Origin of the sequence: Pseudomonas arcuscaelestis (assembly GCF_016881005.1) — a bacterium.
Taxonomy (GTDB): domain Bacteria; phylum Pseudomonadota; class Gammaproteobacteria; order Pseudomonadales; family Pseudomonadaceae; genus Aquipseudomonas; species Aquipseudomonas arcuscaelestis.
Genome location: NZ_JACOPV010000003.1, coordinates 170,683 through 286,025, shown reverse-complemented (window position 1 = coordinate 286,025; position 115,343 = coordinate 170,683). Strand labels below are relative to the sequence as shown.

The 115,343-nt window shown below is 60.0% G+C and carries 101 protein-coding genes and 3 pseudogenes (2 of these 104 only partly in view); 59 read left to right on the top strand and 45 right to left on the bottom strand.

Features of this window, described 5'->3' with window-relative positions; all coding sequences use genetic code 11:
* A protein-coding gene (locus H8F21_RS05695; RefSeq protein WP_136476565.1) for a multicopper oxidase domain-containing protein crosses the window boundary here: on the bottom strand, nt 1–1,309 show its beginning. Its footprint begins 1,475 nt before the window's first position; only the first 1,309 of its 2,784 coding nucleotides appear in the window; it begins with the start codon at nt 1,307–1,309; its stop codon lies off the left edge, out of view.
* 176 nt (nt 1,310–1,485) lie between these two features.
* Complete coding sequence (locus H8F21_RS05690; RefSeq protein WP_203482489.1) at nt 1,486–2,955, bottom strand: sensor histidine kinase; 1,470 nt, start codon at nt 2,953–2,955, stop codon at nt 1,486–1,488.
* Nucleotides 2,956–3,192: 237 nt separating this feature from the next.
* Here H8F21_RS05690 and H8F21_RS05685 point away from each other — a divergent pair, with 237 nt between their 5' ends.
* The 7 genes from H8F21_RS05685 to H8F21_RS05655 all read left to right on the top strand — a co-directional run bounded on the left by H8F21_RS05685 (nt 3,193) and on the right by H8F21_RS05655 (nt 15,447).
* On the top strand, nt 3,193–4,539 hold the full coding sequence (locus tag H8F21_RS05685) for a hypothetical protein (RefSeq protein WP_136476569.1): 1,347 nt from the start codon (nt 3,193–3,195) through the stop codon (nt 4,537–4,539).
* Between the two features lie 35 nt (nt 4,540–4,574).
* Nucleotides 4,575–6,806 (top strand): Ig-like domain-containing protein, encoded by a 2,232-nt coding sequence (locus tag H8F21_RS05680; protein WP_203584138.1) that lies wholly within the window; start codon nt 4,575–4,577, stop codon nt 6,804–6,806.
* An 18-nt stretch (nt 6,807–6,824) separates the two neighbouring features.
* Entirely contained in the window at nt 6,825–7,298 is a 474-nt protein-coding gene (locus tag H8F21_RS05675) for a curlin (protein ID WP_203482493.1), read from the top strand.
* A 17-nt stretch (nt 7,299–7,315) separates the two neighbouring features.
* Nucleotides 7,316–8,761, top strand: a complete 1,446-nt coding sequence (locus H8F21_RS05670; protein ID WP_203584137.1) for a curlin — start codon at nt 7,316–7,318, stop codon at nt 8,759–8,761.
* Between the two features lie 307 nt (nt 8,762–9,068).
* A complete protein-coding gene (locus H8F21_RS05665) occupies nt 9,069–11,315 on the top strand; it encodes a FepA family TonB-dependent siderophore receptor (RefSeq protein ID WP_203482495.1) in 2,247 nt (748 codons plus the stop codon).
* A 233-nt stretch (nt 11,316–11,548) separates the two neighbouring features.
* Nucleotides 11,549–12,166 (top strand): response regulator transcription factor, encoded by a 618-nt coding sequence (locus H8F21_RS05660; protein ID WP_203584136.1) that lies wholly within the window; start codon nt 11,549–11,551, stop codon nt 12,164–12,166.
* Nucleotides 12,163–15,447, top strand: coding sequence for a transporter substrate-binding domain-containing protein (locus H8F21_RS05655; RefSeq protein WP_203584135.1), 3,285 nt, complete (start codon nt 12,163–12,165; stop codon nt 15,445–15,447). The genes H8F21_RS05660 and H8F21_RS05655 overlap by 4 nt, the downstream gene beginning before the upstream one ends.
* Before the next feature lie 10 nt (nt 15,448–15,457).
* Here the strand turns inward: H8F21_RS05655 and H8F21_RS29935 are convergent.
* The 3 genes and pseudogenes from H8F21_RS29935 to gntR form a co-directional block, all read right to left on the bottom strand.
* Nucleotides 15,458–15,889, bottom strand: a pseudogene (locus tag H8F21_RS29935) (methyl-accepting chemotaxis protein); the annotation flags it as partial.
* Nucleotides 15,890–15,994: 105 nt separating this feature from the next.
* Nucleotides 15,995–16,672: pseudogene (locus tag H8F21_RS29930) on the bottom strand (PAS domain-containing protein); the annotation flags it as partial.
* Between the two features lie 204 nt (nt 16,673–16,876).
* Nucleotides 16,877–17,896, bottom strand: coding sequence for an HTH-type transcriptional regulator GntR (gene gntR / locus H8F21_RS05645; protein WP_203482040.1), 1,020 nt, complete (start codon nt 17,894–17,896; stop codon nt 16,877–16,879).
* Between the two features lie 204 nt (nt 17,897–18,100).
* On the opposite strand from gntR, the gene H8F21_RS05640 reads away from it, so the two are divergent.
* Together H8F21_RS05640 and H8F21_RS05635 are read left to right on the top strand one after the other, a co-directional pair.
* Nucleotides 18,101–18,640 (top strand): gluconokinase, encoded by a 540-nt coding sequence (locus H8F21_RS05640; protein ID WP_136476586.1) that lies wholly within the window; start codon nt 18,101–18,103, stop codon nt 18,638–18,640.
* A gap of 97 nt (nt 18,641–18,737) precedes the next feature.
* On the top strand, nt 18,738–20,090 hold the full coding sequence (locus H8F21_RS05635; RefSeq protein ID WP_136476588.1) for a GntP family permease: 1,353 nt from the start codon (nt 18,738–18,740) through the stop codon (nt 20,088–20,090).
* Nucleotides 20,091–20,152: 62 nt separating this feature from the next.
* Here H8F21_RS05635 and yiaY read toward each other — a convergent pair whose 3' ends face one another.
* Together yiaY and ilvA are read right to left on the bottom strand one after the other, a co-directional pair.
* On the bottom strand, nt 20,153–21,301 hold the full coding sequence (yiaY, locus tag H8F21_RS05630) for an L-threonine dehydrogenase (protein WP_203584134.1): 1,149 nt from the start codon (nt 21,299–21,301) through the stop codon (nt 20,153–20,155).
* An 82-nt stretch (nt 21,302–21,383) separates the two neighbouring features.
* Nucleotides 21,384–22,946 carry a threonine ammonia-lyase, biosynthetic gene (ilvA, locus tag H8F21_RS05625; RefSeq protein ID WP_203482036.1) on the bottom strand — a complete coding sequence of 521 codons (1,563 nt, stop codon included), beginning with the start codon at nt 22,944–22,946 and terminating at the stop codon, nt 21,384–21,386.
* A 299-nt stretch (nt 22,947–23,245) separates the two neighbouring features.
* Between ilvA and wecB the strand changes: the two genes are divergently transcribed.
* A complete protein-coding gene (gene wecB / locus H8F21_RS05620; protein ID WP_203482034.1) occupies nt 23,246–24,403 on the top strand; it encodes a non-hydrolyzing UDP-N-acetylglucosamine 2-epimerase in 1,158 nt (385 codons plus the stop codon).
* Nucleotides 24,404–24,447: 44 nt separating this feature from the next.
* On the opposite strand, the gene H8F21_RS05615 is transcribed toward wecB, so the two are convergent.
* Entirely contained in the window at nt 24,448–25,746 is a 1,299-nt protein-coding gene (locus H8F21_RS05615) for an ATP-binding protein (protein ID WP_203482032.1), read from the bottom strand.
* Nucleotides 25,747–25,752: 6 nt separating this feature from the next.
* Nucleotides 25,753–26,454 (bottom strand): response regulator, encoded by a 702-nt coding sequence (locus H8F21_RS05610; RefSeq protein WP_203482031.1) that lies wholly within the window; start codon nt 26,452–26,454, stop codon nt 25,753–25,755.
* Nucleotides 26,455–26,611: 157 nt separating this feature from the next.
* Between H8F21_RS05610 and H8F21_RS05605 the strand changes: the two genes are divergently transcribed.
* From H8F21_RS05605 to mobA, 3 genes are all read left to right on the top strand, one after another.
* Nucleotides 26,612–27,790 (top strand): efflux RND transporter periplasmic adaptor subunit, encoded by a 1,179-nt coding sequence (locus H8F21_RS05605; protein WP_203482029.1) that lies wholly within the window; start codon nt 26,612–26,614, stop codon nt 27,788–27,790.
* An 11-nt stretch (nt 27,791–27,801) separates the two neighbouring features.
* A complete protein-coding gene (locus H8F21_RS05600; protein WP_203482027.1) occupies nt 27,802–30,930 on the top strand; it encodes an efflux RND transporter permease subunit in 3,129 nt (1,042 codons plus the stop codon).
* 61 nt (nt 30,931–30,991) lie between these two features.
* Nucleotides 30,992–31,567, top strand: coding sequence for a molybdenum cofactor guanylyltransferase MobA (mobA, locus tag H8F21_RS05595; protein ID WP_203482025.1), 576 nt, complete (start codon nt 30,992–30,994; stop codon nt 31,565–31,567).
* Nucleotides 31,568–31,583: 16 nt separating this feature from the next.
* Here mobA and H8F21_RS05590 read toward each other — a convergent pair whose 3' ends face one another.
* The 5 genes from H8F21_RS05590 to H8F21_RS05570 form a co-directional block, all read right to left on the bottom strand.
* Nucleotides 31,584–32,012: a MarR family winged helix-turn-helix transcriptional regulator gene (locus H8F21_RS05590; protein ID WP_203482023.1), complete on the bottom strand. Its 429-nt coding sequence runs from the start codon at nt 32,010–32,012 to the stop codon at nt 31,584–31,586.
* Nucleotides 32,013–32,121: 109 nt separating this feature from the next.
* On the bottom strand, nt 32,122–32,808 hold the full coding sequence (gene rpe, locus H8F21_RS05585) for a ribulose-phosphate 3-epimerase (protein ID WP_203482021.1): 687 nt from the start codon (nt 32,806–32,808) through the stop codon (nt 32,122–32,124).
* A gap of 12 nt (nt 32,809–32,820) precedes the next feature.
* Nucleotides 32,821–33,747 carry an alpha/beta fold hydrolase gene (locus H8F21_RS05580; protein WP_203482019.1) on the bottom strand — a complete coding sequence of 309 codons (927 nt, stop codon included), beginning with the start codon at nt 33,745–33,747 and terminating at the stop codon, nt 32,821–32,823.
* Nucleotides 33,744–35,321 carry a class I adenylate-forming enzyme family protein gene (locus tag H8F21_RS05575; RefSeq protein ID WP_203482017.1) on the bottom strand — a complete coding sequence of 526 codons (1,578 nt, stop codon included), beginning with the start codon at nt 35,319–35,321 and terminating at the stop codon, nt 33,744–33,746. Before H8F21_RS05575 ends, H8F21_RS05580 begins: the two co-directional genes overlap by 4 nt.
* Entirely contained in the window at nt 35,308–36,909 is a 1,602-nt protein-coding gene (locus H8F21_RS05570) for a phosphopantetheine-binding protein (RefSeq protein WP_203482015.1), read from the bottom strand. Before H8F21_RS05570 ends, H8F21_RS05575 begins: the two co-directional genes overlap by 14 nt.
* A gap of 450 nt (nt 36,910–37,359) precedes the next feature.
* On the opposite strand from H8F21_RS05570, the gene ccoN reads away from it, so the two are divergent.
* Both ccoN and H8F21_RS05560 read left to right on the top strand, forming a co-directional pair.
* Nucleotides 37,360–38,787, top strand: a complete 1,428-nt coding sequence (gene ccoN, locus H8F21_RS05565; protein ID WP_203482013.1) for a cytochrome-c oxidase, cbb3-type subunit I — start codon at nt 37,360–37,362, stop codon at nt 38,785–38,787.
* An 11-nt stretch (nt 38,788–38,798) separates the two neighbouring features.
* Nucleotides 38,799–39,011 carry a cbb3-type cytochrome c oxidase subunit 3 gene (locus tag H8F21_RS05560; RefSeq protein ID WP_236042907.1) on the top strand — a complete coding sequence of 71 codons (213 nt, stop codon included), beginning with the start codon at nt 38,799–38,801 and terminating at the stop codon, nt 39,009–39,011.
* 99 nt (nt 39,012–39,110) lie between these two features.
* On the opposite strand, the gene H8F21_RS05555 is transcribed toward H8F21_RS05560, so the two are convergent.
* On the bottom strand, nt 39,111–41,534 hold the full coding sequence (locus tag H8F21_RS05555) for a UvrD-helicase domain-containing protein (protein ID WP_236042919.1): 2,424 nt from the start codon (nt 41,532–41,534) through the stop codon (nt 39,111–39,113).
* Nucleotides 41,535–41,805: 271 nt separating this feature from the next.
* On the opposite strand from H8F21_RS05555, the gene H8F21_RS05550 reads away from it, so the two are divergent.
* Nucleotides 41,806–42,504 (top strand): pirin family protein, encoded by a 699-nt coding sequence (locus tag H8F21_RS05550; RefSeq protein ID WP_203482010.1) that lies wholly within the window; start codon nt 41,806–41,808, stop codon nt 42,502–42,504.
* Nucleotides 42,505–42,506: 2 nt separating this feature from the next.
* Here the strand turns inward: H8F21_RS05550 and H8F21_RS05545 are convergent, their stop codons facing one another.
* Nucleotides 42,507–42,689, bottom strand: a complete 183-nt coding sequence (locus H8F21_RS05545) for a metallothionein (protein ID WP_136476622.1) — start codon at nt 42,687–42,689, stop codon at nt 42,507–42,509.
* A gap of 143 nt (nt 42,690–42,832) precedes the next feature.
* Here H8F21_RS05545 and H8F21_RS05540 point away from each other — a divergent pair, with 143 nt between their 5' ends.
* Nucleotides 42,833–43,447: a Yip1 family protein gene (locus tag H8F21_RS05540; RefSeq protein WP_203482009.1), complete on the top strand. Its 615-nt coding sequence runs from the start codon at nt 42,833–42,835 to the stop codon at nt 43,445–43,447.
* 19 nt (nt 43,448–43,466) lie between these two features.
* Here the strand turns inward: H8F21_RS05540 and H8F21_RS05535 are convergent, their stop codons facing one another.
* On the bottom strand, nt 43,467–43,739 hold the full coding sequence (locus H8F21_RS05535) for a DUF1652 domain-containing protein (RefSeq protein ID WP_203482008.1): 273 nt from the start codon (nt 43,737–43,739) through the stop codon (nt 43,467–43,469).
* Between the two features lie 299 nt (nt 43,740–44,038).
* Here H8F21_RS05535 and H8F21_RS05530 point away from each other — a divergent pair, with 299 nt between their 5' ends.
* From H8F21_RS05530 to H8F21_RS05520, 3 genes are all read left to right on the top strand, one after another.
* Nucleotides 44,039–44,212 (top strand): KGG domain-containing protein, encoded by a 174-nt coding sequence (locus H8F21_RS05530; protein WP_203482007.1) that lies wholly within the window; start codon nt 44,039–44,041, stop codon nt 44,210–44,212.
* A 50-nt stretch (nt 44,213–44,262) separates the two neighbouring features.
* Nucleotides 44,263–44,823 (top strand): ATP-dependent Clp protease proteolytic subunit, encoded by a 561-nt coding sequence (locus H8F21_RS05525; RefSeq protein WP_203482005.1) that lies wholly within the window; start codon nt 44,263–44,265, stop codon nt 44,821–44,823.
* Between the two features lie 96 nt (nt 44,824–44,919).
* Nucleotides 44,920–45,147 (top strand): DUF6555 family protein, encoded by a 228-nt coding sequence (locus H8F21_RS05520; RefSeq protein ID WP_203482000.1) that lies wholly within the window; start codon nt 44,920–44,922, stop codon nt 45,145–45,147.
* A 1-nt stretch (nt 45,148) separates the two neighbouring features.
* Here the strand turns inward: H8F21_RS05520 and H8F21_RS05515 are convergent, their stop codons facing one another.
* Complete coding sequence (locus H8F21_RS05515) at nt 45,149–46,006, bottom strand: DNA-3-methyladenine glycosylase family protein (RefSeq protein WP_328824436.1); 858 nt, start codon at nt 46,004–46,006, stop codon at nt 45,149–45,151.
* Nucleotides 46,007–46,114: 108 nt separating this feature from the next.
* Between H8F21_RS05515 and H8F21_RS05510 the strand changes: the two genes are divergently transcribed.
* Nucleotides 46,115–46,294, top strand: a complete 180-nt coding sequence (locus tag H8F21_RS05510) for a hypothetical protein (protein WP_203481996.1) — start codon at nt 46,115–46,117, stop codon at nt 46,292–46,294.
* Nucleotides 46,295–46,303: 9 nt separating this feature from the next.
* Here the strand turns inward: H8F21_RS05510 and ycaC are convergent, their stop codons facing one another.
* From ycaC to H8F21_RS05495, 3 genes are all read right to left on the bottom strand, one after another.
* Nucleotides 46,304–46,930: an isochorismate family cysteine hydrolase YcaC gene (ycaC, locus tag H8F21_RS05505; RefSeq protein WP_136476638.1), complete on the bottom strand. Its 627-nt coding sequence runs from the start codon at nt 46,928–46,930 to the stop codon at nt 46,304–46,306.
* Between the two features lie 52 nt (nt 46,931–46,982).
* Entirely contained in the window at nt 46,983–47,669 is a 687-nt protein-coding gene (locus H8F21_RS05500; protein WP_203481994.1) for a hydrolase, read from the bottom strand.
* Nucleotides 47,670–47,756: 87 nt separating this feature from the next.
* Nucleotides 47,757–48,647 (bottom strand): pirin family protein, encoded by an 891-nt coding sequence (locus H8F21_RS05495; RefSeq protein WP_203481992.1) that lies wholly within the window; start codon nt 48,645–48,647, stop codon nt 47,757–47,759.
* A 97-nt stretch (nt 48,648–48,744) separates the two neighbouring features.
* On the opposite strand from H8F21_RS05495, the gene H8F21_RS05490 reads away from it, so the two are divergent.
* On the top strand, nt 48,745–49,653 hold the full coding sequence (locus H8F21_RS05490; protein ID WP_203482043.1) for a LysR family transcriptional regulator: 909 nt from the start codon (nt 48,745–48,747) through the stop codon (nt 49,651–49,653).
* Between the two features lie 24 nt (nt 49,654–49,677).
* On the opposite strand, the gene H8F21_RS05485 is transcribed toward H8F21_RS05490, so the two are convergent.
* From H8F21_RS05485 to H8F21_RS05470, 4 genes are all read right to left on the bottom strand, one after another.
* Nucleotides 49,678–50,553, bottom strand: a complete 876-nt coding sequence (locus H8F21_RS05485) for an alpha/beta fold hydrolase (protein WP_203481990.1) — start codon at nt 50,551–50,553, stop codon at nt 49,678–49,680.
* A gap of 16 nt (nt 50,554–50,569) precedes the next feature.
* Nucleotides 50,570–51,199, bottom strand: coding sequence for a LysE family translocator (locus H8F21_RS05480; protein WP_203584157.1), 630 nt, complete (start codon nt 51,197–51,199; stop codon nt 50,570–50,572).
* A 97-nt stretch (nt 51,200–51,296) separates the two neighbouring features.
* Entirely contained in the window at nt 51,297–51,887 is a 591-nt protein-coding gene (locus tag H8F21_RS05475; protein WP_203481988.1) for a 2-hydroxychromene-2-carboxylate isomerase, read from the bottom strand.
* 30 nt (nt 51,888–51,917) lie between these two features.
* A complete protein-coding gene (locus H8F21_RS05470; protein ID WP_203481986.1) occupies nt 51,918–52,649 on the bottom strand; it encodes an SDR family oxidoreductase in 732 nt (243 codons plus the stop codon).
* Between the two features lie 91 nt (nt 52,650–52,740).
* Between H8F21_RS05470 and H8F21_RS05465 the strand changes: the two genes are divergently transcribed.
* From H8F21_RS05465 to H8F21_RS05345, 25 genes and pseudogenes are all read left to right on the top strand, one after another.
* Nucleotides 52,741–53,295, top strand: a complete 555-nt coding sequence (locus H8F21_RS05465; RefSeq protein ID WP_203481984.1) for a TetR/AcrR family transcriptional regulator — start codon at nt 52,741–52,743, stop codon at nt 53,293–53,295.
* Nucleotides 53,282–53,875, top strand: a complete 594-nt coding sequence (locus tag H8F21_RS05460; RefSeq protein ID WP_203481982.1) for an eCIS core domain-containing protein — start codon at nt 53,282–53,284, stop codon at nt 53,873–53,875. The genes H8F21_RS05465 and H8F21_RS05460 overlap by 14 nt, the downstream gene beginning before the upstream one ends.
* Before the next feature lie 94 nt (nt 53,876–53,969).
* On the top strand, nt 53,970–55,016 hold the full coding sequence (locus tag H8F21_RS05455) for a class I SAM-dependent methyltransferase (protein ID WP_203481980.1): 1,047 nt from the start codon (nt 53,970–53,972) through the stop codon (nt 55,014–55,016).
* A gap of 248 nt (nt 55,017–55,264) precedes the next feature.
* Entirely contained in the window at nt 55,265–55,855 is a 591-nt protein-coding gene (locus H8F21_RS05450; protein WP_203481978.1) for an amino acid synthesis family protein, read from the top strand.
* 25 nt (nt 55,856–55,880) lie between these two features.
* A complete protein-coding gene (locus tag H8F21_RS05445; protein ID WP_203481976.1) occupies nt 55,881–56,714 on the top strand; it encodes an alpha/beta fold hydrolase in 834 nt (277 codons plus the stop codon).
* Nucleotides 56,711–58,192, top strand: a complete 1,482-nt coding sequence (locus H8F21_RS05440) for an aldehyde dehydrogenase (protein ID WP_203481974.1) — start codon at nt 56,711–56,713, stop codon at nt 58,190–58,192. Before H8F21_RS05445 ends, H8F21_RS05440 begins: the two co-directional genes overlap by 4 nt.
* A 12-nt stretch (nt 58,193–58,204) precedes the next feature.
* Entirely contained in the window at nt 58,205–58,690 is a 486-nt protein-coding gene (locus H8F21_RS05435; protein ID WP_203584132.1) for a flavin reductase family protein, read from the top strand.
* Between the two features lie 61 nt (nt 58,691–58,751).
* Nucleotides 58,752–59,141, top strand: a complete 390-nt coding sequence (locus H8F21_RS05430; RefSeq protein WP_203481970.1) for a carboxymuconolactone decarboxylase family protein — start codon at nt 58,752–58,754, stop codon at nt 59,139–59,141.
* 90 nt (nt 59,142–59,231) lie between these two features.
* Entirely contained in the window at nt 59,232–59,984 is a 753-nt protein-coding gene (locus H8F21_RS05425) for a GntR family transcriptional regulator (protein WP_203481968.1), read from the top strand.
* A gap of 2 nt (nt 59,985–59,986) precedes the next feature.
* On the top strand, nt 59,987–60,550 hold the full coding sequence (locus H8F21_RS05420) for an NUDIX hydrolase (RefSeq protein ID WP_203481966.1): 564 nt from the start codon (nt 59,987–59,989) through the stop codon (nt 60,548–60,550).
* Between the two features lie 104 nt (nt 60,551–60,654).
* A complete protein-coding gene (locus tag H8F21_RS05415) occupies nt 60,655–61,329 on the top strand; it encodes a GntR family transcriptional regulator (protein ID WP_203481965.1) in 675 nt (224 codons plus the stop codon).
* Nucleotides 61,330–61,862: 533 nt separating this feature from the next.
* Nucleotides 61,863–62,795 (top strand): 4-hydroxyproline epimerase, encoded by a 933-nt coding sequence (locus tag H8F21_RS05410; RefSeq protein ID WP_203481964.1) that lies wholly within the window; start codon nt 61,863–61,865, stop codon nt 62,793–62,795.
* Nucleotides 62,792–63,907, top strand: coding sequence for an NAD(P)/FAD-dependent oxidoreductase (locus H8F21_RS05405; RefSeq protein ID WP_203481963.1), 1,116 nt, complete (start codon nt 62,792–62,794; stop codon nt 63,905–63,907). The genes H8F21_RS05410 and H8F21_RS05405 overlap by 4 nt, the downstream gene beginning before the upstream one ends.
* Nucleotides 63,900–64,136 (top strand): (2Fe-2S)-binding protein, encoded by a 237-nt coding sequence (locus H8F21_RS05400; protein WP_203481961.1) that lies wholly within the window; start codon nt 63,900–63,902, stop codon nt 64,134–64,136. The genes H8F21_RS05405 and H8F21_RS05400 overlap by 8 nt, the downstream gene beginning before the upstream one ends.
* A complete protein-coding gene (locus H8F21_RS05395) occupies nt 64,133–65,389 on the top strand; it encodes an NAD(P)/FAD-dependent oxidoreductase (RefSeq protein WP_203481959.1) in 1,257 nt (418 codons plus the stop codon). Before H8F21_RS05400 ends, H8F21_RS05395 begins: the two co-directional genes overlap by 4 nt.
* A gap of 56 nt (nt 65,390–65,445) precedes the next feature.
* Nucleotides 65,446–66,195: an AraC family transcriptional regulator gene (locus H8F21_RS05390; protein WP_203481957.1), complete on the top strand. Its 750-nt coding sequence runs from the start codon at nt 65,446–65,448 to the stop codon at nt 66,193–66,195.
* Between the two features lie 241 nt (nt 66,196–66,436).
* Nucleotides 66,437–67,255 carry an ABC transporter substrate-binding protein gene (locus tag H8F21_RS05385; protein WP_203481955.1) on the top strand — a complete coding sequence of 273 codons (819 nt, stop codon included), beginning with the start codon at nt 66,437–66,439 and terminating at the stop codon, nt 67,253–67,255.
* Nucleotides 67,256–67,265: 10 nt separating this feature from the next.
* Entirely contained in the window at nt 67,266–69,056 is a 1,791-nt protein-coding gene (gene lhpI / locus H8F21_RS05380; RefSeq protein ID WP_203481953.1) for a cis-3-hydroxy-L-proline dehydratase, read from the top strand.
* Nucleotides 69,049–69,714, top strand: a complete 666-nt coding sequence (locus H8F21_RS05375; RefSeq protein ID WP_203481951.1) for an amino acid ABC transporter permease — start codon at nt 69,049–69,051, stop codon at nt 69,712–69,714. Before lhpI ends, H8F21_RS05375 begins: the two co-directional genes overlap by 8 nt.
* 10 nt (nt 69,715–69,724) lie before the next feature.
* Nucleotides 69,725–70,375 (top strand): amino acid ABC transporter permease, encoded by a 651-nt coding sequence (locus tag H8F21_RS05370; RefSeq protein ID WP_203481949.1) that lies wholly within the window; start codon nt 69,725–69,727, stop codon nt 70,373–70,375.
* Nucleotides 70,368–71,090 carry an amino acid ABC transporter ATP-binding protein gene (locus H8F21_RS05365; protein ID WP_203481947.1) on the top strand — a complete coding sequence of 241 codons (723 nt, stop codon included), beginning with the start codon at nt 70,368–70,370 and terminating at the stop codon, nt 71,088–71,090. The genes H8F21_RS05370 and H8F21_RS05365 overlap by 8 nt, the downstream gene beginning before the upstream one ends.
* A gap of 69 nt (nt 71,091–71,159) precedes the next feature.
* Nucleotides 71,160–72,188, top strand: coding sequence for a trans-3-hydroxy-L-proline dehydratase (locus H8F21_RS05360; protein WP_203481945.1), 1,029 nt, complete (start codon nt 71,160–71,162; stop codon nt 72,186–72,188).
* A 123-nt stretch (nt 72,189–72,311) separates the two neighbouring features.
* Nucleotides 72,312–73,229: a dihydrodipicolinate synthase family protein gene (locus tag H8F21_RS05355; RefSeq protein WP_203481944.1), complete on the top strand. Its 918-nt coding sequence runs from the start codon at nt 72,312–72,314 to the stop codon at nt 73,227–73,229.
* Between the two features lie 51 nt (nt 73,230–73,280).
* Nucleotides 73,281–73,445: pseudogene (locus H8F21_RS05350) on the top strand (fosfomycin efflux MFS transporter AbaF); the annotation flags it as partial.
* 25 nt (nt 73,446–73,470) lie between these two features.
* On the top strand, nt 73,471–75,051 hold the full coding sequence (locus H8F21_RS05345; RefSeq protein ID WP_203584131.1) for an aldehyde dehydrogenase (NADP(+)): 1,581 nt from the start codon (nt 73,471–73,473) through the stop codon (nt 75,049–75,051).
* An 85-nt stretch (nt 75,052–75,136) separates the two neighbouring features.
* Here H8F21_RS05345 and H8F21_RS05340 read toward each other — a convergent pair whose 3' ends face one another.
* Complete coding sequence (locus H8F21_RS05340; RefSeq protein WP_203481942.1) at nt 75,137–76,144, bottom strand: Ldh family oxidoreductase; 1,008 nt, start codon at nt 76,142–76,144, stop codon at nt 75,137–75,139.
* Between the two features lie 93 nt (nt 76,145–76,237).
* Nucleotides 76,238–76,531: a DUF1330 domain-containing protein gene (locus H8F21_RS05335; RefSeq protein ID WP_203481941.1), complete on the bottom strand. Its 294-nt coding sequence runs from the start codon at nt 76,529–76,531 to the stop codon at nt 76,238–76,240.
* A 75-nt stretch (nt 76,532–76,606) separates the two neighbouring features.
* On the opposite strand from H8F21_RS05335, the gene ribBA reads away from it, so the two are divergent.
* Nucleotides 76,607–77,716, top strand: coding sequence for a bifunctional 3,4-dihydroxy-2-butanone-4-phosphate synthase/GTP cyclohydrolase II (gene ribBA / locus H8F21_RS05330; protein WP_203481939.1), 1,110 nt, complete (start codon nt 76,607–76,609; stop codon nt 77,714–77,716).
* A gap of 35 nt (nt 77,717–77,751) precedes the next feature.
* Here the strand turns inward: ribBA and H8F21_RS05325 are convergent, their stop codons facing one another.
* Entirely contained in the window at nt 77,752–77,940 is a 189-nt protein-coding gene (locus H8F21_RS05325) for a hypothetical protein (protein WP_203481937.1), read from the bottom strand.
* A 284-nt stretch (nt 77,941–78,224) separates the two neighbouring features.
* On the opposite strand from H8F21_RS05325, the gene H8F21_RS05320 reads away from it, so the two are divergent.
* From H8F21_RS05320 to H8F21_RS05300, 5 genes are all read left to right on the top strand, one after another.
* Entirely contained in the window at nt 78,225–79,250 is a 1,026-nt protein-coding gene (locus tag H8F21_RS05320) for an ABC transporter substrate-binding protein (protein ID WP_203481935.1), read from the top strand.
* Nucleotides 79,247–80,170 (top strand): ABC transporter permease, encoded by a 924-nt coding sequence (locus H8F21_RS05315; RefSeq protein ID WP_203481933.1) that lies wholly within the window; start codon nt 79,247–79,249, stop codon nt 80,168–80,170. Before H8F21_RS05320 ends, H8F21_RS05315 begins: the two co-directional genes overlap by 4 nt.
* Nucleotides 80,171–80,176: 6 nt before the next feature.
* Complete coding sequence (locus tag H8F21_RS05310; protein ID WP_136476720.1) at nt 80,177–80,986, top strand: ABC transporter permease; 810 nt, start codon at nt 80,177–80,179, stop codon at nt 80,984–80,986.
* Nucleotides 80,987–81,005: 19 nt separating this feature from the next.
* Nucleotides 81,006–82,154 carry an ABC transporter ATP-binding protein gene (locus tag H8F21_RS05305; RefSeq protein ID WP_203481931.1) on the top strand — a complete coding sequence of 383 codons (1,149 nt, stop codon included), beginning with the start codon at nt 81,006–81,008 and terminating at the stop codon, nt 82,152–82,154.
* A gap of 668 nt (nt 82,155–82,822) precedes the next feature.
* Nucleotides 82,823–83,689 (top strand): LysR family transcriptional regulator, encoded by an 867-nt coding sequence (locus H8F21_RS05300; protein WP_203481929.1) that lies wholly within the window; start codon nt 82,823–82,825, stop codon nt 83,687–83,689.
* On the opposite strand, the gene H8F21_RS05295 is transcribed toward H8F21_RS05300, so the two are convergent.
* Nucleotides 83,663–84,820 (bottom strand): HPP family protein, encoded by a 1,158-nt coding sequence (locus H8F21_RS05295; RefSeq protein WP_203584130.1) that lies wholly within the window; start codon nt 84,818–84,820, stop codon nt 83,663–83,665. The two genes, H8F21_RS05300 and H8F21_RS05295, sit on opposite strands and share 27 nt — an antisense overlap.
* Nucleotides 84,821–85,072: 252 nt before the next feature.
* Entirely contained in the window at nt 85,073–85,660 is a 588-nt protein-coding gene (locus tag H8F21_RS05290) for a TetR/AcrR family transcriptional regulator (RefSeq protein ID WP_203482789.1), read from the bottom strand.
* A 136-nt stretch (nt 85,661–85,796) separates the two neighbouring features.
* Between H8F21_RS05290 and H8F21_RS05285 the strand changes: the two genes are divergently transcribed.
* The 3 genes from H8F21_RS05285 to H8F21_RS05275 all read left to right on the top strand — a co-directional run bounded on the left by H8F21_RS05285 (nt 85,797) and on the right by H8F21_RS05275 (nt 89,027).
* The gene (locus H8F21_RS05285) at nt 85,797–87,041 is read left to right on the top strand and encodes an MFS transporter (RefSeq protein WP_203482788.1); all 1,245 of its coding nucleotides are present in this window, start codon (nt 85,797–85,799) and stop codon (nt 87,039–87,041) included.
* A 165-nt stretch (nt 87,042–87,206) separates the two neighbouring features.
* The gene (locus H8F21_RS05280) at nt 87,207–88,211 is read left to right on the top strand and encodes an MFS transporter (protein WP_236042906.1); all 1,005 of its coding nucleotides are present in this window, start codon (nt 87,207–87,209) and stop codon (nt 88,209–88,211) included.
* Between the two features lie 291 nt (nt 88,212–88,502).
* The gene (locus H8F21_RS05275; protein WP_203482786.1) at nt 88,503–89,027 is read left to right on the top strand and encodes an AAA family ATPase; all 525 of its coding nucleotides are present in this window, start codon (nt 88,503–88,505) and stop codon (nt 89,025–89,027) included.
* On the opposite strand, the gene H8F21_RS05270 is transcribed toward H8F21_RS05275, so the two are convergent.
* From H8F21_RS05270 to H8F21_RS05260, 3 genes are all read right to left on the bottom strand, one after another.
* The gene (locus H8F21_RS05270) at nt 89,028–91,559 is read right to left on the bottom strand and encodes a LuxR C-terminal-related transcriptional regulator (RefSeq protein WP_203482785.1); all 2,532 of its coding nucleotides are present in this window, start codon (nt 91,557–91,559) and stop codon (nt 89,028–89,030) included.
* 161 nt (nt 91,560–91,720) lie between these two features.
* Nucleotides 91,721–93,094, bottom strand: coding sequence for a DUF1329 domain-containing protein (locus H8F21_RS05265; RefSeq protein WP_203482784.1), 1,374 nt, complete (start codon nt 93,092–93,094; stop codon nt 91,721–91,723).
* A gap of 28 nt (nt 93,095–93,122) precedes the next feature.
* The gene (locus H8F21_RS05260; RefSeq protein WP_203482783.1) at nt 93,123–95,039 is read right to left on the bottom strand and encodes a DUF1302 domain-containing protein; all 1,917 of its coding nucleotides are present in this window, start codon (nt 95,037–95,039) and stop codon (nt 93,123–93,125) included.
* A 309-nt stretch (nt 95,040–95,348) separates the two neighbouring features.
* Here H8F21_RS05260 and H8F21_RS05255 point away from each other — a divergent pair, with 309 nt between their 5' ends.
* Nucleotides 95,349–97,295, top strand: coding sequence for an alkyl/aryl-sulfatase (locus tag H8F21_RS05255; RefSeq protein ID WP_236042905.1), 1,947 nt, complete (start codon nt 95,349–95,351; stop codon nt 97,293–97,295).
* Nucleotides 97,296–97,341: 46 nt separating this feature from the next.
* On the opposite strand, the gene H8F21_RS05250 is transcribed toward H8F21_RS05255, so the two are convergent.
* The 7 genes from H8F21_RS05250 to H8F21_RS05220 form a co-directional block, all read right to left on the bottom strand.
* Nucleotides 97,342–100,065, bottom strand: coding sequence for a cation-transporting P-type ATPase (locus H8F21_RS05250; protein ID WP_203584129.1), 2,724 nt, complete (start codon nt 100,063–100,065; stop codon nt 97,342–97,344).
* A gap of 156 nt (nt 100,066–100,221) precedes the next feature.
* The gene (locus tag H8F21_RS05245; RefSeq protein WP_203584128.1) at nt 100,222–101,307 is read right to left on the bottom strand and encodes an L-dopachrome tautomerase-related protein; all 1,086 of its coding nucleotides are present in this window, start codon (nt 101,305–101,307) and stop codon (nt 100,222–100,224) included.
* 38 nt (nt 101,308–101,345) lie between these two features.
* Nucleotides 101,346–104,009 carry an alpha-ketoglutarate dehydrogenase gene (mdeB, locus tag H8F21_RS05240; RefSeq protein WP_203584127.1) on the bottom strand — a complete coding sequence of 888 codons (2,664 nt, stop codon included), beginning with the start codon at nt 104,007–104,009 and terminating at the stop codon, nt 101,346–101,348.
* Nucleotides 104,010–104,085: 76 nt separating this feature from the next.
* Nucleotides 104,086–104,394 carry a putative quinol monooxygenase gene (locus H8F21_RS05235; RefSeq protein WP_203541565.1) on the bottom strand — a complete coding sequence of 103 codons (309 nt, stop codon included), beginning with the start codon at nt 104,392–104,394 and terminating at the stop codon, nt 104,086–104,088.
* 54 nt (nt 104,395–104,448) lie between these two features.
* Nucleotides 104,449–105,102 (bottom strand): oxygen-insensitive NAD(P)H nitroreductase, encoded by a 654-nt coding sequence (gene nfsB / locus H8F21_RS05230; protein ID WP_203584126.1) that lies wholly within the window; start codon nt 105,100–105,102, stop codon nt 104,449–104,451.
* 48 nt (nt 105,103–105,150) lie between these two features.
* Entirely contained in the window at nt 105,151–106,335 is a 1,185-nt protein-coding gene (locus H8F21_RS05225; protein WP_203584125.1) for an L-dopachrome tautomerase-related protein, read from the bottom strand.
* A 54-nt stretch (nt 106,336–106,389) separates the two neighbouring features.
* Nucleotides 106,390–107,397, bottom strand: coding sequence for a zinc-binding alcohol dehydrogenase family protein (locus H8F21_RS05220; protein WP_203541567.1), 1,008 nt, complete (start codon nt 107,395–107,397; stop codon nt 106,390–106,392).
* Between the two features lie 111 nt (nt 107,398–107,508).
* On the opposite strand from H8F21_RS05220, the gene H8F21_RS05215 reads away from it, so the two are divergent.
* Together H8F21_RS05215 and H8F21_RS05210 are read left to right on the top strand one after the other, a co-directional pair.
* On the top strand, nt 107,509–108,399 hold the full coding sequence (locus H8F21_RS05215) for a LysR family transcriptional regulator (protein ID WP_136476742.1): 891 nt from the start codon (nt 107,509–107,511) through the stop codon (nt 108,397–108,399).
* A gap of 147 nt (nt 108,400–108,546) precedes the next feature.
* On the top strand, nt 108,547–109,656 hold the full coding sequence (locus H8F21_RS05210) for an alkene reductase (RefSeq protein ID WP_203584124.1): 1,110 nt from the start codon (nt 108,547–108,549) through the stop codon (nt 109,654–109,656).
* 26 nt (nt 109,657–109,682) lie between these two features.
* On the opposite strand, the gene H8F21_RS05205 is transcribed toward H8F21_RS05210, so the two are convergent.
* The 5 genes from H8F21_RS05205 to norW form a co-directional block, all read right to left on the bottom strand.
* Nucleotides 109,683–110,567: a LysR family transcriptional regulator gene (locus H8F21_RS05205; RefSeq protein WP_203584123.1), complete on the bottom strand. Its 885-nt coding sequence runs from the start codon at nt 110,565–110,567 to the stop codon at nt 109,683–109,685.
* Nucleotides 110,568–110,653: 86 nt separating this feature from the next.
* Nucleotides 110,654–111,466 carry a class I SAM-dependent methyltransferase gene (locus tag H8F21_RS05200; protein WP_203584122.1) on the bottom strand — a complete coding sequence of 271 codons (813 nt, stop codon included), beginning with the start codon at nt 111,464–111,466 and terminating at the stop codon, nt 110,654–110,656.
* Between the two features lie 184 nt (nt 111,467–111,650).
* On the bottom strand, nt 111,651–112,325 hold the full coding sequence (locus tag H8F21_RS05195) for a DUF3313 domain-containing protein (RefSeq protein WP_203541571.1): 675 nt from the start codon (nt 112,323–112,325) through the stop codon (nt 111,651–111,653).
* 283 nt (nt 112,326–112,608) lie between these two features.
* Nucleotides 112,609–114,813 carry an OsmC domain/YcaO domain-containing protein gene (locus H8F21_RS05190; protein WP_203479956.1) on the bottom strand — a complete coding sequence of 735 codons (2,205 nt, stop codon included), beginning with the start codon at nt 114,811–114,813 and terminating at the stop codon, nt 112,609–112,611.
* 157 nt (nt 114,814–114,970) lie between these two features.
* Nucleotides 114,971–115,343: the 3' end of an NADH:flavorubredoxin reductase NorW gene (gene norW, locus H8F21_RS05185; RefSeq protein ID WP_203584121.1), read on the bottom strand. It continues 761 nt past the right edge of the window; 373 of the gene's 1,134 nt are visible here — the last part of the coding sequence; its start codon lies off the right edge, out of view; the stop codon is at nt 114,971–114,973.

Below are 115,343 nucleotides of genomic sequence, written 5' to 3'. Positions count from 1 at the left end.
GCGCGGTGAAATCGAGCATATGGTCGTGGAACCAATGAGTACTCATGGTTTCGCGCCAGTCGCCACGAATGCGGATACTGCCGTTGTCGCAAGTTTTCAGCCCAGGCTCGGCGTCATTGACCCAAAGCTTTTCCCCCGGTGTGCAAGGGAATGCCGCGCGTGGGTCTTCGGCACGGGTATTGATACTGTCGTATCCGGCCAATTGCAGCGGCCAGCGATAATCATAGAACTGCCCGGGAAAGAAGAAGGCGTTGGCATAGCCGTCGCTTTCTGCGGGAGAGTGACCGTTGTGCTCATGGGTACTGATGGTGTGCAGGCCAAAACCATGGTTGGCCGCAGGATCAATCGGCAGTGCGTTGTAGTGACGCATCAGCAGCGGCTGACCGTAACGCACCATCAGCAGCTTCGCAGGCAGCGTGCCGTCAAAGGTCCACATCGACTTGTGATCCTGCAACGGCATGTTGGGGTGAAAACGCGTATCGACGCCCTTGGTGGTACCGAGGGTATTGGCCTGCCCGGCAGTGTTGTAATACAACCCACCCGGGGCAAACTCGCCAACACTGTAGTGATGCATCTGAGTGGCATCGCGCACGCCACCATTGATTCGCGCACCGGCCTGGGCTGTCTTGTAGGCGGCTTGCGGGTAGAACTCGTTCCAGCGCTGGTGCGACCAGCCTTTTCCAGGTGGCCGCCCTTCGGCAGGTGCGCCAATATGACGGTTAAGGAACATCTCGATCTGCGTTTGCCACGGGTTGCGGTCTACCACGTTGGCGAACTGACTGGGAAATGGTGTCAGTCCAGGTTGCTTGAGAAAGGCATCAAGCAATGCACCATTGGGAGCGCTACGGGCAACGCTGACAGGGTCCTGCTGCGGCGCAGGGCCGGTGGTCGGCGCAGGAAACACCAACAAATCGGCAGGGGCGGTAGGGTCCAGGCGGGTCGGTCCAAATTCTTCGAACAACAACAACTGTTGGCTAAAAGGCGCTGCGCCAAACATCGGGCTTGGCGCGCCATTGGTGGGGTAATTGAATGATGTCTGCTGGGCAGGTGGCCGCGGATTTTCCTGCCGAGGCGTGTCTCGATCGCCCTCTACACCATCCGGCAGGTCGAACGCCCCGACATTCGCCTCGGGAAGCGTCAGCAGATTATTCAAGGCAGCTGCCGGATTGGCAGGTACATCGCTAAACGCCGACGGATCTCCCGGCTCCGGCGGGTCAACGTCGTCAATTGGACTGGCAGAGGCTTCAGCGACGAGTAGTAGCGCCAAAGCTGCGCTCAGGCAGAAGGGGTATTGAACGCGTTTGAACATGATCTTTCACCCAGTGTTGGCTACCGGTAATGTCGATTTGCAATTACCCAGCCAAAACTGTTTCAAGATATGTACATACTCTTTATCAATGAGTTACATCATCTACTCACAAGATATTGACTATGCGCGGGGAAATCCCCCCCATTATTGGGCCTGCCAACCCCCGAAAAATTCGCTCAAACCCCCGCTGATTTACGCACCACGCGAAAGCTCATTTGCACGCAGGTGCCCTTGCCTTCGCGACTGCTCAAGCGCACCGTACCGCCAAAGCGCTCCATGATCCGCTTGACCAGTACCAGTCCCACTCCCAGCCCTCCCTGCTTGGTGGTGTAGAACGGCCTGAAGGCCATGCGCAGTTGATCGCTACTCATGCCCTTGCCACTGTCACACAGACGTAATGTCACAGTCTTGCGGTTGTGATGAACCAGTTCGACGCGCAATATTCCGCCCTCGCTCATCGCCTCCAGCGCGTTGGCAATCAGGCTATTGAAAATCTGCCCGAGCAACACTGATTGGCTCAGTACGCGAACATTGGCGAGGGGATCGAGGCGTACCTCAACACCGTTGCGTTTCAGTTGCAGGCTGAATGCCTGCAAGCTGTCCTGCAGCACCCGCTCCAGCTCAACCGCTTCGACCTCATCATTGAGGGGGCGCAACGACTGCAGCAACTGGCGAACCCATTGCGACATGCGATCGACCTGGCTGATGATGTCGCCAATGTATTTTTGCGCCGGGCCTTCCTCGATCTCCTGCGCCAGTTCGGCGCTGGAACGGATGCTGGCAAGGGGATTACGCAAACTGTGCGCCACTGCTGAAGACATCTCTCCCAGCGCGACAAAGGTTTCGTTGTTGATCAGACGCTTTTGCTGGCGCGCCAAATGACGGTTTGCATGGAACATCAGCCAGTACAAGCCGCCATACACCAGCGTCGCGCCCACCGCCACAGCCAGCCAGATCATCAGCAGGCCGTACTGAATACGATCGATAAGGTCGCGCGGCTCTTTGTATATTTCGACCATCGCTGTGACGTTTTCGTTGTCGGCATCGAACAGCGGAATGTAGTTCTCGATGAACAAATTTTCCGGCGGGGTAATGAACTTCTGCTCGCTGCGGGCCTGATCGACGTTGTGGTAGCTGGCCGAAACCCGGACCTTGTTGTCGAAGGCATGGTCCAGGTCATCGTCCGACTCGATCAGCCGTCCAACCAGCGCCGGGTTACTGGACCAGATCACCGTGCGATCCGGCGCATAGATGTTGGCCAGAAGCATGTCCGGCAGGTGCGCGATGTGGTCGAGAAACTCGCCGCGGGCATCGCGACGCGCCACCGGATTGACCTCGGGGAAGTTCTGGTCCTGTCGCGGATCAAGCAACTCACCCATGGTGCGTACATTGGGGATCGACACATGACGCACTTCTGCCGAGGCAATGGACTGGATGAACTGCGCGGTCAGCAGTGCATCGCGCTCGACACTTTCGTTGATAACGAAACGACTGGAGATCAGTCCCAGTCCTACCGCCACGGAAAGGATAATTGCCAGGCTCACAAAGGCGTACCAGCGCAGCAAATTGAAAGGCCGGGGGCTCGTTGCCTGAGTGGGGACGGTTTCTTGCTGCGGCAATGAATCCAGACGTGATTGCAGGTCCATCACGAACTCCTGGCAAAGGGCTTCTTAGGTTATAGCCCAGTTAACTTCGATTGCCCCGCCTGCGCCCCCAATTACCCCCAACCCTGGGGCATCGGCCCCGCCCACGCACGCTGCCTCCAACCCGAAAATCCCCCTCCAGGGCAGACTCCGCAAGGGTTTCTGAAAACTGGTATGGAAGTTGCCGAACCCTGTGCAGACGACCCAAACCCATGGGCCCGATTGCAAGAGGGAAGACTCATGCACCGTCCAACACCCCACCCACTGGCACTGCTGATTCTGGCTGGCCTGATCCAGGCGCCGGCCCACGCCGCGCTGTTCGAAGTTGACCCTGGCCCTTACCTGCCGGCCACCGGTGGATTCGCTGCGTGGTATCACGACACCCACGGTCGGGTACTCGACCTGTGCCTGACCACGGCGGTCAGTTCGCGGGTAGCCGGGGCTCCAGGGGCGCCCTCGTACATGTGCATCTTGAACCCGGCACCCGGCGTGTACGATGACACCAAGCCGATCAGCTTTCCAACCAACTACCCCGATGAAACATTCTGGTTTACCGCAGACGCAGCCATCGTCGATGCCAACCGCGGGATCGACTTGAGCTTCGGTACAGCCGTCGAGGCGGCTTTTGCCGCCGATGAAGTGGTCGATGGTGACCAGGTCAGCTTTGCCCGGGTGCGGATCCGCGTCGATGTTCCAACAGCCGGTACCTACATCATCACCCACCCATACGGTGTCGAGGTGTTCGATGTGCCAGCAGCCGGGCGGCGCGCGATCAATATGACCCGCGACATTGGTATTGGCGGCCAGAAGTCCTATACCGGCGCACTCAAAGGTGATGTCGGCCCGTTTCTGCGCGGGGTCGGTGGTCCCTACACCGAGACCAACCCCATCTCGGGTGCCAGTGAGCGCTTCATCGGCGACCCAAATCTCAATGAAGCGGTCACCGGAAGCCCATTCAATACCAACTTCGTACGTATCGAAGGCCCAAATGGTCTGGACCTGCGGACCACCTTGTTCGCGGTCTCGGGCAAGCTCTCCAACGTTGTCCGGCCAACCCCTGTCATTGCACAGCGCAGCACTTATTCGCGTCATAGCGACAACGGAGACCTGCGCGCCCAACAAGATATCTTCGTGCAAGCCCCACCACCGCCCGGCACCGCGGCCCTGACCAGCCAAACGCCTAATTTGAACCTTACCGAAGCCAACACCACTGGTGCCTGGTACGCACAATCGCCACTCAACCCAAGTCTGCCAGTGGATCTGCTGGTGACTGCCAACAATCAGTTGGCGATCCCCAGCAGCACACCGACCACCCTGAAGATGCCGCTCACCGACCTGGTTGTCATCCAGCGCGCCGAATTCAGCCTGGCCTCTGGCGACCTGACCCTGGTCGCATCTACCAGTGATGAAACCGAAACGACGGTGCTCAACGCCTTCACCGGCAATGGAGCAGTCATCGGCACCATGAGCGGCACTGGCGCGGTCAAGACTCTCATCACCGGGCTCTCGCCGATCCCGCCGGCCGTGGTCACCGTGACCAGTGGCAACGGTGGTAGCGACAGCGAAGAAGTGGTGCTCGTGCCATGAACATCTTTACGCCACGTCCCGTAGCAGGAGGCAGCATGAATAACTGGCCACGCCTGGCGCTTTGCGCAGCCGGGCTTTCCCTCTCGCTGGCTGGCACCGCCTGGGCCGGCCTCAAAGCAGTCGATCCGGGCCCCTACACGCTGGCCACCGGGCGTTACCCGATGTGGTACCAGGACAACAATGACCTGTCGATGGAGCTGTGCCAATCGAGGGCCACAAGCTCACGCGTCGGCGTTTCGGTACCGCCTGCCTACATGTGTACCCTGCTGCCTGAGCCTGGCATCTACGATGATGCCCTGCCTCTGGTGTTTCCGGACAACTGGCCACCAGAGATGTTCTGGTACCTGGCTGAAACATCGATTCCAGCGGTAGGCAACAGCGGCTATGAACTGGATGTCTATGTCGCCGGCATCGAAGCAGCATTTGCCAGCGAGAACCCGATCGATGGCGACCAACAGAGCTTCGCGCGTATCCGTCTGCGGGTCTCGGTGCCTCAGGCCGGTACCTATGTCATCACTCACCCCTACGGCGTCGAAACGGTAAACGTCACCACACCGGGACGCAGGGCGATCAACATCACCCGTGATGTCGGCATCGGTGCACCCGGAGTGTTCAGTGGCGTGCTCAAAGGCGCAATTGGCCCATTCCTACGCGGTGTCGGTGGTCCCTACACTGAAATCAACCCGGACACCTCCGCCAGCGAGACCTTTATAGGCGACCCAAACATCACTGAACAGGTCACCGGTAGCCCATTCAACACCAACTACATAGAGATCAAGGGCCCCGCTGGAACCATCCGTACCGATCTCTTTACCGTTTCCGGCAAGGTCCTCGATGCGCGCAGCCAGGTGGCTGCAGAGCTGGAGCGTGCCACTTACCGACGTACTGCTGACGGTACCCGGGTAGAAGTTTTCGCCAAGGCACCGAACACCGCCACCTTGTGCTTCCGCGAAAGCCTTGCTCTGGTGCCAGGCACTCCGCCGTCACCTTGCCAGTTCGACTTGCTGACAGACAAAAGCGGATTGTTCTTCGCCAACCATTACAGCAACAGTGCCCCGCCACCGGTGATCGTGATCACAGCCACCGATCCAACCGGCGTGAAACGACCCACTGCGCTGTCGCGCAAACTTACCGACGTGGTCAAGGTGACCTCTGCACGGTACGACTGGGCCAACAAACGCCTGCGGATCGAGGCCAGTTCCAGTGACGAAATCAGGGTTCCTGACCTGGTTGCCCAAGGGTACGGGCGGATGTCCGGGTCTGGCGTTCTGAAAACCCTCACGGTCAATGACCTGAGCCAACCTCCGGCGACTGTCACGATTAAATCTGCTGCCGGCGGCAGTGATACCGAACCGGTAGTGATTGTTGGCAACGCCCCGGTCGAAGCAGAAAACCAGGCACCCGTGGCGCAAGCGGACCAGGGCAGCACTAGCTTCGGCGTTGCATTGACCTTGAACCTGCTGGCCAACGACAGCGATCCGGACGGCAACGTACCGCTGACCATCACCGACCTTACTCAACCAATCGCCGGTCAAGGCACCGTCGCACTCAACGGCAGTACCTCAGTGCAGTACACCCCGCCACCGGTGGTCGAGGCGCCAATGACCGTCACCTTTACCTACCGTGCCCAAGACAGCAAAGGACTGAAATCGGAGATCACCACGGTAACCATCAACGTTGCGCCGAACCGCGCACCCGTCGTCGTCAATGACACCGCCGCTACATTGGGTGTCGCCCTGCCGATCAACGTCTTGCTCAACGACAGCGATCCGGATGGCAACGTTCCTCTTGCGGTTGACTCAGTGACTCAACCCGGCCCCGGCCAAGGCACTGTCAGCAACGGCGGAACCCAGGTCACCTACACCCCACCGGCAAACGTGACTGCGGCGTTCACCGCCTCCTTTACCTACATCGCCCGAGACAGCTTCGGCGCCCTGTCGGCACCGGCAATCGTCACCGTGCAGGTATCGCCAAGACCGGCGGCAGAAACCTTCGCCATCACCGCCGCGACCGTCACCGCGCGTTCCAACAACCGCTACAACTGGGATCTCTCCGGTACCTCGTCGGTGACGACTGGCAACACCATCACCGTGCAGGTCACCACCCCTACCGGGCTGGTCACCCTGGGCTCCACCACGGTACCGCTGACCGGACGCTGGCGGTTGACGGTGAGCAATAGCACCACGGTGATTCCGACAGCCACACCGTCGGCGACCATCCGCAGTAGCCAGGGCACCGTTCGTACCGTTCCGGTTACCGTGCAGTAGAACGCAGGAGATATGACCATGGCGCGCCTGACCACCTTGCTGCTTTGCCTGACCCTGTTCGGTCAGGCCGCCCTGGCCGATGACCTGCTGGATAACGCCGACCTCGGCCCAGGAGGCGACCTGGGTGAACCACTGTCGTTGCAACCGCTGCCGGCCACCACCGGTCAGCAGGCGCAGGTCGAGCAAAACGGTCAATCCAACCGGGCCGCCATCGGCCAGGACGGACAGACCCTGTTGGGCCGCATAGTGCAGTCAGGCGGATCGCAAGAGGCGTACATCCTGCAACAAGGCAACGACCTGATGGCCAATATCAACCAGCAAGGCTATGGCAACAGCGCCTCGATCGCACAAAGCGGCAGCAACAACCGCGCGAACATCGAGCAGTACGGCAACAGCAACAACGCCAGCATCGTTCAGACCGGCAGTGGACTGCAAAGCTCCGTGGTCCAGACCGGCAACGGTCAGCACGTACAAGTCAACCAATATCGTTGAAACCTGGAGGCACCACCATGTTCAAGCTCGCTCCCTTAAGCGCCGCCATTGTTCTGTGCCTTGCAGGCCAGGCGATGGCTGACGAAAGCCAGTCGACTCAAAACCAGAGCGGTACTGAGAACATCGCCGAGGTAAAACAACTGGCCGCCGCGCTCAGTGTTACCACTCAAGACCAGCAGGGCCTGGGCAACAACCACGCCGCCAAACAGGAAGGAGGTAATAGTTCGATCCAGCAGAGCACCGCCGGCGAGTATAACGCCGGGTATGCCGAGCAACTGTACGAATACGGCAGCAAGATCAATCAGCAATCGGCCGGGACCTTGAACAACACCCACGCAAGCCAGTCCCTGGGCACCGAAAACGAAGCCCGACAAACCCAGGAAGGCTCTGGCAACTTCTCGTTCGTCTACCAGGACAGCCAGACCGGTAGCCAGGGTTCTACTGTTCAGTACGGTAGCGACAACCGTGCCTATATCGAGCAACTGACCGCTGGCGCGGCCAACAACGCCGAAAGTACCCAGGCCGGTATCAACAACTACAGCGCTGCCGAGCACATCAACCACAACGATGGCCAGATTGCTGTCTACCAGGCTGGTGACAACAACTGGGCATACGGCGATCAGCGCGAAGGCCAGGGAGGAACCATCACCATCAACCAGAATGGCGGCGGCAACTCTACTGAAATCTGGCAGGACACGCAAACGGGCAGCCATGCCAATCTCACCCAATATGGGATGACCAACCAAGGTGTGATCGACCAGAGCTTCGGCGACAGCAACACCGCCAACGTTGTGCAGATGGGCAGCGTCAACGCCATCTATGCCGATCAATACGAATCGACAGAGTCGCTGGCAACGTTGACCCAGTCAGGCACCGGCAACGTAAGTTTCAGCTACCAGACCGGTGACAGTCATGTGCTGGAGGTCAGCTCCAACGGTGACGGCAACAAGGTGCTGGCGAGCAACTGGAAGGGCGATAAGTTCGGCGGCCAGTTCGGCACCAGCCAAACCGCAATCGTCACCCAAAATGGCAGCGGCAACAGTGCCAACCTGACCCAGAAGGACGTCGCGCAACTGGCGCGCTTGAACCAGAGCGGTGTGAACAACACCGCCGAAGTCACCCAGGTCGACAGCAACAACGAGCTGTACTTTGAACAGAACGGCAGCGACAACTTGCTGATCGCAGATCAGCGCGGCACTGACAACTACGCCACAGGCTCAAGCGCAGGGGTAAAAAACAGCATCAATGTCGAGCAGTCCGGCAGCGGCAATCAAAGCTCCACCTGGCAACTGTATGGTGACAACAACAGCGCCATCATCAAACAAACCGAAGGCGTCAACGTGGCCTACGTGACTCAAGGTGGCTCCTTCAACCAGGCCAATGTCGACCAGAGTGGCGCCAGCATGTCCGCGACCGTTCAACAGTTCGGCAACGGCAACCAGGCGACTGTGTTGCAGCAATGAGCATTGCGCAGCGGCGAATGAGCACCGCTGCTGCGCCGTTTACCCTCCTCTCCCCGATTTGGCCGTGACTACCGATGGGGTGGTCACGGTCCCTTTTTGCTGGCGACGGTCTGACTCCGCGTCATCAGAATTGGCTGGCACTTTGCGCCAGACCCCGTAGCAGAGCCTTGGCGCTCCACTTCGTTAATATTTTATTTTTCTCCCAAAGGGTTTACTTGCGAATGGTAATTCTTATCATTCTCGACGCCACACACGGGGCCTGCCTGATTTACGCCCCGCTTACCCTTTGTTCCAGGAGAGATTTGACATGGCGTCGCGCTTCAACCTAAGCCCCTTGAGTATTGCCTTGCTGGCAACACTGGGCTCCTCCACCCTCGCCGCAGCCCCCCTGCAACTGCAACCCGATGAAGTGCAGATCCAGCCAACCGACTTGCCCGTCGATGGCACCCGTCAGGCCATCGAACTGGAAAACACGCGGGTGCTGGGAACCGCCGAAGAAGAGCTCAAGCAAGCACCAGGTGTTTCGATCATTACCGCCGAAGACATCAAGAAGCGCCCCCCCGTCAACGATCTCTCCGACATCATCCGTCGCGAGCCTGGGGTAAACCTCACCGGCAATAGCAGCAGCGGCGCCCGCGGCAACAACCGCCAGATCGACTTGCGTGGCATGGGCCCGGAGAACACCCTGATTCTCATCGACGGTAAACCCTCCACTTCGCGCAATGCCGTGCGTTACGGCTGGAGTGGCGACCGAGATACCCGTGGTGAAACCAACTGGGTGCCGGCCGAGGAAGTCGAGCGTATCGAAATTCTGCGGGGTCCGGCCGCCGCGCGTTACGGTTCAGGCGCCATGGGTGGTGTTGTGAACATTATTACCAAGCGTCCGACCGAAGACCTGCGCGGCTCCATGACCCTGTACACAATGCTTCCGGAAGACGATGCCGAGGGTACAGGCAAGCGCGTCAACTTCAGCCTGAGCGGGCCACTGACCGACAGCCTGATCTTTCGTGTCTACGGTAACCTGAACAAGACCGACGCCGACGACATGAAAATCAACGCGGGACACCAGGCCTACGAGGAGTCCTTGATGGCCGGACGCGAAGGTGTTCGCAACAAGGACATCAACGGCCTGCTGAGCTGGAAGATCGACCCGTCCAACAGCGTAGACCTGGAGTCAAGCTACAGCCGCCAGGGCAACATATTCGCCGGCGACACCATGCTCAACGCCGGCGGCGAATTCGTCGAAAGCCAGGCGGGCAAGGAGACCAACGTAATGCAGCGCTCCAGCTTCGCCGTGACCCATCGCGGTGACTATGATTGGGGCACCTCCACTGCTGCATTGTCGTATGACCTGACCCGCAACGCCCGCCTTAACGAAGGCCTGGCAGGCTGGGGCGAAGGCGCCCCCTCGGAAAGTGCCGGCAGCTTTGAGTCACGCCTGCGCAATACCCGCGCCACTGGCGAAATCAACCTGCCGCTGAACATGGGGTTACAACAAGTACTGACCCTGGGTGGCGAGTACCTTTACGAGTCGCTCAACGACCCAGGCTCGCTACGCCCACAAGGCTATGATCCGGGTGCCGAGCTGCCAGGCTTCGATCGTAGCCAGACCAAATCCACCGCCCGCAGCTTTGCCCTGTATGCCGAGGACAACATCGAAGTCGGCGAGAACACCATCGTTACACCAGGGCTACGCTATGACCATCACGAAGACTTTGGCAGCAACTGGAGCCCGAGCCTGAACGCTTCGCACCAGATCACCGAAGCCCTGAGCGTCAAGGGCGGGATCGCCCGCGCCTACAAAACCCCCAACCTGTACCAGGCCAACCCCAACTACTTGCTCTACAGTCGCGGCGGTGGCTGCAACTCCAGCGAGGTCAACAACGGCGGTTGCTACTTGCTCGGCAATGCCAATCTCGACCCGGAAACCAGCGTCAACAAGGAACTGGGCCTGGCCTATGACAAGGGCACCTGGCGCACCAGTGCCACTTACTTTCGCAATGACTACAAGAACAAGATCGAGGCAGGCAACCAGACCTTGTTCCGTTTACCCAACGGCCGGCGCATCCTGCGTTGGGAAAACACCGGAAAAGCAGTGGTACAAGGGGTGGAAGGCAATCTGTTCATCGCGCTTGCACCGAGCCTGGACTGGAACACCAACTTCACCTACATGATCGAGTCGGAAAACAAGAAGACCGGCGAACCACTGAGCATCACTCCCGAATACACGGTCAACTCCACCCTGGACTGGAACGCCACCGACAAGCTCTCGTTCCAGCTCAACGCTACCTACTACGGCAAGCAGGAAGCGCCGAGCTACAACGCCAGGGCCAATGAAACCCTCGATCCCAAGGTGCAAAAGGATGTCGATCCCTATGGTTTGGTCGGAATCAGCAGCGGCTACGAATTCAATAAGAACTTTAGCGTACGCGTCGGGGTCAACAACTTGTTCGACAAACGATTGTATCGCGAGGGTAATTCTGACGAAGCCGGTGCATTGACCTACAACGAAGCAGGACGTGCCTATTACGCGTCCTTCACCACTTCGTTCTAAATTCCTACAAGGGGCCGTCCAATTGTGTGGCGGCCCGCTGAGGTTAAGCTCGAAAAAGCTCACACTTTTGTAGGAAATTTCGTCAAACATCGCCGATTAGTTCAACACAGCGGTCCTCGCCGTACAATTCATCCTTAATTCGACGTATTGTTGGCGCCCTTCCGGCCCAGGCCAGAGACGCCTCTCCTGAATGACTCGGGAATTAGCTTACATACTCGACAAGGAGCTGAACTTTGACCTCGGTGTTAATAGTTGACGACCACTCCACCATCCGCTTTGCCGTACGTATGTTGCTCGAGCGGGAAAATTTCACTGTTGTCGGTGAAGCCGACGACGGTCATAGCGCAATACAGAGGGCCCGTGACCTGAGCCCGGATGTAGTAATACTGGATATCGCCCTGCCCGGCATGGACGGCTTGAGAGTCTTGCAGCGCCTGCAGTTACTCGAACCGGCACCACGGATCATGGTACTGACCGGGCAATCCGCCGAAATGTTCGCCCGCCGTTGCCTTGACGCCGGCGCGTCAGCCTTCGTACGCAAGGATGAAGATCTCGAATCCTTGATGGCTGCGCTCAAAGCCATGATCAAGGGCTATTCGATTTTTCCTGAACTGTCATCGCAACAAGGTCCGCTACTGAATGAACAGCAACGCATGGCCAAGCTGTCCAATCAGGAACTGACGGTGCTGAGGCTCTTGACCGAAGGGCATTCAAACAACCTTATCGCCGATAGCCTTCACCTGAGCGCAAAGACCATCAGCACCTACAAGACCCGCATCATGGAGAAACTGGAAGTGGGCTCATTTGTAGAACTGGTCGATCTGGCACGCCGTCACCCGCCCGGACAATGAGCCTGTTCAAGATCTTTCTGATTGCCTGGCTGCTCAGCCTGCAATCGCTGTGTGCCCTTGCGGTGGAAGTAGGCGAGCCTCGACAACTCCTGGCCCGTTCGATCAGTAGCAGCGAGGCACTGGCCCTGTCCAGCGAAGACAGGCAATGGCTCAAGCACAAGCAGCACTTGCTACTGGGCACCACTTTTCCAGACTACCCCCCCTTCGATATCAATGCCTCCAACAACGACTATGAAGGTCTGACCGCCGATTATGCCGGGCTCCTGAGCGAGCTTCTGGGCATTCGCATCAAAGTACGCCGCTTTGCCAGCCGGACCGAGGCAATCGCTGCCTTGCGTGCCGGCAGAATTGATCTGCTGGGCAGCTCCAATGCCTTCGAGGCCGACGATAGGCAACTGGTGCTAAGCCGTTCCTACACCGAAGACCAGCCTGTGATCTCGATTGGATCAGGCAAGTCGCTGGGCCTGAACGACAAACTTGAAGGGCTGCGCCTGGCCATGGTCGATCACTATCTGCCGAGTAAAGTGGTGAATGCCATTTACCCGCAGGCCAAACTTCAACTGTACAGCTCCAACCTGGCGGGCCTGTCTGCCGTCTCACTCGGTCAGGCGGATGCTTTTCTGGGGGATGCGGTGAGCAGTGACTACCTGATAACCCGCATCTACCTTGGAAGCGTGCAGATCGACCACTTCATCAAGAATTTGCGCGGCACTTTCGCCTTTGCCCTGTCACGTGACAATCCCGTGTTGTTGCGCCTGGTCAATCAAGCGCTGGATCGTATTGGTGATAACGATCGCTTGAACATCCTTCGACGCTGGACCAGCGGCAGCAGCCGGGTGTTGCTCAACCGCAGTAGTTTGAGCCTCAGCGCCGCGGAGCGTACCTGGATAGAAGAGCATCCTCGGCTTAGGGTAGTGATCAACAAATACTTTGCGCCGATGAGCTTTTACGACGACCACCAGCAGTTTCGCGGTATCACGGCCGATGTGCTGGATCAGATCAGTCTACGTACGGGCCTTAAATTCGATATCCATCTTTCCGACTCACTGGAGGATATCGCCCACCAGCTCGAGCAAGGCAGCGCTGACATTGCCGGTTTGTTGCCGCCAACGCCGGCCCGCGAATACACCTTGTTGTTCACCCGCCCCTACCTGATTACCCCATTGGTGCTGGTAACCCGCGCCGACAATCACAACGTGCGCAGCATCGAGCAGCTCAAGGGCATGCGCCTGGCGTTGATTCGCGACTTCTCCCCCGAGCCCGAGTTGCGTCTGAACCTCAAGCAGACTGCGCTGCTGGAGGTCGACGATCCGCTCTCATTAATGGAGCTGGTCACACAGGGCAAAGCCGACGCCGCCATCAGTTCACAGATAAATGCCGCCTACTTCATCAGCCGCATGTTCAAGGACCGACTGCAGATCGCCTCTATCTATAGCGACCAGCCCGGGGTCGCTTCTTTTGCGGTATCGCGCAACACACCACTGCTGCACTCGATCCTGGAAAAGGCATTGCTCAGCATCCCCCCGGACGAAATGACCGAACTGACCGGACGCTGGCGAACCAACGCGTTGATCAGCGACAACATCTGGTACAACTACCGCGGCCTGATCCTGCAGATCCTGTTCGCTGCCAGCCTGCTGATTGCGGCGGTTGTGGTGTGGAATCGCTACCTGCACAAATTGATTCGACAACGCCGAGAAGCCGAACAGGCGCTACAGACCGAACTGGGTTTCAGCAAACGCTTGCTCGACGAGCTGCGCCTGGCCAAGGAGCAGGCCGAAGATGCCAGCCATGCAAAAAGCACGTTCCTGGCGACCATGAGCCATGAAATCCGCACGCCAATGAACGCAGTCATTGGCTTGTTGGAACTTGCCGTCAAGGATGCCGAACAAGGCCGTTCCGACCGCACTTCGCTGCAAGTGGCATTTGAATCCGCCAATGGCATGCTGGAGTTGATCGGCGACATCCTCGACATCGTCCGAATCGAGTCCGGGCACATGACGCTGGAGCCTAAACCGACGGACCTCAACGCCCTCATCAGTGCCACGGCACGCGTCTTCGAGGGCAACGCCAGGCTCAAAGGGCTGGTTATCGACACCGACTTGCAGCCCACCGACAGCCTGGTTGCGGTCGATGCCCTGCGCCTCAAGCAAATTCTGTCGAACCTTGTCAGCAACGCAATCAAGTTCACTGACCGAGGGGGTATCACCGTCAGCCTGCGCAGCGATGCACCTCAGCCTGGGCACCTGCACATTCAGCTTGCAGTCAAAGACACCGGCATCGGTATCAACACCCAGGATCAGCAACGGCTGTTTCAGCACTTTTCCCAGGTCGGTACGCAAACCGCCCGCCAAGGTACCGGCCTTGGGCTGATGATCAGCCGTACAATGTGCCAGCTGATGGGCGGGGATCTCACCCTCACCAGTGCTCCGGGCGAGGGAACGCGCGTGGAGATTGGACTCGACCTGCCTCTGGCAGCCTCTGCAGAGCCCATTGATACCGCCGCAGCACAAACGCCCCTGGGCATGCCAATGCAATCTATCCTGGTGGTGGACGATTACCCCGCCAACCTGATGTTGCTCGAGCGTCAGCTAAGCCTGCTCGGTCATCGCGTGAGCCAAGCCAATCACGGTCATCAGGCTTTGGTCATGTGGCAGAACGGCCACTTCGACACGGTTATCACCGACTGCCATATGCCCGGCATGGACGGTCATCAATTGGCGCGACGCATCCGCGAGCAGGAACGCCAGCAGCGCCGCCCCGCCTGCCTGATTCTCGGCCTGACCGCCAACGCCCAGGCCGAGGAGCGCGAGCGTTGTTTGGCCAATGGCATGAACGACTGCATGTTCAAGCCAATCGGCCTGGCTGAACTGCGCCAGCATCTACAGGTAAAAGTCATTCGAGGCGCATCGCCGCGCACCGCCAAAGACCCTGTGCATGGCAGCGGATTCGACATCGACAACCTGCAATACCTGACGTTGGGTGACCCAGGATTGATTCGTCGCTTGAAGAGTGAGCTGGCGCGTAGCAACCACGAAGACCTCGAAGCTTTGCGCCAGCTTGGCCCGCATCCGTCTCGCCGTGCCCTTCGTGCCCTGGCGCACCGGATCAAGGGTGGAGCCAAGATGCTCAAGGCGCGCGGCGTGGTGGCTAACTGCGAAGCATTGGAGCAGGCGTGCCTCGGCGCGGCCACCGATGTTCAACTCCAAGCGCTGCTCGACACGCTGGAGCAGAGCCTGCTGACCCTGGAAAAGCAGTTGGCACAATCTGCTCCGGTGTAAAGCGCTGTATTCAATGTAACTGTAAGGTCGAGTTGATCTGACTGATGGCGTCGACCACATGGCGGGAACCCTGCTGAATCTCAAGGATTACCTCCCCAGCTTCGTTGGCCAGCTCCACACCTATTCCAGTGCGGCTCAAGCTTGACTGCATACTCGCTACCGCCGTCAACGACAGGTCATGGTTCTGACGCACCACCTCGACAATTTCCAGCGTTGCCTTGCTGGTGCGCGCGGCGAGGTTACGCACCTCATCGGCGACTACGGCGAAACCGCGACCGTGCTCGCCGGCCCGCGCGGCCTCGATGGCAGCGTTGAGTGCCAGCAGGTTGGTCTGGTCGGCAATGCCGCGAATGGTTTGCACAATCTGTCCGATCAGTTCGGACTGCTTGCTTACCGCATCGATGCTGCGCGCGGCTGCATTGAGGTTCTGGGAGATCTCTTCGATGACTTGCACCGTCTGCTGAACGACCTGGGAGCCTTTGCGCGCGCAGGCATCGTTTTGTACCGAAGTGGCATGCGCGGCCTCGGCGGCGGTCTGCTGGGTGCTGACCTGAGAGGTAATGTCACTGGCAAACTTGACCACCTTGTACAGGCGTCCACGGATGTCGAAGATCGGGTTGTAGGAGGCTTCCAGATAAACCATCTGCCCCTCCTTGTTGATGCGCTCAAAACGGTGCGAGTGATATTCGCCACGGTTGAGCGAGGCCCAGAACGCCTTGTAGGAGGCCGATTCACTCTCACTTTTGTGACAGAACAGGCTGTGGTGCTGACCGACTACCTCGTTGTGCCGGTAATGCATGGTATCGAGGAAGTTCTGGTTGGCCTTGATTACCTTGGCATCAGGGGTAAATTCGATCATCGCCATAGAGCGGCTGATGGCCTTGATCAGGCTCTCACTCTCGTGCTCTTCTTGAACACGACGGGTGATGTCAGATGCCAGTTTGATGACGCTGGTAACTTGCTGCTGCGGTCCGAAGACCGGCATGTAGCTGGCCTCAAGCCAAAGCTCGCGGCCTTGCTGGTCGATGCGCGCGAACGTTCCGCTGTGCGCCTCGCCACGTGCCAGCCCGTGCCACAGTTGACGGTACTCTTGGCTGTTGACGTAGTCCTGCTCACAGAAAATCCGATGATGTTTGCCACGAATCTGCTCAAGGCTGTAGCCCATGGTTTTGCAGAAATTTTCGTTGGCATCGAGAATGATGCCATCGGGACTGAACTCTATCATCGCCATGGATCGGCTGATGGCTGCCAACTTCGCAGTGATGGTGCCAAGCAAACGGTTGCACTGCTCTATTTCGGCCAGATCGGATTTGCGATGAAAATCAAACATCGTACCGCCCTCGTTTGCTTAGGTTTGCTGAGCATAGATGGGGCTTGGTACCGTGCAAGCACTCTGACATCACCGTCTATCGGCGGACCATTTGCCGTCTTAGCTACTCTCCCGCACGACCAGTTCGAATCCCAGATCCTGGTTATGTACCGTGCCGCGTCTGCCATCGAGCAAACCGAGTAAAGCCTGCGCTGCACAACGGCCAATGGCTGCGCGTGGTGTGCGTATCGAGGTCAGGCGCGGAACCATGTGCGCCGAGGCCGGAAGGTCATTGAATCCAACCATGGCCACCTGCTGCGGCACTTTCACCCCCAGGCGCAGGGCCTCCAGGATTGCCCCTTGGGCCAGGTCATCGTTGCAGAAGAAAATGCCATCGACATCAGCATGCTGCGCCAGCAACTGGCGGAACAACTCACCGCCCAGGCCGATCGAAGACGGCTGCGACGAGAGCAGCTGTAGCTCACTGGCATAGCGACCGGCGTCAACCAGCGCCTGACGAAACCCTTCGGCCCGTTGCATTACCCGCGGATCCAACTGTGCAGCGATGAAACCCAGGCGCTGGCAGCCCCGTTCGAGCAGATGTTGCGCCGCGGCCGCACCGGCCTGGTGCTGGGAAAAGCCCACCGACATGCCTTGCTCCTGCACCCCAAGTTCCATCATGTGCACACAGGGAACGCCGCTGGCGGCAAGCATCTGCTTGGCCGCATCGCTGCGGTCAAAACCTGTCAGCAGCATGCCGCGCGGCTGGTAGGCCAGATAGTTGCGAATCAGGTTTTCTTCTTCGGCGATATCGTAGTGATAGTTACCGATCAGCACTTCAAGGCCGCGCGGGCGCATCACTTCGTGGACCGCTTCGAGCGTCTCGATGAACAGCTGGTTGGACAGCGATGGGATCAACACCACGATTGACTCGCTCTGGGCCGATGCCAGTGCCCGGGCAGCCGGATTGGCGACGTAGCCCAAGGCAGTCGCCGCCTGCTTGACCTTTTCGACCAGCTCAGGGGCAACCGTGCTGATTCCACGCAAGGCACGCGAAGCGGTGATCGGGGAAACCCCGGAGAGCCTGGCCACTTCCGCCAGGGTAGGACGACCGGTAGTACGAGAGCCGATGCGGGTCATGGATTTTTATTTTCGACTTGCAAATTGTTGGGAACGGGCACTAAGGTAGCGCTGTCTCAGAGCACAGGCAATGCATAACTGCAGGTGACCTGAAATGAGCATCCAGACTGCTAAATACAAGATCAATAACATCTGGGTAAGAAGCGCCCGAGCACTACTTGTCTTGGCTCAAGATAGCGCTATCTTTCCCTGCAGGAGGTACCGATGAATCCATCCCTGTCCGCGATCGTGGTAATGGGCGTAGCTGGCTGCGGCAAAAGCTGCGTCGGTGCCGCCATTGCCGGCCTCAGCGGTGGTCGCCTGATCGAAGGCGATGCCTTTCACCCCGCGGCCAACATCGACAAGATGAGTGCCGGCATTCCCCTTGACGATGACGACCGAGCCGGCTGGCTGATTCGCCTGGGCGAAGAGCTGCAGGCAACCCTCAAGTCCGGCGCACGCCCCATTCTTACTTGTTCGGCACTGAAAAAACGCTACCGCGATGCCCTGCGTCATGCAGTGCCAGACCTCGGTTTCGTGTTTCTCGACCTGACGCCCGAAGAAGCCAGCCGCCGGGTACTTGCTCGCCCCGGGCACTTCATGCCCGCAAGCCTGATCGACAGCCAGTTCGCCGCCCTCGAGCGCCCTGATGGCGAAGGCCTGACCTTGCCACTGGACGCCACTTTGCCGGTGGAGCAACTGGCCATGCAGGTAGACCTGTGGCTAAAGCCCTGCGGTGAGCCGGTGTTGGCGCGAACAGCCTGAACAGGCGGTTTTCCAGCTCACCCGAGATAGCGCTATCTCAACCCGTAAACGTTGCAAATGCTCCGCCCACAACAACGACAAGATGAGGCACTGAACCATGTTCGGTTTGGCAACTGATACCTACCTGCTGCTTGATGCGGTAGTCACCATCGTCGGCCTGGTGCTACTGATCACCCATTTCAAGGTCCACCCCTTCGTCGCCTTGACCCTGGCTGCCGGATTTCTTGGACTTACCTCCGGCATGCCCGTGGCCAAAGTCATGAAATCGTTTCAGGACGGCTTTGGCGGCGTACTGGGCTTCGTCGGTATCGTCCTGGCCCTGGGCACCATGCTCGGCAAGTTGATGGCCGATTCCGGCGGCGCCGACCAGATCGCGCAAACCTTGATTCGGGCCTTTGGCAAACAAAAAGTGCACTGGGCAATGATGTTTGCCGCGTTTCTGGTCGGCATCCCCTTGTTCTTTGAAATCGGCTTCGTGCTCCTGATTCCACTGGTATTCATCGTCGCCCGGCGTTCAGGGGTGTCGCTGATCAAGATCGGTATTCCGTTGCTGGCTGGCTTGTCAGTGGTGCATGGCCTGGTTCCTCCACACCCGGGCCCGTTACTGGCGATTGGTATCTTCAACGCCGATATCGGCAAGACTATTTTCTACGGCCTGATCGTCGCCCTGCCCACGGCGATTATTGCCGGGCCGTTGTATGGCAATTTCATTTCCCGCTATATACCGGGATCGCCATCGCAAGAGTTGATGGACCAGATTGCCCGCGAATCGGAACAGAAAAACCTGCCCAGCTTCAGCGTGACGCTGATTACCGTGCTGCTGCCGGTGTTCCTGATGCTGCTGAAAACCTTCGCTGACGTGGTACTTCCTGCCGAGCACATCGTGCGCCAATGGATGGACCTGATCGGCCACCCCATCACCGCCCTCCTCGCCGCTTTGTTACTGGCCTTCTACACCTTCGGTGCGGCTCGCGGCTTCTCCCGCCAGCAGATCATGAAACTGCTTGACCAGAGCCTCGCCCCCACCGCCGCCATCATCCTGATCGTGGGTGCAGGAGGTGGCTTCAAGCAGATGCTGGTGGATACCGGCGTGGGAAATGTCATCGGGGAAATGGCGGTGCAGGCGCAAATATCGCCGATCATGCTGGCCTGGCTGGTTGCTGCGGTGATTCGCATCGCAACCGGCTCGGCGACGGTGGCAACGATCACCGGTGCCGGCATCGTCGCGCCGGTGATTGGCATGATGCCCGGCGTCAATCGCGAGCTGCTGGTACTGGCGACCGGCGCTGGATCGTTGATCCTCTCTCACGTCAACGACGCCGGATTCTGGCTGGTGAAACAGTACTTCAACATGACCGTGGCGGAGACCTTCAAAACCTGGAGCATGATGGAAACCATCCTCTCGGTGGTCGGCATCATCTTCATCATGCTGCTGTCACTGGTGGTCTGAGACGCGATGCAGGCGTAGCGCAGTCTGCTGAGGACTGCATCTACACCTGCACAACACCTAGGTCAGAACGCCGCTTTGAAAATCGCCTCAATCTCCTCCTGACTGGCCACCCGAGGGTTGGTCAGGCCGCAGGCGTCTTTCAATGCGTTGATGGCCAACGTCGGAACATCAGCCTCCTTGGCACCCAACACCGCCAACCCCGCCGGAATATCAATCTCGCGAGACAATTGCTCGATCGCAGCAATCGCCGCCGCGGCGCCCTGCTGCGCGTTCATGCCCGATACATCCACACCCATGGCCTTGCCCACATCGCGCAACCGCTCGGCACTGACCTTGGCATTGAAGCGTTGTACGTGAGGTAGCAGAACAGCGTTGCACACTCCATGCGGCAGATCGTAGAAACCACCCAACTGATGAGCCATCGCATGCACATAACCCAACGAGGCATTGTTGAACGCCATGCCCGCAAGGAACTGGGCATAGGCCATGTTTTCCCGCGCCTGCAGGTCGCTGCCATCGGCTACCGCCTGACGCAGGTTGGCACTGATCAGTTCAATGGCCTTGATTGCGCAGGCATCGGTAATCGGTGTAGCGGCAGTGGATACGTAAGCCTCGATGGCGTGGGTCAGTGCATCCATCCCGGTCGCGGCAGTCAGGCCCTTGGGCATAGCAGCCATCAGCGCCGGGTCGTTGACCGAGAGCAAGGGCGTGACGTTACGGTCGACAATGGCCATTTTTACGTGACGGGCTTCGTCGGTGATGATGCAAAAACGCGTCATTTCACTGGCTGTACCAGCCGTGGTGTTGATCGCAATCAGCGGCAGTTGCGGCTTGGCCGAGCGGTCGACGCCTTCGTAGTCGCTGATATGCCCACCGTTGGTGGCGCACAGGGCAATGCCCTTGGCGCAGTCATGCGGTGAGCCGCCACCCAGGGAAATCACGCAATCACAGCCCTCACGCTGCAACTGCGCCAGCCCCTGCTCGACGTTGGCGATACTGGGGTTGGGTTTGGCACCGTCGAAAATCGACGAGTCGATGTCGCGCATTGCCAGCATTTCGGCGATTCGCTCCGCAACGCCGGCTTTGGCCAAGCCTGTATCCGTAACGATCAGGGCCTTGCGCAATCCATAACCGGCGATGGCGGACATCGCTTCGTCCAGGCAATCGATGCCCATGATATTGACGGCGGGGATGAAGAACGTGCTGCTCATGGCGAAATCCTCATGCAAAATTCCATTGCCTCAAGGATCCGCCACTCCTCCGTGCGCCGTGTTGATCTGGGGCAAACCTAGCTCAGCCAAGAAACAACCGATAGGCCGGGTTATCGGTTTCATCCCAATAGCGATAGCCCATGGCATCGAGGGTCGCCGGCATGTCTGCCTGCTCCTCTTCAGGCACCTCCAGCGCCGCGCACACTCGTGCTTCGGCGGCGCCATGGTTCCGGTAATGGAACAGGCTGATGTTCCAGCGCTTGCCCAGACGTTCGAGAAAGCCCAACAATGCTCCCGGACGCTCCGGGAACTCGAAGCGCAACACGCGCTCGTCGGCACCCGGCCCGGCATGCCCGCCTACCGTATGGCGCACGTGCAGCTTGGCAAGTTCGTTGTCGGTCAGATCAAGCACGCTGTAGCCCTGGGCACGCAGGCTGGCCAACAGTTGATCACGAGGGTCATGCTGGGGGTGGGTCTGCACGCCGACAAACAAGCGAGCTTCCTTGCCTGGGTAATAGCGGTAGTTGAACTCGGTGATCTGACGCTTGCCCAGCGCCTGGCAGAAAGCCCTGAAACTCCCGGGCTGCTCGGGGATGGTCACGGCGATAATCGCTTCACGCTGCTCGCCCAGCTCGGCACGCTCGGCAACATGGCGCAGGCGGTCAAAATTGACATTGGCGCCCGAATCGATGGCCACCAGCGTCTGCCCGCTGATGTGTTCACGCGCGACGTACTTCTTGATCCCCGCTACTGCCAAAGCACCGGAGGGCTCAGTGATCGAGCGGGTGTCGTCGTAGATATCCTTGATGGCGGCACACAGCTCATCATTGCTGACCGTGATGACCTCATCCACATAATGCCGGCACACCTCAAAGCAGTGGGTACCGATCTGCGCCACCGCCACGCCCTCGGCAAAGCTGCCAACCTGCGCCAGCACCACCCGCTCGCCAGCCAGCATGGCAGCCTGCAGGCAATTGGAGTCCTGGGGCTCGACACCGATGACTTTCACTTCAGGTCGCAGGTATTTGACATAGGCGGCAATCCCGGCGATCAACCCACCGCCACCGACCGGGACGAAGATTGCATCCAGTGCCCCGGGTTGCTGGCGCAGGATTTCCATGGCCACGGTGCCTTGGCCGGCGATCACATCCGGGTCGTCAAACGGTGGGACAAACGTCGCGCCTTCGCTGTCGGCCAGTTTCAAGGCATGGGCCAGCGCATGAGGAAAGCTGTCGCCATGCAACACCACTTCGCCACCGCGTGAACGTACGCCGTTCACTTTAAGCTCGGGGGTGGTGGTTGGCATGACGATGGTTGCGCGCATGCCCAGCTCACGGGCGGCCAGGGCTACTCCTTGGGCATGGTTACCGGCCGAGGCAGTGATTACACCACGGGCACGTTGAGCGGCGCTGAGTCGGCTTAGGCGATTGTAGGCACCACGGATCTTGAACGAGAAGGTCGGCTGCAAGTCTTCGCGCTTGAGCAGTACTTGGTTGCCCAGGGCCTCGGACAAGGCAGGCGCGCGTTGCAAGGGCGTCTCGATGGCCAGGTCGTACACCGGGGCAGCAAGAATGCGCCGCACATAGTCTGACAGCAGATTCAGCGACGCGGACGGTGTGCGAGGGCTAACGGCAAGGCTGGTCATCAGTGACTCCTGGTTTTTTTAAAGTGCCCAGGAGAGAGAGAAAAAACCCGCCTCCAGGGCGGGTTCTGTGCAAGTGCCAGCTAGCCCGCCAACTCGATAATGGCGGTAATAATGCTGTGCTGAGGCAAGTGCAGGAATGTGTTCATGCCAGCGAAACTAGCGTAGTCACCCAGGCTAAGTCAAGCGTCCAAATCCCTCTCGCTCATTGGACAAGCACTGCTTCTGCTGCTTGTATCTAAGGCCTACAGAGTACCGAAAGCGCGCAGCGCAGAACCCTGGCAAGGGACGAGGAAGGAGCAATGGCGTACACAGTCATGATGGTATTTGGCACACGCCCTGAAGCTATCAAAATGGCGCCCCTGGCCCAGTTGCTTCGCCAGTGGCCTGATATAGACCTGAACATCTGCTCCACTGGCCAACACCGCGAAATGCTCCAACAAGTGCTTAGGGACTTTGGCTTGAGTGTCGATGAAGACCTGCACGTCATGACCCAAAACCAATCCCTCAACGGCCTGTCGCAGGAGCTTTTGGAGCAACTGAGCGCCACCTATGCGCAGATCAAGCCGGACATTGTCCTCGTTCATGGCGGCACCACCACCAGCTTCATCGCGGCCCTCGCCGCCTTCAACCAACAGATCCCCATCGCTCACGTCGAGGCCGGCCTGCGTACCGGCAACCTCAAGGAGCCCTGGCCAGAAGAAGCCAACCGCCGCCTGACCGGCGTCATCACCGACCTGCACTTCGCGCCGACCACCAAGTCCCGCGACAATCTGCTGCGCGAAGGCGTGCCGCTGGAGAACATCGAGGTGACCGGCAATACGGTAATCGATGCCTTGCTGTGGATGCGCGAACACCTGAACAAGAGTCGCTGGAAACCCTCTCCCGACTCACCCCTGGCACAACTGCGCGATGACCAGCGCATGGTGCTGATCACCGGCCACCGACGGGAGAACTTCGGCCCTGCGTTCGAGCGTATCTGCCTGGCCGTGGCCGAGCTTGCCCTGCGTTACCCGCAGGTGCAATTCGTCTACCCGGTACACCTGAACCCACAGGTACAAAAGGCTGCGTACGCCCTGCTCTCGCATCAGCCGAACATCCTGCTGGTGGCACCCCAGGACTACCAGCATTTCGTCTGGCTGATGGACCGGGCCTATTTGATTCTTACCGACTCCGGCGGCATCCAGGAAGAAGCGCCTGCCCTGGGCAAGCCACTGCTGGTGTTGCGCAAGGTGACTGAACGGCCATCGGTGCTTGAGGGCGGCACGGTAAAACTGGTCGGCACCCAGACCGAACGAATCGTCAAGGAAACCAGTGTTTTGCTCGACGACCCTGACGCCTATAAAAAAATGAACCGCGCGTTCAGCCCCTATGGCGATGGCCATGCCAGTGAGCGTATTGCCGAACGTTTGAGCCGCTGGCTCGAGGAACGTGCCAACGGAGGCGGGCGGCTTTTTTGAGCAGGCCAAGCTACTTCGCTAAGTTGAGCGCTAACAACGACCACTCAACCTCGCGGTAGACGAATCCGGAACTGCGCCCCACCCAAGGCTGACTGGGCCACGGTCAAGGTACCGCCCTGCCCCTCGATCGCCCGCCGGCTGATTGCCAGGCCAAGACCGAACCCACCGGTAGCGCGATCCCGGCTGCGGTCCAGTCGGTAGAACGGCTGAAATATCAGCTCGCGCTGGTCGGGTGGAATGCCGATGCCGTCATCCTCGACGGTCAACAGGCAGTGACCTTCGCTGTCCAGACTCAAGCGTAGCAACAGTTGACGGTCACAGTAACGCATGGCGTTGCGCACCAGATTCTGCACTGCCCGTGCCGTCAGGCGCGGATCAAGGATAAAGCGCGGCAAGTTGTCATCGGCGCGGACCTGCCACTCGATACCGCGACCATCGAGTTCTTCGGCAAAGCTGCCAAGTATGCTGTCGACCAGTTCCAGCAACGAAACCTCGACCCGCTCGCGCGCCTGATCAGCATTCTGCAAACGACTGTAGGACAGCAGTTCAAGCACCAGCTCATCCAGCTCGCGCACATGCCCGACCAACTCCAGCAAGCGCTTGCGACAGTTGGGTGGTACTTCGTCAAACAGCAGCACCAGACCAAAATCAAGGCGGGTCAGCGGCGTGCGCAGCTCGTGGGAAACTGCATTGAGCAATTCACGCTGCTGAGTCAGCAGGCGCTCGACGTCCTGGGCCATGGTGTCGAACACCTGGGCCAGCTCGGCAATGTTCGAGCTGGCAGGAATCTGCGTACGCTCCGACAACTGCCCCTGCCCCAGGCTGCGGGCTGTTGCTTTGAGGCGCTCCAGATCACGCCAGTGCGGCCACACCCACAGCAGCAAGCAGCCGAGCATGGCCGCACCGATTAACACCGTAACACCCCAGGACAGCAGGTTGATGTCCATGGGGTCTGGCGGGCTGCGCAATTCCACTGCCCAGGTCGCATCAAGGGGCGCCAACGCCGAATCGTAATAGCCCCAATCGCCCAGACGCACGACGTTTTCACCGCTCGCCAGGCGCGCGCGGTCGGCAGGCGACAAGCCGATCTGGTCCTGACGCCGCAGTTCAATTTGCAACGGGTCGAAATCGGCTGCCAGTTCCCGCGCCACGGCCGGCCAGCGCTCGGCCGGTACCTGGTGAAAGCGCTCGACAATGAGCTTTTGCACACCCTTGGCCTGATCCAGGTTGTAGGCGATAAAACGCTCATGAAAGGCACCGACGATGGCGTCGGGAATCAGCAGCAGCGCCCCGGCGTAGGCGACAATGATCACCAGGTACAGACGAACCAGAATCTTCAGCATGCGGCGTCAGAACTCCCATTCCACGCGACTGAACAAATAACCCTTGCCCCACACCGTCTTGATCTTGCGTGCCTCACCGGCACTGTCGTCGAATTTTCGCCGCAACTTGGAGATAGCCACGTCCACGGAGCGATCGGTGCCATTGAACTCGATGCCACGCAACTGTTGCAGAATGCGGTCGCGGCTGAGTACCACGCCGGCATTGCGCGCCAGCACAACCAGCAAGTTGTACTCGCCACTGGACAGTTCTACCAGTTGCTCACGCCAGAATACATTGCGCTCGGCCAGGTCAATCCGCAGACCGCCAACCACGATCAGATCGGTCTCCATACGGGGTTCATTGACGCTGCTGCGGCGCAGTAGGGTCCGCACCCGGGCCAGCAACACCCGTGGCTCGCAAGGTTTGGTGACATAGTCATCAGCGCCCATTTCCAGGCCCAGTACCTGGTCATGACTGTCATCGCGAGCGGTCAGCATCAGAATGGGCAAGCATTGCGACTCTGCCCGCAACAGGCGGCACACCTGAAGCCCATCGAGCCCTGGCAGCATCAGGTCGAGAATCACCAGGTCCGGCTTGTTGCGTCGAGCCTCCGCCAGCACGTGGTCGCCACGGGCAATTACCGTGACACAAAAATCGTTGCGCTGCAGGTAGCTGGCGATCAGTTCAGACAAGGCGCAGTCGTCTTCGACCAGGAGGATGTTCGGCATGGGTAATTTGACAGGCTGGAAAAGTCAGGCAAGGATATAGGACCTTGTGCGCAGCCAGCGCAACCCTTCACACTTTTTCACACTCGGCCTACACAGCTTAACAGTTGGACGTTGGCCTCCTGCCTTAGCATTGCCGGGTCATTTATGGAAGATCCGCATGTTCAGTTCAAGCTTCGCCCGTCTGCGCACCCTGCTGCCGCTGCTGGTCGTCATGTTGTCCCTTGGCGCCTGTAGCGACGGTGTACCCGAAGAGCAGAAAGCGCCTCCGAGCACCGTCAGTATCGAAACGGTGAAAGTTCAACCCCTGGCCATCAGCACCGAACTCAATGGTCGCATCCTTGCCCCCCGTGTCGCCGAAGTTCGCGCACGTGTTGCGGGCGTGGTACTCAAGCGTGTGTACCGAGAAGGCAGCGACGTCAAACAGGGCGATGTGCTGTTCCGAATTGATCCTGCACCTTTCCAGGCCGACTTCGACAGCGCGCGTGCAAGCCTGGCCAAGGCCGAGGCGACGCGCTATCAGGCCCGCCTGCAGGATCAACGCTATCGCGAACTGATCACCATCAATGCCGTCAGCCGCCAGGATCACGACAACGCTCGTGCCGCAATGATGCAGGCCGACGCCGCCGTAGCCGAAGCCAAAGCTGCGCTGGAACGGGCCAAGCTCAACCTTGGCTACGCGACCGTCACCGCACCGATTTCCGGTCGAGTCGGCCGTGCCTTGGTGACTGAAGGCGCACTGGTGGGGCAGAACGAAAGCACCCCACTGGCAATCATTCAGCAACTTGACCCGATCCACGCCGATGTAACCCAGTCGACCCGCGAACTCAACGCCCTGCGCCGAGCCCTGCGTGCCGGCGAGTTGCAGCAGGTTGGCCGGGACCAGGCTACCGCCACGTTGATTCAGGACGATGGCACGCCTTACCCGCTGCCAGGCAAGCTGCTGTTCTCGGACATCAGCGTCGACCCTAGCACCGGGCAGATCACCCTGCGCAGCGAGTTCCCCAATCCGGACCTCGACCTGCTGCCCGGCAGCTTCATTCGCGTGCGCCTGGAGCAAGCCATCAAGCAGCAAGGGATCAGCGTGCCACAACGGGCCATCCTGCGTGACAGCGCGGGCAATCCACGGGTATTGCTGGTGGATGCCCAGCAGCGTATCACCGAGCGGCCCGTGGTGCTCAGCAGCGTGCAGAACGACCGCTGGATCGTCAGCCAAGGCCTGGCTCCGGGGGACCGGGTGGTGGTCGAGGGCTTGCAGCACGTCAATCCGGGCGACCAGGTACAGGTCGACAACGCGGGCAAGGACGCCCCTTCCATCGCCAAGACCAACGGCCAGTGAGGGCCTGATTCATGCCGCAGTTTTTTATTGACCGCCCGATTTTCGCCTGGGTGGTCGCCCTGTTCATCCTGCTCGCCGGTGCGCTGGCCCTTCCGCAGTTGCCCGTGGCGCAATACCCGGACGTGGCGCCGCCGCAGGTCGAGATCTACGCCGTCTATCCGGGTGCGTCGGCACAGACGGTCGACGAAAGTGTGGTCAGCCTGATCGAGGAAGAGCTTAACGGCGCCGACAACCTGCTGTATTTCAGCTCTCAAAGCAGCCTCGGTAGCGCCACCATCACCGCCACGTTCGAACCGGGCACCAACCCCGACCTGGCCCAGGTAGATGTGCAAAACCGCCTCAAGGTCGTGGAGTCGCGCCTGCCGCGCCCGGTCACCCAGCAAGGCCTGCAGGTAGAGAAAGTATCCACGGGCTTCCTGCTGCTGGTTACCCTCACTGCCGAGGACGGTGCTCTTGATGAGGTGACGCTGAGCGACTTTCTGGCGCGCAACGTAATGAACGAAATCCGCCGCCTCAAGGGCGTCGGCAAGGCCCAGCTGTATGGCTCCGAGCGTGCCATGCGGATCTGGCTCGACCCGCAGAAGCTGATTGGTTTCAATCTCACTCCCGACGATGTCAACGAAGCCATTGCCGGCCAGAACGCCCAGGTCGCTCCCGGTAGCATCGGCGACCTGCCCGGTACCGGCACCCAGGAAATCACCGCCAACGTAGTGATCAAGGGTCAACTGAGCACTGTGCAAGAGTTCAGCGATATTGTCTTGCGTGCCAATCCGGACGGCTCCAAAGTCACCATCGGTGATGTCGCCCGTGTCGAGATCGGTAGTCAGGAGTACCAATACGGCACCCGACTCAATGGCAAGCCGACCAGTGCCTTCAGCGTGCAACTGTCACCGGGCGCCAACGCCATGGAAACAGCAACCCTGGTCAGCAATAAGCTCAACGAGTTGTCCCGCTTCCTGCCGCCGGGTGCCAAGTTCGACATTCCTTACGACACTTCGCCGTTCGTCAAAGTGTCGATCCAGCAAGTGATCACCACCCTGCTGGAGGCAATGGCCCTGGTGTTCGCGGTGATGTTCCTGTTCCTGCAGAATATCCGGTACACCTTGATTCCGACCCTGGTGGTACCGGTGGCATTGATGGGCACCTTTGCGGTGATGCTGGGGCTGGGCTTTTCGGTCAACGTACTGACCCTGTTCGGCATGGTGCTGGCTATCGGTATTTTGGTGGACGACGCCATCGTGGTGGTGGAAAACGTCGAACGCATCATGACTGAAGAAGGCCTGCCACCGCGCGATGCGACCAAAAAAGCCATGGGCCAGATCAGCGGCGCAATCGTCGGTATTACCCTGGTACTGGTGGCGGTGTTCTTGCCAATGGCCTTCATGAAAGGCTCCGTCGGGGTGATCTACCAGCAGTTCTCGGTGTCCATGGCGGTATCGATTCTGTTCTCGGCGTTCCTCGCCCTGAGCCTCACCCCTGCCCTGTGCGCCACGTTGCTTAAACCGATTGCCAAGGGCGAACACCACGAGAAGCGTGGTTTCTTCGGCTGGTTCAACCGACGCTTCGACAGCCTTACCAATGGCTATCAGCGCTGGGTCATCCAGGCGATCAAGCGCAGCGGGCGCTACTTGATGGTGTACGTGGTGCTGATCGCAGGCCTGGTGTACGGTTTCAGCCAACTGCCGTCCTCGTTCCTGCCCACCGAGGACCAGGGCTATACCATCACCGACATCCAGTTGCCGCCAGGTGCGAGCCGCGCCCGCACCGAACAGGTAGCGGCGCAGATCGAAGCGCACAACGCCACTGAGCCGGGAGTTGGCAACAGCACCCTGATCCTTGGCTTCAGTTTCTCCGGTAACGGACAGAACGCGGCCCTTGCGTTCACCACCCTCAAGGACTGGTCCGAGCGTGGTGCAGACGACAGCGCCCAATCGATTGCCGACCGGGCCAACGCTGCCTTCAGCCAACTCAAGGACGCGATTGCCTATTCTGTGTTGCCGCCGCCGATCGATGGTCTGGGCACCTCCAGTGGTTTCGAGTTCCGCCTGCAGGATCGGGGTGGCCTCGGCCATGCCGCACTCATGGCGGCACGTGACCAGTTGCTGGCCAACGCCGAGAAAAGCCCACTGCTGATCAACGTGCGCGAAAGTGCTCTGGCCGAAAGCCCGCAGGTGCAACTGGAAGTCGACCGCAAGCAGGCCAACGCCCTTGGGGTGTCCTTTGCCGACATTGGCAACGTGCTCAACACCGCGGTGGGCTCCAACTACGTCAACGACTTCCCCAACCAGGGGCGCATGCAGCGTGTGGTGGTTCAGGCCGAAGGCGATCAACGCGCCCAAGTCGAAGACCTGCTGAAAATCCACGTTCGCAACAGCAGCGGCAAGATGGTTCCGTTGTCCGCGTTTGTGCAGGCCAAATGGATCACAGGCCCGGTGCAGTTGACGCGATACAACGGCTACCCGGCGATTGCCGTGTCCGGCGAACCGGCACCGGGCTTCAGCTCGGGCCAGGCCATGGAGGAAATCCAGCGTCTGGTCAACCAGCTGCCAGCAGGCATGGGCCTTGAGTGGACTGGCCTGTCGCTGCAGGAGCGGCTGTCCGGTGCCCAGGCGCCGATGCTGATGGCACTGTCGCTGCTGGTGGTGTTCCTCTGCCTAGCGGCACTGTACGAAAGCTGGTCGATTCCAACCTCGGTGCTGCTGGTGGTGCCGCTGGGTGTGCTGGGCGCCGTGATTGCGGTGAGTTTGCGCGGCATGCCCAACGACGTATTCTTCAAGGTTGGCTTGATCACCTTGATCGGGCTCTCGGCCAAGAACGCGATTCTGATCATCGAGTTCGCCAAGAGCCTGGTCGATGAAGGTCATGACCTGGTCGAGGCGACGGTGCAGGCTGCTCGCTTGCGCTTGCGCCCGATCGTGATGACTTCGCTGGCGTTCATCCTCGGTGTAGTGCCCCTGGCGATTGCCAGCGGCGCCAGCTCGGCGAGCCAGCAGGCGATCGGTACCGGTGTTATTGGCGGGATGCTCAGTGCAACCTTGGCGGTGGTCTTCGTGCCGGTGTTCTTCGTTGTAGTCATGCGCCTGACCGGTAAGCGTCGGGCGCGCACCAGCAGCGCCCAGGCACAGGTCGAGCAGCACTGATCTGGACAGACGGCGGCGTGCATGGGAAGGTGAGCAACTGAGACTGCCTGGAACCTTACCGATGCCCGCCGCCACTGCCCCCTGCTCCATCCTTCTGCTTGCCGGTGGTCGCGGCCAGCGCATGGGCGGTCAGGACAAGGGCTTGCTGCCCTGGCAGGGCAAGCCCTTGATTGTCCACATCCAGGCCGTGGTGCGCCCGCTCACCGATGACCTGATCATTTCCTGCAATCGCAATCAGGACCAGTACCGGCCCTTTGCCGATCAACTGGTCAGCGATGCACATGCAGATTTCCCAGGGCCCCTGGCGGGCGTACTGGCCGGCCTTGCGGTAGCGCGGCATCGCTGGATGCTGGTACTTGCCTGCGATGCGCCACTGATCGACCAGGCGCTGATCAGCGACCTCATGAACCAGGCCAATGAGCAGGATCAGCCGGCAATGGTCCGCCAGGGTGAATTCTGGCAACCCATGTTCAGCCTGATTCCGTGCGCACTGCGCGACGACCTTGAACACGCCTGGCAACAAGGTGATCGCGGCATCCAGCGCGCGTTGCTCAAGCACCCGGTGCGGGCGCTGGAGTACGGCGAAGATGATCCACGCTTGAGCAACTTCAATACCCCAGCGTTTCTCCAGCGCTGACTCGTACCTGGGCGAATCAGCGCAACCGCGACCGAATCCGCTGGCAGACCTGCAGCACTTGCTGAACCTCACTTTCGCCGAGGTCGATCTTGCAGGCCATGCTGTTGAAGACCTTGGCTGCTTCAGCCTTGAGCTCGCGCCCTTTATCAGTCAGCAGCAGGTTGCGCCGGCGACGGTCGTTCGGATCCAGGTAGATGGTGATAAAACCGTTGTCAGCCAGTCGCCTGACGATAGGCGTCAGGGTACCCAGGTCAAACAAGGTCAGTTCGCTCAAGGTGCTGATCGACACATCGTCCTGGCCCCACAACCCGGCCATCACCAGCAATTGCGGATAAGTAATGCCACGCTGTTTCAACGGCTCGGCGTAGTCACGAACCATGGCGTTGGCGGTCGAGTACAGCGAGAAGCACAGCATCTTGTCAAAGTCGAAGGTCGGGTCAAGCATGCCCGTCTCCCTCGGCTCGACTGAACGACTGCAAGGCGATTTCAATTTTATTGTGCAAGGACAGATAACTCATGCTGGATTCGCGAGAATCATGGGTATGTGCGCTTTTTTATTGGTGGCGGTCGGTAACGGCATCGGCAATTTTGCCGCGCAAGGCCGAGATCGTACTGCGGTAGTCATGCTGGGCGAATATCGCTGTTCCGGCAACGAACATGTCCGCGCCCGCTGCAGCAACCTGACCGATGGTTTCCAGGTTGACGCCGCCATCCACCTCCAGGCGAATACTGCGGCCACTCTGGTCAATCAGCTTGCGCGCTGCGGCAATCTTGGGCAACACCTGGGGAATGAAGCGCTGACCACCAAACCCGGGATTGACCGACATCAGCAAGATCAGATCGAGCCGATCCAGCAGGTACTGCGCGGCGTCCAGGGTCGTTGCCGGGTTGAACACCAGGCCGGCCTTGCAGCCCAGGTCCTTGATCAACTGTACCGAGCGATCCAGGTGCAGGGTCGCCTCGGGATGAATTGAAATGTAGTCGGCGCCAGCCTCGGCGAACGCCTGGATCATGCTGTCTACCGGTGTGACCATCAGGTGCACATCGATCGGTGCGCTAATGCCGTGACTGCGCAACGCCTTGCAAAACTGCGGGCCCATCGTCAGGTTGGGCACATAGTGGTTATCCATCACATCGATGTGGATGACGTCGGCACCGGCTGCCAGTACCTGTTCGGCTTCCTCGCCCAGCCGGGCGAAATCGGCCGCCAATATCGACGGTGCTATCCAGAACTCTTTCACGGGTGTACTCCATTACTGATTGACTAAGCGTTGCTGCGATCCTGACTCACCCTGCCCCAAGGCAGCGCTGAGCTGGGCGATCAACTCCGGTGTTGGTACATCCAGATGGAAGTGATGGCCGCCCTCGTGCCAGTGAACCTGGGTGTGCGCAGGTAACGCGTGTTTGCGCTTGTCAAACTTAGCGTCGGCAAACAATCCCTGGCGCCCGAGCAACAAGTGCAGGGGGCAACTGATTTGCTGCAAGAACTCGCAGGCCTGGCCTTCGGTCAGTTGCATCAGTTCGGGCAGTACCAGACGTGGGTCATGCCGCCAGCGAAAGCCATGACCAAGATTGAGTAAGTCACGCTGGGCCAGCAACCGTGCACCTTCGCTACTCAGATTGCCAGAGACACTGTTCTGCCGCTCCTTGATCGCCATCTCCAGGCTGCTGAACTGAGCCTCTTCAGGCCCGCTGAAGCCATGCATGCGCGTGCGCAGGGCCAATCGCAGCAAACGCTGGGACTTGCGCAGGTGCTCAACGGTGCTGCCGTCATCGAGCGCAAACGGCGCGCCCATGCCTTCGATAAATACCACGCTGGTGATGGCGCGGTTCATGGCGGCAAGAATCGATGCTACGCCACTGCCCATGGAATGACCGAGCACTGAAAAACGCTTCCAGCCCAGGCACTCGATCAGCGCGTTCATATCATCGGCGTGCTCCCACAGGTAATAGCCACTGTCGGCCCGACGGTGATCAGAACGTCCGTGCCCGGCCATGTCCGGCGCGACCACAAAGCAGTCGCGCAACCAGGGTGCAATGCGTTCAAACGAGGCCGCGTTGTCCAGCCAGCCGTGCAGGGCGAGCACCGGGTGGTTACCCTCTTTGCCCCAGGTACGCAAGGCAAAATGGCTGCCGTTGACGTCCAATGACTGGTCACGACCTGACTGCCCCAGCTTCATCCGGGCACCGCCAGCGAGGCATTGCGTGCCGACTGTTGCAACTGCAGCAAATCGACTTTGCCATTGGCAGTACGTGGCAGGCTGATTTCAATACTGATGCACAACGGTACCTTGTGCGCCTCCAGGCCTAGCCTGCAGCGTTCGAACAACTGCTCGGTACTAAGGCTCACATCCTGGCCAAGGGTAACGAACGCGCAAAGCCCTTCACCGACGCCAGCATGCTCGACGCTGACCACTGCAGCGGCCTCCACCCCGTCAATGGCATAGAGGAAGCCTTCCACCTCATTAGGACTGACCTTCATGCCCCGGGACTTGATCATGTGGTCCATACGTCCGCGAAAATACAAGTAGCCGTCCTCGTCGAGGCTGCAGTAGTCGCCGGTATACAGCACGCTCTCTCCGGGGTAGCGCCCAGGCTTGAGTTTCAATGCGGTTGCGGTGGGATTGCGCCAATAGCCAGCCATGACCGTAGCCCCGCGAATCACCAACTGGCCAACCTGATGGGGCTCATCAATGCGCCGGTCCTCGTCGTCCACCAGCCACAATTCGGTGTTGGGAATGGCGATACCGACGCTGCCGGGCTTGGTGTCGATGTCCTCCGGTGGCAAGTAGGTACAGCGCTTACATTCGGTCAAACCGTACATCGAGTAAATCTGCGCCTGGGGAAACAGCGCTTTCATCTGGGCGATATGCGGCGCCTTGAGCGCTGCACCGGTGTTGGTGACCATGCGTACATCAGCAAACACCGCCTCGCGTTTGTGCGCGTATTCATGCAACAGCATGAGCATGGTGGGCACGAATGGAATCACGGTGACTTGGTACTGGCGGATCTTGCGAATCAGGAAAATCGGCCAGGTGAATTCCTTTTCCAGCACCAGAGTGGCTCCGGCGCCAATGGCCATGATCATCTGGTACAAGCCGTAGTCGAAGGACAGCGGCAGCGAACACAGCACGTTGTCGCTCTCGTTGTAGCCAAGGTAGGTGTTCAATGAGTTCAACGCAGCAAGCATGTTGCGATGGGTCAGCATCACCCCCTTGGGTGCGCCGGTAGACCCTGAGGTATAGATAATCGCGGCAAGGTCCAGATCAAGATTACCGCAGGGCAACGGTATACCCGCACCCTGGCCGAGCAGGCTTTCGAAGGTTTGGGCGTGTGTTGAGTCGGCCTCGCCATCGAGCAACACGATCGAATTCAGGTGTCCCAACTCGGCAATACGATTTCCCAAGCTGCCGATTTTCTCGGTGGTGGTGATCAGCACCGAGGCCTCGGCGTCGCGAAGAATATACTCGAGACTGTCCGCCGGGGTCTCAAGGCCAACATTCACCACCACGCCGCCAGCCTTGAGGATGCCCCAGAATGCACAGACGGTTTCTACCCGGTTACCCAGGCACACCACCACCCGCTCCTGGCGCTGCAAGCCGTTGACCTGCAGGCCGGCAGCCAGGCGCGCGCTGGCGTCGTCCAATTGCGCGTAGGTGTAGGTCTCATCGGCGTAGATGATCGCAGCCTTGTCTGGATGCAAGCCGTTGCGCGTCTCCAATACATGTTGCAGAAGCACTTCAGGCGCTTTCATGTTGCACCTCGACCACCCCCGTGGATCGCGGCGCTGAGCGAGTCTGTCGATGCGCATCGATATAACCGGCCAAGGTCGCTACGGTGTTGAAGTGCCCCGGGACGATGGTGTCCGGATTGACAAAGAATCCTTCGATTTCGTCCTCCAGGCTGATCAGCAGCTCCATGGAGGTCAGCGAGTCCAGACCCAGGTCGTCACGCAAATGAGAGTCGCTGTTGATGACGGTATGGTCCGGCAGTTTCAACACCACGCGTAAAATGTCGCCGAGCTGACGCTGGGTGGCCAGCTGCGTGTCAACCGCCGGTTCAGCATCAGGGGCTGGACGCAGCATTGCTTGCAGGGGGACATCGGTATGGCTGTCACGAATATCCAGGGCGGTCTGCCGCGCCCGAGCAAGAAACAGCTGGTTGTGGCTGACTACCACTTCGGCCGGATGACCATGGCTGTGAAACAGCGTGGGCGACGCGGTTGGCCCATACGCACCCGAAGCGGTCACGATCAGCAGATCTCCCTCTTGCAGGGTCTCCAACTGAACATCGCGCCCCAACAGGTCATCGGGGCTACAGAGCGGTCCGGAGATATGGTAGGTGGACAACGGCGCGCCGGTGTGGCCCGAGGCTTTGACAATGCGGAAGTTGCGCTTGAGTACCTGCCCGCTGCCTGCTGCAGCACCATGGCAGTTGGTTCCACCATCGGTTACAGCAAAGACCTTGCCGTGGTTGTCCTTGATATTGTCGACGGTGACCAGCAATGACCCGCATTTGCCAGCGATGAAACGGCCCGATTCAAGGATGATCCGGGTACGCGGAAATTCGTGATGGAAGGCATTGAACAACGGTGCAATCAGCTGTTTAAGATGCGCGACATCGAGTTCTGTTTCATTTTCGTAGTACTTGATCCCCAGACCGCCCCCCACATCGACCATGCGCATGTCCAACTGATAGCGCAACGAGAGGCTACGAAACAGGTCGAGGATGTACGCCGAGTTGTCATACACCGACTGGGCGTCGAGAATCTTGGTGCCGTTGTAGACGTGAATGCCTTTGATCTTGATATTGGGCATCGCCACATAGTCGCCAAAGTTGGCCACCGCCGTGTCTTCCTGGATGCCAAAGTGGGTGGGCCGCCCGCCCATCTTCCAGGGCGAACCTGCCGCCGAGAAATTTGGATTGATGCGAATAGCCACTGGCGCCTCACAACCCAGCTCCCCAGCCAGGGTCGAGAGCTTGCGCAGCTCGCTTTCAGACTCGACAACGATGGCGAACACCCCTACTTCCAGAGCCCGGCGATGTTCCTCGGGTTTTTTGTAAGGGCCGAGCAGAATGATGTCCTGCGGCGCCACACCCGCCTTGAGCGCAATTTCCAGCTCTGCCAGCGAGCACACTTCGGTGTTGCCACCGTATGAACGGATCAACTTCACCAAGGACAGGTTCGGGTTGACCTTCAATGCATAGAAGATATCCACGCACTCCGGCAATGCGTTCCGCAATTCGTTGAAGCTGCTGCGTAGCACCGCTTCATCGTAGAGGTACGTCGGTGTCCCGAATGTCGCTTTTGCCTGAGTGACGAGTTCCTTGGAAAGCTTCATCTGTTGCTCCCATCGTTCTTATAGTGTCCCGCGGCAGCGACGGTGCTTATTTCGGCGTGTAAGCGCCGTCGCACACGTTCGATGGCGGATTGGCTTCTTGTCTAAGCGCACATCACTGACAGGCCGTTGCGATCCTTGCCAATACTTTGCGCGCAAAGTTTGTGGAAATTCTGCGGGCGGGCCAAAGGTGATGTCAAGGTAATTCCACTGACTTGGGGATGCGGCATAAAGCCACTTCGCTAGAGGGCATTTCCTACAGCACAGAGATATTTTGTCGCATGCGGTGCGTATCAGTAGGGCTTATACCCAGCAAATACGGGATCTTTATCTGATCCGGTTTTCTGCCGTGTTTCTGAGTCTGTTTTGAAATACGGCAGCTTCCTACAGTCTGCGCCGATGTCTTGCCCCCTCTAGGCAAGACGAGCCTTACAGGAACTGTGGAAACTAGCCATGAGCACACATCAACAGGCCCAAGCCTATAACTACAAGGTGGTCCGGCAATTCGTCGTCATGACGGTGTTCTGGGGAGTCGTCGGCATGGCGATGGGCGTCTGGATCGCCTCGCAACTGGTGTGGCCGCAACTCAACCTCGAATTGCCCTGGACCAGCTTCGGCCGCTTGCGCCCGCTGCACACCAGCCTGGTGATTTTCGGCTTTGCCGGTAGCGCGCAATTTGCCGCCAGCTACTACGCGGTACAACGCACCTGCCAAGTGCGGCTGTACAGCGACAAACTGGCAGCCTTCACATTCTGGGGTTGGCAGGCAACCATTTTGATTATGTTGATCAGCCTGCCGCTGGGCCTGACCACCACCAAGGAATACGCGGAAATAGAGTTCACCGGGGCGGTATGGATGGCTATCGTCTGGGTCGTCTATGCCGTGGTTTTCTTCGCCACGCTCATGCGGCGCAAGGTCAAGCACATTTATGTGGGCAACTGGTTCTTCGGCGCCTTTATTGTGGTCATCGCCATGTTGCACGTGGTCAATCACCTGTCGATTCCGGTCAGTTGGTTCAAGTCCTACCCGGTCTACTCCGGTGCCACTGACGCCATGGTCCAGTGGTGGTACGGGCATAACGCCGTGGGCTTTTTCCTCACCACTGGTTTCCTGGGCATGATGTATTACTTCGTCCCCAAGCAGGTCGGGCGGCCGGTGTATTCCTATCGCCTGTCGATCGTGCACTTCTGGGCGCTGATCACCCTGTACATCTGGGCAGGCCCTCACCACCTGCACTACACCGCCCTGCCCGACTGGGCCCAATCGCTGGGCATGGCCATGTCGCTGATTCTCCTGGCGCCGAGCTGGGGCGGCATGATCAATGGCATGATGACCCTCTCGGGGGCCTGGCATAAGCTGCGCACCGATCCGATCCTGCGTTTTCTGGTGTTGTCCCTGGCGTTCTACGGCATGTCGACCTTTGAGGGCCCGATGATGGCGATCAAGACCGTCAACGCCCTGTCCCACTACACCGACTGGACCATCGGCCACGTACACGCCGGCGCCTTGGGCTGGGTGGCGATGATTACCTTTGGCTCGCTCTACCACATGATCCCGAAAGTCTTCGGCCGTGAGCAGATGCACAGCATCGGCATGATCAACGCGCATTTCTGGCTCGCAACCATTGGCACCGTGCTGTACATCGCATCGATGTGGGTCAACGGCATCGCCCAAGGCCTGATGTGGCGTGCCACCAACGAAGACGGCACGCTCACCTATTCCTTCGTCGAAGCCTTGGTTGCCAGTCACCCAGGCTTCCTGGTGCGCTTCATTGGCGGCGTGCTGTTTCTTACCGGCATGTTGCTGATGGCCTACAACACCTGGCGCACGGTGCGAGTGGCGGATGAAAAGCTGGCCTTGTCCAACGCCAGCATGGCCTGAGGGGCACGCTAATGGATCAGTGGCTGTATGCGGTTTATTGCCTGACGGGAGTGCTGTTCTTCTACTGGGTTACCAGTGCCTGCCTGCGCGGGCACAGCCCGGAGGTAGACGACCAGGTCAGCTTGATGCCCTTTGCCGATGACCCGCCAGCGGCGCTGCGCGTCGAAAAAGCGATTGGCAAGCCGGTGCCCGCGGTGACCCCGGATGCTGCGTTGAAAGCCTGATTGCAGTGGCTAAGTAGGTTTGTGCCAGTACAGCCGATCGCGGGGCAAGTCCGTGATCGACCGTACTGCAGCCTTAAGCCTTAGCGGGCGGTATAGCTTTCAGCCCTGCGCTTCCCGACCATCCTCGAAAAACGCCTTGCGCCCATCCACCTGGCTCGAAGCCCGTGGCAAATTGGCTGTATCGCCGGAGGGTTTTTCCACATACCAATAGCAGTGCTTTGCCGCCCGCGTAATGGCGACATAGGCCAAACGCAGCACTTCATCCTTCTGGGCACTATCGAACGCCAGCGCATCACCAGCACGCCCCAATCCTGCCTGGCGATAAACCTGATTCTTGTAGGGCGAACTGGTCAAATGCTGGCAATCACCAAGCATGAACACCGCATCCGCCTGCAAGCCCTTGGCACTGTGATACGTCAACTGCCGGAACCGCCGCTGCTCGCTCGGCAACCCCGCCTCATGATTGATTAGCGGTTGTATATGCTCTGATATCAATGACTTATCACTACTTTTTCGAAACAACATCATCACCGTCTCACCACGTCGATAGTGTTCCATCAACGTTTGAGCCAGTGCGCCTTCGTCACGATCCAGCACTTTCACCGGCAGCGGTTCCTCAGCAGCAGGGCCACAAGACTTGGCCTTTTTACCGGTAATCGCCGGAGCCGACTTAACAATATGTTCGGCCGCATCGATGATGTGTTGGTGACTGCGGTAGTTATCGGCAAGCATGACCCGAGTACTGCTCGGCGAGGCGAACTCCTTGCTGAACTCCATGAAGAACTTGGGCGAACTACCACGCCAGCCATAGATCGACTGCCAGTCATCACCCACACACAGCAGCGAGGAATGCTGAGCCACGCGCCCTACGTGCAGCGCCGGGCCTCGGCGGCGGATCTCGCGCAAACACGCTCGAAGCCAAGAGACGATCTGCGGAGAAACATCCTGGAACTCATCAATCATCAGGTGCGCCAGTGGTCGCAACAACGGGTCAGGCAGCAAGCGTAGATTTTCCGGGTTGTTCTCCGCGAACAAGGCGAACATGCGGTTGTAGCTCATGACCGGTGGCGACTGCCCCAGTAGGTGCGCCTCCAGCGCCCGCCAGTAAAGACTCAGGGCTTCAAAGAACGCGGCATCGGTATCACCTGCCGGAAAGCTCATCGCCGCCACCGCCTTGCTCACCTCAAGCCCCAGGTTCTCGATAAAACCCGCAGCCCCCACAAAGGCATCAAGTAGCGGCGCTGCCGACAGCTCACCCTTGACCTTGTAATCAAAGCCCGGACCGGCCACGGCATCACCGGCCAGCGATGATGTCAGACGCTTCGCTGCAGCATAGTTTTCCAACCAAATCACAGGCTTATTGCAGAAAGCTTGAAACAAGGTGCGCTTTATTACCCACTCCGCCCACACCGGAAGCTTGGCGCCTGGGCGCTTGTACTGCTGGTTTTCAGCGGGGTCGAAACCGAGCACAACCCAGGCGTCCAACTCGGCGATGTGGCCATGGAAATGGAAGCGGCTACCATTGATTTCGACCGTTTCGCGGCACGGCTCAATACCCTTGATCGGCCAAGCCCCGGCTGCAAACCAGAGATCCTCGAGGGTATCGCAGAGTTCTTCGTCGCGGCTGGCTGACAATTGCGTTACCGCCACGCGCTTCTGCACATCGGGATGATCGCGGTCCAGTGCCTTCAACTGCAATGCCTCGCGACGCATGCTCGCTATCAGTTCGGCAAAGCGCGGGTTGTCTTTGAGCAGGTCGCGATAACACAGGTTCAGTTGCTGGCGCTGGGCGTCGTTGATACGCAGGTCGAATGGATTGCTTTCTGCGTTGGCTTCACTGCCTCCTGGCATTTCGTTGCCCAGGGTCTCGAACGCCCGCACCTGGCTGAATCCTGGCAAGCTTCGGACCAGCGGCAGGATGCGCGAGTGGAAGGTGCGCACCAGCTCGCGGGCCTGGACCGGGCCAAGATCGATTTGCCACAAGGCAAATACCTGACGCAGTCGGGCGATGAAGTCCTTGCGAGACTCACGGGTGAAGGTCACCACGGTCATGGCGTCCAGCTCATAGCCCAGGTAATGGCGCAACAGCAGGATGCGCAACACCAGCGAGGTAGACTTGCCCGCCCCGGCGCCTGCGATCACGCAAGTGGACGGTGTATCGCTGAAGATCATCTTCCATTGCGCTGCACTTGGCTGGGCATGCGCAGGTAGGCGCAGGGCGACGTCCGTCTTGAAACGCTTTTTTAGTTCAGGAGTCAGGGGCAGGCGCCAATCGTCAAACAGATAATCGTCCTGCCCCGGTACAGCATGCCCCGGCGCACGGCTATCGCGAATCACCAGAACCTGGCGCCCGGCTTCATAACCGTCGACCCGCCCTTCCTCGTAACCTTCCCGTAGGCCATCAGCATGCCCGGTCCGTTGCCCGCTGGCATGGCCTTGAAACCATGAGTCACGATGCTGAGCCTGCAAGCGACTCAAAGCACGGCCAAGCATGCGCGCCACCAGGCGCCTGATCCAGGGCATTTGCGCAGGCGCAGTCAACTCCAGGGGTAGCTTTGGACGCTCTTCAGACACACCGACTCCAACAAAAAATAACCTGGGCACATGTTCGCTCCAACCGACGCAAATCACCAGCTGAATGCTTGAAGATCAGTGAATTAGACGATGAAGCGCATAAATTACCCCAGCTTTACTATCGAATAATCAGATTATTTAAAGCCAAAATTTACGCTTATTTTCGATAATAGATTCGGTAATGATTACTCCATCAACCGCCTTACCCGGAGAGCCAATCATGCTGCAACTGCGCCCATTCAAGAGCCTTGGCCACGCCAACCACGGCTGGCTCGACGCCCACCATCATTTTTCCTTTGCCCAGTACTACGACCCACAACGCATGCACTGGGGCAACTTGCGGGTCTGGAATGACGACCTTATTGCAGCCGGTAGCGGCTTCCCACCGCACCCACACCGCGACATGGAGATCATCACCTATGTGCGCGAAGGTGCCATCAGTCACCAGGACAATCTGGGCAACAAGGGCCGCACCGAAGCCGGTGACGTTCAAGTCATGAGTGCCGGCACCGGTATCACCCACAGTGAATACAACCTGGAGAAGGTAGACACGCGCATCTTCCAAATCTGGATCGTTCCCGAGCGCGTGGGCCAGGCGCCCTCATGGGGTACCAGACCTTTCCCCAAAGGTGAGCGTGGCGAAGGTTTCGTAACCCTGGCCAGTGGTCGTGATGCAGATGAAGACAGCCTGCGTATTCGCGCCGATGCCCGTCTGGTTGCGGCTACCCTGCACGCAGGGGAAAGCGCCGAGTATCGGTTCGATAGCGGTCGGCGCGGTTATCTGGTGCCTGCCAAGGGCCTGATTGAAGTCAATGGCCTGCGGGCCGAAGCCCGCGACGGCGTTGCCATTGAAGATGAGCAGGTACTCAGGGTTACGGCCCTGCAGGACAGCGAGATCGTGCTGATGGATGTGGCCTGAAATCAGGCCGGGTCGCGCGGCGAAGTTGCTTCGCCCGCGCAACCACAGCCGCTGCTGTTGCAGGGTTTACCAGATGGGTGATGCTCGGCACAGGCCTGACAGCAATACGCCTTGTCTTCCCTCATTACCGGATGATCGCCAACGCTGCAGTTGCAGCCAGGGCAGGCACAGGTTTGCTCATTCATGGCAATTGACTCCTTGGGTTGTGGTCGTCACATGTCAGTGACTCAGCGGCGCCAGGGATGGTTCAAAAAAATGAAACCCCGGCGTTGCGCAAGCCTCCATAAGACAGGGACATGTGTTTATCACCCTGCACCCGGAGGTCACCATGAGTTCGCATCTGGTCCAACTCTTTACCCACCCCGACGATGCCTGGATGCAAATCCGCCAGGAAGAAGAACTGCACCCCCGTCACTATTTACCGCATCTGCTGTTGATGGCATTGATTCCCGCCTTGTGCCTGTTCATCGGCACCACCAGCGTCGGCTGGAGCCTGGTGGACACGGAAAGAGTACGCCTGAGCGTCGCCAGCGCCGCCGAACTCGGCGTGTTGCTCTACGCCGTCAGCGTGCTGGGCGTGGCGTTGATGGGCGTGTTCATTCGCTGGATGTCGCGCACGTTCGATGCGCGGCCCTCCCTCAACCAGTGCATAGGTTTTGCCGCCTACACCGCTACGCCCTATTTCGTCGCCGGTGTTGCCGGCCTGTACCCGGGGCGTTGGTTGGCGCTGATCATGTTACTCACCGCCTCGGCTTATGCAACATTCCTGCTGTACGTGGGCTTGCCTACATTCCTGCGTCTGCGCAAGGAAGCCGGCTTGTTGTACTCGACCAGCGTCTGGGCTGTAGGACTGTTGGTGCTGGTGACCATTCTGGTTTCGATGATCCTGTTCTGGTTCAACGTACTGGGACCTGAATATCTTCGCCCGGCTACGCTTGGCTGAACCGGGCGAAAGCATTGAGTCAGAAGACACCCTGGGGCCTGGCCCGATCCGGGCTACGCCCCAGGCGTTGTTCCTCGCGCACTTGAGCAACCAATGCGGCCAGTTCCTGGCAGCTGGTGAGACTGTGTACCCGCACCCCGCTGACGATAATGCAATCGGTGAGACTGTCGCCCTGCCCCAGTTGGATAGTCAGGTGTTCGTTATCGGTGCAAGACACGACGCAACGGTCAGGTAAAAACGCCTGTTCAATGAGCAGGCGCAATTCCAGGTTGGAAACGCCAATCAAAGACATGTTTCGATCCTCATCTCGGAGGGCTCGACCGACAGTAACTACCGAGCGAGCCTTCGCTACCAATTGAAAATCCTCATGCCCCGCCGTTTACTCCATGCAGCGCGACAATCGGCATGCGGTTTACAGAGGAGCCTCACCGCTGTCGCCAAGTTCAAAGCAAAAGCACAACGTGCAGATAGACGGCAGCTTGCGACCGTTCGTCCTGCGCGCTGCAGATTTTTCAAACTTTGCCCTCCTCGCCTGTCTCCCACCTTGTGTAGGGCATACGCCCTGCGAATATCCAGAAGAGGAAGAGAATCATGGCTAACAAAGACACTTCGAATCCCGGGAATTTCGCCAACGACAAACAGAAAGCCTCCGACGCCGGTAAGAAAGGCGGCCAGGCTTCCGGTGGCCAGTCTGGGGGTCAAACCCGCAAACCTGAAATGGACAAAGACCACACCCGCAAGCCAAGTGGTGGCGGCCGTAGCTAACGGAGAAAAGACCGGCGCACACAATGTGCGTCGGTCCTGAGGCCAATGCAATGAGCCAACAGGTGATCCACTTTCATTGCCAGATCGATCAGGACACCACCGAACGCTTTCGCGACCGATGCCTGCAAGCCCTGGATGAAGGGGCTACATCGTTGCTGCTGTTTTTGTCGACCACAGGTGGAAGTACCAACTTCGGTTTCTCGATCTACAGCTTTTTAAAGTCCTTGCCAGTGCCGGTGCGCTCAGTGAATGCCGGCAATATCGAGTCAATGGGAATCATTATGTACCTGGCCGCGGCCGAGCGCATCGCAGCGCCCCACTCGCGCTTTCTGATCCACCCCATGACCTGGCACTTCAGCCAGAGTGCCGTAGACCATTCGCGCCTGCGTGAATACCTTTCCAGCCTGAATAACGATCTGGAGCGCTATGTGCGCATCTTCGAACTGGAGACCAGTCACGCCGAACGTAAACTGGATATCTTCCATTGCCTCTCGGCAGAAGAAAAAGTCATTCCCGCGTACGATTCCCTGGCGTGCGGTATCGCCCATCGCCTGGAACAAGTGGTGTTCGAGCGCGATGCTCGGCACCTGACAATCAAAGGCTCGCACTAGAGCCAAAACAAATGGAATTTTTCCAGCCTTGCGGGACTCACTAAAGGCATTGAATGGATTTTCTCGTCACTGCTTGGAAAGGAACGTTAAAGGCCCATGAACAACGGCAAATATTTCATCATCGACTATGTACAGCACGGTGAGCCCAAGTCCTTCATCATCCGCGCCGAAATGATGGACAGCGCCGAAGCCTGGCATTGGGCTTGCTGCGATGCCGGGGTTGGTCGAATCGGTCGCTTCGGTCGTGAGAAAGTCAATAAAGTCAGCAAACCGATGGCAGAACGTTATGGCATCACCGAGGTGAAATGGCGCCAGTCCAGCTGATTCAGCTCAACGAGGCCCATAAGTGCTGGGCAGCGTAAGCGCGCCACGGGCTCCAGGCCTGGGATCGGTCAGCCAACTGCGCATCCTGGCCCTCCAGCAGGCGCAATGCTTTAACCAAGGCGACGTCCCCCAACGGCAAGGCATCGGCTGCGCCTAGCTGACGCAGCGCCAGGTACTGGGCACTCCAAGGGCCGATACCACGTAGCTGACACAAGCGGCGCAGGCACTGATCCAGGTCTGCACCTGGTTGCAACAACTGCGGCTCATCCAGCACAGCCCGGGCTACAGTCGACAACGTCGCGGCACGCGACCGCGGCATACCGAGACCACTCAAGTCTTGCTCGACGATTGCAGTGGGTTGCGGGAAAACATGGGTAAGCCCGGTGTCAGGAACATGAAGCGGCAGCGATAGTGCCTGGCCATAACGGGCCACCAGCCGTCCGGCGAGGGTCATGGCCCCGGCAACACTGATTTGCTGGCCAAGCACCGTGCGCATAGCCTGCTCGAAGCCGTCCCATCCCTGCGGCACCCGCAAGCCTGGTCGCGCCGCGATGAGCCTGGCCATCAATGGATCGCGCCCCAGTTGGGCTTCTACCTCGACCGGTTGCGCATTCAGGGCAAAAACCCGCCGTACCTTGGCGACTAAACCAGGCAACGCCGCTGGGGGCAGACCGCGAACAGTCAAGATCAGATGGTGGCCGCGTCCGGCGCGCACCTGAACCAGCACATGCCTGCCACCGAGCACAGCGGTGCGGGTGTACACACCGTTGGCCACGGTTTCGATACCACCGATACAGCGGGCAGTCAGAAACCCCAGCAACGACGGCCAATGAAAAGGCGGCTGATAGCTCAGCCAGATTGTCAGTACGCCTTGCGCACGCACACTGCGCCGGTAACCGTACTTTGCCGGGAATGGGCTCATAGCCAGATCATCGCCTGACTCGCCGATGCGACGCCAGCACCAGCGATGATGTTTCAAAGAACCAAGGTTGCACACAACGCCATGCTCAACCTCGACGACCTGGATACGCATCAATTGAAGCGCCTGCTGCAGGAATACAAGGACATTGCTGCCAACGGTGACGCCCCTGAGCAGGCACCAGAAAAGACGACAGCCGGGCAGCGTGAGCGCCCAGCCGCCGATTGACCAACGACCCTATTTGCCGTTGGTGAGGGTGTTGTAGCTGGTGATCAGGTTACGGTAGTCAGGGATGTGGTTGGAGAACAGGGTGCCAAGGCCTTCGACATCGTTGCGCCAGTCGCGATGCAGCTCGCAAGCCAAGCCGAACCAGGTCATCAATTGGGCGCCGGCCTGGGACATGCGATCCCACGCCGAATCGCGGGTCAGGGCATTGAAGGTACCGGATGCATCGGTAACCACGAACACATCAAAGCCCTCGGCCAGTGCCGACAACGCCGGAAATGCCACGCACACTTCAGTAACCACGCCTGCAATGATCAGTTGCTTCTTGCCGGTAGCCTTCACTGCCTTGACGAAATCTTCGTTGTCCCAGGCATTGATCTGGCCGGGGCGCGCAATGTACGGCGCTTCTGGGAACTGCTCCTTGAGCTCCGGTACCAAAGGACCATTAGGACCGGTTTCAAAGCTGGTGGTCAGAATAGTTGGCAGGTTGAAATACTTGGCCAGATCGCCCACGGCCAATACGTTGTTCTTGAACTTGTCAGGATCAATGTCGCGCACCAGAGAAAGCAGCCCGGTCTGGTGATCCACCAGCAGCACAGCAGCGTTGTTCTTGTCCAGACGAACGTAAGGTTTGCTCATGGTCTTACTCCTAGTGTGGGTAGGCCGGCGTCTTCGACACCGACCTCAGGGATCAGCGTGCGGAATCGAGCTGTTCGTTCTCTTTAATTACCTGTTGCGCCTTGAGGTAGCTCTCGATCAACAATTGGTAGTGCGGGAACACGGCGCTGTAGGCCTCGGCCCACTGTTGCGCGTCCGGACGGTTCCAAGTGCGCTGTATTTCCGAGCAAACGGCAGCGGTGTCCATCGGTACCACACCGGCCTGCATGACGCGCGCCAGGGTGACTTCCTGGGCCATCTTCGAATAGGTGCCGCTGGCGTCGATCACAGCAAAAACCTGGTAGCCGGCATTGACCGCGCTGATGCTCGGGAAGGCCATGCACACGCTGGTGATGGTGCCGGCAATGATCAATTGCTTCTTGCCCGTGGCCTCAACCGCTTTGACGAACTCTTCATTGTCCCAGGCGTTGATTTCACCTTTACGAGCGACGTACTTGGCATGTGGCGCAGCTTCGTGAATTTCCGGAATCAGCGGACCGTTCGGGCCTTGTGGCACGGAAGCAGTGGTAATCACCGGAATCTTGGCCAGGCTTGCGACCTTGGCCAGGGTGATGGCGTTGGCGCGCAGCTCGGTCATCGGCATGTCCTTGACCGTCTGGAACAGCCCGCTCTGGTGGTCGATCAGCAGCATTGCGGCGTTATCAGGATCGATACGCGGGACCTGGCCATTGAAATTGGCAACGTTGGCAAATGTACTCATGACACATTCTCCTTGAGGGTTGGCTGCAGGTTGTGCCTGCAGCCAGTATCGAAGGCCACCCGAGGGATAGCCTTCGGGTTATTGATACTAGTTGTCGTGGCGAGATCCGCTTGGCCCACTCATCTGGCCAAAACGACCGGCGCGAAAGTCTTCGAATGCTTCGGCAATCTCTGCTTCGCTGTTCATTACGAACGGGCCATAACCCACGATGGGTTCATCCAGTGGTTCACCGCTGAGCAGCAACACCAATGCATCGGTCTGCGCGTCGAGCAGCACCTCGTCGCCGGCGCGGTCGAACAGCACCAACTGCGCCGGACCTACTGCGCGTTCGCCATTGACCAGGACCTTGCCGCGCAGAACCACCAACGCAGTGCTGCGTCCTGCGGCACTGGGCAAGCGGATGTGCGCGCCAGCCTTGAGCTGCATGTCCCAGACATCCATCGGGGTAAAGGTCTGCGCCGGGCCACGATGACCACGGTACTCACCGGCGATAACCCGCAAGCTGCCGCTACCGGCACCCAGGGGCACCACGGGAATGTCACGGCTCAACAGGGTCTGATAACCGGCAGGTGCCGATTTGTCCTTGGCCGGCAAGTTGACCCACAGTTGCACCATCTCCAGCGTACCGCCCTTGGCGGCGAACGCCGGGGAGTGAAACTCTTCGTGGAGGATGCCGTTGGCCGCCGTCATCCATTGCACATCGCCTGGCCCGATCAGGCCACCGGCACCCGTGGAGTCCCGGTGTTCCAGCTCGCCCTCGTAGACAATGGTCACCGTTTCGAAGCCGCGATGCGGGTGTTGGCCGACACCGCGACGCGCCGTGGTCGGGGTGAAATCATGGGGACCGGCATAATCGAGCAACAGGAACGGGCTGATGTGCTGGGCCAGGTTGTCGTAGGTAAACAGACTGCGTACCGGGAAGCCGTCGCCGACCCAATGCGGGTTGGGACTGCTGTAGACGCCTTGGATCTTTTTCATGAGATGGTCTCCTCTCGTGTATGGCTATAACAATAGGAGCGAGACGACATTGGCGGTAGATCAGTTAAACTGACTTCAGCGTTCCATATGGAGAACACTGGTGGAAGACCTCAACGACCTTTACTATTTTGCCCAGGTAGTCGATCACGGCGGCTTTGCCCCTGCTGGCCGAGCCCTGGACATGCCCAAATCCAAACTCAGCCGGCGCATTGCCGGGCTGGAAGAGCGCCTCGGCGTCCGTCTGATTCAGCGTTCAACCCGACACTTTTCAGTCACCGAGATCGGCCAGGCCTATTACCGTCATTGCGTGGCCATGCTGGTAGAAGCCGAGGGCGCCGCCGAGCTCATCGAGCGCAATCGCGCAGAACCCCAAGGCATCGTGCGCCTGAGTTGCCCAACCGCGCTGCTGAACTTTTGGGTCGGCGAAATGTTGGCCCGTTTCATGGTGCAGTGCCCCTTGGTGCAACTGCACATTGAAAGCACCAACCGCCAAGTCGATCTGATTCAGGAAGGCATCGATATCGCCTTGCGCGTGCGCTTTCCGCCGCTGGAAAGCAGTGATCTGGTCATGAAGACCCTGGCCCACAGCACCCAATGTCTTGTGGCCGCACCGACGCTGCTCGAGCAATTGCCTGCCCGGCCGGTGCCCGCAGACCTCAGCGCCTTGCCAAGCCTGCACTGGGGCAGGCCGCAACGGGATTATCACTGGGAATTGGTGGGCCCTGACGCGGTACACGCCAGCCTGCGCTATCAGCCACGGCTGGTCACTGACGATCTGCTGGTATTACGTCAGGCCGCAGTGGCCGGTGTGGGTGTGGTGCATGTGCCGCTGGTAGTGGTGAGAAACGAACTTGCCAGTGGCAAACTGGTGAAGGTCACTCCCGACTGGGCGCCGGAATGTGGCGTGGTGCACGCAGTATTCGCCTCGCGCCGCGGGTTGCTGCCGGGCGTGCGCAGTTTGCTGGATTTTCTTGCTACCGGGTTCGAGGCCAGCGATATTTCCTGACCTCAACAAGGGCAAGCCGCGCGCTTACTGTTGCAGCAAAAAAGCCTGGACGCGCTCACTGCTGCCTGCCGGATCTTCCTGCATGAAACAATGACCGCCGGTTACCTGAACTGCCGTGACATGTCGATTTTCCTGGGCCCAACGCTGCACGGATAGAGGCACGAAGGGATAGGTATGCTCGCCATAAAGCACCAGTACCGGCGTTTGAACCTTGGTCAAGGACGCCCACATCCGCCGCGGGAACGAGCTGAAAATCTCCACCTCGCGGCTGGGCCGGCACTTAAGTACCACGCCCTCGCCACAGTCGCCGATCGCATGCTCGATATACGCTTGCAGCGCAGATTCGCTCCAGCCCTTGAAGATCCCTCTGCCCTCCAGCGAGGCGCGAGCGGCGGTGCGATCCGGCCAATGACTGCGCCGGGTAGCGGCCTTGCGCGCCAAGGCATGGCGGCGGTGCAGGCCAACCAATGCCGCCGCCCCCATGATGCCCATCATCGAGCGGCTGAACAGCACGGGGTCGAGCAACACCGCGCGCGTGAACAACTGCGGCTGCTGCGCCAGCATCAGCGCGGTCAATACTCCACCAAAGCTGTGGCCGACCGCGAAGCGCGGTACATCGCCATAGTCGCCGCGTCCGGCTTCGAAAGCCTCGATGGCCAGTTCTGCAGTACGGTTCCAACCCTGGAAGACGCCACCATGATCGCTGTCGCCATGGCCCTGGACATCGCACAACCACAAATCGAAATGCTCGGCCAAGCGTGCCAGCATGGGCTGATACGCCAGGCAGCAGAAGCCATTACCGTGGAGAAAATGCAGCAACGGTTTGCCGCTGGCAGGTGACCGCCAGCCGCGCAAGGTAAAGCCGGCACTTGTGTCGTGGGACCAGGGATTCAACTGCATGTGCCAGCGTACTCATTCAGGAAAACCTCGATTCTACAAACAGCAGCGGGTAAAGCGATATCACCAATAGCGCTGCCATCAGCAAATTGAACAGCATCAGCCAGCGCGGGTTCTGCAGTACCGTACGCAAGGCACTGCCAAACATGACCCAGACGCACACACTCGGCAGGTTGAGCAGAGCAAACAACGCAGCAATCACGATCACATTGGTGACGTAGCCCTGGGCCGGCGTGTAAGTCGTGATCGCCCCCACTGCCATGACCCATGCTTTAGGGTTGACCCACTGGAAGGCCGCCGCCCCCCAAAAGCCCAATGGCTTGCGACTCTGCGGGTTGCTTACCGACAGCGGGCCGGAAGTGGCGATTTTCCAGGCCAGATAAAGCAGATAGGTCGCGCCCACGTAGCGCAGTACGGTGTAGATCGGCGGATACGCCTTGAACACCTCGCCAAGGCCGAAACCCACTGCCAACACCATGACCATGAAACCGACGCTGATCCCAATGGCGTGCGGAATCGAGCGCCGCACACCAAAGTTTACCCCCGAAGCCAATAACATGGTGTTGTTGGGCCCAGGGGTGATCGATGAGACGAAGGCAAACAGCACGAAGGCGGTGATCAGGTCGAGTGAACTGAGCATGGCAGGCATCCAGTTTTTTATTGGCTGCACTGACACTAACGGAGTCCTGATCCACGTCGACCATACAGTTTCCGACAATAACGCCACTACACTTGGCTGTACCGCCTCAGCCCAGTGCCTGGGCGACAAACTCCAGACGGTCCTGGCCAAAGAACATCTGTTCTCCCACAAAGCAGGTCGGTGCGCCGAATACACCGCGGGCAACAGCGGCATCGGTGGCTTGTTTGAGCGCTGCCTTGACCTCGGGCTCAGTTGACCAAGCCTGGAACTGCTCGGGATCCAAGCCTGCCTCTTGCAGTACCGCTGCCAGCACATGCGGGTCGGCGACATTGCGTTGTCGTACCCACATTGCCTGGAACAGGGCTGTCAGATAAGCCTCAAAGCGTTCAGGTTGATAGCGTTGCACGGCAACGGTCCCGCGCATCAGGCCCAGCGTATTGATGGGAAAGCCCGGGGGAAAGTCCAAGGTCACACCATAGCGCTTGGCAAACCGTTGAAAGTCGGCAAACACATAGCGTGCCTTAGCCGGTACCATCGCCGGCGACGCATTGCCAGTTGCCTGAAACACCCCACCCAGCAACATCGGCCGATACACCAGTTGTGCATCGTGGCTGGCGCACAGCGCCGGCAGTTGGGTCCAGGCCAGGTAGCTGGCCGGGCTACCCAGATCAAAGAAAAACTCTACGCTTTTGCTCATTGCGCTGTGTCCTTATTGTTGTGGTTAGTGTTACCAGCGTTCCATCCAGGGCCGCAGATCTAGCTCGAATGTCCAGGCGTCGCGCGGCTGGGCGTGCAAGAACCAATAGCTGTCAGCAATATGCGCAGGATCGAGGATGCCGTCCTGGTCCTTCAGCGCATAGCGCTCTGGAAAACTGTCGCGGATAAACGCCGTGTCGATGGCGCCGTCCACCACCACATGCGCGACATGAATGTTACGTGGGCCAAGCTCCCGCGCCATGCTCTGGGCCAGCGCACGAATGCCATGCTTGGCGCCGGCGAATGCTGCAAACCCAGCCGCACCCCGCAAGCCGGCAGTTGCACCAGTAAACAGGATAGTTCCGCGCTCACGGGCAACCATTCGCCGCGCCACCGCCTGGCCGGTGAGAAAGCCCGCGAAGCAAGCCATTTCCCAGATTTTGAAGTACTTTCGCGCCGTCTCGTCGAGAATGCTGCAGGGCACATTGGCGCCAATATTGAAGACAAAGGCCTCGATCGGCCCCAAGGTGCTTTCAATCTGCTCGACCAGTGCTGCCACCTCCTCTTCCTTGCGCGCATCGAAAGCAAAGCCATAGGCCTGTCCGCCCTCTGCCTGAATCTTATCAACCAGTGGCTGCAATTTGTCTGCGCTGCGCCGGGCGACACAGGCGATGTAGCCTTCCCGGGCAAAGCGCTTGGCAATTGCACCACCGGTTGCATCACCGGCACCCACCACCAACACCACTTTCTTGCCCTGACTCATTCATCGCCTCCATTGGTAAACGATCATTTAGTAAACGAACGCTATGCTATGATTCAACCTTCGTCAAGCCACTGATTCGGAGAAGATCGGCGTGCGCTACTCCACCCACCATAAAGAGCAAACCCGGCAGAAACTGCTGGAAAGCAGCGGGGCCTTGGCCAAGCGCGGGGGCTTCAACGCTACCGGTGTGGCGGGCCTGATGAAGGCTATTGGCTTGACTGGCGGGGCCTTCTACAATCATTTCCCGTCCAAGGACGATCTGTTTACCGAAGTGGTGCGCCGTGAATTGTCGCTAAGCCCCATGGCCCAGCAACCGATGAACCGTCAGCGGCTAGAACGTTGCCTGGACCACTACCTGAGCCTGGCCCATGTGCACAATGCCGAAGGTGGCTGCGCCATCCCTGCCCTTGGCGCTGAAATCGCCCAGGCACCGCTGCCCGTGCGCGAGGAAGCCGAGCATTGGTTGCGCACCTTGCAACAAGCCTGGGCCGACACCCTGCAAGACCCGGACCTGGCCTGGGCCCTGCTTAGCCAGTGCGTAGGGGCGCTGGTGATCGCACGCATGCTGGCCAATGAATCCAGCCAACAAGAAGTGCTCCACGCCTCCCGTGAGTTTCTCGCCGGGGCCCTGCATGAAAGCCGTTGACCTGCTGCTTGGCGTTGCCCTGCTCGCACCGTTTCATGCGTTTGGCGCTTGCCCCACGGGTCAGTATGAAGTTTGCCTGGGCAGCTGTATCTGTTCGCCCTTCGACCCTGGCCAGGCCGGAATCATGCTCGACGACCTCGGTCGTATCGCCAGCAGCACCCTGGCAGCAGCCCTGCAACAGGCCCGCGACAGCGCCGCCAGCAACAACATCCTGCCGATCCCCCTGCATATCCGTGCCCAGCTTGAGTCTTACTATGACTTTCAGGTACTGGACGCGGCGCGCTACAAGGTCGGTGACCAACAAGCCCTGGACAGCGCCAACGCGCTGTTGCAGAACCCCGATGTCAACGCCGTGACCCTGATCGACATCATTGTCTTTCGCAACGAAGCCGATGCCCAGGACAACGTCGCCCTCTGGGCCCACGAGTTGCACCATGTGCAGCAGTATCAACAGTGGGGCGTGGCAGAGTTTGCCAGACGCTATTCGCGCGATTTCAACGCTGTGGAAGCGCCCGCCTATGAAATCCAGGCCCAGGTCAGCAAAGCCCTGCGTGAGCGGGCTTCGGGGCAGGCGCGCTGAACTATACTGAATGATTGCGCGAGCAAAAGGACCGGGATTGCCGACTGTTGTGGCAACCCCGTTAGCGTTGGACTTCATTATAGGAGAACACGTCATGGACGAAGCAAAACTCAATCAGTTCATGGGCAAACTCATCAGCGATATGGGTGCTGCCGCACTAATGGCCAACCTGATCCTTGGTGACGAAGTGGGCCTGTACCGGGCCATGGCCGACAGTCAGTTCATTACACCCGATGAGCTAGCACGAAAGACCAACTGCAATCCCCGCCTGGTACGCGAGTGGCTCAGTGCCCAAGCAGCAGCGGGCTATATGGAGCACCAGGACGGACGCTTTCGCTTACCGCAGGAGCAAGCAATGGCGTTGGCCATTGAAGACTCGCCGGTATACGCAGCCGGAGGAGCGTCAGTCATAGCATCGCTTTTCCACGACAAAGACAAGTTAGTCACGGCGATGCGCGGTGATGGTGGGCTGTCGTGGGGCGATCACCACCCCTGTATGTTCAGCGGCACCGAACGCCTTTTCCGCCCAGGCTACCGCGCTCATCTGGTGGCCGAATGGTTACCGGCCCTTAGCGGTGTGGTTGAAAAACTGCAGGCGGGAGCCAAGGTAGCGGATATCGGCTGCGGTCGGGGCGCCTCATCAATAATCATGGCCAAGGCCTTCCCAAGCTCGAAATTCCTCGGGTTTGACTTCCACGCGCCCTCCATTGATGTGGCGAATCAACATGCGCTGGAGGAAGGCCTGGGGGACCGCGTGCAATTCTTCGAGGCCAGTGCCAAGGACTTTCCCGACAATGAGTTCGACCTGATCTGTTACTTCGACTGCCTGCATGACATGGGAGATCCGGTGGGTGCCGCTCGCCGTGCCTTTGCAGCACTCAAACCGGGTGGCTCGGTAATGCTCGTCGAACCCTTTGCCAATGACAGCCTGGACGACAATGGCACTCCCGTTGGTCGTCTCTTCTACGCCGTATCAACTTTCATCTGTACGCCTAACTCGCTGTCCCAGGAAGTAGGCCTGGGCCTGGGCGCGCAAGCAGGCGAAGCGCGTTTACGTGCGGTGTTCCAAGAGGCTGGTTTCAGCAGTTTCAGAAGAGCGACCGAAACCCCCTTCAACCTGATTCTCGAAGCACGTAAATAAGCGACTCGATACAAGGCCCGCTTCCCATCATAGGGAGCGGGCTTATCGCATAATCTGCCACCAGCGCCAACCCGAACTATCCCCGCGCTCCAGCCGCCTGCCGCCTGCCGCCTGCCGCCTGCCGCCAGATCAGAACCCAACACGTCCGTCGCCCTCGCAGAGAAATTTGCAGGAAGCGCTTGCACGTAAAGTATTATGGTATACCATCAGACAACAAGACAAAGTATCCCCTTCCACAGGAGCCATCCATGAGTTTTGAAATCCGCAAAATCGTCACCTACGTCGAAGAAACCTTGATAGAAGGTGGCAAGGCTACCGACACCCCGGTGACCATGGTGGGCCTGGCAGTTGTCATGAAAAACCCATGGTTGGGCCGCGGCTTTGTCGAAGACCTGAAACCAGAAATCCGCGCTAACTGCTCGGAACTCGGGGCACAAATGGTCGAGCGCCTGTGCGCCGCGATTGGCGGTGCAAACAAAATCGAAGCCTATGGCAAAGCCGCCGTAGTCGGCGCCGACGGCGAAATCGAACACGCATCCGCTGTCATCCATACCCTGCGCTTCGGCAACCACTACCGCGAAGCAGTCAACGCCAAGAGCTACCTCAGTTTCACCAACAAGCGCGGAGGCCCTGGCACCTCGATCCAGATCCCGATGATGCACAAGGATGACGAAGGCCTGCGCTCGCACTACATCACCCTGGAGATGAAGATCGAAGACGCACCACGCGCCGACGAAATCGTCGTGGTTCTGGGTTGCGCCGATGGTGGCCGCCTGCATCCACGCATTGGCAACCGCTACATCGACCTGGAAGAACTGGCAGCCGAAAAGGCCCAATAACAATAAATATGCCTAGGAGCGACCGATGATTCAGCCCGCTGCTGAACGCACCCCGGCCGGCACCAGTTATCTGGCGACCGGCCAAGGCCACCCCGTGGTACTGATCCATGGGGTGGGCCTGAACAAAGAAATGTGGGGCGGGCAGATCGTTGGCCTGGCCAGCGACTACCGGGTGATTGCCTACGACATGCTCGGCCATGGCCAGAGCCCGCGCCCACAACCCGGTTGCGGCCTGCCCGGCTATGCCGAGCAACTGGCCGAGCTGCTCGACCACCTGCAATTGCCCCAGGCGACCATCATCGGTTTTTCCATGGGCGGACTGGTGGCGCGTGCCTTCGCCTTGCACTATCCGCAGCGACTGTCTGCGCTGGTGGTACTCAATAGCGTGTTCGACCGTAGCGTGGAACAACGCGCCGGGGTTATCGCACGCACAGCCCAGGCCGCCGAACATGGGCCGGATGCCAACGCCGAAGCCGCATTGGCACGCTGGTTCAGCCGCGAATACCAGGCAGCCAACCCTGCACAGATTGCCGCCCTGCGCCAGACGCTGGCGAGCAACGACCCGCAGGGCTACCTGACCACCTACGAATTGTTCGCCACCCAGGATATGTACCGCACCGAAGACCTGGGCAGTATCCAGGCCCCCTGTCTGATCGCCACCGGTGAATGGGACTTGGGTTCGACACCGGACATGACGCATCAGTTGGCCCGGCGTATCCCCGGGGCACAGAGCGTGGTGCTCGCTGAACAACGGCATATGATGCCAGTAGAGTCGCCGCGCCTGGTCAACCAGATGCTGCGCGACTTCCTCGGGCACGCCCAAACCCTCTCCGACTCAGCCAAGGGGATCGTTGCATGACACTCGCAAGCTTTCAGATGTGCATCGACGGCCAATGGCTCGGTGCCGTCAGCGGCAAGACCTTCGACAGCCTCGACCCTTCCACGGCGCGCGCCTGGGCACAACTGCCCGATGCCGATGAAGCTGATGTCGAACTTGCCGTCCAGGCTGCACAGCGCGCCTTCGACAATCCGGCCTGGCGCAGCCTGACAGCCACCGCCCGAGGCAAGCTGCTGCGCCGTCTGGGCGACCTTATCAGCGACAACAAGGAGCGCCTGGCGCAGCTCGAAAGCCGCGACAACGGCAAGCTGATCCGTGAAACCCGCGGTCAGGTGGGCTACCTGCCAGAATTCTTCCACTACACCGCAGGCCTGGCTGACAAGCTCGAAGGCGGCACCCTGCCGCTGGACAAGCCCGACCTGTTTGCCTACACGGTGCATGAGCCGATTGGCGTGGTCGCCGGGATCATTCCCTGGAACAGTCCGCTGTACCTTACCGCAATCAAGCTCGCGCCCGCGCTGGCGGCGGGCAACACGATTGTTCTCAAGCCTTCGGAACACGCCTCGGCAACCATTCTGGAGCTTGCCCGCCTGGCCCTTGAAGCCGGGTTTCCGGCGGGCGTGGTCAACGTCGTTACCGGTTACGGCCCAAGCACTGGCGCAGCCCTCACCCGCCATCCGCTGGTGCGCAAGATCGCCTTCACTGGCGGCGCCGCCACCGCACGCCATGTAGTGCGCAGCAGTGCCGAGAACTTCGCCAAGCTTTCGCTGGAGCTGGGCGGCAAATCGCCGAACATCATCTTCGCCGATGCCGACCTGGACAGCGCCGTCAACGGCGCAGTCGCCGGGATCTACGCCGCCTCCGGCCAAAGCTGCGTTGCCGGTTCACGCTTACTGGTGCAAGACGAAATCTACGACACATTCGTCGAGCGCCTGGTTGAACGTGCCAAGCGCATCAAGATCGGCAACCCGCAGGATGACGCCAGCGAAATGGGCCCGATGGCGACGGCCCAGCAGTTGGCGGTGGTCGAAGGCCTGGTTGCCGCCGCTCAAGCCGAAGGCGCCAAGCTGCGCCTGGGTGGCAAGCGGGCCGAGATTGACAGCGAAGGCTGGTTCTACGAGCCAACCCTGTTCGAGTGTGACAACAACTCGATGACCATCATGCAGGAAGAAGTCTTTGGCCCGGTGGCGTCAGTCATTCGCTTCAAGACCGAGGCCGAGGCGCTGGCCATGGCCAACGACTCGCAATTTGGCCTGGCAGCCGGCATCTGGACCCGTGACCTGGGCCGCGCCCATCGTCTGGCCCGGGATGTACGCTCAGGGATCATCTGGGTCAACACCTACCGCGCGGTGTCAGCCATGGCTCCCATTGGCGGATTCAAGAACAGCGGCTACGGACGCGAGAGCGGCATCGACTCGGTACTGGCCTACACCGAATTGAAAACGGTGTGGATCAACCTCTCGACAGCGCCCATGCCCGACCCCTTTGTCATGCGTTAGGAGACCTGCGCCATGATCGAACCTGGCATCTACAAAGACGTGATGGGCTCCTTTCCTTCCGGCGTTACGGTGGTTACCACCCTGGACGCCGAAGGTGGCATCGTCGGGATCACCGCCAGCGCCTTCAGCGCGCTGTCGATCGAGCCGGCGCTGGTGCTGTTCTGCCCTAACTACGCTTCCGACACCTATCCGATTCTGCGTGATAGCAAGCAATTTGCCATTCACTTGCTGGCGGCCGGGCAAACCGCCGAGGCCTATGCCTTTGCCGGCAAAGGCAAGGACAAGGCCAACGGCATCGAATGGCACGTGAGCGAACTGGGCAATCCGCTACTGAGCAATGCCACGGCAATCATCGAGTGTGAGCTGTGGCGCGAATACGACGGTGGCGACCACGCCATCATCGTCGGCTCGGTGATGAACCTGATCCTGCCCGATCAGCCCGTTACACCGATGGTCTACCACAAAGGCAAGCTTGGCGCCCTGCCGCCGCTGTGCTGATTTCCCTTGAGGGGCGTGAGCCACACCCTTGGTTGCACGCCCATTTTTTCGGAGCCGATCCATGAGCAACGAGAAGTATCAAAAAGGCTTGAAAATCCGCACCCAGGTGCTTGGCGAAGCCTACGTCAACAAATCGATCGATAACGCCGACGACTTCACCCGCCCGCTACAGGAACTGGTCACTGAATACTGCTGGGGCCACGTCTGGGGTCGCGACGGTTTGTCGCTCAAAGAGCGCAGCATGATCAACCTGGCGATGATTTCGGCACTCAACCGCCCCCACGAACTCAAGTTGCACATACGCGGCGCCTTGCGTAACGGTCTGAGTCGTGAGCAAATACGTGAAATTTTGCTTCAAGTCGGCATTTACTGCGGTGTACCTGCGGCCGTGGACAGTTTCCGTCTGGCCCGCGAGGCGTTCGCCGAAGCCGACTTGGAGGCAACCAGTTAACGACTGGCTGTTCGAAACCGCCGCACGGAGCACCGCGATTCGAGGTGCTCGGCGACGCTTGTGAGAACAGCCAATTTCAGAGCACAGATGATGAAACGCCAACCCCTCGACGACAGTTTCAAGGTCAACCGCAACCCCGTAACCCTGCGTGAAATCGTGCTCGACAAATTGCGCGGAGCGATCATGAGCTTCCAGCTCTTGCCGGGCGATCGTCTGGTGGAACGCGATCTGTGCGACCGTCTTGGCGTCAGCCGCACCTCGGTGCGTGAAGCCCTGCGCCACCTGGAATCCGAAGGCCTGGTGGAATTCGCCGACGCCAAGGGGCCGCGCGTGGCCATCATCACCCTGGAAGACGCCCGTGATATCTACGAACTGCGTTGCGTGCTCGAAGGGCTGATCGTCCAGCTGTTCACCCTGAACGCCAAGGCCAAGGACATCCGCGCCCTGGAAAAAGCCCTGGAGGTGAACCGCCAGGCCCTCGAAGAAGGTGAACTGCAACAGGTGATCGACTCGGTGCAGGGCTTCTACGATGTACTGCTCGAAGGCTCCGGCAACCATGTGGCAGCCACGCAACTGCGCCAGTTGCAGGCACGTATCAGCTACCTGCGTGCCACCTCGGTCTCCCAGGAAAACCGTCGCGGGGCGAGCAACCAGGAAATGGTCAAGATCGTTGAAGCGATCAAGAGCGGCGACCCCCTGGCTGCCCACCAGGCATCGGTCGATCACGTACGTGCCGCGGCCAAGGTCGCCCTTGAATACCTGCGTCTGAAACAGAACGACAACAGCAAGGTGCGCGACATCGCTGCGCCCATTGCACTCAAAGAACCCCGCATAGGACGCTGATCATGCCCGCCGTCCCCCGTTACTGCCCGCATTGCACTGCCGCGCTACACCAGGGACGGCCCAGCGGCGATACTCACGAGCGCTTGCTGTGCAGCGCTTGTGGCTACATCCATTACCTGAACCCGAAGATCATTGCCGGCTGCATCATCGAGCAGGATGGCAAGTACCTGCTGTGCCAGCGCGCCATACCGCCGCGTCCCGGCACCTGGACGTTGCCAGCAGGTTTCATGGAAAGCGGCGAGACCACTGAACAGGCGGCGCTGCGTGAGGTCTGGGAAGAAAGTGGCGTACGCGGTGAAATCGTCTCGCCGTACTCTATTTTCAGTGTGCCGACCATCAGCGAGGTGTACATCATCTTTCGCGCCATTGCCCTGGAAGTTACCGGCCAATACGGCCCGGAAACCCTCGACTACCGGTTCTTCGCCCCAGAGGATATTCCCTGGGACGAGATCTACTACCCAGCCATCAGGCAGATCCTCGAACGCTACATCGAGGAGCGCCAGGCTGGCGTATACGGGATCTACATGGGCAACGACGACACCGGCAAGGTGCATTTCATCCGTTAAAACCCGTGTTAGCGGGATCACGACATTAGCCGTCGGGCGTGTGCGGCACCGAGCTTGAATAAATTCGTATACCATATCCAGAAAGAACTTCGGACGACGCCACCGTGACCGTACCCCGCCTCAACGCCCCGGACCTGGGCAATACGCCCTCGACTTCGGAAATCATCACCCGTCATCTGCGCGATGCGATCATCGCCGGGCATTTCGGCGAAGACGAACCGATTCGCCAGGACGACATCGCCCGTCAGTTCAACGTCAGCAAGATCCCTGTGCGCGAGGCACTCAAACGCCTGGAGGCCGAGGGGCTGGTGATGTTCCAGCGCAATCGCGGGGCAATGGTCACACGTATGTCGGAGCCTGAACTGGCGCAAATGTTCGAGGTGCGCATGCTGCTTGAAGACAAGGCGCTGCGCCTGGCCATCCCCAACATGAACGAAGAAACCTTCGCCCGCGCCGAACGCATCTGCCAGGAGTTCGTCGGCGAGAACGACGTCGGGCGTTGGGCTGAACTGAACTGGGAACTGCATGCCTGCCTGTACGAACCGGCGCAGCGGCCATTTCTGGTGAATATGATTCGTTCGGTGAACGACAAGCTGGAACGTTACCTGCGCATGCAGATGAGCCTGTCGGCGGGCAAGGAACGCGCCGATCACGAGCACCGTGAAATCCTCGACGCCTGCCGCGCCAAAGATGTCGAACGCGCGGTGAGGTTGTTGGATGAGCACATTGCGGGTGTATGCAGGACACTGTTCGAGCACCTGCCGCAAACCCCGACATAACCGGTAAATGCGTTCACTCACTCGCGAATGAACCGACCCCGAATGTTGCACACCCTACTCCACTGAAGGGATGATCCTAGGTATCCGGGCTGGCGTACGAAGCGCCAGATCAACATCAAAAGCTGAACACCAGCGCCTCGCCGTTGCCGTTGCTGTTGCTGTGCTTCTACCTACTCAAATCGTGCAGACGCCACAAATCGTCCCTTCAGCAGGCCGAGTGGAACCCTTGCCTAGTGGGGCGACGGCCATGGATGGCCGGCGATAATGTGTCAACTATGTCTCCGTACACATGTCCACCATGTGTCCAGTCCATACACCGCGACACAAAGTGGGTCGCCGTAAGGCCGAAACCAGCCAGTAGCGCCACCCCATCAAACGGATATGCCCATCGACACCCAAGCCACACCCTCCAAAAAGACCCAGCGTCATTACTGTGCCGATTTCGTCGTTCAGGTGATTCAAAGGCATCAAGCCGGCGCCCCCGACAACAAGCCACTCTGTCGATCACTCCCCAGAACGGACGCGGCCTCCCGATGAAACGCATTACCGTGATCGACTCCCACACCGGCGGTGAGCCCACCCGCCTGGTCACCGACGGTTTCCCTGCCCTAGGCAAGGGCAGCATGGCCGAGCGCCGCCAGCTTCTTGCCCAACAACACGATCAATGGCGCAGCGCCTGCATGCTCGAACCGCGTGGCAGCGATGTACTGGTCGGCGCCCTGCTTTGCGAGCCGGTTGACCCTAGCGCCTGCGCCGGAGTGATTTTCTTCAACAACACAGGCTACCTGGGCATGTGCGGCCACGGCACCATCGGCCTGGTGGTGTCCCTCGCGCACCTGGGACGTATCGGCCCAGGTGTGCACAGCATCGAAACCCCCGTGGGTACCGTGCAGGCAACGCTGCATGAAGACCACTCTGTCAGCGTGCGCAATGTACCCGCCTACCGCTACCGCAAGGACCTGTCGCTGGAGGTTCCAGGCATAGGCCAGGTAGTTGGCGATGTGGCCTGGGGCGGCAACTGGTTCTTTCTCATCGCCGATCACGGCCTGCAAGTGGCGGGCGATAACATCGAGGCGCTGACCGCTTACACCTACGCGGTGCAGCAGGCACTGGATGAACAAGGCTTTCGCGGCGAAGACGGTGGCCTGATCGACCATATCGAACTGTTTGCCGACGACCCAGCGGCAGACAGCCGCAACTTTGTACTCTGCCCCGGCAAAGCCTACGACCGTTCGCCCTGTGGCACCGGCACCAGCGCCAAGCTCGCTTGCCTGGCCGCCGACAGCAAACTCCAACCCGGCCAGCCATGGCACCAGGCCAGCGTGATCGGCAGTGTCTTCGAAGGTTCGTTCGAAACCGCTGGCGAACGCATCATTCCCACCATTCGCGGACGCGCGCACATCAGTGCCGAGGCCACGCTCATCCTTCAGGAAGACGACCCGTTCGCCTGGGGCATCCGCCCGTGAGCGGCATCGCCATTGCCGATGTGATTGTAATTGGCGCCGGGATTATCGGCGCAGCCTGTGCCCAGGCGCTGGCGACGCGCGGCCTGCGCGTGCTGGTGCTGGATGCCGGTCTGCATGGCGCCACGGCAGCCGGGATGGGGCATCTGCTGGTGCTCGATGACAACGCCGCGGAATTAGCGATAAGTCAGTACTCGTTGCAACGCTGGCGTGAATTGGCAGGGCAACTGCCCGAGGATTGTGCCTATCGCAGTAACGGCACCCTGTGGCTGGCGGCCAATGCTGAAGAGATGGCCGTGGCCGAGCACAAATATGGCGTGCTGCAAACCCAAGGCATTGCTTGCGAACGCATTAGCGGGCGCGGCTTGCGCCAACGCGAACCGGCCCTGCGTGAAGGGTTGGAGGGTGGCCTGCTGATCAATGGCGACGGCATTCTCTACGCCCCCGCTACCGCGCGCTGGATGTTGCAGTCGCCTCGAATCGAACAGCGCCGTGCACACGTCACAGCGGTACAAGGCAACCGTGTGCTTCTGGAGGACGGCCAGTGGCTCAGTGCCGAGGCTGTGGTGCTGGCCAACGGTATTCAGGCCACCGATCTGTGCCCTGAGCTGCCCATTGAACCGAAGAAAGGCCATTTGCTGATCACCGACCGTTACCCCGGTACCGTCACCCATACCTTGGTGGAACTGGGCTATGTAACCAGTGCCCACACTGCCAGCGGGCCGTCCACTGCCTGCAATATTCAACCGCGTCCTACCGGGCAACTGTTCATCGGCGCCTCACGTCAGTTCGGCACCACCGACCCGGCCGTTGAAGGCTGGATGCTGGCACGCATGCTCAAGCGCGCCACCGAGTACATGCCCGGCCTTGCGCAGTTGAACGGCATTCGCGCCTGGACCGGCTTTCGCGCCGCCAGCCCCGATGGCCTGCCACTGGTGGGCCGGCATCCACAGCAGGACGGCCTGTGGCTGGCCGTCGGTCATGAAGGGTTGGGCGTCACTACGGCGCCGGCGACGGCGGACCTGCTGGTTGCGCAACTGTTCGACGAAACCCCACCCCTGGCCGCCCAGCCCTATCTGCCGCACCGCTTCCTGGGAGCACTCGCGCATGCCTGACTTGATTCTCGATGGCCGTCCACTGTCTGTGGCTGAAGGTACCAGCGTGGCCGCAGCCCTGGCACTGGGCGGTGATGGCTGCTCGCGCACCGCAGTTGGTGGACAACGCCGTGCGCCGCTATGCGGCATGGGCATTTGCCAGGAGTGCCGGGTAACCATCGACGGCCGCCGACGCCTGGCCTGCCAAACCCTGTGCCGCGAGGGTATGCACGTGGAGACCCGGGCATGAGCGAATACACCCATCTGCTGATTATCGGCGCCGGCCCTGCCGGTTTGGCGGCCGCCTTGGCCGCCGCGTCTACCACCGCACGCATCGTGCTGCTTGACGACAACCCGCTTCCGGGCGGGCAAATCTGGCGCGACGGTCCGCACGCCAAGGTTCCCGCCCAGGCGCGTCAACTGCGTGAACGAGTATTGGCCTGTACCAATGTGCGCTACCACAGCGGTACACGGGTAATTGCCTGCCCCGGCCCGAAGACCCTGCTGGTTGAGGATGCAGAGCGTGGTTGGCAGATTCGCTACGACAAACTGATCCTCTGTACCGGTGCTCGAGAATTGCTCCTGCCCTTCCCCGGCTGGACGCTGCCCGGTGTCACCGGTGCCGGTGGTTTGCAGGCACTGATCAAAGCGGGTGTGCCGGTGCGCGACCAGCGCCTGGTGATCGCTGGTAGCGGGCCACTGCTGTTGGCCAGCGCTGCGACCGCTAAAGACAACGGCGCCAAGCTGCTGGCCATCGCCGAGCAGGCATCGCTGGCAGCAGTCGCCGGCTTTGCCACGCAATTACCGCGCTGGCCGCACAAGTTGCTGCAATCGTTCACCCTGTTCGAGCGCAGTTACCGTACGGGCAGTCATGTGGTTGCTGCCTTGGGCCACGATCGGCTGGAGGGTGTGCGCTTGAAGCAAAACGGCAAAATCGTGGAAATAGCCTGCGATCGACTCGCCTGCGGCTTCGGCCTGATTGCCAACAGCCAACTAGGTCAAGCATTGGGCTGTGAGGTGCGTCAGCAAGCAATCGCCGTGGACACCTGGCAAGCCACTTCACAGCCCGACATTTATGCCGCGGGCGAATGCACCGGTTTCGGTGGCAGTGAACGGGCCCTGGTCGAGGGTGCCATTGCCGGCCATGTGGCGGTCGGCGACCGTCCAGCGGCGCAGGCCCTATTGTCTCGCCGCGCGCGCTGGCATGGTTTTGCTGCAGCGTTGAACAAAGCCTTCGCCCTCGACCCGGCGCTGAAGTCGCTGGCCAGCGCCGACACCCTGGTGTGCCGCTGTGAGGACGTGCCTTTCGCAGCCCTTATCGGGCATGGCAACTGGCGTGAAGCCAAGCTGGCCAGCCGTTGCGGCATGGGCGCCTGCCAGGGCCGAGTCTGCGGCGCGGCCACCGAATACCTGTTCGGCTGGCAACCTTCGGCACCCCGTCCGCCGTTCAGCCCGGCGCGCATCGAGACCTTGCTGGACCTGGACGAAACGCCCGGCGCTTGAGGTAAATAGCGGGGGCGCACTATGATCCCGACGGTCGCCCCCGGACCGTCAGCGCCATGCACGCCACACTCAACAGTCTCGCCCCATGCGATTTACCTACGTTGCTCGACAGCCTGCAGCCCATTGCGCCCCTGCTCGATACCCTGAACGACGTGGTGTTCTTCATCAAGGATCAGCAAGCGCGCTATGTTTTCGTCAACCAGACCCTGGCACGCCGCTGCGGACGCAAACACAGCGATGACTTGCTCGGGCTGACCGCCGAAAATGTCTTCCCGGCGCGCTTCGGGCCTTTGTATACCGAACAGGATCGGCGGGTATTGAGCAGTGGCCGGGAACTGGCCGACCAGCTTGAGCTGCACCTGTACTTCGGCAACCAGCCTATCTGGTGCCTGACCCACAAACGTCCGCTCAAGGATGCCCAAGGCAATGTCGTGGGCCTGGCCGGTATCTCCCGCGACCTGCAATTACCGCAATCCAACCATCCGGCGTTCCAGAAGCTGGCGGCGGTCGATGCGCACATTCGTCACCATTTCACCCGCCCGATCAGTCTCGCCGAACTGACCGCAATCGCCGGGCTTTCCGTGGCGCAACTGGAGCGTCACTGCAAACGCATCTTCCAACTCACACCGCGTCAGTTGATACACAAGGCGCGGCTGGAGGAAGCCTCACGCTTGCTGCAAGACCCTGACCTGCCCATCACCGAAATCGCCCTGCGCTGCGGTTACACCGACCACAGCGCCTTCAGCCGTCAATTTCGCGCGCTCACCGGCCTTTCGCCAAGCCAGTACCGCGATACCCAACGCTAAGTGTTCCTAAATGGGGCGTCGCATGCGTGCGGTGCTCCCATATGTAACACCTGTCATGCAGCCGACCAGCCGCGCTGAAACCATTCTATAAAACTCCGTTTTCCTACAGGCGCCCTAACTCACGGGCTGCCGGTCGATTGTTTATTGCGGACAAAAACAGGCACGGCCATTGCTAAGAAAATATCGTATACGAAATTACCAATACGATATCTAACAGCACACCCCAGACCACGAGGCATCTATGAAAAACCGCACATTTGCCGTAGCCCTCAGCGCTGTTCTCAGTACCGCCTGCATCGCCAACGCCCAGGCCGACAAGCTCGACGATATTATTGGCTCCGGCAAGCTGCGTTGCGCTGTCACCCTCGACTTTCCACCGATGGGCTTTCGCGACGAAGCCAACAAGCCAGCCGGCTTCGATGTCGACTATTGCAACGACCTGGCAAAAATCCTCGGTGTTGATGCCGAAGTGGTCGAAACGCCCTTCCCCGACCGTATTCCTGCACTGATCTCGGGCCGTGCCGACGTTATCGTGGCGTCCACCTCCGACACCCTGGAGCGAGCCAAGACCGTTGGTTTGACCGTGCCGTACTTCGCCTTCCAAATGGTCGTGCTAACCCGCGACAACACCGGCATCAACAGCTTCGATGACCTCAAAGGCAAAGCCCTGGGCAACACCAGTGGTACCTATGAAGCCATCGCGCTGGAGAAGGACGTGAAGAACTGGGGCAGTGGCAGCTTCCGTGCCTACCAGTCGCAGAACGACACGCTACTGGCGGTCGCCCAAGGTCATATCGACGCCACCGTGGTGACCAACACGGTCGCCGCCGCCACCCTCAAGTCCGGTAAATACAAGAACCTCAAGGTCGCCGGTAACGCGCCCTACGTGATCGACTACGTATCGCTGGGTGCCAAGCGCAACGAGTACGGCCTGCTGCGTTACCTGGACCTGTTCGTCAACCAGCAAGTGCGTACCGGGCGCTACAAGGAGCTGTTCACCAAGTGGGTGGGGACCGAGATCGCCCCGACCGATCTGACCGTACCGCAGGTCTACTACTGAGGTGGGCGGTATGATCAGCACACCCAAACCCCTGGCCGGGCGCTGCCTGGTCGAGGGCGCGGCCCAGGGCGAACTGTTGTTCGCTGATACCGGGCTGAGCTTCTGGGGCGGGGTCGACCCGTTCAGCGGCGAAGTGATCGATCGTCATCATCCGCTCAGCGGCCAATGCATTGCCGGACGCGTACTGGCAATTCCCAGCGGACGTGGCTCCTGCACCGGCAGCAGCGTAATGATGGAACTGATCAGCAACGGCCACGCACCGGCAGCACTGGTGCTGGCCGAAGCCGACGAGATCCTGACCCTCGGGGTGCTGGTCGCACAGACCCTGTTCGAGCGTTCCCTACCGGTGCTGTGCATCGGCAGGGAAGCGTTCGCCGAACTGTCCGGGGCAGGTTTCGCCCGGCTCGAAGGGCAGCACCTTGAACGCTTTGACCAGGCGCCTGCCGATCACTGGCAGGCCCCGGCGTTCTGCCCTGGCGCCGAGGCTTTCACACCCTTCAATACCAGCCTGTGCCTGGAACCAAACGACCGGGCATTGCTCGACGGCAGTCACGGCAAGGCCGCGCAGATCGCGATGCAGATCGTCCTGCGCATGGCCGAGTTACAAGGCGCCGAACAACTGCTGGACGTCACTCAGGCACACATCGACGGCTGTATTTATACCGGTCCGGCGAGCCTGCGCTTTGCCCAACAGCTGGTGCAATGGGGCGCGAAGGTACGCGTGCCGACCACACTCAATTCCATTTCGGTAGACCAACGCCGCTGGCGCGAATTGGGCATCGATCCAGCGCTCGGCGAGCCCGCCAGTGCCTTGGGCGACGCGTATATGGCCATGGGCGCGCAGTTAAGCTTCACCTGCGCGCCCTACCTGCTGGACAGTGCACCGACGCAGGGCGAACAAATCGTCTGGGCCGAGTCCAACGCGGTGGTCTATGCCAACAGCGTTCTGGGTGCGCGCACACTGAAGTACCCAGACTACCTCGATATCTGCATCGCCCTGACCGGTCGCGCACCGAGTATTGGTTGCCACCTGGACGAGCAACGCAAGGCGCAGCTGATTGTCGAACTGCCGGCACTGGGTACCCTGGATGACAGCTTCTACCCGTTGCTCGGTTATCACATCGGTGCGCTGTCGGGTTCGCGGATTCCACTGGTGCGCGGGTTGGAGCAGGCCCAGCCCAGCCTCGACGATCTCAAGGCCTTTGGTGCAGCCTTCGCCACCACCTCCGCAGCCCCATTGTTCCACATTGCCGGGGTTACACCCGAGGCACTGGACCCCACGCAGGTACTTGAGCCCGGCGCCAAACTACCCAACGAGCGCCTGCAACTGAGCGACCTGCTGGACAGCTGGCGCGAGCTCAACAGCGCCAGCGAGCCCCGAGTCGACGTGGTGTCGCTGGGCAATCCGCACTTTTCATTCAGCGAGTTTGCGGCGCTGGATCGTTTGTGCCAGGGCCGCAGCAAACATCCGCAGGTGGTGCTGGCGATCACCTGTGGCCGTGCGGTGCTGGAACAGGCGCGCGCAGCCGGGCACATCGACGGGCTCGAACGCTTCGGCGTCACCCTGGTTACCGATACCTGCTGGTGCATGCTCGGTGAGCCGGTAATCCCGCCAGGCGCACGCACGCTGATGACCAACTCCGGCAAGTACGCCCACTATGGGCCAGGCCTGGCCGGCCGGCCGGTACATTTCGCCAGCCTTGGCGAATGCGTGGAGTCGGCTTGCAGCGGCGTCGCCAGCGGACGGCTACCGACCTGGCTGCAACCCGCTGCACTCAAGGAGAGCCACGCGCATGTTTGACTATACCTTCCAATGGCGCGCAGCCCTGCGCGCCCTTCCGGACATGCTCGCCGGCGCCTGGGTGACCTTCGAGACCGCGGCCCTGTCGATGATCCTCGGTGTGCTCATCGCCCTGGCCCTGACCGTGATGCGCCAAGGCAAGCAACCGGTGCTGCGCGGTTTTGCCAACGCCTGGGTATCGATCGCCCGGAACACGCCCTCATTGTTTCAGATCTACATCCTGTACTTCGGCCTCGGTTCGATGGGCATGCACGTCAGCTCCTGGATCGCTTTGTTAGCCGGGATCACTTTCAACAACGCAGGCTACCTGGCAGAGAACTTTCGCGGCGGTCTGAAAGCGGTGCCGACCACGCAAATGCGCGCAGCACGCTCGCTGGGCATGAGCGCCTTCCAGGCCTACCGGATGATCATCATTCCGCAGCTGTTGCGCGTGGTGTTCTACCCGTTGACCAACCAAATGGTCTGGGCAGTGCTGATGACATCGCTGGGGGTGATCGTGGGCCTGAACAACGACCTGACCGGCGTGACCCAGGACTACAACGTCAAGACCTTCCGCACCTTTGAATACTTCGCCCTGGCGGCGGCCCTCTACTACGTGATCGCCAAGGCGATTGTCGCAGTCGCGCGGCTGATGGCCTGGCGGCTGTTCCGCTACTGAGGAGCTCGACATGTTTTCCACCAGTTTTACCTGGAACGACTTCATGTTCCTCCTCGATGGGGCGTGGGTCACCTTGCAACTGACCTTCTGGGCCATTCTGATCGGTACCTTCGCAGGCTTGCTGTTCGGCCTGGCACGTGCCTTGTGGCCAGGCCTGAGCCTGCCACTGGCCTGGGTGCTGGATGTGTTTCGCAGCGTGCCACTGTTGATCCAGTTCGTGCTGTTCAACTCGTTCAAGAGCATCGTCGGGCTGGACATCAGCGCCTTCAGTGTCGGCTGCATCGTGCTCGGCGTGTACACCGCCGCGTACTTCACCGAGATCGTTCGAGGTGGCGTGCTGTCGGTAGCGTTGAGCGTGCGCCGCGCCAGCCGTTCGCTGGGCATGAGCTACCTGCAGGACCTGCGCTGGATCGTCCTGCCAATGGCTACACGGGTGGCGTTTCCCGGCTGGCTGAACCTGGTACTGGGGGTAATGAAAGACACCGCCCTGGTGATGTGGATCGGCATTGTCGAACTCCTGCGCGCCTCGCAGACCATCGTTACACGGATTCAGGAACCCCTGCTGGTGCTGTGCATCGCGGGCCTCATCTACTACGTCATGAGCCTGGTGGTTGCCCGTTTGGGCGCCCGTCTGGAAACAAGGTGGCAAGAAAATGATTGAGATCCAGAACGTACATAAATCCTTCGGCAACCTTGAAGTGGTCAAGGGCGTGAGCCTGACCGTGGACAAAGGCGAAGTGGTGTCGATCATCGGCGGCTCCGGCTCGGGCAAATCGACCTTGCTGATGTGCATCAATGGCCTTGAGCCAATCCAGAAAGGCAGCATTCGCGTCGATGGCATCGAGGTGCACAATCGCGCCACTGACCTGAACCGCCTGCGGCAGAAGATCGGCATCGTCTTCCAGCAGTGGAATGCTTTTCCGCACCTGACCGTTCTGGAGAACGTGATGCTCGCGCCGCGCAAGGTGCTGGGCAAAAGCAAGGAGCAAGCTGAAGAACTGGCCGTCAAGCAACTGACCCACGTGGGCCTGGGCGACAAGCTCAAGACCTTCCCTGGCAAATTGTCCGGTGGCCAGCAGCAGCGCATGGCGATTGCCCGGGCACTGGCCATGTCGCCGGACTACATGCTGTTCGACGAAGCCACCTCGGCACTCGACCCGCAACTGGTGGGCGAGGTATTGGACACCATGCGCATGTTGGCCGAAGACGGCATGACCATGGTGCTGGTCACCCACGAGATACGTTTTGCCCGGGATGTGTCGGACCGGGTGGCGTTTTTCCGTAACGGGCTGGTGCATGAGATCGGCTCGCCGGAGCAAGTGATCGGCAACCCGATGCAGCCTGAGACCGCGGATTTCCTGAAGTCAGTGAAATAGCAGCATCCACAACGGTGGGCTCAACCCCACCGTCACGAAGGCGGTACTCAACACAAGGACCTTCCCCGAATGCGCTCTTCGAAGATCATCCACATCGTCAGTTGCCACGCCGAAGGAGAAGTTGGCGACGTCATCGTTGGCGGCGTCGCTCCCCCTCCTGGCGCGACAGTCTGGGAACAGTCGCGCTGGATAGCCCGCGACGCGACCCTGCGCAACTTCGTCCTCAACGAACCCCGCGGCGGCGTGTTCCGCCACGTCAACCTGCTGGTGCCGCCCAAGGATCCACGCGCACAGATGGCCTGGATCATCATGGAGCCGGCCGACACCCCGCCCATGTCCGGTTCGAACTCGCTGTGCGTGTCCACGGTGTTACTCGACAGCGGCATCCTGCCGATGACCGAACCTGAGACCCGCCTGGTACTCGAAGCGCCCGGCGGTTTGATCGACGTCGTCGCGCAATGCCGCGATGGCAAGGTGCAACGGGTCGAGGTGAAGAACGTGCCCTCTTTCGCTGATCGCCTCGATGCCTGGATCGAAGTTGAAGGCCATGGCTCACTGCAGGTCGACACTGCCTATGGCGGCGACAGTTTCGCCATCGCCGATGCCCGCCAACTGGGCTTTGCCATACGCCCAGACGAGGCGAAGGACATTGTCGAGATCGGCTTGAAAATAACCCGCGCGGCCAATGAACAGCTGGGCTTTCGTCACCCAACGAATGCGGACTGGTCGCACATATCCTTCTGCCAGATCGCCGCCCCCATCGCGTACGAGAACGGCATTGCCACCGGCGCCAACGCCGTGGTTATCCGCCCTGGCAAAATCGATCGATCGCCCTGCGGCACCGGCTGTTCGGCGCGCATGGCGGTGATGCAGGCCAAAGGCTTGCTGAAGGTGGGTGACCGCTTTATCGGCCGCTCGATCATCGGTTCTCAGTTTGACTGCCGCATCGAGTCGCAAACACAAATAGACGGTCGTCCGGCCATCTACCCGTGCATTTCCGGGCGCGCCTGGATCACCGGTACCCATCAATTGATGCTCGATCCAAGCGATCCCTGGCCGCAAGGCTACCGACTGTCGGACACCTGGCCCGGCGCCTGATCGCTAACCCCTTGATTTAAAACCAACCCTGTTAATCGGTCAGTAACTCGGGAAAAAAACACTGGTCGAACATAGGTACTTCAAATATCGTATACGAAATACAATAAACAACCGGAGAACATCATGAGCAAGTACGTAAACTGGAGCGGCGTCTTCCCTGCGGTCACCACCCAATTCAACGACGACTTCTCGATCAACCTGGAAAAGACCCACGAGGTCATTTCCAACGTGATCCGCGACGGCGTCTCTGGCCTGGTGGTGTGCGGTTCTGTCGGTGAGAACACCTCGCTGACCGCCGAAGAAAAAATCGCCGTGACCGAAGTCGCCGTCGATGCCTCGCGCGGCCGGGTACCGGTGATTTGCGGCGTGGCCGAGTTCACCAGCGTGCAGGCTGCCAAAGTCGCCAACGCGGTGCGTCAGGTCGGCGTTGACGGCGTGATGCTGATGCCGGCACTGGTCTACGGCTCGAAACCGTTCGAGACCGCCGAGCACTACCGCTACGTGGCCAAGCACACTGACGTGCCGCTGATGGTTTACAACAACCCACCGATCTACAAGAACGACGTCACCCCGGACATCCTGATTTCCCTGGCCGACTGCGAGAACGTGGTGTGCTTCAAGGACTCCTCGGGCGACACCCGCCGCTTCATCGATGTGCGCAATGAAGTAGGCGACCGATTCGTGCTGTTTGCCGGCCTGGACGACGTAGTTCTGGAAAGCATTGCCGTGGGTGCCCAGGGCTGGGTGTCGGGCATGTCCAACGTGTTCCCCAAAGAAGGCGAAACCATCTTCCGCCTGGCCAAGGCCGGACGCTTCGCCGAAGCCATGCCGATCTACGAGTGGCTGATGCCGATCCTGCACCTTGATGCCCGTGCCGACCTTGTGCAGTGCATCAAGCTCTGTGAAGCCATTGCCGGTCGTGGCAGCGCACTGACCCGTCCTCCACGCCTGGCGCTGCCGGAAGCGGATCGGGACTACGTCGAACAGATCATGGCCAAGGCCCTGGCCAACCGTCCGCATCTGCCAGACGTCGGCCTCTGAGTGACCACCGGGCCGGCTCCCCCAGGAGCCGGCCCGCCTGTTTTGCGCCCCCCCGTCGCCTGGAACCTGGTAGGTGCTTCGCGGATCTCGATCATTGCCGTCGGCCTCACGCGCGAGACCCGTGGCAAGTCGCTGCACGAAGTCGACGCCGAAGCCGATGCGCGTATTGCCGCCGGGCAAACCAGCGCTGTTCGCCAAGGTAATTCTTTAGCTTGAATCAACCCTTCAACAGGAGTGTTCCATGCCGGATATCATCGGCCACAACTACATCGGTGGTGCGCGCAGCGCCGCCGGCACGCCAGCGCTGCGCAGCCACGAAGCCAGCAGCGGCGCAGCCTTGCCCTACCACTTTCATCAGGCAACCGGCGAAGAGGTGGATGCCGCTGCCAACGCCGCAGCCCATGCGTACCCTGCATTTCGTAGCCTGGCGCCACTACGCCGCGCGGAGTTTCTCGACGCCATTGCCGCGCAACTCGACGCGCTAGGAGATGACTTCATCCAGTTGGTCACCCGCGAGACGGCACTGCCCAACGCCCGCATCCTCGGTGAGCGCGCACGCACCAGCGGGCAGATGCGCTTGTTTGCCCAGGTATTGCGCCGCGGTGATTTTCTCGGTGCGCGGATCGACCGCGCACTGCCCGATCGCCAACCGCTGCCACGCGCCGATCTGCGCCAATACCGTCTGGGCGTAGGACCGGTGGCGGTGTTTGGTGCCAGCAACTTCCCCCTGGCATTCTCCACCGCAGGCGGCGACACCGCGGCGGCGCTGGCTGCCGGTTGCCCGGTGGTGTTCAAGGCGCACAGCGGTCATATGGCCACCGCCGAGGCCGTCGCCGATGCGATCATTCGCGCCGCCGAACAGACCGACATGCCCAAAGGCGTGTTCAACATGATCTACGGCACTGGCGTCGGCGAGGCATTAGTCAAACATCCGGCTATCCAGGCGGTTGGTTTTACCGGCTCACTCAAAGGCGGCCGGGCGCTGTGCGACATGGCCGCGGCACGCCCGCAGCCGATTCCGGTATTTGCGGAAATGAGCAGCATCAACCCGGTGCTGGTGCTGCCTGAGGCGCTGGCCGTACGTGGCGAACACATTGCCCGCGAGCTGGCCGCCTCGGTGGTGCTTGGCTGCGGGCAGTTCTGTACCAACCCTGGGCTGGTCATCGGCATTCGTTGCGCAGCGTTCAGTGTCTTCACCGAGCAGTTGGCCGCACAACTGGCCGAACAGCCTGCGCAAACCATGCTCAATGCCGGCACCCTCGCCACCTACAACAAAGGCGTGCAAGCGCTGCTCGCCCATCCGGGCATCAGCCATCTTGCCGGGCAAGCGCAAGTGGGTAATCAAGCTCACCCACAGTTGTTCAAGGCCGATGTACGGCTGTTGATTGAAGGCGAGCCGCTGTTGCAGGAAGAGGTGTTTGGTCCGGCCACGGTAGTGGTTGAAGTGGCCGATGCGCAGGAGCTGCAACGGGCCTTGAACAGCCTGCATGGCCAGCTTACGGCAACGCTGATTGCACAGCCTGAGGATTTGCACACCTACGCCTATCTGTTGCCGATACTGGAACAAAAAGTCGGGCGCGTGCTGTTCAATGGCTACTCCACCGGCGTCGAGGTCTGCGATGCGATGGTACACGGCGGCCCCTACCCTGCTACATCTGATGCACGGGGCACCTCCGTCGGCAGCCTGGCCATCGATCGTTTCCTGCGTCCGCTGTGCTACCAGAACTGTCCGGATGCGCTGTTGCCGGCAGCGTTGCAGAACGCCAACCCGCTGGGTATTGCCCGGTTGGTTGATGGCCAGAGTAGCCGGGCCGCGCTGTAGTGACACCGGCCCGGTGTACCGGGGGGCGGGAAATCCCGCTCCTCGGTTGACCTGGCCTCACCTCAGGCCAAGCCCACGGGCGGGGTTAATTCAATAGGGCCTTGAGGTCGTTGTACAAGGCTTCCGGGATTTCTACCCCTTCCTCCAGGCTTCGCGCCCGCGCGGCATAGCGACGCTGCGATGGCAACCGCGCACCCTGCCCTTCGATGTTCTCGAACACCGCTTCGGCCCGGGCCAGGTGTTGATCGGTGGCATCTCCCAGAAAGCGCTGCGGGTCCAGAACAATCAGCAACTCGCCATGGTACGGCGACGACTTGCTGCCATCGGCATGGGCCAGTGATTCAGCGCTGGTCAGGTCACCGATCAATGGCCCAGCAATCAATTCGACCATCGCCGCCAGTGCCGACCCCTTGTGCCCGCCAAACGTCAGCATCGCGCCACGGTCGAGTACCACGTTGGGATCGATGCTCGGTTTGCCCTGCTCGTCCACGCCCCACCCTTCGGGAATTGCCTTGCCTGCACGCCGATGCAGTTCGATATCGCCACGGGCAATGGCACTGGTAGCGAAGTCGAATACATAAGGATGCTTGCCTGCACGCGGCCAGCCAAAGGCAATCGGGTTGGTGCCAAACACCGGCTGATGACCACCGGCAGGCGCCACCCAGGCATGGCTTGGGGTAAACGCCAAAGCAACCAGACCGGCCTCGGCCAACTGCTCGATCTCGACCCACAGGGCCGAAAAGTGCACGCAATGATTGATCGCCAGGGCCGCGATGCCATTACGATTCGCCTTGGCCTGCAATAATGGCAAGGCGGCCTGGAACGCCAGTTGCGAAAAGCCGCCGCCGGCATCGACGCGCACAATCGATGGCGCCTGGTCGATCACTTCCGGCAGCGCATCAGGCACCACCTTGCCCGCCTTCAACGAGCTGACACACCCCAGCACCCGATACAGTCCATGGGATGCACAACCGTCGCGCTCGCCAGCGACGATGGTGTCGCTGACCGCCTTGGCATGATCTGGCGAAAAGCCGTTGTGCAAGAGAATCGAGTTCGCCAGCGAATGGGCGTCGGACAGGGTCAATCGGATCATGTTCATCTCCTTGAGCAGACACTCCAGCCTGCCCGAGGTCTGGCGCCGAAGCTTGATCCCTTTAGCCCGTAGCGATGACGAACTCGGCACAGTCTAGGGTTCGACACCCTCGACGATGATCACTTCGACCCGGGCTACCCCCTGACGATAACTGCACGCCTGCTGGTACTGCTCCGAGCGATAACAGGCCACGGCTTGCGCGTAGGAATCGAACTCGATAACCACGCTACGTTGCGGCGTTGGTCGACCTTCCATCGCTTCGCTGCGCCCGCCTCGGGCAAGCAGGCGACCACCAAAGGCCGCGAAGGCTGCCGGCGCCCGCTGGGTGTATTGCTGATAGTGCACCGGGTCGCTGACGTCGACATGGGCAATCCAGTAAGCCTTCATTGCATGCTCCCGCTTCAGGTTATTGCGTATTATGGTATACCATAAATCTTTCAATCTGACAGTGAGTACGCAGCAATGCCCTTCAACAGCATCGAAGAAATCCTTGAGGACTATCGCCAAGGCAAGATGGTCCTGTTGGTGGACGACGAAGACCGAGAAAACGAAGGCGACCTACTGATCGCCGCCGAGCGCTGCGACGCTCAGGCCATCAGCTTCATGGCGCGCGAGGCACGTGGGCTGATCTGCCTCACCTTGACCGATGAGCACTGTCAGCGACTTGGCCTTGAACAAATGGTGCCCGCCAATGGCAGCGCGTTCAGCACCGCATTCACTGTGTCGATCGAGGCGGCCCGAGGCGTTACCACAGGCATTTCCGCCGCTGATCGCGCCTGTACCGTCGCCGCCGCGGTGGCAGCGAATGCTCGCGCCGAAGACCTGGTACAACCGGGACACATCTTCCCGCTGCGCGCCCGGGAAGGCGGTGTATTGACCCGCGCCGGGCACACCGAAGCCGGCTGCGACCTGGCCCGCCTGGCCGGGTTCAGCCCAGCCTCAGTCATTGTCGAAGTGCTCAACGACGACGGCACCATGGCCCGTCGCCCGGATCTGGAAGTGTTCGCTGCCCGACACGGAATCAAGATCGGCACCATCGCCGACCTGATCCATTACCGGCTGAGCAACGAACAAACAGTCAAGCGCATCGGTGAACGCGAACTGCCTACCGTGCATGGCGTCTTTCGTCTGGTGACCTACGAGGACTGTGTCGAAGGCGGCGTGCATATGGCTATGGTCATGGGTAACATTCGCCGAGAGCAGCCAACGTTGGTGCGTGTGCATGTGATTGACCCACTGCGCGACCTGGTCGGCGCCGAGTACGCAGGCCCTGCCAACTGGACCTTGTGGGCGGCACTGGAGAAAGTTGCCGCAGAAGGCAATGGCGTGGTGGTCATTCTGGCCAACCACGAATCCTCCCAGGCCCTGCTCGAGCGCGTGCCACACTTGACCCAACCGCCCCGCCCTTACCAGCGCGCGCAGGCGCGCACGTATTCAGAGGTTGGAACAGGCGCACAGATTCTCCAGGATCTTGGCGTGGGCAAGCTGCGCCACCTGGGACCACCGCTCAAATATGCCGGGTTGACGGGCTACGACCTGGAAGTGGTGCACAGCATCCCCTTCACTGCCTGATTGCCGCTGATTGCCGCCTTGCGACAACCTCCCGGCTAATCCTGCGCCTCCGGGAAATTACGGCAACTCTTGCGCTCGGCCAGCTCCTTGTCGGTGGGACGCTGGTCGACGAACACCGCGTGCCCATCCTTGTAGATTTCCAGATACCCCCACTCCAGGTCTTGTTCGCGCTGCCCGGGTTGTGGCGGCCTGCGCCACCACGGTTCTCGGCTGATCAGTTCCATGGGCACGACTCCGGCTGAAAACATTCTTTCACTATAGACAGTGGCACACGGAGGCTCTGGCCCGTAGCTCTGTGCCCGCCCAACAAGCCGCGGTGATAGCCGGTAGCCTCCAGGCCCTTGCGAAAAGTTTGGAATACCATAATATGATATCCCGTAGACCGAATAATCTGCTGACCGGTACCTGACAGGCCCGCCAGCCGCTACCACGCTTGAAATTGATGCTCCCCACTACAAGGCGGGCAACACAAAGCCCGCTGATAAACACAAGAAACGAGGGCGTACCTATGCTGTTCACCAAACGCGCAAGCGCAGTGCTGGCTGCCAGCCTGCTGACATTGACCTGCCAGGTTGCCCTGGCCGCCGACAGCCTGAATTTCGTCAGCTGGGGCGGCAGCACCCAGGATGCGCAGAAGCAGGCCTGGGCCGAACCCTTCAGTGATGCCAGCAAGGTCCGCGTGGTCCAGGACGGCCCGACAGACTATGGCAAGCTCAAAGCCATGGTCGAAAGCGGCAACGTGCAATGGGACGTGGTCGATGTCGAAGCCGACTTCGCCTTGCGTGCCGCAGCCGAGGGCCTGCTTGAGCCGCTCGATTTCAACACCATCAAGCGTGACCGTATCGACCCACGTTTCGTTTCCGATCATGGCGTCGGTTCATTCTTCTTCTCCTTCGTTCTGGGCTACAACCAAGGCAAGCTCGGCGCCAACAAGCCGCAGGATTGGAGCGCACTGTTCGACACCAGCACCTACCCCGGCAAACGTGCCTTGTACAAATGGCCAAGCCCCGGCGTGCTGGAACTGACCCTGCTGGCAGACGGCGTGGCCGCCGACAAGCTCTATCCGCTGGACTTGGACCGCGCCTTCAAGAAGCTCGACACCATCAAAAAAGACATCGTTTGGTGGGGCGGCGGCGCTCAGTCCCAGCAACTGCTGGCCTCGGGTGAAGTGAGCATGGGCCAGTTCTGGAACGGTCGCGTCTATGCCCTGCAGCAAGACGGCGCGCCGGTCGGCGTGAGCTGGAAACAGAACCTGGTCATGGCCGACTTTCTGGTTATCCCCAAGGGCGCGAAAAACAAAGAGGCGGCAATGAAATTTCTCGCCGAGGCCAGCAGCGCCAAAGGCCAGGCCGAGTTCACCAATCTCACTGCCTACGCCCCGGTAAACCTTGACAGCATCAGCCTGCTCAAACCCGAGCTGGCACCTAACCTGCCAACCGCCTACGCACAGGACCAAGTCACCCTGGACTTCGCCTATTGGGCCAAGAACGGGCCGGCCATCGCCACCCGCTGGAATGAGTGGCTGGTCAAATGAAAGTCGCGATCAATGCCTTGCACGCTGAATCGGGAGCCCCCGGCAAGGGCACCCAGGGAGCGACAGTGACGCACACGATCCCCTTTCGCCAGCGCTGGCGCGGTAGCCGCAACCTGCTCCCGGCCTTGCTGTTCCTCGGTCTGTTCTTTTTCGCGCCGCTGATCGGCCTGCTGCTACGCGGCGTGTTGGAACCGGTGCCCGGCCTTGGCAACTACGAGCAACTGTTCGCCAACTCAGCCTACGCTCGCGTGCTGTTCAACACCTTTTCGGTCGCCGGTCTGGTCACACTGATCAGCGTACTGCTGGGCTTTCCCCTGGCCTGGGCGATCACCCTAGTGCCCCGTGGTTGGGGACGCTGGCTGTTGAACATAGTGCTGCTGTCGATGTGGACCAGCCTGCTGGCCCGCACCTACTCCTGGCTGGTACTGCTGCAAGCGTCGGGGGTAATCAACAAAGTGTTGATGGCACTGGGCATCATTGATGCGCCGCTGGAGATGGTCCACAACCTCACCGGCGTGGTCATCGGCATGAGCTACATCATGATTCCCTTCATCGTCCTGCCCCTGCAGGCCACCATGCAGGCCATCGACCCGATGGTCTTGCAGGCAGGTTCGATCTGCGGCGCCAGCCCCTGGACCAACTTCTTCAAGGTGTTCCTGCCGCTGTGCCGTTCCGGGCTGTTTTCCGGCGCCTTGATGGTGTTCGTGATGTCGCTGGGGTACTACGTGACGCCAGCGTTGCTGGGCGGTGCGCAGAACATGATGCTGCCTGAATTCATCGTCCAGCAGGTGCAATCGTTCCTCAATTGGGGCCTGGCCAGCGCTGCTGCAGCGTTGCTGATTGCCATCACCCTGCTGCTGTTCTACTTCTACCTGAAGTTGCAACCGGAATCCCCGGTCGGCAACAGCAACGGGAGGTAAGCCAAGATGCTCCTGACACCCAATGCCATGAGCCGGCGCTTGCGTTACGGCCTGTACACCACCACAGGGCTGATTGCACTGTTCCTGCTGCTGCCAATCGTGTTCATCGTGCTGCTGTCGTTCGGCTCGTCCCAATGGCTGGTGTTCCCGCCGCCGGGCTGGACGCTGAAGTGGTACGGCCAGTTTTTCTCCAACGCCGAGTGGATGGACGCCGCCCTCGCCAGTCTGAAAGTAGCGCTGCTAACGACCGTCTGCGCCGTTGCCTTGGGCCTGCCGACCGCCTTTGCCCTGGTGCGCGGACGTTTTCCCGGGCGCGAGATGCTCTACGGTCTGTTCACCCTGCCGATGATTGTGCCGCTGGTAATCATTGCCGTGGCGGTCTATGCCCTGTTCCTCAAGCTGGGCTACACCGGCACGCTGTTTTCCTTCGTGGTTAGCCACGTCATCGTCGCCCTGCCGTTCACCATCATCTCGATCATCAATTCGCTCAAGCTGTTCGACCAGTCCATTGAAGATGCAGCCGTGATTTGCGGCGCCTCGCGCCTGCAGGCGATCGTCAAGGTGACCTTTCCGGCGATCCGTCCGGGCATGATCGCCGGTGGCCTCTTCGCCTTCCTGGTGTCGTGGGACGAAGTGGTGCTCAGCGTAATGATGGCCAGCCCTACCCTGCAAACCTTGCCGGTAAAAATGTGGACCACCCTGCGCCAGGACCTGACCCCGGTTATCGCCGTCGCCTCGACGTTGCTGATCGGTCTGTCGCTGCTGGTCATGGTGATCGCCGCCGCCCTGCGTCGGCGCAACGAAGTCAGCGCTTGAGCGCCTGGAGAACAATAAAATGAGTGCAGTCCTCAACCAATCCCAGCACGCCAAGACACTGGTCAGCCTGCGTAGCCTGAACAAGCACTATGGCGACTTCGCCGCGGTGGACGACATCAACCTCGACATCCAGGACGGCGAGTTCCTCACCTTTCTGGGTTCCAGCGGCTCGGGCAAGAGCACAACCTTGTCGATGCTTGCCGGCTTCGAAACACCGAGCAGCGGCGAAATCCTGGTCAGTGGCCAGTCGCTGGTCAACGTGCCGCCGCACAAGCGCGATATCGGCATGGTGTTCCAACGCTATTCACTGTTTCCGCATCTGTCTGTGCGCGACAACATCGCCTTTCCCTTGGCCATTCGCAAACGCAGTGCTGCCGAGCGCGACAAACAAGTCGATGCCATGCTCAAGCTGGTACAACTGGACAGCTTCGCCCATCGGCGTCCGGCGCAACTGTCCGGTGGCCAGCAGCAGCGCGTGGCGATTGCCCGGGCGCTGGTCTACGAGCCACGCATTCTGTTGATGGACGAACCGCTCGGTGCGCTGGACAAAAAGCTGCGTGAAGACCTGCAGGACGAACTGCGCCAACTGCATCGTCGCCTGGGTATCACCATCGTCTATGTCACTCACGATCAGGAAGAAGCCATGCGCCTGTCCCAGCGCATCGCCATTTTCAGCCACGGCAAGATCGTTGGCCTGGGCACCGGCTATGACCTTTACCAGAACCCACCGAATGCCTTTGTTGCCTCCTTTTTAGGTAATTCCAATTTCCTGCGGGTAGCCGCCCATGGCAATGGTGCAGCGAGCTTCGAAGGCCAGCCCCTGGCCATGCGCCTGACACCAGGGTTGGCTGAAGGCCAGGAGGTGTTGCTGATGGTGCGGCCAGAAAAAGCCGTGGCCCTGACAACTGAGCAAGCGGCGCACGAACCACTGCCAGCCGGTTGGAATCAGGTAACGGCGCGGGTCGGAGAAGTGCTGTTTCTGGGTGAAAGCCAGACGTGCAGCGTCCTCACCCCGGGCGGCACTGCGATGACTGTCAAGGCGCTGTCTGCGGCGGGCATACCGATGCAGCCTGGTGATCAGGTGAGTGTACGCTGGGCGGTATCCGATGCGTGTGTGTACACCCAGTGGGCGCCAAGCGACCTGAACAAAGCGGCTGGCGCGCACTGATACATACACGCCACCATCGATGGGCGTGGGTGGTCTCGAGTCACCGTTGCGCCCTTACTGCGCATGACCAACGCCTCGCTGTTGCTGTTGCTGTGCTTCCACCTGCACAAATCGTGCAGACGCCACAAATCGTCCCTTCAGCAGGCCGAATGGAACCCTTGCGTAGTGGGGCGACGGCCATGGATGGCCGGCGAGCGCCGCAGGGCCAGGGACGGCCCTTCGGCGCGGTCCCCACGGGAGCAAGGGTGGAATGAGGGAACCCGGAGCGCAGCGTAGGGCCGGATGCAGGGACAAGGGGTTTTGCCTACTTTTGCCCCGACAAAAGTGGGTCGCCGTAAAGGCGAAACCAGCCAGTGGTGCCACTGCATCAAATGGATATGCTCATCTACACCTGCGCCACCTTCTGGTTCTCACCTACGATAGGCTAATTGTGTAGTCGGTGACACATACAGCCAGCTGCTGATCCATTGGCATGGGCGCTCCCGCCGGGACCTCACCGAAGGGACGATTCAGGGTGTCTGAGCTGGCGATGTACGAAGCAAAGGTGGAATGAGGGAACCCGGAGCGCAGCGCAGGGCCGGATGATCGCGAAGCAATATTACTGCCGGAGCCGCCCCTTTTCAGTGCAAACACTCTAGAATGGGCAACCTTTACCATCCGGCAACCCCATGGATATCGAGCTCGCCCGCACCTTTCTTGAAGTTGTCCGCAGTGGCAGCCTGGTTTCCGCTGCCGAACGCCTGCATGTCACCCAGACCGCCATCACCGCCCGCGTGCAGAAGCTCGAACAGCAGCTGTCCTGCCAACTGTTCATTCGCAGCCGCAGCGGCGCCAGTCTGACTGCCGATGGCGAAGCCTTCGTGGTCTACGCCAACCAACTGGTACAAACCTGGGAAGCCGCCCGCCGCGACCTGCCATTACCCGAAGGGTGTCATCAAGTACTGCACATCGGCGGCGAAGTGAGCCTGGGTAATCCGATGGTGCTCGATTGGGTCAGCGCTTTGCACCAAAGCATGCCCAGCCACGCCATTCGCAACGAAGTCAGCGACGGCGAATCATTGCTGCGCAAGCTGGAAATGGGTGTTCTCGACGCGGTGCTGGTGTATCAACCTACCTATGGCCCGGGCTTGCAGGTAGAGCAACTGATGGAAGAAAAACTCATCCGTATCCGCCGCAAGGACAAACCCGAACCCTACATCTACATCGACTGGGGTCAGGCCTTTCGCCGTCAGCATGACGCTGCCCTGCCAGAATGCGCGCGCCCGGCGCTGAGCTTCAACCTCGGCCCCCTGGCGCTGCAGTTCATTCTCGAAAACGGTGGCAGCGGCTATTTCCGCACCCGGGTGGTACAGAGCTACCTGGACAGCGGCATCTTCGAGCGCGTGCCGCAGGCGCCGGAATTCACCTATCCCACCTACCTGGTACACGCCCGCGAGCGCGATACTGAAGCCCTGCAAAAAGCCTTCAGAATATTGCGTCAGGTGGTGGCCAACGGTGACAGCGACTGGTCACAACGCTGGGACCCGATCATCTGAATGTGCTGCGGTGCTGAGCAAGTGCCGCTTGAGCCCGGCAATCAAGTCAGTCTGGGTAATCATCCCCACCAACTGCTGCCCCTCGAGCACGGGCAGGCAGTGCAGCCCTTGCTCGCTGAGTAAAGGAATCAACGCGACAGCCGGTTCTTTGCTGCGCACGGTGATGACCGGTCGGCTCATGATCTGCTCAACTCGCACCTGACGACGACGCACCAGCCCGCGCCAACTGAACCCCTGTTGCGCCATGACTGCTCCCACTAGGTCGCTGAGGGTGACGATGCCCACCAGTTGCCGCGACTCATCGAGCACCGGCAAGGCTTTCAAGTGATGACGCGAGAGCGCTTTCCAGGCCTGCTGCATTGTCATTCCCGGCGTGGCTTCCTGCACGTCCCGCGACATGACCGAAGCAGCTGTAATACCACCAAGGCTACGCTGCAACGCATGTTGTTCGGTGGCAGCAATGATCCGCTCGAGCTCATCGCGGGTGATGTCGACAAACTCGCCCAACTCTTCCAGCGCCTGATCCAGGTCCGCGCCACTGACGCCGACCCGCTCTCCCGGTGCCACATCGGCGGTGTGATGCAGGTCCTTTCGCAGCGCCGCCATCTTCGGGTAGCGAACCCCGGTAAGACGGTTGTAAATCACCGCCACGGCCACCAGTACCAAGGCGTTGAGCATGATCGGTTCGAATACCTTGTCGCCCAACGCAGTGAGCGAGGGGTCGAGCAGCACCACGCTGACCGCGACGCCGCCGCCGGGTGGATGCAGGCAGCGCAACAGGCACATCACCAACAACGACAAGCCAAGCGCCAACGCGGCCACCCACAGCGTCGAACCCAGCCAATGGTGCAGCACCAGGCCGACCAGGGTTGCACTGGCATAGCTGCCGATAAAGGGCCAAGGCTGCGCCAATGCCCCGGAATGCACGGCAAACAGCAATACCGCCGAGGCCGCCAGCGGCCCGAGCAAGTGCAAGGCTACCTCACTACCAAAAGCGTAACTGCTGGTAGCACCAGCCAGAAACAGACCGAGCAATGCCCCCACGCCTGCGCGTAGCCATTCTTTTGGGGGGATGTTCAGCGGGGCCGGCAACAGCCGGGTAAACCAGTTGTTCAGACTGCGCGAAGACATGGGATAAAAAGTTACCTGGCAGTAAAAAAAGCCCGACCAATAGGGCCGGGCTGAGTATCGCGAGGGCAATACCTAATGGGCTCCGTCCATGGAGATGGAATTCTGTTGGGCTTGCGGGTACTACGTGGGGTGGGATTCTGCCGGGGATGAAAGAGGGGGTGGTAATTCAAAAAAATGAGGGGTAGGTGCAAAATTTTTGCAGCGTGTCATGTTGCAAGCGTGGCAAGCCTGGGCGGGCAGCAGCGCACAGGCTTAGCGTTCGAGCAACAAACCACGCAACAGCAACTCCAACGCAGCAACGCTTTGCGCCAATCGAGCATTACCGTCTTCACCGTCCGCGATCCAGAACGCCGCTTCAGCCAGACTGCCATAGATCAACGCTGCCAGCGCTTGAGGCTCGGCCTTGGCCACCATTCCCTTCTCAATGAGATTAACGATCAGCTGCTGCATCGATTCAAGGCAATGACGCTGCGAATCCGGCGATGCACCACCTAGCACCGCCCGCGCATCGCGCAACACGATGCGCTGGATTTCCGGTTCCAGGGCCATTTGCAGATAGCCATGGCAGCGGTGGCGAAAACCATCCCAAGGGTTCTCGGCGCTGTCAGAGATGGCCTGCAGGCGTGCATCCATCTCGGTATCGATCTGTGTTACTACTGCCGCCAGCAGGCCCTTCTTGTCACCAAAATGATGATAGAGCGCTCCTCGAGTAAGGCCTGCCTGTGCGGTAAGGTCATCCATCGAAGTATCGGCATAGCCGCATTCACTGAATACCTGGCGAGCTGTCGCCAGCAAGGTGGCGCGGGTTTCTTCCATATCGGCGCGGGTACGGCGGGCCATTGCGTTTCTCCTTACATACGCCATGCATGTTTGTTTACATTCACTGCGTATGTATATACACTGCTATTCATACGCTACGTATGTATTGTCATCATACTGCCACGCCAAGGCAAGCAATCGCTCCGCGGAGAACAAGATGGCCAACCCTTATCGACAACTTTTTGCTGCACCCGGCACGCGAGGTTTTGCCTTGGCGGGTCTGCTTGCACGTATTCCCCTGCCGATGACGGGCATCGGCATCATTACCATGCTCGCGCAATTGCGCGGAAGCTACGCGCTCGCTGGGGCAGTATCGGCCACCTTTGTGTTGACCTATGCGCTGCTGTCACCGCAGATCTCACGCCTGGTAGATCGCCATGGGCAACGCCGCGTGCTGCCCGCAGCAACTGCCATCAGTGTCATGGGGATGCTGATTGTGCTTGTCAGTGCCTGGTGGCATGCCGCCGACTGGACATTGTTCCTGGGCGCGCTGCTGACCGGTTTCATGCCCAGCATGTCGGCGATGGTGCGTGCCCGTTGGACGGCAATCTACCGTGGCCAGCCACGCTTGCAGACCGCCTACTCGTTGGAAACCGTATTCGATGAAGCCACCTTTATTGCCGGCCCGCCGTTGGCAGTGGGGCTATCGGTGGCGATGTTCGCGCAAGCCGGCCTGCTGGCAGCGGCAGTGCTGCTGATACTCGGCGTATTCGCCCTGCTCGCCCAGCGCGGCAGCGAACCTGCGGTCCTGAATCAGAGTACGGCCACTCAAAACAGCAAGTCGGTGATCGGCATCGCCAACGTAAGGTTGCTGGCGCTGCTGATGGTCGCCATGGGCATCATCGTCGGCACCGTGGACATCGTCAGCGTGGCCTTCGCCGAACAACTGGACAAACCGGCTGCAGCCAGTCTGGTGCTGTCGGCCTACGCTGGCGGCTCGTGCCTGGCTGGGCTGCTATTTGGCACGCTCAAGCTGCAGATGCCCTTGCACCGCCTGCTGTTGCTGGGCAGTTTGGCCACGGCGGCAACGACGCTACCGCTGCTCCTGGCCGGCAGTATTGCGACCCTGGCGGGCGCCGTACTGGTAGCCGGGTTGTTCTTTGCTCCCACCATGATCGTGGCCATGTCGCTGGTGGAACGTCTGGTTCCCGAGCATCAACTGACTGAGGGCATGACCTGGTTGTTGGCCGGACTGAATGTCGGTGTAGCCCTGGGAGCGGCAGCATCTGGACAGGTCGTCGACAGCTGGAACGCCCCGGCAGGATTCTACGTCGCGTTATGCGCCGCGGCCTTGTTGTTGCTGGTGGCACTGTGTGCCTATCAGCGCTTGCGCGCCAATGATAAAGCTATCACCGGCGGTTGCGTGATAGACGTTAATGCACTTCAGGGATTTGAATCATGAATACATCTGCAACCACGAGCACCTCCTCAACAGCACATTCCTGGCTGGCAGTGATTGCGGTCGGTTTTGCCACCTTCTCTGTGGTGACAACCGAGATGCTGCCTGTGGGTCTGCTGACAACCATTGCCGCTAGCCTGGACACCTCCACCGGCACTGCTCGCGGCCTTGTTCGCACCGGTCGTGATCATCGCCGCTGGCGGTATCGAGAGGCGCACAATTCTTTGCGCATTGCTGGGCCTGCTGATGCTGGCCAACATCGCCTCGGCGCTGGCACCAGACATTGTCTGGATGCTCGCGGCGCGGATTGTCGTCGGCCTGTGCATGGGCGGTATCTGGGCCATCGCTGGCGGCTTGGCACCGCGGCTCGTTCGGCGCGACGCCATAGGGCTGGCAACGTCGATCATTTTCGGTGGGGTAGCAGCAGCTTCGGTTCTCGGCGTGCCGCTTGGGGCACTGATTGGCGACTTCGCAGGATGGCGCTGGGCCTTCGGCGCCATGGCCGCGCTCAACGCAGTGGTGCTGGTGCTGCACCTCGCTTTCATCCCCGCACTTACCGTCGAGCGTTCTGCCAGCGTGCGCCTGTTCCTTCAGCAGTTTGGCAATCGTCGCTTGCAATACGGCCTGGGCCTGACCTTGATGCTGGTCGCCGGCCACTTCGCCACTTTTACCTACGTTCGTCCGCTGCTGATGTCGGTATCGGGCTTCGAGGCCCAGTGGATTGGCGCGTTGCTGTTCGGTTACGGCATTGCCGGTATCGCCGGTAACTTCCTGGCCGGGATCATCGCAGCACGGCGCACAGCGCAAACCCTGATGGCAATTGCCCTGGGCCTACTGCTGACCCCTGCCCTGTTCCTGAGCATCGGCGGCTCGCACTTGGGCGGTGGTCTGGTGCTGCTGGCCTGGGGCCTGGCCTACGGCGGCGTCTCGGTCAGCTTGATGACCTGGATAATGAAAGCCGCGCCTCGGGGGCTGGAAATCGCCACCGCGCTGTATGTGAGCGTATTCAATATCGCCATTGCTGCGGGATCATGGACAGGCGGACAAATCGTCGACAGCCTGGGCTTGAGGGAAAACCTCTACCTACTGGGTGGCTCTGCCACGATTGCCTTGCTACTGGCGCTTGCCATGAGCATGAGCAAAGCCCCGCAGGAAATCGCCGACTCACACTAGCTTGCGCAGGCGATCAACCAGAGCTTGCGAGCCATGCACAGAGGCACTGAACATCGCCAAACTCAGCCCGTGCGCAGCAGCGCGACAAACGCATCACGGGCCGGATGGTTGACCGATTCCTGATGCCAGTAGAACAGATTATCGACGCCGGCCAGCTTCGGCCCAGGTCAATATCGCGCCCTGGGTCTGCAACCATCGCGCCTCGCGCGTGCCAGCAGCAAGGCCTGACGCTCTTCTCCTGCACCGGTAAAAGCGGCACAATCGCCGACTTTTTTCGGAACGGACTCCCCCATGCCGCGTATCGTCATTCTAGGCAACTCCGGCAGTGGCAAGTCGACTCTGGCGCGAGCCTTGGCCAAGCGCCTGGGCGTACCGGTGGTACATCTGGACAGGTTGTTCTGGGAACCCGGCTGGACAGAGCCCGACGCCCAGGCCTTCCGCGCCCGGGTTACCACGGCAGTGGCGGCGGACGCCTGGATCTGCGAGGGCAACTATGCCCGGCGCACCTTTGACCTGCGCCTTCCTCGCGCGCAGCTGGTCATCTGGCTGGACACGCCCCGCCTCACCTGCCTTGCCAGGGTAGCGATGCGCAGTGCCCTGAATCGGCCTCGCGCCGATATGCCGGTAGGCTGCAGCGAAAAACTCGACAGGGAGTTCCTCAACTTTCTCAAGTACGTGTGGCGCTTCGACCGCGAGTATCGCCCTTCTATCGAAGCGGTGCGTCTGACCGTAGGACCACAGGTGCCGGTGATTCACTTGCGCGGTGCCCGGCAGATTGCGGCGTTCCTGCAGTTGCCTGCAACCCCGCCCGGCTGATCAGTTCAAGCCCAATTCCTTGGCCCTTGCCACCGCCTGAGTGCGGCGCTCTACACCAAGTTTGAAATTGATTCGCTGGGCGTGGGTTTTCACCGTGTGCAAGGAGATAAACAGGCTTTCGGCAATTTGCTGGTTGGAGAACCCCTGGGCGATAAGCTTGAGGACGTCCATTTCCCGCCGACTCAACAATGCAGCGGGTTCACTTTCATTGCTGTTGGCTTCACCAGCCCAGCGTGCCAACGCCGGGTTGCGCGAGGCGAATGCACGCTCGACACTCGCCAAACCCATGTGCCTGGCCTGGGCAAGCGCATCCAACAGCGTTTGCTTGGCCTGTGCGGGCTTGTTGGCGGCGTGCAATGCCTCGGCGAGGCTGAATCCCACTTCGCAGGCCAGGGCGCGGCGTCCTTGCTGCTGCGCCAGCGCATACAACTGCACAAGTTTGTCCAGCGCCGGCTCGTTCACGTTGGCGGCAATGCTCGATTGCAGTTGCAACAGGTACAAGCGCAGGTGCAAATCCGGGGCGCCGTAGGGTGAATAATCCAAGGCGGCCTTGGGCAACGCGGCCAGCGCTTTCTCCACTTGCGTCGCGCGGCCCTGGCGTAACCACAGTCGCGCCTTGGCCCGCAGCACCAAGCCCTGGTACAGCGTTTCGCTGATCAGGTTGTACTGCATGGCGCGTTCGGCATCGGAAATCCGCGAGAACGCACGAGACAGATCGCCCTGCACAGCATCGAGCTCGGCCAGGCCCAAAAACCCCCAGAATGCTGCGGGGTCTTCGCACAACTGGCACTCCTGCATTCCTGCGTGAAACGCCTTTTCTGCCTCCGGGTAACGTCCCAACTGCACCAGGATAGACGCCATGCGCAGTTGCACCCGCCCGCGCATAGGGCTCGCTTCAGCGCCCCAGGCATTTGACAACTCGGTGTACAGACGCTTGAGCAAGGTCTCGGCACGCAGCAGTTCACCGCGAATTTCCAATAACTTGACATGCCCCAGGGCCATTACGCTTTCCATTGCCAGACTGGCATGCTGGCGCGCTTGTTTGGTGGCCTGGCGGTTGAGTTCCAGGGCCTGATCCAGATGCCCCGCAATCAGTGCCAGTTCCACCAGCAGTGCCATGCTGAACAGGCGCTGGCTCCACGACCGTTCGGGCAGTTCGTCAACCGCCTCGCTCAGCCAACGTTGAGCCTGTTCGCCCTGTCCTCGGTGAAAGGCAATATTGCCGCGCAGGGCCTTCCACTGGGCGATGAGTTCGAACTGACGTCCAGCGTCAGGTTGCGGCAGGAAGCGCGCCAGTTGCTCGGTATAACTCTGGGCTTCGTCAAGTCGACCGCTGAGCAGCAACGCCCAGGCGTTGAGTATCAACAAGCGCGGGTTGCCGGTTAACAATTCCATCGGCAATTCACGGCGCCATTGCATCAACTGCGCCAGGCTGCGGCCCTGCAATAAGGAATCACCGGTAAAACGTTGCATCAGGCTGGCGGCCATCTCCGGTTGTTCGGCACGCACCGCGTATTCCAGCGCCAAACGAACGTTGTCCTGGGTCACGTACCACTGGCAGGCCCTGCGAAACACAGACTTGGCCAGGGTCTCCGGCAATTGTCCGGCCAGTGGCCCCTTGACCGCGGCATGCACTTGATAGACCTGGCCATCGTTGCCCACCGACTCGATGAACAACCCGCAAGCGCTCAATTGCTCAAGCAACCCGGCACCTTCGCCTACACCGAGCAGATGCTCGCACAGGCCTGCGTCGAAGTACGGAAGCTGCGCAAGGGTAAACAGAGCCTGACGCCACTGCTCGGGCAGGTCGTCGAGCAGCTCGCGGCGCAGATACTCGAACAGCACAGCATTGAGCGAGTCGAAAGGCGGCGGCTCAGTCTGGGTTTTCAACGCCAGCAGGTACAAGCGTATTCCCGCGCACCAACCCTGCGAGTCCTTATGCACATCACTGATAACCGGCCACGACCCGTGCGGCGAGCGCTGCTGCAACAGTTGGTGAAGTTCGTGCTCATTGAAACCAAGCTCGGCACTGCCTAACTCGAACAGGTCGCCATCGAGCAGCAACCGCGTCAATTGCAAGGCCGGTCGGCGGCGACAGGCCAACCACCAGCTCACGTGTGCGCACGCGCCCAGGATCAACTCGTTGAGCAGCGCATCCAGGTCGCTATCGGGCAGCCGCGGGTAATCGTCGATCACCAGCCACAAGCCTGGGCCGGCGTTGTCGAGCTGACGTTTGAGCTGTTGGGGATCGTTGGCGCACACGCCCAGGGCCTGCGCCAATTGTTGCCTGAAAGCTTCAGCACCCATGGCCTTGCCGCGAAGGTTCAGATAGACCACGCGGGTATCTGCCGGGCAGTGCTTGGCACACTCACTCAACAAAGCACTTTTACCGCTGCCCGCTGGGGCACAAAGCAAACGCAAGCGGCACTGGGCGCTGAGCAGTGCCTCGCTCAAGCGTGGGCGCAACATGTGGCCCGGTGCGAGTCGGGCAAGGCCGGCGAAGGAGGAATCGTAGGGGTTAAGCTGGGACATTGGCACGTTCAATTTCTTGTTCTGTATACAAACATGGTGCAGACCACCGCGCGCCAACGCAAATTTTGATACAAAAAAAAGGCAACCCAGGGTTGCCTTAAATACCAGCGTCGAACCTGTAACCGCTCTAGCAGGCGCTCGCGGTTGCCCTGCTCAAGGCTTCAGCGAACCCCAGCCTGACGCAGTGCTGCAGGGGTGTAGTTGGCCGCAACACTCTGGAAGCCGAACTCGATACTGCGCTTGGCTTCGTTCTTCAGGCCCACCACCGAATAGCGTCCAGCCACCAGGTCGTAGAGGGTTTCTGCGGTATAGCCGGGCACTTGCTTGTGGTAGTACTGCTGGATATGCCCTTCCCCTACGCGCCATAGCTGGCCACGGCCGTCATAGTGATCGACCTCGGCCAGCTCCCAGCTGTCTTCATCGAAGTACATGTGGCGAGTGGCGTAGATATGCCGTTCGCTAGGCTTGAGTTTGGCCACCACCTCCCACACCCGGTGCAGTTCATAGCGCGTCAGGTCCTGATTGATGTGTCCCGCCTTGAGAATGTCGGCGTATTTGAGTGTCGGCGAGTCCAGCTTGTAGCTGTTGTAGGGGATGTACATCTCTTTCTTGCCGACCAGTTCCCAGTCGTAGCGATCCGGCGCACCGTTGAACATGTCGTAGTTATCGGAGGTCGCCAGGCCATCTGCGGCCGTCGCCGGACCGTCGTATGCCACTTGCGGGGCGCGTCGTACCCGGCGTTGCCCGGCATTGTAGAGCCAGGCCAGGCGAGGCTCCTTGACCTGGTCGATGGTCTCGTGCACCAACAGTACGCTGCCGGCCAGGCGTGAAGGTGCTGTTACCCGCTGGATGAAGTAGAAGAGAATATTGCCGGCCTTGCTCTTGTCCTGATCCTTCAGCTCTGCCGGGTACGAAATTTCGTCCTCGAACTCGACCATGCTGAAAGTGCCGTTAGCCTGTGGTTGTACCCGCGTCATCAGGCGCTTGATGTTACCGCCGCGATAACGGGTGGTGTGGTTCCACACCACTTCCACCCCGGACTTGGGTTGAGGGAATGCGTAGTAACGGCTTTCGCTGAAGCCCTTCAGGCCGTTGCCACCATCAATTCCTTCGGTTTTCAGCGCACTGAGCTTGGCAGCGGCATAAATCTCATCGGGTACAGCGGCGGTACGGTGGGTCTTGTACACCGGTATCTTGTAAGTCTGCGGGTAGCGCTCCAGCATCGCCAACTGCCCGGCGGACAGCTTGTCCTTATATTGCGCGGCGTTTTGCGCAGTGATGGTAAACAGCGGCTTTTCGTCTGCAAACGGGTCGGCCAGAAAGCCCTTGCTGTCCACTGCGCCGGCGTTGGTGGGCAGTCCACCGGTCCAGGCCGGGATCGTGCCATCGGCGTTCCCGGCTTTTTCGGCGCCCAGGGGGGTCAGGCTGGTGCCGAGTTTCTCAGCTTCTTGAGGTGTGACGCTGGCCATGGCACTGCCGGCCAACAGACTGAGCAGCAAGGCACCGGTATGTAACAGGTATGGGTTGTTCGACATGACTATAATCCTCATTCGGTGTTGATGCTTAAAAGCTCATGCCCAGGCTGAGCGCCAGGAAATCGCGGTCAGTGGTGGTGTTGAAATCACCCCCAAAGAAGTTGGTGTAGGAAATACCTGCGCTGTAGGCATTGCGGTATTCAGCATCCAGGCCGAGGCTGACTGCCTTGGCACCTTCGTTGAACAAGCCGGTGGGGCCGTAACCATCAACGTCATGTGACCAGGCCACGCTCGGCTTGAGATTGATCCCGGCAAACACGTTGGAGTAATCCCAGATGGCCCGTGCGCGGTAACCCCATGACGTGCTGGTGGCAAAGCCCTTGTCATTGCAGTACTTGCCCGTATTCACGGCGGCGGGAGTACCGCTATAGGTGCCGGTATTGATCGCCTGGCAAGAGGGTTGGCCACCGGTCAGTACCCCCGGCAGCGCACCTGGGCCATACACCGGATCACGGCCGTAACGTGCCTCGGAGGTTTTCTCCAATCCGCCGATATGGGCCACGCCGATTTCGCCGATCAGGGTCAGGCGATCCGCCCCCATGATCTGGTCGAAAAAGTGCGTGAAGGTGGTTTGCAGCTGGGTGATTTCCTTGCGGTTGTAGCCGCGCAGGGTACTGCCGGGAATCGATGCCGGGTCCCCGCCCAGCAGTGAGTACTGGCCAAACGGGGCAAACGCCGGATTCATCCCGGCAATACCGCGCACACCGGCGTACAGCACATCGGTTGTGTTCAGTTGCAGGGGTGCGTTGGGGCGGTAGCTGATCTCTCCGGACCAGGCCGTACCGGTTGGCAGGGTGGTGGCGAAGCTCAGTCCGTACAGGCGGATATCTTCCGGGTACTCAATAAAGTACTGGCTGCCCCCGGCCACGTTGGCAATGGCGGCACCCGGGCGTGCCGCAGCCGGAATCCCGGGGACCGCACCGGCCAGTACTCCCGCTGATTGCTGGTAGTCGGCCTGACTGGCAGCCTGGGTGCTGAAGAACGGGGCGCGGCTGTGGTAGTTCATGAAGTAGGCGCCAAACTCGGTGTCCAGCGGTTCGAACATATAGCGCAGCGCCGCCCCCCACTGGCCACTGTCGCGCGCATCGTGGTCGCCGCCGCGCGGTATCACCACGCCCTCGCTTGTCGTCTGGTAACCCAGCAGTGCGCCAAACGCCCCAAGCTGCGGTGTCAGAACATTGAGGTTGCCGGTGCAACCATCAGCGACCACGTCAGTCTGCGAAAAGAAGGTGCCGCAGTTATCAACCACGGTCTGGTCCCACTCCAGCTGATAAAAAGCTTCAGCAGACAGGCTGTCGGTCAGGCTCTGGGACACATAGAACATGTTGACCGGGATCAGCCCTTCTTTGATCTCCGCCCCCGGACGGCGGAACGCCGAGACATCGACAGGGTTCACCGAGTTGATGCTGTTCTGGATAAACGTACTCTCGCCCCAGCTCACTACCTGCTTGCCCAGGCGCACCGAACCGGGTTGCTCGCCAATGATGTAGTTGTGGTACACGAAGGCATCGAGCAGTTGCGCCCCGGAAGACTTGGCGCCTTCCTTGCGACCATGGTCGTCGATGTTCTTGAATGGGCGCTCTTCGTCCTTGAGTTCGAAGTCGTACCAGTACTTGCCGCGCACGAACACGCCGCTATCGCCGTACTTGAGTTCAAGGTCGTGGATCCCCTTGAAGATCTTCGAGAAGGTTTCACCCTGTTTGAAGTTCAGGTGCCCATCGTCACCGGTCTGCGAAAGCCCGGTGCCGCCGTTGTGACCGCCAATGTAGCCTTGGTGCGGGCTTTGCGTAGACCAACTGGCCCCCACCGACAGCGACGAATCAAGCTGCCCGTCGATTTCTCCGAGGGTGAAACTGACGGCCTGGGCTTGTCCGGCGACGCTTAAAGCAATAGTGCTGGCCAAGGCACTGAGTTGGAACCGTGCGCGTTTTATTGTTGTAGTCATGCGACTAATCCCTGCTGTTTTCCAATCGGCGTGAATCGGTGGCCAACGCTAATGATTCAAGGATGCCGAGGTAACAGGCGAAGGAGTGATATTGGAATTCATCCAAAAGAGTGAGGATTTTCGCAGCGTACGGGCACCGTTCAGAGATCCCTCGCGCGCCGGGCAATGGCACACGAGAATCATCCCTTGAGTCATTCTTTATCAGTATTGGAAGATGTAGACCGAGTACCTAAGGTGCGGGGTAGACATATTTGTCCCCTCAATCACAGGTGATTCATGTTCTCTACCCGATCGTCCAGGGCCCTTGCGATGGCAGCGGCATTACCCTGGTTTGCAGTGGCAGCCCATGCCGAGCCCCAGGCACCAAAGCCTGCCACCGAGGCCACTCGCCAGGCCCATGCCGCGGTACTCAAGGCGCTGCCGTTCAACGATCGCCAGGACTTCGAAGATGCCCAGCGCGGCCTTATCGCCCAGCCCAAGGAACTGAGCATCCGTGATGCCAATGGCAAAGTGGTCTGGGACATGGCGTCGTACCAGCGCTTCATCGGCCTGGACAAGGCCGCGCCCGACAGCGTCAACCCGAGCCTGTGGCGCATCGCGCAACTGAACATGCAGTACGGCTTGTTCAAGGTCACCGACAAGATCTACCAGGTGCGCGGCTATGACCTCTCCAACATCACCTTCATTGAAGGCCAGAGCGGTTGGATCGTGTTCGACCCCCTGCTTTCGGTCGAAGCCGCCAAGGCGGCATTGGCCCTGGTAGAGGAGCACCTGGGGAAAAAACCGATTGTCGCGGTCGTCTACAGTCACTCGCATGCCGACCACTTCGGCGGTGTTCGCGGCATCATCAATGAACAGGACGTCAAGGACGGCAAGGTACGGATAATTGCACCACCTGACTTCGCCGAGCATGCCGTCAGTGAGAACATCATCGCCGGCAACGCCATGTCGCGACGCGCGGTGTACATGTACGGTGCGATGCTGCCGCGCAACGCCCAGGGTGGCGTGTCTGCCGGGCTCGGCCAAACCATTTCCACGGGCCAGATTTCGTTGATCCGTCCCACCGAGGAAGTCACCAGAACCGGCCAGGAGCTTACTGTTGACGGGGTAAAGATGGTGTTCCAGCTGACGCCCGGCTCCGAAGCGCCGACGGAAATGAACACCTACTTCCCGCAGTTCAAGGCCTTGTGGATGGCCGAGAACGTCACCCGGCAGATGCACAACGTGTACACCTTGCGCGGTGCCGAGGTGCGTGACGCGCTGCAGTGGTCACACTTCATCGAGCAAAGCCTGGAACTGTACGGCGGCAAGGTCGATGTAGAGTTCCAGAGCCATCACTGGCCGACCTGGGGCAAGGAGCGCATTGCACGCTTTCTCGGCAAACAACGTGACCTTTACAAATACATTCACGACCAGACCGTTCGCCTGATGAACGAAGGCTACAACGGCGAAGAGATTGCCGAGGCGATCACCTTGCCACCGGAGCTGGATCAGGAATGGTTCAACCGTGGCTATTACGGCACGCTGAAACACAATGCCCGAGCGGTGTATCAACGTTACATGGGCTGGTACGACGCCAACCCTTCAAACCTGGACAACCTGCCGCCGGTGCCCGCCGCGAAGAAGTACGTCGAGTACATGGGCGGCGAGGCTGAGCTGCTGCGCAAGGCGCGCATCGACTTTGACAAAGGCGAGTACCGCTGGGTCGCCGAGGCGCTCAAACATGCGGTATTTGCCGACCCGCAAAACCAGCAGGCCAAGGAAATGCTGGCTGACACCTATGAGCAACTGGGCTATCAAGCTGAAGCCGGTCCATGGCGCTCGGTGTACCTGCAAGGTGCCTATGAGCTGCGCAATGGTGTGCCGCAAGGTGCGGGAATGAAAACCGCCAGCGCCGACATGATCAGCGCCATGACCCCGGAGATGCTCTTTGACTACCTGGCCGTACGTCTGAACGGCCCGGCAGCGGCAGGCAAGAAAATATCCCTCAACCTCAATTTCACCGACCTCGACAAGCACTACAACCTGCGGGTCGAAAACGGTGTCCTCAACTACCGGGATCAAGCCGCCGATAACGCCGACGCCAGCCTGACCCTGAAGATGAGTACCCTTATCGGTATCCAGATGGGCCAGGGCACGCTAGAGCAGAAAATAAAGGCAGGCGAGGTAAAACTGCAAGGCCAGCCGCAAGCGTTCAGCGACTTTACCGGCTTGCTGGACAACTTCAATTTCTGGTTCAACATCGTTACGCCCTAAACCCGCCAACTGCCCACCCTGCAACATCAGGGTGGGCAGCAGGTGCCTAGGCGCTATGGCGCGCCTTCCAACGGCGCACCACCAGTTTCTCCAGCTCTACGGCGAAGAACACCAGTACGCCAATGCCCAACGCCACCATCCAGTTACCGAAGGACAACGGCACGGTGTGAAATGCTATCTGCATGAATGGTACGTAGAAAATCAGACATTGCAGCAGGACCAAGCCGAGGGTCACCGTCAGCAGCGCACCATTGCGCAGCAACGCCATGTTCAACGAGAACTGATCCTGCAAGCGGCAGTTGAACAGGTACGCCCATTGCGCGGTTACCAGCGTGTGCAGAATCATCGAGCGGATGTGGTCGGTATCCTGGCCGTCGGCAACCATCCACGACTCCAGCAAAAACGCTGCGGCGGTGAGCAGTCCCCCCACGAACAGTACTCGCCATACCGCATAGAAGTTCAGAATCGATTCGCCGGCCTTTCTGGGCAAGCGCCGCATCATGCCCGGCTCGCCCGGCTCGAAGGCCAGCGCGAACGACAGAGTGGTCGAGGTGGCCATGTTCATCCAGAGAATCTGCAACGGTGACAAGGGCACCACCGCCCCGACCAGAATGGCCATGACGATCAGCAGCCCCTGGGCCATGTTCGAGGGCAGGATGAACAACACGGTCTTCTTCAGGTTGTCGTAAACCCTGCGCCCTTCACGCACGGCATTGGTGATGGTCGAAAAGTTGTCGTCGGTCAACACCATGTCGGCTGCTTCCTTGGTGACCTCGGTGCCCTTGATGCCCATGGCGATGCCGACATCGGCCTGCTTCAGTGCCGGGGCGTCGTTGACGCCATCACCGGTCATGCCCACCACCTGCCCATTGGCCTGTAGCGCACGCACCAGGCGCAGCTTGTGTTCCGGGCTGGTACGCGCAAAAACCGAGTGCTGCATGGCCAGCGACTTGAGGGCAACGTCGTCGGCCTGTTCCAGGTCCTGCCCGGTCATGGCCCGCAAGTCACTACCCATGCCCAGCATACGGGCGATGGCGACGGCGGTGTCCGGGTGGTCTCCCGTGATCATCTTGACCTGGATACCGGCCTGTTTGCACATCGCGATCGCTTCAATCGCCTCGGGCCGTGGTGGGTCCATCAGCCCGGCGACACCAAGAAATATCATGCCCTGACGCACGTCGGCGTGACTGATCTCGGTGCTTTCGTCACTGACTGGCCGGTAGGCGGCAGCCAGCATGCGCAGGCCGTGCTCGGCGATGTGGCTCATCTCCCGTTCCCAGTAGGCACGATCCAGCGGCTGCGGGCCATTGCTGCCCAATTGTTGCTCGCACATGCTCAACAGTACGTCAGGAGCGCCTTTAAGGTAGATCAGGCGTTGCCCATCCACGTCGCAGCGCCGCGCCATGTATTTATAGGCCGAGTCGAAGGGGATCTTGCCAAAGCGCTGCACCTGTACCGGGGCCAGGTCTGCCTTGCGCGCCAACACCTTGAGTGCACCTTCGGTAGGCGCGCCAACCACCGTCCAGCGCCCCTGCTCATCACATTGCAGGCTGCTGTCGTTGCAAATATCGACGGCGCGAATGAATGCCTGCAAATTTGCGTGCGCAGCGAAATCCACTGCTTCGGTGGCTCCAGCCAGGGTAATGCGACCGCGGGGCTCGTAGCTCTCCCCGCCTACACCATAGAAGGTGTTGGCGGTCAGCACATGCTTGACCGTCATTTCGTTCATGGTCAGCGTGCCGGTCTTGTCCGAGCAAATAACCGTCATTGCCCCGAGGGTTTCCACCGTCGGCAGCTTGCGGATGATTGCTTTGTTGTTCGCCATGCGTTGCACGCCCAGCGAGAGAATGATCGACACAATCGCTGGCAGCCCCTCAGGCACCGAGGCAACCGCCAGGCTGATCAGCGACAGCGACAGCTCGCCCAGGGCAAAGTCGTGCCAGAAGAAGCCGACAATGAACAGCACCGCCATCATCCCGGCAATCAGCTGGAAGATGCGCCGGCCCAGTTGCGCGATCTGGCGTAACAATGGAGTTTCGATTTCATCCACGGTGGCGATCATGCGATTGATCTTGCCCAGCTCGGTAGCCGTACCGGTTTCGATCACCACCCCTTTGGCGTTGCCGGCGCTGACACTGGTGCCCGAGAAGGCCAGGTTGCTGCGGTCGGCCAACTGCGCGTCGTGGTCCAGCGCTTCGCTCTGTTTGCCAACGGTTAGCGACTCGCCGGTAAGCATCGACTCTTCGAGCTGTAAATTGTGCACCTCATACAGGCGCACATCGGCGGGCACCTTGTCGCCGGGACGCAACACCACGATATCGCCGGGGACCAGTTGGCTGGCATCGATCTCCAGCTTCTGCCCGCCACGCACCACACGGGCGGTGCTGCTGAGCATGCCGCGCAAGGCCGCCAGGGATTTCTCGGCCTTGTTCTCCTGGAAGAAGCCAATGGCCGCGTTGATTACCGCCACGGTAATGATCACCAGGGTATCGGTCCAATGCCCCATCAATGCCGTGGCCACGGCGGCCGCAAGCAAGATATAGATGAGCACGTTGTTGAATTGGCGCAAGAAGCGCAGCCAGATGGGATCGCAGGCTTTAGCCGGCAGCGCATTCGGGCCCAGGCGTTGCAAGCGTGCCTCAGCCTCTTCAGGGGCAAGACCGGATACGCTGGTCTGCAACTCGATCATGATCTGCTCGGCGCTTTTACGGTACCAAGGCTGTGAGTGGGTGTTGGTTGTGCTGCGCGTTTGCGGTTGCAGTGATCCCATGCCGTCCTCCTGGCGTTCGTCCTGAGGTGAATGAGTCAAGCAGCGATTCGCTATTTTTGCGCGCAGGCGGGTAACAGTGCTTGATACAGATCAGCACTCACGCCCCGGGACTGGAACAATCCCGGGGCGTGAAGACAGCTCGAGGCTTTTAGCGCCTCATCGGGTGGGCAGGCGATACACCGTCATCGGCCACTGCACCCGAGAGTTACCACCGTTGAACAGACTGACCCGGTCCATTTGGGCAGCGGGCAGCCACAAGACCCCCTCCTTATCCAGAAACGGCGCGTCCACCCAATGCAGGCGCGGATCTTCGATCAAAGTATCGATGCGTCCATCGGGTCGCCGTACCCGGATCGCGTCATGGGCCAGGTCGGAGAAGTACAGATTGCCCTTTTCATCCATCACCGTTCCTCCCGTGGGCGGCAAGTCGGCAAACGGCTGCACACGACTTGCCTGCTGGTGGGCGGTCAATTGCGCATCCGTCAGGTCGCTGATGCGCGCCTTCGACCAGGGGCCTTGCAGTGGTCCGTAGTACAGCCACTGACCATCGGCACTGACCTCCAGCGGGTCGGCGTTGACCCGCAACGGACGGCCGTCGGGCGCATTCAGCGTCTGTCCACTGAGAACGATGTTGCGCAGGCCACCTGCGGTAACGGAGGCATGCCCATCCAGCACGCGCCTGGCGCTGCCGCTAGCCATGTCGACGACGATGAGCCCCGGCTTGCCGGCATCGGTCAAAAACGCATGCCCGCCCTGAAAGCGCACATCGTCGATGTAGCTACCCGGTAGCGCAACCTGCGCGTTGAAGGGGTAAGTACGTACCACGCGCTTTTCCACCAGATTGATGGCAACAAGCTTGGCGCCGCCCGGTATTGGATCGCCACCGAACTCGGGCGCACCGGTGTCGACCACCCAAAGCACTTTGCCTTCAAGGCGCAAGGCGTTGATGTTGACGAATGCCTGGCGTGCATCGCGACCGGGCACCCAGTCATTCCAGGCGCGATCGGGAAACGCCGCACGTCGGCCCTGGGCATCGATAATGCTCAGTTGCGGGCCGTTGGAGCCGGTCCAGCGCGGCCCGGCAACGTAGCTATTGCCATCAAACTGCGCCACCGCATTCCAGACCTGCTCGTGGTTGTGCAGGGCAACCTCAAGCTTTTTTTCCGGCGCCGGCTGATGAACGCAACCCGACAACACCACTGCAGCAGCCATGGCACAACAGCAAACACGCAAAAACGACATGAATCTTCTCCTTGTAAAATTGCCCTGCCGAGTCGAACTCAGCAGTTCCACGGTGCATCGTTGTTGGCATCGATGCGGTATTGCGCGCGTGCCTTGGCATGTGCCGAAGCATCGACCATGGCCAACGCCGAGACGACGATGTGATGGCGGTCCAACTCAAAGAAGCGGCGCAAGGCCGAGCGAGTGTCGCTGCGGCCGAAGCCATCGGTACCCAAGGTGCTCAGCGGGGCTTGCAGATACGGCGCAATCAACTGCACGTAGCCGCGGACATAGTCGCTGACCGCGACCACCGGCGTGGTGCCAGGCAGGCACTGCTGGACATGGCTGCGAGCGTCCAGGTCACCGGAGAACTCGCGCTGACGTTGCACTTCCCTAGCCTCCCGAGCCAACTCCGAGAAGCTGGTTACGCTCCACACTTCGCTGCTTACCTGCCATTGCTCCTCAAGGATTCGCGCCGCCTCGATCACCTCGCGCAACATTGCCCCCGAGCCCAGTAAGCGCACGGCCGGCGCTTGCGTGCCGAACCGCTGATACAGGCGCATGCCCCGAATCACATCCTCATGCTGGCTCGCCTCGATAGCGGCCTGGGCGTAGTTTTCGTTGGTAACCGTGAGGTAATAGAACTCATCCTGTTGTTGCTCGAGCATGCGCCGACTGCCGTGGTCGATGATCACCGCCGCTTCGCTGGCAAACGCCGGATCGTAGGCGCGGCAATTGGGCACCGTCGCGGCCATCAACTGGCTGCTGCCGTCCTGATGCTGCAACCCCTCACCGGCAAGGGTCGTGCGCCCCGATGTCGCGCCAATCAGAAACCCTCGAGCACGCTGGTCGGCTGCGGCCCAGATCAAATCTCCGATGCGCTGAAAACCGAACATCGAGTAGTAGATATAGAACGGCAGCATGGCTTCACCGTTGACGCTATACGACGTCGCGGCGGCAACCCAGGAAGAAATCGCCCCGGCCTCGGTGATGCCCTCCTCCAGCAACTGCCCGTCGGCTGACTCCTTGTAGTAGAGCAAGGCGTTGGCGTCTTCTGGTTGATACAGCTGCCCAACAGCGGAATAGATCCCGATCTGGCGAAACAGCGTAGCCATGCCAAAGGTACGGGCCTCATCGGCGACGATGGGCACAATGCGCGGGCCCAGCTGTTTGTCCTTGAGCAGGTTGGTAAACAGGCGCACCACCGCCATGGTGGTGGAAACCTCACGCTCGTCTGCGCTCAAGGCAAAGTGCGCGTAACTGTCGAGTGGCGGAACCGTAATGGCGTCGGCCTTGCGCCTACGTTTGGGCAGATAGCCACCCAGGGCCTGACGCTGCTGGTGCAGGTAGCGCATTTCCGCGCTGTCCGGTGCCGGTCGGTAGAAACGCATCTGTTCGACGGCCTGGTCATCGAGCGGCAAGTTGAAACGATCGCGAAACGCCTTCAAGGCTTTGAGGTCGAGCTTTTTCTGTTGATGCGCGGTGTTGCGCGACTCGCCAATCTGGCCCATCCCGTAGCCTTTCTTGGTTTTCGCCAAAATAACCGTAGGCCTGCCCTGGTGGCGCCTGGCGGCTTCAAAGGCGGCATGCAGCTTGCGAAAGTCGTGGCCACCACGGCGTAACCCTTCGATCTGTTCCGCGCTCATGCCTGCAACCAGTGCCTGCAGCTGCGGGTCCTGATTGAAGAAGTGCGCAAGGTTGTAGGCACCGTCATTGGCGCCCAGGGTCTGGTACTGGCCGTCGACCATTTGGGCGAAGTGACGCAGCAACGCATGGTTGTGATCGCGGGCGAACAAGGCGTCCCAATCCGAGCCCCACAGGACTTTGATCACATTCCAGCCAGCACCGCTGAACAGCGATTCCAGCTCTTGAATGATCTGGCCATTGCCCCTTACCGGGCCGTCCAGGCGCTGCAGGTTGCAGTTGATGACAAAGGTGATGTTGTCGAGGTTTTCCCGCGCAGCCAACGACAACGCCGCGACCGACTCGGGCTCGTCCATTTCACCGTCGCCAAACACCCCCCAGACATTGCGCCCCTCGGTCGAGGCGATACCGCGATGCTGCAAGTAACGCAGAAAGCGTGCCTGGTAAATGGCATTGATCGGGCCGATGCCCATCGAGCCGGTTGGAAATTGCCAGAAGTCAGGCATCAACCAGGGGTGCGGGTAAGAGCACAAGCCGCCCCCGTCGACCTCTTGCCGGTAGCGCTGCAGTTGCTCCTCCTGCAAGCGACCTTCGAGAAAGGCGCGTGCATACACACCCGGCGCAGAGTGCGCCTGGAAGTACACCAGGTCACCGTGGCCGTGCTCGTTGCTGGCGCGAAAAAAGTGGTTGAAACCCACCTCGAAGATCTCTGCCGCCGAGGCGTAGCTGGCGATGTGCCCGCCCAATTCGCCATAGGCCTTGTTGGCACTGGCCACCATCGCCAGCGCATTCCAGCGAATGATCGAAGTAATCCGTTCCTCCATCACCAGATCGCCCGGATACGCCGGTTGCTGCTCCAGCGTGATGCTGTTCTGGTACAGCGAATAGGCACTTGCGGTCGACTGCAGGCCCAGCCTATTGGCCTGCTCTGCCAGACGCTGCAGTAGAAACCTGACCCGCGCCGCGCCGCCGACCTTGGCCACACCGGCCAGGGCCTCGAGCCATTCGTTGGTCTCGACCACATCCACGTCTTCGTGGGCAGGTGCTGCAAGCGTTGCTTTTTGTGCGAAATCGTTCATGGCACAGCTCTCGACAGGCTGGAGTAACCACCACGCGCCTTGCGCGCCTGGCGGTCTGGGGGATTGAATCAGGCGCTCAGGTTGAAACCTGCTCCAGGAACAAAAGCTTCAGGGGCTCGGCAAGCAGCGCGTCGCTGGCGGCTGCAAAGCGCTGAAAATACGGCATGGCAAAGTGCGCATCGAGGGCCGCTTGATCGCGGAAGGCTTCACGCATGTAGAAAGTGCCTGGCTCATCACGGCTTTCGAACAGCACATAGTCAAGATTGCCCGGCTCGGCCCGGGTTGGCTCGACAAGGGCCAACAAGGCCTGCTTCAACGCCTGCTGTTGCCCCTCTCGGGCGATGAGTACCGCAATGGATACCAAGGGTTTTTTATCGTCGCTCATCATTCACGCTCCAATATTCACGCTTGAACATTAAAAAAACAGGAGGCTGGGTATTCACAGAAAGGTGAACAGTGACTTGGCTGGCAACCTGGATTTAGGCAGGCCGGCATTGAAATCCTCGCTGCTGTGATAACCGAGGCTGACCACTACCAGGCTGGTGAAACCCTTTTCCCGCAGGCCCAACTCAGCATCGAGCACCTTGCTGTCAAAGCCTTCCATGGGCGTGGCATCGACACCCAAGGACGCCGCACCAAGCAGCAGCGTGCCCAGCGCCAGGTAGGTCTGCTTTTCCATCCAGTGCTGGACGTCCTTCTGGTCAGAGCGATGCAGGTCGACGTAACCGCGTCGGCCACGGTCCTGGCCCACTTTTGCTTCAGCGTTGTGGAAGCGTCCATCTGCCGCTTCCTGGCTCAGCACCGCCTGCAGGTGCTCATCCGGCATGTGGGTACGGGTGCAAAAGACAATGACGTGGGAGGCATTGAGGATTTTTGCCTGGTTGTAGGCAAAACCCACCTCGGTGCTGCGGGCAATTCGTGCGCGGTCCTCATCCTGCTCGGCGACAACGAAATGCCACGGCTGGGAGTTCACCGAGGATGGGCTGTTGCGCAGTTGCTCGAACAGCGCCAGCAAGGTAGCGGCGGGCACTTTGCGGCTAGCATCAAAGGCTTTGGTGGTGTAACGGCGTTGCGACAAGCTGACGATATCCATGGCTGGATTCCTTCTCGTAAAGATGGCTGACGGGGGTTGCTTCACGCTTCAATGGGTGGGTGCAGGCGCTGCGTCGATTTTCAGGCGCATCAAGCTGTAGGGCTTTTGGCGTTGGTCCTGCCCGGAACGAAAGCCGGCTTGGCGGTGCAACTGATTGGCCGTGAAGTACAAGTAGCCGTCGGGGCCGATAGACAACGTGTCGGGCCAAAGCAGCCGCGGATCATGCACCAGCGTCTGCCAGGTGCCGTCGGGCAGGCGCTTGCGAATCGAGTTGTGCTCGTAGTCGCCGGCGTAGATCGCACCGTCGGCATCGGCTTCCATACCGTCCGATGCGCCCTTCTCGCCCAAGTCCTGCACCGCAGCGTCCAGTTGCTGCTCGCTGACCTGCGGGTTCATGAGCAGGTCAGTGGCCACCGCGTACAGGTGCCGACTGGACAGCGGGGTGAAGTAGAGCGTCTTGCCGTCGGCCGACAAGGCAATGCCATCGGAGGCTACTCCCAAGGGTTTACGAGTGCCGTCAGGACCCTCGACGGTTACCGGCAAACCCTCGACGACTGGAACGAAATCGGGGTCGACCGAGGTCGATCTGGCACCGCTCAAGCGTCGGATGGCTTTACCGCTGGCGATATCCATGACAATGATCGCCCCCGGGCCGCGCAGCGAAGAGTCGGTGACGTAGAGAGTTCCCTGCGCCCCCTTGCGAAAGTCAAAGCGCATGTCGTTGACATAGGTGGTGGGCAACATGACGTTGTCGGGGAACACCAGGGTCTTGACCACACGATTGGTGGCCAGGTCCACGGCCACCAGCTTGGCGCCGCCCGGCTTCGGCTCGGCGAAACCAGGTGCCGCGGTATCCAGCAGCCAGACCCGCCCGCGCCCATCGGCGACAACGCTCTGGACGCTGATCAAACCCTTGCCCGGATCACTGGGGTGTTCCTGATTGAACGCCAAATTGGGATAGGCCACCACCTGCCCATCGCGAATCTCGCCAACGGTAAACGGCACCTTGTCGCCCCAGCGCGGGAAGTTGACGAAGATGCGTCCATGCTCGGTGACCGTGACCCCGGTGGGCATCGCGTCGTAGAACGCGTGCACCTGTTCGAGGCGGCCAAAGGCTCGGTCTGCAGGTGCCTGGGCCGGTACCTCGACCGCGGTGATGCCATACGCCCACGAAACCGTGAGTGTGGCTGCCGAGGCCAGTGCAAGTGCTGCAGGCAGTGTTTTATTGCGCATGGTGCGCTCCTTGGGGTGCAGCCTGGCTGCCTATCAGTTTGCGAGGGGTAATGTTCAGAAGCCTTCGAGAACGATCTTGCCTTTGGCCTTGCCGCTCTCGACCAACGCATGGGCGCGGCGCATATTGGCGGCGTTGATCGGGCCGAAGTGCTCGCCCAGCGTGGTGCGCAGCACGCCTTCGTCAATCAGGCTGGCAATACGATTGAGCAACACATGCTGGGCAATCATGTCCGGCGTTTCATAAAGCGAGCGGGTGAACATCAGTTCCCAGTGCAACGACAGCGACTTGCGCTTGAGCGGCATCACATCGAGACTTTGCGGGTCGTCGATCACACCAAGGCGCCCTTGCGGTCGTAGTACCTCGACCAATTGCAGAAAGTGCTGCTCGGTGCCGTTGAGGCTGGCAACATGACTGACCTCGCCCACACCAAGTTCCTGCAACTGAGCCAACAGTGGCTGTGTATGGTCGACAACAAAATGGGCGCCGAGGTCGCGTACCCAATCGGCAGTTTCCGGGCGTGAAGCCGTGCCGATCACCGTCAATTTGGTCAGCTTGCGCGCCAACTGCACCAGCATCGAACCCACGCCGCCCGCCGCACCGACAATCAGCAGGGAATCGCCCTCGCCCGCGCCTTCGGCAACGCCAAGGCGGTCGAACAACAGTTCCCAGGCAGTAATCGAGGTCAACGGCAAGGCCGCAGCCTGAGCGGCGCTCAAGGTGTGCGGCTTGCGTCCGACGATGCGCTGGTCCACCCGTTGAAACTCGCTGTAACTGCCGTCGCGGGCGATGGAGCCGGCGTAGAACACCTCATCGCCAGGGCGGAACAGGCTCACCGCCGAACCCACTTCGCGGACAATGCCTGCCGCATCCCAACCAAGAATTTTCGGCTCTTTGGCGAAGGTGCCGGCGCGCACCTTGGTATCCACCGGGTTGACCGAAACGGCGCGTACTTCTACCAGCAAATCGTTGGGGCCCGGTGCTGGTCGGGCGGCTTGCGCGTCCTGCAACGACTCTGGATCTTCGATCGGTAAACCGTTCTGGGTAAATGTGATGACTTTCATGGCAACTCGCTGTCAGGGATGGGCTGATGCACAACATGGGCGTAGTTTTGCCTTCCCCAGAACAAAGAAAAACCGGCAGAATGCGCCAACACTTTCACTGCAGGAGTGAAAATGATCCGTATTGATGATCTGGGCATGTTTGTGCGCAGCGCCGCCCTCGGCAGCTTTACTGCCGCCGCACTGGAGGCAGATTTGCTACCGGGCCAGGTGGCAGCAGCGATCAAGCGCCTTGAACGCGAACTCGATGTGCGTTTGTTTGCCCGCACAACCCGCAGCCTGCGCCTGACTGCCGAGGGCGAGCAGTACCTGCCGACCGCAGTGTCGGTACTGGAAACCCTCAAGCACGGGCGTGAAACCCTGCGCAGCGAGAATGCCCCGTTGCGCGGCGTGCTCCAGGTCGCCGCACCTTCAGACCTGGGACGCAATATTCTGTTGCCGTGGCTCTCGGCGTTTCGGCGCGAGCATCCTCAGCTCAATTTGCGCTTTTTTCTGTCCGATCAGATCGCCGACCTGTTTCGCGAGCCCGTGGATGTCGCCATTCGCTACGGTCTGAACCACGATGCCAACTACGTTGCCCTGCCGCTGGCGCCCTGGAACCGGCGTGTATTGGTCGCCTCCCCAGACTATCTGTTGCGCAAGGGCAGCCCGACGGTCGCCACCGACCTACTCGACCACGACTGCTTGCTCTACCTGCAAAGCGGCCGGGTCTATGACAAGTGGCGGGTGGGCGCGCAGACGGTCCAGGTATCCGGCCCGCTGTTCAGCGATGACGCTGATGTGGCACGGCGCTGGGCGGTCGAGGGCGAAGGCATTGCCTTCAAGTCCTGGCTGGATGTCAGTGCCGACGTTAAAGCCGGTCGCCTGGTGGTGCTTTTGCAAGATCACCCCGGCGAGCCGTTGCCGTTGAGCCTGGTCTGCCCCCATCGCAAACAGGTCTCACCAGCGGTGAGCCAACTGCATAGCTGGCTCAGCCAACAACTGGTGACCCTCAAGCGTGTTTGAGGCGTTTCACCGCCAGTCTGCGACACCCACGGCGCATTATCCGGAAAAAGCAAAATATGATTTCCCGCTGGCGGTGATTATCAAACCAGCCCGCTACTTCTAAGCTCGCCTTCATCAACTCCCACCCGAGTTTTCGAGGAAGCGCCGATGCCTAGTCCATCCCAATTGTTTACCCCCGCCACTGTTGGCAGCCACTTCACCCGCAACCGTGTAGTGATGGCGCCGATGACGCGCTCGCGCAGCAGCCAACCCGGCGACATTCCCAATGCATTGAATGCCGCTTACTACGCGCAACGTGCTTCGGCCGCCTTTATCGTCACCGAAGCAACGCAGATTTCCGCCCAGGGCAAAGGCTATTCCTTTACTCCCGGCATCTACACGCCAGAACAAGTCGCAGGCTGGCGCCTGGTCACCGAGGCCGTGCACAAGGCGGGCGGACACATTTATCTGCAGCTGTGGCATGTGGGGCGTATGTCCCACCCTGACTTTCATGATGGAGCGTTGCCCGTGGCGCCATCGGCAATCCCATTTGAAGGCAGTATCTGGAAAGTCGACCCACAAACCGGCATCGGCAGCATGGTGCCCTGCCCTACACCGCGTGCACTGGGCCGGGATGAGATATTCGCTATCGTCGAGGACTACCGCAACGCCGCAGCCAACGCGATTGCCGCAGGCTTCGATGGCGTTGAAGTGCACGCGGCCAACGGTTACTTGATCGACCAGTTCCTGCGCACCACGTCCAACGTGCGGACCGATGAATACGGCGGCTCGCGTGAAAACCGCCTGCGCTTTCTCAAGGAAGTCATGGATGCCGTCAGCGATGAAATCGGCGCAGCGCGCACAGCCATCCGCATCGCGCCGTTCCTGACCGCCAGAGGCATGGCTTGCCCGGACATCCTGCCAACCCTTCTTGAGGCTGCCGAGTATTTGCAGGGCAAAGGCATTGCCTATCTGCACCTGGTCGAGGCTGATTGGGACGATGCGCCGCAGTTCCCGGAGAGCTTCCGTCAGGCGGTAAGAGCACACTTTCACCACCCGATTGTTGTGGCCGGCAAATATGACGAAGAGTTGACCGAGTGGGTATTGACCAAGGGCTACGCCGACTATGTGGCCTACGGGCGCAAATTTGTCGCGAACCCTGACCTGCCGCTACGCCTGGAAAAGGGTTATCCCCTGGCCGACTTTGATGGCTCTGCCTTGTTTGGCGGTACCGAACGTGGGTACACCGACTACCCGGCGTGGTCGGCCCGCGGCTGAGGTAGCGCCAGACGCCCTGAGGCAGGTCAAGCCGCCAGCCTCAGGGCAATCATGTCCATCAAGCGTTGGACCCGACGGGGCACCGCGTGGCTGGAAGGGTAGACAATCTGCAGGTCCACCCCCTGCAAGGCGTAGTCGGGCAGCAACTCGATCAACCGCCCTTCGTTCAGGTCTTCACGGACATCAAGCTGCGACTTGATACAAATGCCATGACCCGCCAGGCACCAGCGTCGTACCTGCTCACCATCGTTGGCCACTCGCCGACCGCTGAGCGACACCTTGAACGCCCCACCGTCGACCCAGAACTGCCACTCCCGGTGGATGTTGTTACCGAAGCGCATCAACAGACACTGATGCGCGATCAACTCCCTGGGATGTTGCGGCGTTCCGTGCTTGCTAAGGTAGGCAGGCGCTGCGCATACCACCCTGCGCCCTTCACTGAGTTTCTTGACCCTTAGCGTGCTGTCACTCAATGCGCCGTACCGAATGGCAAAGTCCAAGCCTTGCCCGGCCAAGTCGACAAAACCATCTGTCAGATTGAGGTCAACGCCGATATCGGGGTTGTGCTCCAGAAACTCATCCAGTATCGGCACAATGCGATTGCGCCCCAGGTCGACAGGCGCACTGAGCCGCACCACGCCGGAAACCTGCTCGGTCCCAAGTTTGATGGTGCTTGCGATATCTTCAGCTTCAGCCAGCAACGGGCGAACCCGCTCCACCAGCACCCGCCCTTCGTCGGTCAGGCTGATCGAACGGGTGGTACGCACCAGCAAGGTCGCCCCGTAGTAGCGTTCCAATGCCCCCAAGCGCTCTGAAACAGAGGTGGGCGACAAGCCGGCTTCCCTGCCGGCAGCAGACAACCCACCCTTCTCGACAATCAGTAGAAACAACGCAAGATTTTCGAAAAGCATTATTCGAGGTTCCCGAGAGCAACTTGGCGATGCGATCGAGTCTACGGTATTTGTGCTGTCAATATCGCATCCCGCCTGATGTGCACTTAGCGTCGGGTGATCACGACCTCGAGGTATTCGCTGGGCACCACCAGTGAAGACGCACCGCCCACGTTGCTGTCGTTCAACAATTGCGCAAGGTCGCGCTCAAGTGCTGCAGCCGCCTCGCCATCGAGCGAAGCAAAGGCTTTGTGGACCGGGCCGTACCAGGTCTTGAACACGTCAATGAAGTGCGCCGCCGAGCGATAGCGAAAATTGAAATGTTGGTGGCTGATATTGATTGAACCGACGCTGTCGCTGAACAACTGCTGCAACTGCTCCTCGTCTCCCCAGCGCGACGGTGGTAGTGCCCCAGCCGGTGGCGGTACATGCCGGCCCAGTGTCTTGAACATCTGCCCGACAAAGCCTTGGGGCGTCCAGTTGGCCAGGCCGATGCGCCCGCCCGGCCGGCATACCCGACCAAGCTCTCGCGCCGACTGCGCCTGATCCGGCGCGAACATCACGCCAAAGGTCGAGACAACCGCGTCAAAGCTGCCGTCGGCAAAGGGTAAGGCTTCGACATCAGCAACTTGAAACACAACGTTCAGATGCTCGGCCCGCGCCCGTTCCTCGCCTCGTTTCAACAGCTCGGGCACGTAATCGGTAGAAGTAACCTGACAGCCGCGCCTGGCGGCCGCCAGGGTGGCATTGCCGTTGCCGGCAGCGACATCCAGCACCTTCTCATCCCAACGCAAGTCGCAGGCTTCGGCCAGTCGCTCGCCCACCAGCTGCAAGGTGGTGCCGATAACGGCGTAGTCTCCGCTGGCCCACGCAGCTTGCTGACGTGCTTTCAACGCATTCATGTCAAGGGGGGTACTCATGGTCTTCACCTTGTTTGTGCGCGTGGCGGTCAAACAAGCTAAAACCTAAGCCAACACGCCGGCAAGCGCTGCCGGAGCTGGATCAAGAAGAGTTCGATACATCGATAGAACGTCAGAGCATAGCGAGGGATTGGCGATCAAGCTCGACCTGCCGACACTTGCGGCAGGTTGAGCTGGTCACTTATTAGCGCTTGGCCTTGAGTTGCTCGTAGGATTTGACCATGTCGTTGGCCCAGCCATCGAGCACTGCTTTTGCATCGTTGGCAGTCATGACCTGATCGGAGTTGTCCAGCTCGGTACCTGCGCCCTTGCGCACAACCTGGGCAACCACTTTGTTGTTGCTGGCATCGATGAATTGCGCTTCGGTCGACAGGCTGGTGTCCTGGTCACGAATACCGGTTGCGGCACTGACGCCAGCGGCAACCAACGCAATCGGGATAACTTCATAGGGGCGCAGGCCCTTGGTCTTGGCACTTACGGCGGTAATCGCCGGACGCACGACAAGCACGCCTGGGCCGGGGCCCTTGGCCAACGGCAAGACTTTGGCGAACTGGGTCTGCAGCGCCTGGTTGTAGTAGCGAGTGATGCCTTGCAAGGTGGAATCCGGGATCTTATCCGTGGCTTGCGGCTTGGGATAAAGCTGGCTTGGTTCGATGTAGACGCTGCTGAATTTGTTCACGTTCACTTTCGGATCAATCCAGCGCATGACCGCGGCACCTGAGGGTGACGTCTCTTCTTTCAAGGAGCTGTAGTCCTTGAGAAAGCCGGAATATTGATCGGACTCCACGTACTTGCTGGCGCAGCCGGAAAGCGCAAGAGAGGTAACGCACAGCGTAATCATCAGGTACTTCGACTTCATGTTGTCGCTCCTTTTGGCGAAACCGCAACGGCATACATCAGTTGAAAATCCATTACACGCGCCCGACCGCTGCCAAAGCAGCATTACCCAAACGAGCGTAAGCAGCGACACTTGTCATATGAGTCGGATGACGAACAGCCCTGCAAGGTATGTGTAGGAACAAACGTAGCGTGTACGCATCAACTTACAAGTCTATTGTGCAGAAACGGATTTAATGTGACAGGCAGCCGAATAATCGCCAGGCAACAAAAAAGCACCCTAGGGTGCTTTTTTGTCAACGCTGTCAGCGAGTTAAGGCCGCCGCACTGGCCCGTGCGGTGTGCAGCTTCTTGTAGCTGTCGATCAAGCGCAGGTGGCGATCGAGTCCTTCCAGCTTCATGCTGGTGGGGGTCAGTCCATGGAAACGCACCGTTCCTTGCACAGAACCGATTGCCGCGTCCATCCGCTCGTTACCGAACATGCGGCGGAAGTTGGCCTCGTAGTCCGCAAGTTCCAGGTCTTCGTCGATAACCACTTCGAGCACCACGTTCAGGGCTTGATAGAACAACCCGCGCTCAACGGTGTTGTCGTTGAACTGCAAAAAGGTTTCAACCCGCTCCTTCGCCTCTTCGAACTGCTGCAAGGCCACATAGATCAGCAGCTTCAACTCCAGAATGGTCAACTGCCCCCAGGCGGTGTTGTCGTCGAACTCGATACCGATCAAGGTGGTGATGTCGGTGTAATCATCCAACTCACTTTCTTCCAGGCGCTCAACCAGGGCACGCAGATCGGTTTCCTCGAGCCGATGCAGGTTGAGGATGTCCTCGCGAAAGAACAGCGCCTTGTTGGTGTTGTCCCAGATCAGGTCTTCGATTGGGTAAATTTCCGAGTAACCGGGTACCAGAATACGGCAGGCGGTGGCACCCAGATGCTCATACACCGCCATGTACGCTTCCTTGCCCATGTTCTCAAGGATGCCGAACAAGGTTGCGGCTTCTTCGCTGTTGGAGTTTTCGCCCTGACCGGAGAAATCCCACTCGACAAATTCGAAGTCGGGCTTGGCGCTGAAGAAACGCCACGACACCACGCCGCTGGAGTCGATGAAGTGCTCGACGAAGTTGTTCGGTTCGGTCACTGCATAGCCGGCAAAGGTCGGCTGCGGCAAGTCGTTGAGGCCTTCGAAGCTGCGACCCTGCAACAGCTCGGTCAGGCTTCGCTCCAATGCCACTTCCATGCTCGGGTGAGCCCCGAACGAGGCAAACACACCGCCGGTACGCGGGTTCATTAAGGTCACGCACATGACCGGGAATTCGCCGTCCAGGGAGGCATCCTTGACCAGTACCGGGAAGCCCTGCTCTTCCAGCCCCTGAATGCCGGCGAGAATTGCCGGGTACTTGGCCAGCACCTCTTGCGGCACGTCGGGCAGGCAAAATTCGCGCTCCAGAATCTCGCGCTTTACCGCACGCTCGAAAATTTCCGACAAGCACTGCACCTGCGCTTCAGCCAGGGTATTGCCGGCACTCATGCCGTTGCTCAGGTAGAGGTTTTCGATCAGGTTGGAGGGGAAATACACCACCTCACCGTCCGACTGGCGCACATAAGGCAGCGAGCAGATACCGCGCTGTTCGTTGCCGGAGTTGGTGTCGTACAGGTGCGAGCCACGCAGCTCGCCGTCGGGGTTGTAGATGCCCAAGCAGTAGGCGTCGAGGATTTCCTCAGGCAGCGCATCCTTGCGACCCGGCTTGAACCAACGCTCTTCCGGATAGTGCACAAACGCCGCATTGGCGATGTCTTCACCCCAGAACTGGTCATTGTAGAAGAAGTTGCAGTTCAAGCGTTCAATGAACTCGCCCAGCGCCGAGGCCAGGGCACTTTCCTTGGTCGCGCCCTTGCCGTTGGTAAAGCACATCGGTGATTGCGCGTCGCGAATGTGCAGCGACCAGACGTTGGGAACGATATTGCGCCACGAAGCGACTTCAATCTTCATGCCCAGGTCGGCAAGAATCCCCGACATGTTGGCGATGGTCTGCTCCAGGGGCAGGTCCTTGCCGACAATGTAGGTGCTCGCGTCCGGGGAGCTATCGAGCATCAACAAGGCCTGGGCATTGGCGTCGAGGTTGTCGACTTCCTCGATGACGAACTCAGGGCCGGTTTGCACCACCTTCTTTACTGTACAGCGCTCGATGGAACGCAAAATGCCCTGGCGATCCTTGGCCGAGATATCTGCCGGCAACTCCACCTGGATCTTGAAGATCTGCTTGTAGCGATCTTGCGGATCAACAATGTTGTTCTGCGACAGGCGGATATTCTCGGTGGGAATATCACGCGTCTGGCAGTACAGCTTTACAAAGTACGCCGCGCACAGAGCCGACGAAGCCAGGAAGTAGTCGAACGGACCCGGTGCCGAGCCATCGCCCTTGTAGCGGATCGGTTGATCGGCCACCACCGTGAAGTCATCGAACTTGGCCTCCAGTCGAAGGTTGTCGAGAAAGTTAACCTTGATTTCCATGCGGGATTACCATCATAAGCAGCAAAACAATTTGGCCGCCATTATCCGGCTTTTCACTTGGAAGTCTTGTGCTTTTGCGCAACGGCCGCTGACTGGCGCCAGTCATCAAACTGAAACCAGACACACCGCGGCCTTGACCCTCTTGCGCCGACAGGCACTACAGCACCAACTGACGCAGCAGCACAAAGGCTTGCTTCATCTGGTCCTCACTGACCACAAACGCCCGCAGTTGCCCGTCCATGTCCAGCCCCCGGGCAACCAGCCCCTGCGACTCCAGGCTGATCTGCCATTGCAGGTCCTTGCGACTGGTTTCTCCCGCCAGGTGCAGGGGCATTTCCGGGGTCTTGACCTTGACCAGCATCGCCGGGAACTTTACGTCTTCATTGCCGCCCAGCACGTTGCGCGCCAGGGCCATCGCGCTCAACTGGATGGGCTGCAGGAACGGCAGCAGCTTGCCCTGGATCTGCGCGCAATCACCAACGGCAAAGATGTACGGGTCCGAGGTACACATACGCTCATCCACTTCAATG

What these genes read in the sequence shown, in the direction of transcription:
- H8F21_RS05690 (WP_203482489.1), bottom strand. Translation starts at nt 2,955, where the DNA reads ATGGACCTGCAATCACGTCTGGATTCATTGCCGCAGCAAGAAACCGTC.
- H8F21_RS05685 (WP_136476569.1), top strand. Translation starts at nt 3,193, where the DNA reads ATGCACCGTCCAACACCCCACCCACTGGCACTGCTGATTCTGGCTGGC.
- H8F21_RS05680 (WP_203584138.1), top strand. Translation starts at nt 4,575, where the DNA reads ATGAATAACTGGCCACGCCTGGCGCTTTGCGCAGCCGGGCTTTCCCTC.
- H8F21_RS05675 (WP_203482493.1), top strand. Translation starts at nt 6,825, where the DNA reads ATGGCGCGCCTGACCACCTTGCTGCTTTGCCTGACCCTGTTCGGTCAG.
- H8F21_RS05670 (WP_203584137.1), top strand. Translation starts at nt 7,316, where the DNA reads ATGTTCAAGCTCGCTCCCTTAAGCGCCGCCATTGTTCTGTGCCTTGCA.
- H8F21_RS05665 (WP_203482495.1), top strand. Translation starts at nt 9,069, where the DNA reads ATGGCGTCGCGCTTCAACCTAAGCCCCTTGAGTATTGCCTTGCTGGCA.
- H8F21_RS05655 (WP_203584135.1), top strand. Translation starts at nt 12,163, where the DNA reads ATGAGCCTGTTCAAGATCTTTCTGATTGCCTGGCTGCTCAGCCTGCAA.
- gntR (WP_203482040.1), bottom strand. Translation starts at nt 17,896, where the DNA reads ATGACCCGCATCGGCTCTCGTACTACCGGTCGTCCTACCCTGGCGGAA.
- H8F21_RS05640 (WP_136476586.1), top strand. Translation starts at nt 18,101, where the DNA reads ATGAATCCATCCCTGTCCGCGATCGTGGTAATGGGCGTAGCTGGCTGC.
- H8F21_RS05635 (WP_136476588.1), top strand. Translation starts at nt 18,738, where the DNA reads ATGTTCGGTTTGGCAACTGATACCTACCTGCTGCTTGATGCGGTAGTC.
- yiaY (WP_203584134.1), bottom strand. Translation starts at nt 21,301, where the DNA reads ATGAGCAGCACGTTCTTCATCCCCGCCGTCAATATCATGGGCATCGAT.
- ilvA (WP_203482036.1), bottom strand. Translation starts at nt 22,946, where the DNA reads ATGACCAGCCTTGCCGTTAGCCCTCGCACACCGTCCGCGTCGCTGAAT.
- wecB (WP_203482034.1), top strand. Translation starts at nt 23,246, where the DNA reads ATGGCGTACACAGTCATGATGGTATTTGGCACACGCCCTGAAGCTATC.
- H8F21_RS05615 (WP_203482032.1), bottom strand. Translation starts at nt 25,746, where the DNA reads ATGCTGAAGATTCTGGTTCGTCTGTACCTGGTGATCATTGTCGCCTAC.
- H8F21_RS05610 (WP_203482031.1), bottom strand. Translation starts at nt 26,454, where the DNA reads ATGCCGAACATCCTCCTGGTCGAAGACGACTGCGCCTTGTCTGAACTG.
- H8F21_RS05605 (WP_203482029.1), top strand. Translation starts at nt 26,612, where the DNA reads ATGTTCAGTTCAAGCTTCGCCCGTCTGCGCACCCTGCTGCCGCTGCTG.
- H8F21_RS05600 (WP_203482027.1), top strand. Translation starts at nt 27,802, where the DNA reads ATGCCGCAGTTTTTTATTGACCGCCCGATTTTCGCCTGGGTGGTCGCC.
- mobA (WP_203482025.1), top strand. Translation starts at nt 30,992, where the DNA reads ATGCCCGCCGCCACTGCCCCCTGCTCCATCCTTCTGCTTGCCGGTGGT.
- H8F21_RS05590 (WP_203482023.1), bottom strand. Translation starts at nt 32,012, where the DNA reads ATGCTTGACCCGACCTTCGACTTTGACAAGATGCTGTGCTTCTCGCTG.
- H8F21_RS05580 (WP_203482019.1), bottom strand. Translation starts at nt 33,747, where the DNA reads ATGAAGCTGGGGCAGTCAGGTCGTGACCAGTCATTGGACGTCAACGGC.
- H8F21_RS05575 (WP_203482017.1), bottom strand. Translation starts at nt 35,321, where the DNA reads ATGAAAGCGCCTGAAGTGCTTCTGCAACATGTATTGGAGACGCGCAAC.
- H8F21_RS05570 (WP_203482015.1), bottom strand. Translation starts at nt 36,909, where the DNA reads ATGAAGCTTTCCAAGGAACTCGTCACTCAGGCAAAAGCGACATTCGGG.
- ccoN (WP_203482013.1), top strand. Translation starts at nt 37,360, where the DNA reads ATGAGCACACATCAACAGGCCCAAGCCTATAACTACAAGGTGGTCCGG.
- H8F21_RS05560 (WP_236042907.1), top strand. Translation starts at nt 38,799, where the DNA reads ATGGATCAGTGGCTGTATGCGGTTTATTGCCTGACGGGAGTGCTGTTC.
- H8F21_RS05555 (WP_236042919.1), bottom strand. Translation starts at nt 41,534, where the DNA reads ATGCCCTGGATCAGGCGCCTGGTGGCGCGCATGCTTGGCCGTGCTTTG.
- H8F21_RS05550 (WP_203482010.1), top strand. Translation starts at nt 41,806, where the DNA reads ATGCTGCAACTGCGCCCATTCAAGAGCCTTGGCCACGCCAACCACGGC.
- H8F21_RS05545 (WP_136476622.1), bottom strand. Translation starts at nt 42,689, where the DNA reads ATGAATGAGCAAACCTGTGCCTGCCCTGGCTGCAACTGCAGCGTTGGC.
- H8F21_RS05540 (WP_203482009.1), top strand. Translation starts at nt 42,833, where the DNA reads ATGAGTTCGCATCTGGTCCAACTCTTTACCCACCCCGACGATGCCTGG.
- H8F21_RS05535 (WP_203482008.1), bottom strand. Translation starts at nt 43,739, where the DNA reads ATGTCTTTGATTGGCGTTTCCAACCTGGAATTGCGCCTGCTCATTGAA.
- H8F21_RS05530 (WP_203482007.1), top strand. Translation starts at nt 44,039, where the DNA reads ATGGCTAACAAAGACACTTCGAATCCCGGGAATTTCGCCAACGACAAA.
- H8F21_RS05525 (WP_203482005.1), top strand. Translation starts at nt 44,263, where the DNA reads ATGAGCCAACAGGTGATCCACTTTCATTGCCAGATCGATCAGGACACC.
- H8F21_RS05520 (WP_203482000.1), top strand. Translation starts at nt 44,920, where the DNA reads ATGAACAACGGCAAATATTTCATCATCGACTATGTACAGCACGGTGAG.
- H8F21_RS05510 (WP_203481996.1), top strand. Translation starts at nt 46,115, where the DNA reads ATGATGTTTCAAAGAACCAAGGTTGCACACAACGCCATGCTCAACCTC.
- ycaC (WP_136476638.1), bottom strand. Translation starts at nt 46,930, where the DNA reads ATGAGCAAACCTTACGTTCGTCTGGACAAGAACAACGCTGCTGTGCTG.
- H8F21_RS05500 (WP_203481994.1), bottom strand. Translation starts at nt 47,669, where the DNA reads ATGAGTACATTTGCCAACGTTGCCAATTTCAATGGCCAGGTCCCGCGT.
- H8F21_RS05495 (WP_203481992.1), bottom strand. Translation starts at nt 48,647, where the DNA reads ATGAAAAAGATCCAAGGCGTCTACAGCAGTCCCAACCCGCATTGGGTC.
- H8F21_RS05485 (WP_203481990.1), bottom strand. Translation starts at nt 50,553, where the DNA reads ATGCAGTTGAATCCCTGGTCCCACGACACAAGTGCCGGCTTTACCTTG.
- H8F21_RS05480 (WP_203584157.1), bottom strand. Translation starts at nt 51,199, where the DNA reads ATGCCTGCCATGCTCAGTTCACTCGACCTGATCACCGCCTTCGTGCTG.
- H8F21_RS05475 (WP_203481988.1), bottom strand. Translation starts at nt 51,887, where the DNA reads ATGAGCAAAAGCGTAGAGTTTTTCTTTGATCTGGGTAGCCCGGCCAGC.
- H8F21_RS05470 (WP_203481986.1), bottom strand. Translation starts at nt 52,649, where the DNA reads ATGAGTCAGGGCAAGAAAGTGGTGTTGGTGGTGGGTGCCGGTGATGCA.
- H8F21_RS05460 (WP_203481982.1), top strand. Translation starts at nt 53,282, where the DNA reads ATGAAAGCCGTTGACCTGCTGCTTGGCGTTGCCCTGCTCGCACCGTTT.
- H8F21_RS05455 (WP_203481980.1), top strand. Translation starts at nt 53,970, where the DNA reads ATGGACGAAGCAAAACTCAATCAGTTCATGGGCAAACTCATCAGCGAT.
- H8F21_RS05450 (WP_203481978.1), top strand. Translation starts at nt 55,265, where the DNA reads ATGAGTTTTGAAATCCGCAAAATCGTCACCTACGTCGAAGAAACCTTG.
- H8F21_RS05445 (WP_203481976.1), top strand. Translation starts at nt 55,881, where the DNA reads ATGATTCAGCCCGCTGCTGAACGCACCCCGGCCGGCACCAGTTATCTG.
- H8F21_RS05440 (WP_203481974.1), top strand. Translation starts at nt 56,711, where the DNA reads ATGACACTCGCAAGCTTTCAGATGTGCATCGACGGCCAATGGCTCGGT.
- H8F21_RS05435 (WP_203584132.1), top strand. Translation starts at nt 58,205, where the DNA reads ATGATCGAACCTGGCATCTACAAAGACGTGATGGGCTCCTTTCCTTCC.
- H8F21_RS05430 (WP_203481970.1), top strand. Translation starts at nt 58,752, where the DNA reads ATGAGCAACGAGAAGTATCAAAAAGGCTTGAAAATCCGCACCCAGGTG.
- H8F21_RS05425 (WP_203481968.1), top strand. Translation starts at nt 59,232, where the DNA reads ATGAAACGCCAACCCCTCGACGACAGTTTCAAGGTCAACCGCAACCCC.
- H8F21_RS05420 (WP_203481966.1), top strand. Translation starts at nt 59,987, where the DNA reads ATGCCCGCCGTCCCCCGTTACTGCCCGCATTGCACTGCCGCGCTACAC.
- H8F21_RS05410 (WP_203481964.1), top strand. Translation starts at nt 61,863, where the DNA reads ATGAAACGCATTACCGTGATCGACTCCCACACCGGCGGTGAGCCCACC.
- H8F21_RS05400 (WP_203481961.1), top strand. Translation starts at nt 63,900, where the DNA reads ATGCCTGACTTGATTCTCGATGGCCGTCCACTGTCTGTGGCTGAAGGT.
- H8F21_RS05395 (WP_203481959.1), top strand. Translation starts at nt 64,133, where the DNA reads ATGAGCGAATACACCCATCTGCTGATTATCGGCGCCGGCCCTGCCGGT.
- H8F21_RS05390 (WP_203481957.1), top strand. Translation starts at nt 65,446, where the DNA reads ATGCACGCCACACTCAACAGTCTCGCCCCATGCGATTTACCTACGTTG.
- H8F21_RS05385 (WP_203481955.1), top strand. Translation starts at nt 66,437, where the DNA reads ATGAAAAACCGCACATTTGCCGTAGCCCTCAGCGCTGTTCTCAGTACC.
- lhpI (WP_203481953.1), top strand. Translation starts at nt 67,266, where the DNA reads ATGATCAGCACACCCAAACCCCTGGCCGGGCGCTGCCTGGTCGAGGGC.
- H8F21_RS05375 (WP_203481951.1), top strand. Translation starts at nt 69,049, where the DNA reads ATGTTTGACTATACCTTCCAATGGCGCGCAGCCCTGCGCGCCCTTCCG.
- H8F21_RS05370 (WP_203481949.1), top strand. Translation starts at nt 69,725, where the DNA reads ATGTTTTCCACCAGTTTTACCTGGAACGACTTCATGTTCCTCCTCGAT.
- H8F21_RS05365 (WP_203481947.1), top strand. Translation starts at nt 70,368, where the DNA reads ATGATTGAGATCCAGAACGTACATAAATCCTTCGGCAACCTTGAAGTG.
- H8F21_RS05360 (WP_203481945.1), top strand. Translation starts at nt 71,160, where the DNA reads ATGCGCTCTTCGAAGATCATCCACATCGTCAGTTGCCACGCCGAAGGA.
- H8F21_RS05355 (WP_203481944.1), top strand. Translation starts at nt 72,312, where the DNA reads ATGAGCAAGTACGTAAACTGGAGCGGCGTCTTCCCTGCGGTCACCACC.
- H8F21_RS05345 (WP_203584131.1), top strand. Translation starts at nt 73,471, where the DNA reads ATGCCGGATATCATCGGCCACAACTACATCGGTGGTGCGCGCAGCGCC.
- H8F21_RS05340 (WP_203481942.1), bottom strand. Translation starts at nt 76,144, where the DNA reads ATGATCCGATTGACCCTGTCCGACGCCCATTCGCTGGCGAACTCGATT.
- H8F21_RS05335 (WP_203481941.1), bottom strand. Translation starts at nt 76,531, where the DNA reads ATGAAGGCTTACTGGATTGCCCATGTCGACGTCAGCGACCCGGTGCAC.
- ribBA (WP_203481939.1), top strand. Translation starts at nt 76,607, where the DNA reads ATGCCCTTCAACAGCATCGAAGAAATCCTTGAGGACTATCGCCAAGGC.
- H8F21_RS05325 (WP_203481937.1), bottom strand. Translation starts at nt 77,940, where the DNA reads ATGGAACTGATCAGCCGAGAACCGTGGTGGCGCAGGCCGCCACAACCC.
- H8F21_RS05320 (WP_203481935.1), top strand. Translation starts at nt 78,225, where the DNA reads ATGCTGTTCACCAAACGCGCAAGCGCAGTGCTGGCTGCCAGCCTGCTG.
- H8F21_RS05315 (WP_203481933.1), top strand. Translation starts at nt 79,247, where the DNA reads ATGAAAGTCGCGATCAATGCCTTGCACGCTGAATCGGGAGCCCCCGGC.
- H8F21_RS05310 (WP_136476720.1), top strand. Translation starts at nt 80,177, where the DNA reads ATGCTCCTGACACCCAATGCCATGAGCCGGCGCTTGCGTTACGGCCTG.
- H8F21_RS05305 (WP_203481931.1), top strand. Translation starts at nt 81,006, where the DNA reads ATGAGTGCAGTCCTCAACCAATCCCAGCACGCCAAGACACTGGTCAGC.
- H8F21_RS05300 (WP_203481929.1), top strand. Translation starts at nt 82,823, where the DNA reads ATGGATATCGAGCTCGCCCGCACCTTTCTTGAAGTTGTCCGCAGTGGC.
- H8F21_RS05295 (WP_203584130.1), bottom strand. Translation starts at nt 84,820, where the DNA reads ATGTCTTCGCGCAGTCTGAACAACTGGTTTACCCGGCTGTTGCCGGCC.
- H8F21_RS05290 (WP_203482789.1), bottom strand. Translation starts at nt 85,660, where the DNA reads ATGGCCCGCCGTACCCGCGCCGATATGGAAGAAACCCGCGCCACCTTG.
- H8F21_RS05285 (WP_203482788.1), top strand. Translation starts at nt 85,797, where the DNA reads ATGGCCAACCCTTATCGACAACTTTTTGCTGCACCCGGCACGCGAGGT.
- H8F21_RS05275 (WP_203482786.1), top strand. Translation starts at nt 88,503, where the DNA reads ATGCCGCGTATCGTCATTCTAGGCAACTCCGGCAGTGGCAAGTCGACT.
- H8F21_RS05270 (WP_203482785.1), bottom strand. Translation starts at nt 91,559, where the DNA reads ATGTCCCAGCTTAACCCCTACGATTCCTCCTTCGCCGGCCTTGCCCGA.
- H8F21_RS05265 (WP_203482784.1), bottom strand. Translation starts at nt 93,094, where the DNA reads ATGTCGAACAACCCATACCTGTTACATACCGGTGCCTTGCTGCTCAGT.
- H8F21_RS05260 (WP_203482783.1), bottom strand. Translation starts at nt 95,039, where the DNA reads ATGACTACAACAATAAAACGCGCACGGTTCCAACTCAGTGCCTTGGCC.
- H8F21_RS05255 (WP_236042905.1), top strand. Translation starts at nt 95,349, where the DNA reads ATGGCAGCGGCATTACCCTGGTTTGCAGTGGCAGCCCATGCCGAGCCC.
- H8F21_RS05250 (WP_203584129.1), bottom strand. Translation starts at nt 100,065, where the DNA reads ATGGGATCACTGCAACCGCAAACGCGCAGCACAACCAACACCCACTCA.
- H8F21_RS05245 (WP_203584128.1), bottom strand. Translation starts at nt 101,307, where the DNA reads ATGTCGTTTTTGCGTGTTTGCTGTTGTGCCATGGCTGCTGCAGTGGTG.
- mdeB (WP_203584127.1), bottom strand. Translation starts at nt 104,009, where the DNA reads ATGAACGATTTCGCACAAAAAGCAACGCTTGCAGCACCTGCCCACGAA.
- H8F21_RS05235 (WP_203541565.1), bottom strand. Translation starts at nt 104,394, where the DNA reads ATGAGCGACGATAAAAAACCCTTGGTATCCATTGCGGTACTCATCGCC.
- nfsB (WP_203584126.1), bottom strand. Translation starts at nt 105,102, where the DNA reads ATGGATATCGTCAGCTTGTCGCAACGCCGTTACACCACCAAAGCCTTT.
- H8F21_RS05225 (WP_203584125.1), bottom strand. Translation starts at nt 106,335, where the DNA reads ATGCGCAATAAAACACTGCCTGCAGCACTTGCACTGGCCTCGGCAGCC.
- H8F21_RS05220 (WP_203541567.1), bottom strand. Translation starts at nt 107,397, where the DNA reads ATGAAAGTCATCACATTTACCCAGAACGGTTTACCGATCGAAGATCCA.
- H8F21_RS05215 (WP_136476742.1), top strand. Translation starts at nt 107,509, where the DNA reads ATGATCCGTATTGATGATCTGGGCATGTTTGTGCGCAGCGCCGCCCTC.
- H8F21_RS05210 (WP_203584124.1), top strand. Translation starts at nt 108,547, where the DNA reads ATGCCTAGTCCATCCCAATTGTTTACCCCCGCCACTGTTGGCAGCCAC.
- H8F21_RS05205 (WP_203584123.1), bottom strand. Translation starts at nt 110,567, where the DNA reads ATGCTTTTCGAAAATCTTGCGTTGTTTCTACTGATTGTCGAGAAGGGT.
- H8F21_RS05200 (WP_203584122.1), bottom strand. Translation starts at nt 111,466, where the DNA reads ATGAGTACCCCCCTTGACATGAATGCGTTGAAAGCACGTCAGCAAGCT.
- H8F21_RS05195 (WP_203541571.1), bottom strand. Translation starts at nt 112,325, where the DNA reads ATGAAGTCGAAGTACCTGATGATTACGCTGTGCGTTACCTCTCTTGCG.
- H8F21_RS05190 (WP_203479956.1), bottom strand. Translation starts at nt 114,813, where the DNA reads ATGGAAATCAAGGTTAACTTTCTCGACAACCTTCGACTGGAGGCCAAG.